Origin of the sequence: Paraburkholderia lycopersici (genome assembly GCF_900096975.1) — a bacterium.
Lineage (GTDB): Bacteria > Pseudomonadota > Gammaproteobacteria > Burkholderiales > Burkholderiaceae > Paraburkholderia > Paraburkholderia lycopersici.
This window is the reverse complement of record NZ_FMYQ01000010.1, coordinates 1-111,672: the sequence shown is the minus strand read 5'-3', so window position 1 is coordinate 111,672 and position 111,672 is coordinate 1. Positions and strand designations below refer to the sequence as shown.

119 protein-coding genes and 9 pseudogenes (1 of these 128 only partly in view) are annotated in these 111,672 nt (G+C 63.4%); 60 read left to right on the top strand and 68 right to left on the bottom strand.

The annotated features are described in order from the left end of the window. The 12 genes and pseudogenes from BLU17_RS13290 to BLU17_RS13235 all read left to right on the top strand — a co-directional run. On the top strand, positions 1-703 hold the 3' portion of the coding sequence (locus BLU17_RS13290) for an AraC family transcriptional regulator (RefSeq protein ID WP_091997188.1). 119 nt of this gene lie to the left of the window's left edge; only the last 703 of its 822 coding nucleotides appear in the window; its start codon lies beyond the left edge, outside the window; its stop codon occupies positions 701-703. A gap of 536 nt (positions 704-1,239) precedes the next feature. After that, a complete protein-coding gene (locus BLU17_RS13285) occupies positions 1,240-2,475 on the top strand; it encodes an urea ABC transporter substrate-binding protein (RefSeq protein WP_091997187.1) in 1,236 nt (411 codons plus the stop codon). A 66-nt stretch (positions 2,476-2,541) separates the two neighbouring features. After that, positions 2,542-3,411, top strand: coding sequence for an ABC transporter permease subunit (locus tag BLU17_RS13280; protein ID WP_091997186.1), 870 nt, complete (start codon positions 2,542-2,544; stop codon positions 3,409-3,411). An 18-nt stretch (positions 3,412-3,429) separates the two neighbouring features. Beyond that, a complete protein-coding gene (locus BLU17_RS13275; RefSeq protein ID WP_091997185.1) occupies positions 3,430-4,491 on the top strand; it encodes an ABC transporter permease subunit in 1,062 nt (353 codons plus the stop codon). After that, complete coding sequence (locus BLU17_RS13270; protein ID WP_091997184.1) at positions 4,488-5,198, top strand: ATP-binding cassette domain-containing protein; 711 nt, start codon at positions 4,488-4,490, stop codon at positions 5,196-5,198. The genes BLU17_RS13275 and BLU17_RS13270 overlap by 4 nt, the downstream gene beginning before the upstream one ends. Next, complete coding sequence (locus BLU17_RS13265; RefSeq protein ID WP_091997183.1) at positions 5,195-5,902, top strand: ABC transporter ATP-binding protein; 708 nt, start codon at positions 5,195-5,197, stop codon at positions 5,900-5,902. Before BLU17_RS13270 ends, BLU17_RS13265 begins: the two co-directional genes overlap by 4 nt. A 13-nt stretch (positions 5,903-5,915) precedes the next feature. After that, positions 5,916-6,902 carry an acetamidase/formamidase family protein gene (locus BLU17_RS13260; RefSeq protein ID WP_091997182.1) on the top strand — a complete coding sequence of 329 codons (987 nt, stop codon included), beginning with the start codon at positions 5,916-5,918 and terminating at the stop codon, positions 6,900-6,902. Between the two features lie 80 nt (positions 6,903-6,982). After that, positions 6,983-8,137, top strand: a complete 1,155-nt coding sequence (locus BLU17_RS13255; protein ID WP_091997181.1) for a transporter substrate-binding domain-containing protein — start codon at positions 6,983-6,985, stop codon at positions 8,135-8,137. 1 nt (position 8,138) lies between these two features. Next, complete coding sequence (locus tag BLU17_RS13250) at positions 8,139-8,789, top strand: ANTAR domain-containing response regulator (RefSeq protein WP_091997180.1); 651 nt, start codon at positions 8,139-8,141, stop codon at positions 8,787-8,789. Positions 8,790-8,847: 58 nt separating this feature from the next. Then, complete coding sequence (locus BLU17_RS13245; protein ID WP_091997179.1) at positions 8,848-9,612, top strand: SDR family NAD(P)-dependent oxidoreductase; 765 nt, start codon at positions 8,848-8,850, stop codon at positions 9,610-9,612. Positions 9,613-9,640: 28 nt separating this feature from the next. Beyond that, positions 9,641-11,161, top strand: a complete 1,521-nt coding sequence (locus BLU17_RS13240; protein WP_091997178.1) for an amidase — start codon at positions 9,641-9,643, stop codon at positions 11,159-11,161. A gap of 705 nt (positions 11,162-11,866) precedes the next feature. Then, positions 11,867-12,091 (top strand): annotated as a pseudogene (locus BLU17_RS13235) (tyrosine-type recombinase/integrase); the annotation flags it as partial. Between the two features lie 258 nt (positions 12,092-12,349). On the opposite strand, the gene BLU17_RS13230 reads toward BLU17_RS13235, so the two are convergent. The 8 genes and pseudogenes from BLU17_RS13230 to BLU17_RS13195 all read right to left on the bottom strand — a co-directional run bounded on the left by BLU17_RS13230 (position 12,350) and on the right by BLU17_RS13195 (position 20,007). After that, on the bottom strand, positions 12,350-12,784 hold the full coding sequence (locus tag BLU17_RS13230; RefSeq protein ID WP_176929070.1) for a hypothetical protein: 435 nt from the start codon (positions 12,782-12,784) through the stop codon (positions 12,350-12,352). A 428-nt stretch (positions 12,785-13,212) separates the two neighbouring features. Beyond that, a pseudogene (locus tag BLU17_RS13225) lies at positions 13,213-13,958 on the bottom strand (GlxA family transcriptional regulator); the annotation flags it as partial. Between the two features lie 167 nt (positions 13,959-14,125). Next, positions 14,126-14,821, bottom strand: a complete 696-nt coding sequence (locus tag BLU17_RS13220) for an SDR family NAD(P)-dependent oxidoreductase (protein WP_091997177.1) — start codon at positions 14,819-14,821, stop codon at positions 14,126-14,128. 20 nt (positions 14,822-14,841) lie between these two features. Then, positions 14,842-16,182 carry an NAD(P)/FAD-dependent oxidoreductase gene (locus tag BLU17_RS13215; RefSeq protein ID WP_091997176.1) on the bottom strand — a complete coding sequence of 447 codons (1,341 nt, stop codon included), beginning with the start codon at positions 16,180-16,182 and terminating at the stop codon, positions 14,842-14,844. Positions 16,183-16,205: 23 nt separating this feature from the next. Next, positions 16,206-17,003 (bottom strand): amino acid ABC transporter permease, encoded by a 798-nt coding sequence (locus BLU17_RS13210; protein ID WP_091997175.1) that lies wholly within the window; start codon positions 17,001-17,003, stop codon positions 16,206-16,208. Positions 17,004-17,057: 54 nt separating this feature from the next. Next, positions 17,058-17,870 carry a substrate-binding periplasmic protein gene (locus BLU17_RS13205; RefSeq protein ID WP_091997174.1) on the bottom strand — a complete coding sequence of 271 codons (813 nt, stop codon included), beginning with the start codon at positions 17,868-17,870 and terminating at the stop codon, positions 17,058-17,060. A 33-nt stretch (positions 17,871-17,903) separates the two neighbouring features. Continuing rightward, complete coding sequence (locus BLU17_RS13200; RefSeq protein WP_091997173.1) at positions 17,904-18,629, bottom strand: amino acid ABC transporter ATP-binding protein; 726 nt, start codon at positions 18,627-18,629, stop codon at positions 17,904-17,906. A gap of 52 nt (positions 18,630-18,681) precedes the next feature. Continuing rightward, positions 18,682-20,007, bottom strand: a complete 1,326-nt coding sequence (locus BLU17_RS13195; protein WP_091997172.1) for an NAD(P)/FAD-dependent oxidoreductase — start codon at positions 20,005-20,007, stop codon at positions 18,682-18,684. A 149-nt stretch (positions 20,008-20,156) separates the two neighbouring features. On the opposite strand from BLU17_RS13195, the gene BLU17_RS13190 reads away from it, so the two are divergent. Beyond that, a complete protein-coding gene (locus tag BLU17_RS13190; protein ID WP_091997171.1) occupies positions 20,157-21,059 on the top strand; it encodes a LysR substrate-binding domain-containing protein in 903 nt (300 codons plus the stop codon). Between the two features lie 9 nt (positions 21,060-21,068). Here the strand turns inward: BLU17_RS13190 and BLU17_RS13185 are convergent. After that, positions 21,069-21,394, bottom strand: a pseudogene (locus BLU17_RS13185) (cupin domain-containing protein); the annotation flags it as partial. A 612-nt stretch (positions 21,395-22,006) separates the two neighbouring features. Here BLU17_RS13185 and BLU17_RS13180 point away from each other — a divergent pair. Further along, positions 22,007-22,582 carry a GNAT family N-acetyltransferase gene (locus BLU17_RS13180; RefSeq protein ID WP_091997170.1) on the top strand — a complete coding sequence of 192 codons (576 nt, stop codon included), beginning with the start codon at positions 22,007-22,009 and terminating at the stop codon, positions 22,580-22,582. Between the two features lie 298 nt (positions 22,583-22,880). Here BLU17_RS13180 and BLU17_RS13175 read toward each other — a convergent pair whose 3' ends face one another. After that, complete coding sequence (locus tag BLU17_RS13175; RefSeq protein ID WP_091997169.1) at positions 22,881-24,275, bottom strand: DHA2 family efflux MFS transporter permease subunit; 1,395 nt, start codon at positions 24,273-24,275, stop codon at positions 22,881-22,883. A gap of 132 nt (positions 24,276-24,407) precedes the next feature. Here BLU17_RS13175 and BLU17_RS13170 point away from each other — a divergent pair, with 132 nt between their 5' ends. Continuing rightward, positions 24,408-25,334, top strand: a complete 927-nt coding sequence (locus tag BLU17_RS13170) for a LysR family transcriptional regulator (protein WP_091997168.1) — start codon at positions 24,408-24,410, stop codon at positions 25,332-25,334. 282 nt (positions 25,335-25,616) lie between these two features. Here BLU17_RS13170 and BLU17_RS13165 read toward each other — a convergent pair whose 3' ends face one another. From BLU17_RS13165 to BLU17_RS13140, 6 genes are all read right to left on the bottom strand, one after another. Continuing rightward, positions 25,617-26,984, bottom strand: coding sequence for a purine-cytosine permease family protein (locus tag BLU17_RS13165; RefSeq protein ID WP_091997167.1), 1,368 nt, complete (start codon positions 26,982-26,984; stop codon positions 25,617-25,619). A 213-nt stretch (positions 26,985-27,197) separates the two neighbouring features. Further along, positions 27,198-28,202 carry a 5-oxoprolinase subunit C family protein gene (locus BLU17_RS13160; RefSeq protein WP_091997166.1) on the bottom strand — a complete coding sequence of 335 codons (1,005 nt, stop codon included), beginning with the start codon at positions 28,200-28,202 and terminating at the stop codon, positions 27,198-27,200. Continuing rightward, the gene (locus tag BLU17_RS13155; RefSeq protein WP_091997165.1) at positions 28,192-29,067 is read right to left on the bottom strand and encodes a 5-oxoprolinase subunit B family protein; all 876 of its coding nucleotides are present in this window, start codon (positions 29,065-29,067) and stop codon (positions 28,192-28,194) included. The genes BLU17_RS13160 and BLU17_RS13155 overlap by 11 nt, the downstream gene beginning before the upstream one ends. Beyond that, the gene (locus tag BLU17_RS13150; protein WP_091997164.1) at positions 29,064-30,530 is read right to left on the bottom strand and encodes an acetyl-CoA carboxylase biotin carboxylase subunit; all 1,467 of its coding nucleotides are present in this window, start codon (positions 30,528-30,530) and stop codon (positions 29,064-29,066) included. Before BLU17_RS13150 ends, BLU17_RS13155 begins: the two co-directional genes overlap by 4 nt. A 4-nt stretch (positions 30,531-30,534) precedes the next feature. After that, positions 30,535-30,777: an acetyl-CoA carboxylase gene (locus BLU17_RS13145; protein ID WP_091997163.1), complete on the bottom strand. Its 243-nt coding sequence runs from the start codon at positions 30,775-30,777 to the stop codon at positions 30,535-30,537. A gap of 21 nt (positions 30,778-30,798) precedes the next feature. Then, positions 30,799-31,581 (bottom strand): 5-oxoprolinase subunit PxpA, encoded by a 783-nt coding sequence (locus tag BLU17_RS13140; protein ID WP_091997162.1) that lies wholly within the window; start codon positions 31,579-31,581, stop codon positions 30,799-30,801. Between the two features lie 176 nt (positions 31,582-31,757). Between BLU17_RS13140 and BLU17_RS13135 the strand changes: the two genes are divergently transcribed. After that, the gene (locus BLU17_RS13135; protein WP_091997161.1) at positions 31,758-32,666 is read left to right on the top strand and encodes a LysR family transcriptional regulator; all 909 of its coding nucleotides are present in this window, start codon (positions 31,758-31,760) and stop codon (positions 32,664-32,666) included. Between the two features lie 120 nt (positions 32,667-32,786). On the opposite strand, the gene BLU17_RS13130 is transcribed toward BLU17_RS13135, so the two are convergent. Both BLU17_RS13130 and BLU17_RS13125 read right to left on the bottom strand, forming a co-directional pair. Continuing rightward, positions 32,787-33,332, bottom strand: a complete 546-nt coding sequence (locus BLU17_RS13130) for a GNAT family N-acetyltransferase (protein ID WP_091997160.1) — start codon at positions 33,330-33,332, stop codon at positions 32,787-32,789. Next, on the bottom strand, positions 33,329-33,919 hold the full coding sequence (locus tag BLU17_RS13125; RefSeq protein ID WP_091997159.1) for a helix-turn-helix domain-containing protein: 591 nt from the start codon (positions 33,917-33,919) through the stop codon (positions 33,329-33,331). The genes BLU17_RS13130 and BLU17_RS13125 overlap by 4 nt, the downstream gene beginning before the upstream one ends. Positions 33,920-34,253: 334 nt before the next feature. Between BLU17_RS13125 and BLU17_RS13120 the strand changes: the two are divergent. Continuing rightward, positions 34,254-34,732: pseudogene (locus tag BLU17_RS13120) on the top strand (transposase); the annotation flags it as partial. Positions 34,733-34,778: 46 nt separating this feature from the next. Here the strand turns inward: BLU17_RS13120 and BLU17_RS13115 are convergent. The 15 genes and pseudogenes from BLU17_RS13115 to BLU17_RS13055 form a co-directional block, all read right to left on the bottom strand. Further along, positions 34,779-36,224, bottom strand: coding sequence for a sigma-54 dependent transcriptional regulator (locus BLU17_RS13115; RefSeq protein WP_176929068.1), 1,446 nt, complete (start codon positions 36,222-36,224; stop codon positions 34,779-34,781). 172 nt (positions 36,225-36,396) lie between these two features. Beyond that, positions 36,397-36,687, bottom strand: a complete 291-nt coding sequence (locus BLU17_RS32360; RefSeq protein ID WP_143189243.1) for a hypothetical protein — start codon at positions 36,685-36,687, stop codon at positions 36,397-36,399. 48 nt (positions 36,688-36,735) lie between these two features. Beyond that, positions 36,736-36,924 (bottom strand): autotransporter outer membrane beta-barrel domain-containing protein, encoded by a 189-nt coding sequence (locus BLU17_RS34235; protein ID WP_091997157.1) that lies wholly within the window; start codon positions 36,922-36,924, stop codon positions 36,736-36,738. A 37-nt stretch (positions 36,925-36,961) separates the two neighbouring features. Beyond that, positions 36,962-37,147 (bottom strand): annotated as a pseudogene (locus BLU17_RS34535) (hypothetical protein); the annotation flags it as partial. Between the two features lie 16 nt (positions 37,148-37,163). After that, entirely contained in the window at positions 37,164-37,490 is a 327-nt protein-coding gene (locus BLU17_RS13105) for a hypothetical protein (protein ID WP_143189241.1), read from the bottom strand. Positions 37,491-37,621: 131 nt separating this feature from the next. After that, entirely contained in the window at positions 37,622-38,011 is a 390-nt protein-coding gene (locus BLU17_RS13100; RefSeq protein ID WP_245746838.1) for a hypothetical protein, read from the bottom strand. Positions 38,012-38,129: 118 nt separating this feature from the next. Continuing rightward, positions 38,130-39,920, bottom strand: coding sequence for a methyl-accepting chemotaxis protein (locus tag BLU17_RS13095; protein WP_091997155.1), 1,791 nt, complete (start codon positions 39,918-39,920; stop codon positions 38,130-38,132). Positions 39,921-40,086: 166 nt separating this feature from the next. Further along, complete coding sequence (locus BLU17_RS13090; protein WP_091997311.1) at positions 40,087-41,025, bottom strand: LysR family transcriptional regulator; 939 nt, start codon at positions 41,023-41,025, stop codon at positions 40,087-40,089. 78 nt (positions 41,026-41,103) lie between these two features. Beyond that, on the bottom strand, positions 41,104-41,883 hold the full coding sequence (locus tag BLU17_RS13085) for an amino acid ABC transporter ATP-binding protein (protein ID WP_091997154.1): 780 nt from the start codon (positions 41,881-41,883) through the stop codon (positions 41,104-41,106). 49 nt (positions 41,884-41,932) lie between these two features. Beyond that, positions 41,933-42,661, bottom strand: coding sequence for an aspartate/glutamate racemase family protein (locus BLU17_RS13080; protein WP_176929067.1), 729 nt, complete (start codon positions 42,659-42,661; stop codon positions 41,933-41,935). Between the two features lie 26 nt (positions 42,662-42,687). Beyond that, complete coding sequence (dapA, locus tag BLU17_RS13075) at positions 42,688-43,593, bottom strand: 4-hydroxy-tetrahydrodipicolinate synthase (protein WP_091997153.1); 906 nt, start codon at positions 43,591-43,593, stop codon at positions 42,688-42,690. A 92-nt stretch (positions 43,594-43,685) separates the two neighbouring features. Beyond that, a complete protein-coding gene (locus BLU17_RS13070) occupies positions 43,686-45,056 on the bottom strand; it encodes an aldehyde dehydrogenase family protein (RefSeq protein ID WP_091997152.1) in 1,371 nt (456 codons plus the stop codon). Between the two features lie 19 nt (positions 45,057-45,075). Beyond that, positions 45,076-46,383, bottom strand: coding sequence for an FAD/NAD(P)-dependent oxidoreductase (locus BLU17_RS13065; protein ID WP_091997151.1), 1,308 nt, complete (start codon positions 46,381-46,383; stop codon positions 45,076-45,078). Continuing rightward, positions 46,380-46,640 carry a 2Fe-2S iron-sulfur cluster-binding protein gene (locus BLU17_RS13060; RefSeq protein WP_091997150.1) on the bottom strand — a complete coding sequence of 87 codons (261 nt, stop codon included), beginning with the start codon at positions 46,638-46,640 and terminating at the stop codon, positions 46,380-46,382. The genes BLU17_RS13065 and BLU17_RS13060 overlap by 4 nt, the downstream gene beginning before the upstream one ends. Positions 46,641-46,711: 71 nt before the next feature. Further along, positions 46,712-47,875, bottom strand: coding sequence for an NAD(P)/FAD-dependent oxidoreductase (locus tag BLU17_RS13055; RefSeq protein WP_091997149.1), 1,164 nt, complete (start codon positions 47,873-47,875; stop codon positions 46,712-46,714). Positions 47,876-48,100: 225 nt separating this feature from the next. On the opposite strand from BLU17_RS13055, the gene dapB reads away from it, so the two are divergent. After that, the gene (dapB, locus tag BLU17_RS13050; protein WP_091997148.1) at positions 48,101-48,904 is read left to right on the top strand and encodes a 4-hydroxy-tetrahydrodipicolinate reductase; all 804 of its coding nucleotides are present in this window, start codon (positions 48,101-48,103) and stop codon (positions 48,902-48,904) included. Between the two features lie 74 nt (positions 48,905-48,978). Here the strand turns inward: dapB and BLU17_RS13045 are convergent, their stop codons facing one another. The 3 genes from BLU17_RS13045 to BLU17_RS13035 form a co-directional block, all read right to left on the bottom strand. Continuing rightward, complete coding sequence (locus tag BLU17_RS13045) at positions 48,979-50,025, bottom strand: porin (protein WP_176929065.1); 1,047 nt, start codon at positions 50,023-50,025, stop codon at positions 48,979-48,981. A 173-nt stretch (positions 50,026-50,198) separates the two neighbouring features. Then, complete coding sequence (locus BLU17_RS13040) at positions 50,199-50,858, bottom strand: amino acid ABC transporter permease (RefSeq protein WP_091997146.1); 660 nt, start codon at positions 50,856-50,858, stop codon at positions 50,199-50,201. A gap of 20 nt (positions 50,859-50,878) precedes the next feature. Continuing rightward, entirely contained in the window at positions 50,879-51,724 is an 846-nt protein-coding gene (locus BLU17_RS13035) for a transporter substrate-binding domain-containing protein (RefSeq protein ID WP_091997145.1), read from the bottom strand. 163 nt (positions 51,725-51,887) lie between these two features. Here BLU17_RS13035 and BLU17_RS13030 point away from each other — a divergent pair. Beyond that, a pseudogene (locus BLU17_RS13030) lies at positions 51,888-52,575 on the top strand (IS6 family transposase). 408 nt (positions 52,576-52,983) lie between these two features. Here the strand turns inward: BLU17_RS13030 and BLU17_RS34395 are convergent. The 17 genes and pseudogenes from BLU17_RS34395 to BLU17_RS12950 all read right to left on the bottom strand — a co-directional run. Beyond that, positions 52,984-53,112, bottom strand: coding sequence for a hypothetical protein (locus tag BLU17_RS34395; protein ID WP_425434089.1), 129 nt, complete (start codon positions 53,110-53,112; stop codon positions 52,984-52,986). A gap of 69 nt (positions 53,113-53,181) precedes the next feature. Beyond that, positions 53,182-53,719, bottom strand: a pseudogene (locus BLU17_RS13025) (transposase); the annotation flags it as partial. A 323-nt stretch (positions 53,720-54,042) separates the two neighbouring features. Beyond that, positions 54,043-54,843 (bottom strand): IclR family transcriptional regulator, encoded by an 801-nt coding sequence (locus tag BLU17_RS13020; protein ID WP_245746836.1) that lies wholly within the window; start codon positions 54,841-54,843, stop codon positions 54,043-54,045. Next, entirely contained in the window at positions 54,800-55,288 is a 489-nt protein-coding gene (locus BLU17_RS13015; protein ID WP_091997306.1) for a hypothetical protein, read from the bottom strand. Before BLU17_RS13015 ends, BLU17_RS13020 begins: the two co-directional genes overlap by 44 nt. Beyond that, positions 55,285-55,611 (bottom strand): (2Fe-2S) ferredoxin domain-containing protein, encoded by a 327-nt coding sequence (locus tag BLU17_RS13010; RefSeq protein ID WP_091997143.1) that lies wholly within the window; start codon positions 55,609-55,611, stop codon positions 55,285-55,287. Before BLU17_RS13010 ends, BLU17_RS13015 begins: the two co-directional genes overlap by 4 nt. Before the next feature lie 10 nt (positions 55,612-55,621). After that, entirely contained in the window at positions 55,622-55,921 is a 300-nt protein-coding gene (locus BLU17_RS13005; protein ID WP_091997142.1) for a ferredoxin family protein, read from the bottom strand. Then, a complete protein-coding gene (locus BLU17_RS13000) occupies positions 55,918-57,228 on the bottom strand; it encodes an FAD-dependent monooxygenase (RefSeq protein ID WP_091997141.1) in 1,311 nt (436 codons plus the stop codon). The genes BLU17_RS13005 and BLU17_RS13000 overlap by 4 nt, the downstream gene beginning before the upstream one ends. Before the next feature lie 10 nt (positions 57,229-57,238). Then, positions 57,239-58,354, bottom strand: a complete 1,116-nt coding sequence (locus BLU17_RS12995) for an electron transfer flavoprotein subunit alpha/FixB family protein (RefSeq protein WP_091997140.1) — start codon at positions 58,352-58,354, stop codon at positions 57,239-57,241. Further along, on the bottom strand, positions 58,351-59,199 hold the full coding sequence (locus BLU17_RS12990; RefSeq protein ID WP_091997139.1) for an electron transfer flavoprotein subunit beta/FixA family protein: 849 nt from the start codon (positions 59,197-59,199) through the stop codon (positions 58,351-58,353). The genes BLU17_RS12995 and BLU17_RS12990 overlap by 4 nt, the downstream gene beginning before the upstream one ends. Positions 59,200-59,213: 14 nt before the next feature. Next, positions 59,214-59,552, bottom strand: a complete 339-nt coding sequence (gene nifW / locus BLU17_RS12985) for a nitrogenase stabilizing/protective protein NifW (protein WP_091997138.1) — start codon at positions 59,550-59,552, stop codon at positions 59,214-59,216. 5 nt (positions 59,553-59,557) lie between these two features. Then, on the bottom strand, positions 59,558-60,328 hold the full coding sequence (gene epsC, locus BLU17_RS12980; protein WP_176929063.1) for a serine O-acetyltransferase EpsC: 771 nt from the start codon (positions 60,326-60,328) through the stop codon (positions 59,558-59,560). Then, a complete protein-coding gene (gene nifV, locus BLU17_RS12975) occupies positions 60,325-61,461 on the bottom strand; it encodes a homocitrate synthase (RefSeq protein WP_091997137.1) in 1,137 nt (378 codons plus the stop codon). The genes epsC and nifV overlap by 4 nt, the downstream gene beginning before the upstream one ends. A 211-nt stretch (positions 61,462-61,672) precedes the next feature. Then, positions 61,673-62,008, bottom strand: a complete 336-nt coding sequence (locus BLU17_RS12970; RefSeq protein WP_091997136.1) for a 2Fe-2S iron-sulfur cluster-binding protein — start codon at positions 62,006-62,008, stop codon at positions 61,673-61,675. Positions 62,009-62,020: 12 nt separating this feature from the next. Further along, entirely contained in the window at positions 62,021-63,895 is a 1,875-nt protein-coding gene (gene hscA, locus BLU17_RS12965) for a Fe-S protein assembly chaperone HscA (protein ID WP_091997135.1), read from the bottom strand. Positions 63,896-63,938: 43 nt separating this feature from the next. Next, positions 63,939-64,262, bottom strand: coding sequence for an iron-sulfur cluster assembly protein IscA (gene iscA, locus BLU17_RS12960; protein ID WP_091997134.1), 324 nt, complete (start codon positions 64,260-64,262; stop codon positions 63,939-63,941). A gap of 8 nt (positions 64,263-64,270) precedes the next feature. After that, complete coding sequence (gene erpA, locus BLU17_RS12955; protein ID WP_091997302.1) at positions 64,271-64,645, bottom strand: iron-sulfur cluster insertion protein ErpA; 375 nt, start codon at positions 64,643-64,645, stop codon at positions 64,271-64,273. A 94-nt stretch (positions 64,646-64,739) separates the two neighbouring features. Next, positions 64,740-65,285 (bottom strand): annotated as a pseudogene (locus BLU17_RS12950) (aminotransferase class V-fold PLP-dependent enzyme); the annotation flags it as partial. Positions 65,286-65,568: 283 nt separating this feature from the next. Here BLU17_RS12950 and nifA point away from each other — a divergent pair. From nifA to BLU17_RS33125, 16 genes are all read left to right on the top strand, one after another. Then, entirely contained in the window at positions 65,569-67,290 is a 1,722-nt protein-coding gene (gene nifA / locus BLU17_RS12945; protein WP_091997133.1) for a nif-specific transcriptional activator NifA, read from the top strand. Positions 67,291-67,628: 338 nt separating this feature from the next. Next, on the top strand, positions 67,629-69,230 hold the full coding sequence (gene nifB, locus BLU17_RS12940; RefSeq protein WP_091997132.1) for a nitrogenase cofactor biosynthesis protein NifB: 1,602 nt from the start codon (positions 67,629-67,631) through the stop codon (positions 69,228-69,230). A 69-nt stretch (positions 69,231-69,299) separates the two neighbouring features. Then, positions 69,300-69,494, top strand: coding sequence for a 4Fe-4S binding protein (locus BLU17_RS12935; RefSeq protein WP_091997131.1), 195 nt, complete (start codon positions 69,300-69,302; stop codon positions 69,492-69,494). Positions 69,495-69,564: 70 nt separating this feature from the next. Next, positions 69,565-69,969, top strand: a complete 405-nt coding sequence (locus BLU17_RS12930) for a HesB/IscA family protein (protein WP_091997130.1) — start codon at positions 69,565-69,567, stop codon at positions 69,967-69,969. Positions 69,970-69,983: 14 nt separating this feature from the next. Beyond that, positions 69,984-70,568, top strand: coding sequence for a hypothetical protein (locus tag BLU17_RS12925; protein ID WP_091997129.1), 585 nt, complete (start codon positions 69,984-69,986; stop codon positions 70,566-70,568). Next, positions 70,565-71,404 (top strand): 4Fe4S-binding leucine-rich repeat protein, encoded by an 840-nt coding sequence (locus BLU17_RS12920; RefSeq protein ID WP_091997128.1) that lies wholly within the window; start codon positions 70,565-70,567, stop codon positions 71,402-71,404. The genes BLU17_RS12925 and BLU17_RS12920 overlap by 4 nt, the downstream gene beginning before the upstream one ends. Beyond that, positions 71,397-71,840 carry a nitrogen fixation protein NifZ gene (locus BLU17_RS12915; RefSeq protein WP_091997127.1) on the top strand — a complete coding sequence of 148 codons (444 nt, stop codon included), beginning with the start codon at positions 71,397-71,399 and terminating at the stop codon, positions 71,838-71,840. Before BLU17_RS12920 ends, BLU17_RS12915 begins: the two co-directional genes overlap by 8 nt. After that, positions 71,837-72,115, top strand: a complete 279-nt coding sequence (locus tag BLU17_RS12910) for a nitrogen fixation protein NifZ (protein ID WP_091997126.1) — start codon at positions 71,837-71,839, stop codon at positions 72,113-72,115. Before BLU17_RS12915 ends, BLU17_RS12910 begins: the two co-directional genes overlap by 4 nt. Continuing rightward, positions 72,112-72,519 (top strand): DUF3024 domain-containing protein, encoded by a 408-nt coding sequence (locus BLU17_RS12905; protein ID WP_245746835.1) that lies wholly within the window; start codon positions 72,112-72,114, stop codon positions 72,517-72,519. The genes BLU17_RS12910 and BLU17_RS12905 overlap by 4 nt, the downstream gene beginning before the upstream one ends. Positions 72,520-72,541: 22 nt before the next feature. Continuing rightward, positions 72,542-73,693 (top strand): cysteine desulfurase family protein, encoded by a 1,152-nt coding sequence (locus BLU17_RS12900; protein WP_091997298.1) that lies wholly within the window; start codon positions 72,542-72,544, stop codon positions 73,691-73,693. A 29-nt stretch (positions 73,694-73,722) separates the two neighbouring features. Further along, on the top strand, positions 73,723-73,941 hold the full coding sequence (gene nifT / locus BLU17_RS12895; RefSeq protein WP_091997125.1) for a putative nitrogen fixation protein NifT: 219 nt from the start codon (positions 73,723-73,725) through the stop codon (positions 73,939-73,941). Between the two features lies 1 nt (position 73,942). Beyond that, entirely contained in the window at positions 73,943-74,224 is a 282-nt protein-coding gene (locus BLU17_RS12890) for a hypothetical protein (RefSeq protein WP_091997124.1), read from the top strand. Further along, positions 74,211-75,374 carry a DegT/DnrJ/EryC1/StrS family aminotransferase gene (locus tag BLU17_RS12885; protein WP_091997123.1) on the top strand — a complete coding sequence of 388 codons (1,164 nt, stop codon included), beginning with the start codon at positions 74,211-74,213 and terminating at the stop codon, positions 75,372-75,374. Before BLU17_RS12890 ends, BLU17_RS12885 begins: the two co-directional genes overlap by 14 nt. 12 nt (positions 75,375-75,386) lie before the next feature. Further along, on the top strand, positions 75,387-76,238 hold the full coding sequence (locus BLU17_RS12880; RefSeq protein ID WP_091997122.1) for an SIR2 family NAD-dependent protein deacylase: 852 nt from the start codon (positions 75,387-75,389) through the stop codon (positions 76,236-76,238). Between the two features lie 64 nt (positions 76,239-76,302). Further along, positions 76,303-76,599, top strand: a complete 297-nt coding sequence (locus BLU17_RS12875) for a 2Fe-2S iron-sulfur cluster-binding protein (RefSeq protein WP_091997121.1) — start codon at positions 76,303-76,305, stop codon at positions 76,597-76,599. 13 nt (positions 76,600-76,612) lie between these two features. Further along, complete coding sequence (locus BLU17_RS33125) at positions 76,613-77,017, top strand: hypothetical protein (RefSeq protein WP_176929061.1); 405 nt, start codon at positions 76,613-76,615, stop codon at positions 77,015-77,017. 42 nt (positions 77,018-77,059) lie between these two features. On the opposite strand, the gene BLU17_RS12865 is transcribed toward BLU17_RS33125, so the two are convergent. From BLU17_RS12865 to BLU17_RS12845, 5 genes are all read right to left on the bottom strand, one after another. Further along, complete coding sequence (locus BLU17_RS12865; protein WP_091997120.1) at positions 77,060-77,302, bottom strand: FmdB family zinc ribbon protein; 243 nt, start codon at positions 77,300-77,302, stop codon at positions 77,060-77,062. A gap of 14 nt (positions 77,303-77,316) precedes the next feature. After that, positions 77,317-77,751, bottom strand: coding sequence for an ArsC/Spx/MgsR family protein (locus BLU17_RS12860; protein ID WP_091997119.1), 435 nt, complete (start codon positions 77,749-77,751; stop codon positions 77,317-77,319). 58 nt (positions 77,752-77,809) lie between these two features. Continuing rightward, positions 77,810-78,430 carry an ankyrin repeat domain-containing protein gene (locus BLU17_RS12855; protein ID WP_091997118.1) on the bottom strand — a complete coding sequence of 207 codons (621 nt, stop codon included), beginning with the start codon at positions 78,428-78,430 and terminating at the stop codon, positions 77,810-77,812. A gap of 88 nt (positions 78,431-78,518) precedes the next feature. After that, on the bottom strand, positions 78,519-79,127 hold the full coding sequence (locus BLU17_RS12850) for a hypothetical protein (protein ID WP_091997117.1): 609 nt from the start codon (positions 79,125-79,127) through the stop codon (positions 78,519-78,521). 84 nt (positions 79,128-79,211) lie between these two features. Continuing rightward, positions 79,212-79,631, bottom strand: coding sequence for a group II truncated hemoglobin (locus BLU17_RS12845; protein ID WP_091997116.1), 420 nt, complete (start codon positions 79,629-79,631; stop codon positions 79,212-79,214). Positions 79,632-80,016: 385 nt separating this feature from the next. Here BLU17_RS12845 and nifH point away from each other — a divergent pair, with 385 nt between their 5' ends. The 21 genes from nifH (at position 80,017) to BLU17_RS12740 (ending at position 97,451) form a co-directional block, all read left to right on the top strand. Next, the gene (gene nifH, locus BLU17_RS12840) at positions 80,017-80,898 is read left to right on the top strand and encodes a nitrogenase iron protein (RefSeq protein ID WP_091997115.1); all 882 of its coding nucleotides are present in this window, start codon (positions 80,017-80,019) and stop codon (positions 80,896-80,898) included. Between the two features lie 88 nt (positions 80,899-80,986). Continuing rightward, entirely contained in the window at positions 80,987-82,450 is a 1,464-nt protein-coding gene (gene nifD, locus BLU17_RS12835) for a nitrogenase molybdenum-iron protein alpha chain (RefSeq protein WP_091997114.1), read from the top strand. Between the two features lie 71 nt (positions 82,451-82,521). After that, complete coding sequence (nifK, locus tag BLU17_RS12830) at positions 82,522-84,081, top strand: nitrogenase molybdenum-iron protein subunit beta (protein WP_091997113.1); 1,560 nt, start codon at positions 82,522-82,524, stop codon at positions 84,079-84,081. A 13-nt stretch (positions 84,082-84,094) separates the two neighbouring features. Continuing rightward, positions 84,095-84,415: a hypothetical protein gene (locus BLU17_RS12825; protein WP_091997112.1), complete on the top strand. Its 321-nt coding sequence runs from the start codon at positions 84,095-84,097 to the stop codon at positions 84,413-84,415. Positions 84,416-84,519: 104 nt separating this feature from the next. Further along, positions 84,520-84,999, top strand: a complete 480-nt coding sequence (locus BLU17_RS12820) for a hypothetical protein (protein ID WP_091997111.1) — start codon at positions 84,520-84,522, stop codon at positions 84,997-84,999. 197 nt (positions 85,000-85,196) lie between these two features. Then, on the top strand, positions 85,197-86,018 hold the full coding sequence (locus BLU17_RS12815; protein ID WP_091997110.1) for a hypothetical protein: 822 nt from the start codon (positions 85,197-85,199) through the stop codon (positions 86,016-86,018). A gap of 191 nt (positions 86,019-86,209) precedes the next feature. Beyond that, positions 86,210-87,709 carry a nitrogenase iron-molybdenum cofactor biosynthesis protein NifE gene (gene nifE / locus BLU17_RS12810; RefSeq protein WP_091997109.1) on the top strand — a complete coding sequence of 500 codons (1,500 nt, stop codon included), beginning with the start codon at positions 86,210-86,212 and terminating at the stop codon, positions 87,707-87,709. Positions 87,710-87,732: 23 nt separating this feature from the next. After that, on the top strand, positions 87,733-89,124 hold the full coding sequence (nifN, locus tag BLU17_RS12805) for a nitrogenase iron-molybdenum cofactor biosynthesis protein NifN (RefSeq protein ID WP_091997108.1): 1,392 nt from the start codon (positions 87,733-87,735) through the stop codon (positions 89,122-89,124). A 20-nt stretch (positions 89,125-89,144) separates the two neighbouring features. After that, positions 89,145-89,561 (top strand): nitrogen fixation protein NifX, encoded by a 417-nt coding sequence (gene nifX, locus BLU17_RS12800; protein WP_091997107.1) that lies wholly within the window; start codon positions 89,145-89,147, stop codon positions 89,559-89,561. Then, positions 89,554-90,051, top strand: a complete 498-nt coding sequence (locus BLU17_RS12795) for a NifX-associated nitrogen fixation protein (RefSeq protein WP_091997106.1) — start codon at positions 89,554-89,556, stop codon at positions 90,049-90,051. Before nifX ends, BLU17_RS12795 begins: the two co-directional genes overlap by 8 nt. Positions 90,052-90,063: 12 nt before the next feature. Then, positions 90,064-90,261: a CCE_0567 family metalloprotein gene (locus BLU17_RS12790; RefSeq protein WP_091997105.1), complete on the top strand. Its 198-nt coding sequence runs from the start codon at positions 90,064-90,066 to the stop codon at positions 90,259-90,261. Between the two features lie 18 nt (positions 90,262-90,279). After that, entirely contained in the window at positions 90,280-90,588 is a 309-nt protein-coding gene (gene fdxB, locus BLU17_RS12785) for a ferredoxin III, nif-specific (protein ID WP_091997104.1), read from the top strand. A 16-nt stretch (positions 90,589-90,604) separates the two neighbouring features. Continuing rightward, a complete protein-coding gene (locus tag BLU17_RS12780; RefSeq protein WP_091997103.1) occupies positions 90,605-91,174 on the top strand; it encodes a nitrogen fixation protein NifQ in 570 nt (189 codons plus the stop codon). Positions 91,175-91,284: 110 nt separating this feature from the next. Further along, a complete protein-coding gene (locus tag BLU17_RS12775; RefSeq protein WP_176929059.1) occupies positions 91,285-91,899 on the top strand; it encodes a globin family protein in 615 nt (204 codons plus the stop codon). Beyond that, entirely contained in the window at positions 91,899-92,435 is a 537-nt protein-coding gene (locus BLU17_RS12770; RefSeq protein WP_091997102.1) for a DUF2325 domain-containing protein, read from the top strand. Before BLU17_RS12775 ends, BLU17_RS12770 begins: the two co-directional genes overlap by 1 nt. Positions 92,436-92,503: 68 nt before the next feature. Then, positions 92,504-93,535: an LLM class flavin-dependent oxidoreductase gene (locus BLU17_RS12765; protein ID WP_091997101.1), complete on the top strand. Its 1,032-nt coding sequence runs from the start codon at positions 92,504-92,506 to the stop codon at positions 93,533-93,535. A gap of 34 nt (positions 93,536-93,569) precedes the next feature. Beyond that, positions 93,570-94,244, top strand: coding sequence for a molybdate ABC transporter permease subunit (gene modB / locus BLU17_RS12760; RefSeq protein ID WP_091997100.1), 675 nt, complete (start codon positions 93,570-93,572; stop codon positions 94,242-94,244). A 16-nt stretch (positions 94,245-94,260) separates the two neighbouring features. Next, on the top strand, positions 94,261-95,013 hold the full coding sequence (gene modA, locus BLU17_RS12755) for a molybdate ABC transporter substrate-binding protein (RefSeq protein WP_245746834.1): 753 nt from the start codon (positions 94,261-94,263) through the stop codon (positions 95,011-95,013). A 12-nt stretch (positions 95,014-95,025) separates the two neighbouring features. Continuing rightward, positions 95,026-95,817 carry an ATP-binding cassette domain-containing protein gene (locus tag BLU17_RS12750; RefSeq protein ID WP_091997099.1) on the top strand — a complete coding sequence of 264 codons (792 nt, stop codon included), beginning with the start codon at positions 95,026-95,028 and terminating at the stop codon, positions 95,815-95,817. Positions 95,818-96,002: 185 nt separating this feature from the next. Further along, positions 96,003-96,431: a TOBE domain-containing protein gene (locus tag BLU17_RS12745; RefSeq protein ID WP_091997098.1), complete on the top strand. Its 429-nt coding sequence runs from the start codon at positions 96,003-96,005 to the stop codon at positions 96,429-96,431. Between the two features lie 210 nt (positions 96,432-96,641). After that, complete coding sequence (locus tag BLU17_RS12740) at positions 96,642-97,451, top strand: IS5 family transposase (RefSeq protein WP_091997292.1); 810 nt, start codon at positions 96,642-96,644, stop codon at positions 97,449-97,451. Positions 97,452-97,484: 33 nt separating this feature from the next. Here the strand turns inward: BLU17_RS12740 and BLU17_RS32350 are convergent, their stop codons facing one another. The 9 genes and pseudogenes from BLU17_RS32350 to BLU17_RS12700 form a co-directional block, all read right to left on the bottom strand. Next, complete coding sequence (locus BLU17_RS32350; RefSeq protein WP_143189240.1) at positions 97,485-97,970, bottom strand: hypothetical protein; 486 nt, start codon at positions 97,968-97,970, stop codon at positions 97,485-97,487. Between the two features lie 18 nt (positions 97,971-97,988). Beyond that, a complete protein-coding gene (locus BLU17_RS12735; protein WP_143189239.1) occupies positions 97,989-99,230 on the bottom strand; it encodes a DUF6402 family protein in 1,242 nt (413 codons plus the stop codon). Positions 99,231-99,470: 240 nt separating this feature from the next. Next, positions 99,471-100,264: pseudogene (locus tag BLU17_RS12730) on the bottom strand (IS5 family transposase). 369 nt (positions 100,265-100,633) lie between these two features. After that, complete coding sequence (locus tag BLU17_RS12725) at positions 100,634-101,461, bottom strand: ABC transporter permease (RefSeq protein ID WP_091997096.1); 828 nt, start codon at positions 101,459-101,461, stop codon at positions 100,634-100,636. A gap of 39 nt (positions 101,462-101,500) precedes the next feature. After that, entirely contained in the window at positions 101,501-102,757 is a 1,257-nt protein-coding gene (locus BLU17_RS12720) for an ABC transporter permease (protein WP_091997095.1), read from the bottom strand. A gap of 53 nt (positions 102,758-102,810) precedes the next feature. Beyond that, the gene (locus BLU17_RS12715; RefSeq protein ID WP_245746833.1) at positions 102,811-103,848 is read right to left on the bottom strand and encodes an ABC transporter substrate-binding protein; all 1,038 of its coding nucleotides are present in this window, start codon (positions 103,846-103,848) and stop codon (positions 102,811-102,813) included. Positions 103,849-103,862: 14 nt separating this feature from the next. Continuing rightward, complete coding sequence (locus BLU17_RS12710) at positions 103,863-105,080, bottom strand: ABC transporter ATP-binding protein (RefSeq protein ID WP_091997093.1); 1,218 nt, start codon at positions 105,078-105,080, stop codon at positions 103,863-103,865. Between the two features lie 44 nt (positions 105,081-105,124). After that, on the bottom strand, positions 105,125-106,276 hold the full coding sequence (locus BLU17_RS12705) for an aromatic ring-hydroxylating oxygenase subunit alpha (RefSeq protein ID WP_091997092.1): 1,152 nt from the start codon (positions 106,274-106,276) through the stop codon (positions 105,125-105,127). 134 nt (positions 106,277-106,410) lie between these two features. Then, entirely contained in the window at positions 106,411-107,355 is a 945-nt protein-coding gene (locus BLU17_RS12700; RefSeq protein ID WP_091997091.1) for a LysR family transcriptional regulator, read from the bottom strand. Between the two features lie 221 nt (positions 107,356-107,576). On the opposite strand from BLU17_RS12700, the gene BLU17_RS12695 reads away from it, so the two are divergent. From BLU17_RS12695 to argE, 4 genes are read left to right on the top strand one after another with little or no spacing between them, the layout of a single operon-like run. After that, positions 107,577-108,914, top strand: coding sequence for a flavin-containing monooxygenase (locus BLU17_RS12695; protein ID WP_091997290.1), 1,338 nt, complete (start codon positions 107,577-107,579; stop codon positions 108,912-108,914). Continuing rightward, positions 108,914-109,345: a RidA family protein gene (locus BLU17_RS12690; RefSeq protein WP_091997090.1), complete on the top strand. Its 432-nt coding sequence runs from the start codon at positions 108,914-108,916 to the stop codon at positions 109,343-109,345. Before BLU17_RS12695 ends, BLU17_RS12690 begins: the two co-directional genes overlap by 1 nt. 10 nt (positions 109,346-109,355) lie before the next feature. After that, positions 109,356-110,033, top strand: a complete 678-nt coding sequence (locus BLU17_RS12685; protein ID WP_091997089.1) for a DUF1028 domain-containing protein — start codon at positions 109,356-109,358, stop codon at positions 110,031-110,033. A gap of 1 nt (position 110,034) precedes the next feature. Beyond that, positions 110,035-111,198 carry an acetylornithine deacetylase gene (gene argE / locus BLU17_RS12680; RefSeq protein ID WP_091997088.1) on the top strand — a complete coding sequence of 388 codons (1,164 nt, stop codon included), beginning with the start codon at positions 110,035-110,037 and terminating at the stop codon, positions 111,196-111,198. Between the two features lie 15 nt (positions 111,199-111,213). Here argE and BLU17_RS12675 read toward each other — a convergent pair. Beyond that, on the bottom strand, positions 111,214-111,672 hold a 459-nt coding region (locus BLU17_RS12675), incomplete at its 5' end, for an IS5 family transposase (protein WP_143189238.1).

Genomic DNA, 111,672 nt, shown 5'->3' with positions numbered 1-111,672 from the left:
ACCGCAGTTCGTCTACACGACGCGCGGGGTGCTGCGCGTCATCACGCCCGATGGCGCCTGGACGCTCGGCCCGTACCGCGGATTGTGGATCGCGCCGCTCGTCGCGCACGAGTTGCAGGCGGTCAGCCCGGTGGCGATGTACACGGTCTATTTCGAAGTCGACGTCGCACCGCGCGGCGAGCCGAGTTGTCACGTGCTGATGATTTCGACGCTGCTCCACGCGCTGGTGGGTGCGCTCGTGGTCGATCAGCAGAACGGCCATCCCGAGCGCCGCTCGGCGTTGATCGACCCGCTGCTGCTGCAGGAAATGCGCGACGCGCAACTCGCCTCGGAAGGGCTGCTGCCGCTGCCGAAGGACCGGCGCCTGCAACAGATCTGCGGCCAGCTGATGGACTCGCCCGCCGACAACACATCACTGAACGAGTGGGGCATGCGCGTAGGCGCGAGCGAAAGCACCTTGGAGCGCGCTTTCAAAGACGAGACTGGCCTCACCTTCGGCCAATGGCGCCAACGGCTGCGGCTGGTGGAATCAATCTCGCGCCTTGCGAAGGGGATGTCGGTCTCGACCATCGCTAATGAACTCGGCTATCGCAATTCTAGTGCCTTTATCACGATGTTCCGGCGCGCGATGGGCGAGACGCCGCAGCGCTTTCTGCGCAACCGAAACGGACTGGAGACGGGCGCAACGCAGCAGGCGTTGTAGCAGGACACGTGCGACTTTATCCGCTCACGTTTCGTCGTTCGTGCCTGTTCTGGTGATCCAGGGGTCCAGGTGGCCGTTTCGCGCCGATATGGGTCATCGAGCCTGTAAAGACGCCACCGGCCGGAATGGGCCGCAAGTGCCCATTCATCGACGCCGACTGCAGACGTCCGCAACCGCTGCCAGCGAATGGATGATGAAGAAAGTAGGCAGCGCCATCCGTAACAGCATCATTTAATCTCGGTCAGTCTGACAACGCTGCGGATTCCCCACGCTTCACCAATCGGAGAACCGGTATCGACTTCAACCTCCACCCAGCGCACTCTCGCGAAGCCCCCAATTTTTGATCGCAGTTGACAAATAAAAATATGGCGTTTTAGACTCAAGTCACTCCTTCGAGGCCCGACAAAGATGTCCGCCCGAGGACCCGGCACAGAAGCCCCCTGACGAACTCACCGTTCGTCAGGGGTTTTTTTTTGTCCACATTTTTTCCCCCTGTTCTAGCGCTCACGTCTGGCGCCCATCTCTGGAGAACCCGCATGTTGCTGAAGCTGTCGGGCTGGATGCGTCTCGCCCTTACCGCAGGACTCGCACTGACTTCGCTCGCTTCGAGCGCCGCCGATCCCGTGAAGATCGGCTTGCTCGAAGACGCTTCGGGGAATTTTGCACTGGCCACGATTCCCAAGATTCACGCCACGGAACTCGCCGTCGACGAAATCAACGCGAAGGGCGGCATTCTCGGCCGCCCGGTGAAGCTGATTGCTTACGACACGCAGTCGGACAACACCAAGTTTCAGGAATTGGCCCGGCGGCTCGTGCAGACCGACAAGCCGGATGTGATTTTCGGCGCGTTCTCCAGCGCATCGCGCGAAGCGATCCGCCCGATCATGGACCGCGCGCATCAGCTCTACTGGTACGACAATCAGTATGAGGGTGGCGTCTGCGACTCGAACACCTTCGTTACCGGCGCGGTGCCCGAGCAGCAATTTTCGACGCTCATTCCGTGGATGATGCAGAAGTACGGCAAGAAGGTGTACACCATCGCGGCCGACTATAACTTTGGGCAGATTTCGGCTGAGTGGGTACGCAACATCGTCAAGGAAAACGGCGGCACGATGGTCGGCGAGGAATTCATTCCGCTGTCGGTATCGCAGTTCGGCCAGACCATTCAGAACATCCAGAAGGCGAAGCCTGACTTCGTCGTCACGCTGCTGGTCGGCGCGAATCAGTCTTCGTACTACGAGCAGCAGGCGTCGGCGCATCTGAATCTGCCGATGGCGAGTTCGGTGAACGTCGGTCAGGCGTACGAGCACAAGCGCTTCAAACCGCCTGCGCTGAAGGACATGTACGTGACGGCGAACTACGTCGAAGAGGTCGATTCGCCCGCCAGCAACGACTTCAAGAAGCGCTTTCACGCGAAGTATCCGAATGAGCCGTACATCAACCAGGAGGCCGCCAACGCCTACGACGCCCTCTATCTCTACAAGGCGGCGGTCGAAAAAGCGAAGTCGACGAATCAGGACGCGGTGCGCAAAGCGCTCGAAAGCGGCGGCATCTGCACGACCGGCGCGCAAGGCAAGGTCTGCATCGATCCGAAGAGCCATCACGCGAGTCACACGATTTATCTGGTGCACGTGAAGGAGGACCACTCGGTCGAAATTCCGAAGGTCTGGAACGACGTGCAGCCCTACTGGCTCGGCAAGGTCGGCTGCGATTTGCCGAACAAGCCGGATCATCGTCAATACACGCCGTCGAACCTGCCCAAGAAGTCCTGATCCGAAGCCGGCGCTCGAGAAATGCAGCATGTTCGCGCGCGCCGACCTCCTGAACGTGGAGCACGTATGGCCACTCTATCGGCTCTCTATTCGCTCATCTATCAGTTCGGCGACAACTTCGCTTATCTGGTGCTCGCGGCGCTCGGTCTCGCGGTGATTTTCGGCATGATGGGTGTCATCAATCTTGCGCATGGCGAGTTCATCATGTGCGGCGCGTACGTGACCATCATCACGGCGAAGCACGGTGTGCCGCTGCCGCTCGCGATGCTGTTCGGCGCGCTCGCGGCAGCGCTTGCGGGCATCATCGTCGAGCGGTTGGTGATTCGCCATCTCTATGACCGTCTGTTCGACTCCGTCGTGGCAACGTGGGCAATCAGCCTGATCGTGCAGCAGACCATGCTGCTCGTCGCCGGTCCGTCGATCGAAGGGATCAGCACACCGTTCGGCTCTTTTTCGCTCGGCGAGTATTCGTTCTCGACGTATCGCGCCGTGCTGCCCGGTATCGCGCTCGCCATCCTGTTCAGCCTCTACCTGCTGTTCTTCAAAACCAATTACGGCGTCTGTGCGCGCGCCACGATCCAGAACGCGAATATCGCACAATGCCTCGGTCTGCGCACCGACCGGCTCTATACGCTGACCTTCGCGCTGGGCGCGGGACTCGCGGGCCTCACCGGCGCGCTCTACGCGCCGACCATGACGGCGGTGCCGACAATGGGCAGCAACTTCATCGTACAGGCCTTCGTGTCGGTAGTGGTCGGTGGTGCCAACGTGATCGCGGGCACGACACCGGCGGCCGGCGTGCTCGCGATCATCCAGACCGCGCTGACGGCGTCCTACGGGCAGTTGTTCGGACAGATCGGTCTGCTGGTGACGGTCATCGTCGTGATCCGGCTGATGCCGCAAGGTCTCGGTAATCTCTTCACGCGCTTGCGCTAGGAGGCAGACGTGACGCAAATGAAAGGGCCTTCGACCAGTGCCGCAACGCGTGCGTTGCATACGGTGCCGTGGCTCGTGGCGCTATGCCTGCCGCTCGTGGTCGATGCGAACACCAGCGGCAATCTCGCCTACTGTCTGCTGTGGGCGTTCAGCGCGCTCGGGCTCGCCGCGATGTGGGGCTACGGCGGCATCCTGTCGTTCGGGCAGACCGCGTTCTTCGGCTTGTCGGGCTACACCTATGGCATCTTCACGCTCAACTATGGCGACACGTGGTTCGAGTCGTGGCTCGGGCTTGGCGCGGGCATTGTGGTGAGCATCGTGGTCGCGGCGCTGATCGGCTACATGATTTTCTATGGACGCATCAAAGGCGTGTTCATCGGCATCGTCACATTGTCGGTGACGCTCGTGCTCGAAACCTTCATGTCGCAGACGGCTGGGCCGCAATGGGCGATCGGCGAGGCGCGGCTGAACGGCTACAACGGTATGGGCGGCATGCCGCAATTGACCATTCCGTGGCCCGGCGGGCCGCTCACGCTGGAGAACGTGAGCTTCTACTACCTCGTGCTGCTTCTGCTAATCGCGGTTTACGCGGTCATGCGCAGGCTGCTCGACGGTACCTTCGGTTTGACCCTCATCGCCATTCGGGAGAATCCGCAGCGTGCGGAGATGCTCGGCGTCGACATCCGCCGTCATCAATTGATGGTGTTCGTGCTCGGTTGCACGCTGGGCGGATTGTCGGGCGCGTTGTACACGATCTGGGGCTCCTACATCACGCCGTCGACAATGGGCCTCACCGCTGCCGCGATGCCGGTGATCTGGGTCGCGACGTCGGGGAGAAAGAGCATCGGCGGAACGATCGTCGGCACCGCCTTGCTCGTGTGGCTCTCGCAGAATCTCGCGGTATACGGCAGCCAGTACGCGCTGATCCTGCTCGGCGCGATTCTGCTGATTGTCGTGCTGGCTGCGCCTGAAGGGCTGCTGCCGTTCGTCGCGCGGCATCTGCGGCGTCTGTCGAGCCGCACGAGCGGCGCTTCACGCCATGCCGGCGGATGCCTCAGGCAAGAGGAGGGCAAGTCATGACCACGCTGCTCGAAACGCGCGGGCTCAAGAAGCATTTTGGCGGCGCGCAAGTGATCAACGGAATCGACTTCAGTATCGAGGCGAACGAGATTCGCTGCGTGATCGGGCCGAACGGCGCGGGCAAAAGCACGTTCTTCAAGCTCATCACGGGCGAGCATCGTCCTTCCGAGGGCAGCGTGCTGTTTCTCGGCCGGGACATGAGCCATGTGCTTCCGCACGAGCGCATCCGTATGGGCATGAGTATCAAGTTCCAGATTCCCGGCGTGTTTCCCGATCTGAGCGTGCGTCAGCATTTGCAACTGTCGCTGCATCGCGCGAAGGACGATCGGCCCGAGAGTCTCGACGAACTGCTGCAACGCTTCATGCTGGAAAACGAAGCGCACGTGCTCGCGCGCAACCTGTCGCACGGCAAGAAGCAATGGCTCGAAATCGCGATGGCCGTGTCGTTGCGCCCGAAGCTGCTGTTTCTCGATGAACCGGTGGCGGGCATGTCGGTGGAGGAGACGCATGCGACTGGCGAACTCATCAAGCGACTGTCGGCAGACAGCCTCACGATGATGGTGGTCGAGCACGACATGACCTTTGTCAAGCAGATTGCCTCGCGCGTCACGGTGCTGCACGGCGGCAGCCTGCTCGCCGACGGGCCGCTCGATGAAATCCTCGCGCGCGACGACGTCGCGGAAGTCTATCTGGGGAAGAAGAAATGAGCGCGTTGCTGGAGGTGTCAAACGTCGAAGCGGGATATGGCGGCGGACGCGTGCTCAACGGCGTGTCGTTCGGCGTCGGGCGCGGCGAGGTGCTGGCGTTCATCGGGCGCAACGGGGTAGGCAAGACGACGTTGATGCGCGCGCTGATCGGTCTGGTCAGGCTCGATGCCGGCGAAATCAGTCTCGAAGGCAATGCGATCGGCCAGGACAAGCCGTACGCTCGGGCGCAGAGCGGTATGGGCTATGTACCGCAGGGGCGCGAGATCTTCGGCGCGCTGACCGTTGCCGAGAATCTGCAGGTTGGCGCGCAGGCGAATCGGGCGCGCGCCGCGGACATGAAAGAGAAAGTCGTCGGCTATTTTCCGATTCTCAAGAAACGCTATACGCAGAAGGCCGGCACCATGAGCGGGGGCGAACAGCAGCAGTTGGCGATTGCCCGCGCACTGATCAGCGCACCGAAGGTGCTGTTGCTCGACGAGCCTTCCGAAGGCATTCAACCTTCTATCGTCGATCTGATCGGCGACACGCTGCAGCATATCGCGTACGACACGGGTATCGGCGTGGTGCTGGTCGAGCAGGATATGGGTATGGTCGAGCGCATCGCGAATCGCTGCTGTGTGATGGACAAGGGGCGTATCGTCGAGACATTGAGCCCTGAGCAACTCGGCGACGAACAATTGATTCGCCAGTATCTGGCACTGTGACGGGGAGCGGAACATGAAATGGCTTGAAGAATCGATCATGATGAAGCGCGGTGTCGGCGCCGATCGCGAGCCGGTGGAGCATCATCTCACCGAGGAGATGCAGAAGACCTATCACTACACGATCGGCCCTTATTCGCAGCCTGTTCTGCACGTCAAGCCGGGGGACCGCGTGGTGGTGGAAACGCGCGATGCCTTCGAAGGCAAGATCAGGGAAGAGACCGACAAGCCGTCGCAAGTGCTGCAGGTGCCTTTTCTCAATCCGCAGAATGGGCCGATCATGATCGAAGGCGCGGAAAAGGGCGACGTGGTCGCGGTATATATCGAGAAGATGGCGCCGCGCGGCGATGATCCGCACGGCTTCTGCTGCATGATTCCGAACTTCGGCGGGCTGACCGGCACGGATTACACCGCGCTGCTCAACGAGCCGTTGCCGGAAGTCGTACGCAAGATAAAGATCGACGAAGAGAACGTGTACTGGAGCAAACGCAATACGCTGCCGTACAAACCGCATATCGGCACGCTGAGTCTTTCTCCCGAAATCGATTCGATCAATTCGCTCACGCCTGACAATCACGGTGGCAATATGGACGTCCCCGACATGGGGCCGGGCAGCATCACGTATCTGCCGGTGCGCTCTCCTGGCGGGCGGCTTTTCATTGGCGATGCGCACGCCTGTCAGGGCGACGGCGAGGTGTGCGGCACGGCCGTCGAGTATCAGAGCACGACAACCGTGCGCGTCGATCTCATCAAGAAGTGGCAGATCGACTGGCCGCGTCTGGAGAACGAAGACGCGCTGATGAGCATCGGCAGCGCGCGGCCGCTGGAGGACGCGACGCGCATTGCCTATCGCGAACTCGTGTTGTGGATGGCTGCGGAGTATGGCTTCGACAAGTGGGATGCGTACATGATGCTGAGTCAGGTCGGCAAGGTGCGGCTCGGTAATTTTGTCGACCCAAAATATACGGTGGGCGCGATGGTCGCCAAGCACTACCTGAAGTAACGCATCAGCAGGAAGAATCGAAGTAAGACGACCAAAGCGCGGAGCATATGCTCCGTGCGCATACGAGAGCATGTCAAGAAATGGCATTATCCGATCCCATCCGTGTGGGCCTGCTTAGCTCGACGACCGGTTCGACCGCGTTGCTCGAACAGTCTCAATGGCGCGGCGCATGCCTCGCCGTCGAGGAGATCAACGCGCGCGGCGGCATAGGCGGACGCGAACTCGTCGCGCTTCACTACGATCCCGGCTCCGATCCGGCCGCGTTTCGCGAGCTCGCGGAGCGGCTTATCGTGAACGACGGCGTCAATACCATTTTCGGCGGCTATACGTCGACCAGCCGCAAGGCGATGCTGCCCGTCGTCGAGAAGCACAACCGGCTGCTGATCTACGCGCAGATGTACGAGGGTTTCGAGTATTCGGACAACATCATCTACAGCGGCGCGTCGCCGAACCAGAACGGCGTGCAACTCGCCGACTTCATGACGGAGACGTTCGGTGCGCGCGTGTACTTTGTCGGTTCGAGCTATGTCTATCCGTACGAATGCAACCGGACGATGCAGGAGCTGCTGCTTCAGCATCCCGAAGGCGCGATCCTCGGCGAGCGCTATCTTTCGCTCGATGCCACGCGCGATCAGTTCGACCAGGTGGTCGCGGATATCGGGCGCAAGTCGCCGGACTGGGTTTTCTGCACGGTGATCGGAGAGACGGTGCCTTATCTCTACGAGGCCTATGCGCGTGCGGACCTCGATCCGGCCAGCATGCCGATCGGCAGCCTCAACACGTCAGAGACAGAGATTCACGCGATGGAACGCGGTATCGCGACAGGGCATTTCACGGCTGCGCCATATTTTCAGAGCATCGATACGCCGGAGAATCATCGCGCCGTGCAACATCATCAGGCGCGCTTCGGCGCGCACACGCCAACCGACGTGAACTGGGAAGCTGCCTACTATCAAATGCATATGTTCGCGGAGGCGTTCGCGCGTGCCGGCTCGGATGAACTCGGCACCATCATGCCGCATCTGCTCGGCTCGGAGTTCACCGCGCCGCAAGGCCGGGTGCGCATCGATCCGGTCAATCATCACATGGCCCTCTATCCGCGCATTGGCCGCGTCAATGCCGACGGCCAGTTCACTATCCTGCGCGAATCGAAGTTCGCCGTCGGCCCGGACCCCTACATGACGCGTCAGACGCTCGGGGACTGGGTCACGAAATTGAGCACGCGAGACTACTGACGTGAGCGCGCGCCCGGACAGAGGCCAACGGAGCCTCACGAGTTCGATCCTCGAGCGCAATGCGCGCGTGGTCGTTTTTCATCCCGACGACGACGACGGGGTGACGCTCACGAACCACCTTCGGCGCATGGGCTTCCGGGTCGAGCGATGCTGGCCGCCCGTGGAAACGCTGCCGGAGCGTATCGACCTGGTGTTCCGTGCATTGCGGCCTGACGAGCGCGCGCCGAAGGGCGAATGGTCGGGGCCGGATGCGCCGCCCGTCATCTGCGTGGTGGCTTACGAGAATCCGACCTTCATCGATCAGGCGATCAAGCTCGGAGCGGATGGCATCGTGACGACGCCGGTGCGCACATCGGGGTTGCTGTCGACCGTGGTGATGGCGCTATATCACGCAAAGCGTTCGCGCCAGCACGCGCAGCGTATCGCCAGGTTGGAACAGAAGCTGCTCGACAGTCGGCATTTGCAGGAAGCAAAAAAAATTCTGATGACCATGCATCGCGTGAGCGAACGCGAGGCGTACGACATGTTGCGCGCGCAGGCGATGGAGAAGCGCATAACTATCGACGACATCTGTCACTCCGTCATTCAGGCAGGCGAGGTGCTGCAGATTTCTCGCGGCATGACGTCAGACGAGGAGCGCGATAAAGCGTGAGCGCGCTGTCGCTCGATCTATTAACGGACATGCAAACACCTGCACAGGAGCGTCGAGCATGGATCTGCAACTGAAGGGTTTGAAGGCGATCGTGACCGGCGGCACCAAGGGTATTGGACTCGCCATTGCGCGGACGCTCGCAGCGGAAGGTGCGGACGTTGCCATTTGCGCACGCGATCCGGCCGCCGTCGAAGCGACCGTTAGCGCGCTCACCGAACTGAGCGGCGCGCGCGCATCGGGCGCGGCAGTTGATGTATCGGACGGCGCCGTGTTGAAAGCGTGGGTCGAGCATATCGGCTCGGAGTGGGGCGGCCTCGACATCGTCGTGGCGAACGTGAGCGCGCTCGCAATCGGCAACGACATTGAATCGTGGCGCAAGGAATTCGAAACCGATCTGCTCGGCACCGTCAATCTCGTCGATGCAGCGATTCCGTATCTCGAAGCGAGCCAGGCCGCGTCGATCGTCGCGATATCGAGCGTCTCGGGGCGCGAGATCGATTTCGCCGCAGGTCCCTACGGCGTGTTCAAGGCCGCGCTCGTTCATTACGTGCAGGGGCTCGCGAATCAGCTCGCGTCGAAAGGCATTCGCGCGAACACGGTGTCGCCCGGGAATGTGTATTTCGAGGGCGGCGTGTGGGACTGGATCGAGCATAACGATGCGGCGCTATTCGAGCGCTCGCTCGCATTGAATCCGACTGGGCGCATGGGACGCCCGCAGGAAATCGCTAACGCGGTGGCGTTCATCGCGAGTCCGGCGGCGAGCTTTGTGAGCGGAACGAACTTCGTCGTCGATGGAGCACTCACGCGCGGCGTGCAGCTCTGACATACGGTCAAATCAACAGGAGCATGGAATGGAACGAGGCAGTGCGATGGATATCGATCTGGACGCCCTGACGGTTGAGGCCGTGCAGGCGGGTTTCAAGGCCGGCACATTCACGGCCGAGCGGCTGGCGCGCGCCTGTTTCGCCAGGATCGAGCGTGACAACGGTAAGTACAACGCAGTGATTTTCCTGAATCCGTCGGCTATCGACGACGCGCACCGGATCGACGAACGGCGCGCGGCCGGCGAACCGCTGGGGCCGCTTGCCGGCGTGCCGGTCGTCATCAAGGATCCTATGGACATGGTCGGCTTTCCGACCACCGCAGGCTGGGCGAAGTTGTACAGCAAGAAAGGCGGCGTCGACCTGATGCCTGAGCGTGATGCGCCGGTCGTCGCACGAATGCGCCGCGCGGGTGCGATTCTGCTCGGCAAGACGAACGTGCCGATCCTGAGCCACACCGGCTCGCATGCGAACGATAGCTGGGCGGGTCCCACGATCAATGTCGTGATGCCCGATCGGGTGCCGGGCGGCAGCAGTGCGGGCACGGCATCGGCGGTGGCGTCGTGCATGGCCGTACTCGGCCTCGCGGAAGAGACCGGCGGATCGATTCAGAACCCCGCGTCGGCGCAGAACCTCGTCGGAATCAAACCGACTATCGGGCTGGTGCCGAATGCGGGCGTGGTGCCGCTGTCGGGCAATCGCGATGTGGTGGGACCCATTGCACGAAACGTGAGGGATGCCGCGCTGTGCCTCGATGTGCTCGCGGGCTATTCGAGCGAAGACCCGAAGACACTCGCGAGCGTCGGCCGGCAACCGGAGGGGGGGTATACCGCGGCGCTGGACCCGAAAGCGCTGAATGGCAAGCGCATCGGTCTGTATGGCCCGGGCTGGCGCAATCAGCCTTTGTCAGATGAAGCTGCCGTGCTGTATGAGCGGGTCAAGGGCGAACTGATCGGTCTGGGTGCGATTCTCGTCGACGATCCGTTCGCAGGCTCAGGGTTCGCCGAACTGAGGAAGCCGACTCCGCCGCTGGCGCATTTCGATGCGCGCGGTCTCGAGTCGATTCCGTACGATCTGCAGAAGTATCTTCAGCGGCTCGGCAAGGATGCGTCGTTGAAGACCTTCGCGGAATTCGCTGCGGCGACGAAGGATGACGACGCTTTTGGGGCGCACGGGATACTGCGGTATCTGCATAGTCTCGCCGATTTCAAGGCCGCGATGGCCGATCCGTCGGTGCCGCCGGAGATGCCTGAATTCGTCGAAGTGAAGGCGCGGTATCTGCGGATTTTCAATGCGGTGATGGATGCGCAACGGCTCGATGGACTGGTGTTCCCGCAGATGCGAGGTGAGCTTCCTGCGCTTCATGGTGAGGATGTCATTCAGGAGACGACGGTAGGCGAGATCAATATTGCGGGCTTGCCGGGGATTGCAGTGCCTGCGGGGTTTTATGCGTCGGGGGCGCCGTTTGGGTTGATTTTTGTGGGGCGGCAATGGGATGAGGGGGCGTTGTTAGGGTTTGCGTATGCTTACGAGGCGGGGGTGGGGCGTTGATGCTGGGGACTGTCGTCTCGGGTGTGGGTGCCGGACCGGTGGGCTCGGCTCATCGCTTTGAGAGCGGCCTGGTGTATAGCGTGTTCGAGGTTTTATGGCGGCGGGTCGGCATTTGTCGTGAAAATGGCGTTCACTCTGCGCCCGGGGCGGCGACACGTCAATCGAGCCTGTCGGATTTCCTGTGTGTTGAGGCCATGAGACGATACCGAAAGGAATGCGAACCAACGGATGCTTCGAGTTGATCTGCTCGCGCAGCGGTTGGCGGAAGAAATCTCCCTCTGTGCCGGTGTCTTCGGACGCATCCGTGCCTCGTCGGAATTTGCAGGATTCGCGCGTCAATATGCCAGGTCCCTGTAGATCCCGCAACACCAATTCGATCTCGGAGCCTTACTGTATAAGCCTTCGCGAATTGTTCGGGGCCGACTACGTATGGGACTATTGGCGTCGCTGCTAATGCCGTTACACATGACGAATACCAAAGGTATCCACCCGAACGAACAATCAGAATCGCTACTTGCGACTGTCCGCGAACGGAAAAACTGAAGGTCTCTTCAGGGTCGCGCTCTGCCGGTCGCGTCGGGCAAGGTTCGGTTATTTTCGGATGATCGACGTCCACGCCTGGATCGGCAACAATCAAGAGGCCAAAGACATAATTCAACGAACGAAATGACCTTGGACAGTGAGCGCTTGACATTGCAAGAGGCGTACTGTCGGCTGGTCCATAAGTGGATACGTGCGATCGGACTTGACGATGCGGCTTACGGGACGCATACGGTGCGCAGGACCAAGGCGTCGCTGATCTACCGTCGCACGAAGAATTTGAGGGCGGTACAGTGGTTTTTCGGCCACAGCAAGCTCGAGAGCACGGTGCGGTATCTCGGCATCGAGGTCGGCGATGCATTCGAGATGGCGGAGCTGACCGATGTGTGACCGACGCGGCCGGGCGGTGGTCAGACGCTGTCCGGCCATGAACAGACGTTTGATCAGCGACGCGGCCGGACATTCGAGCGTCCGCTTAACTCGGTTGGCGGACTGTCGGTGCACAATCTTACTGGTTGCATGATCGGTGGACGTATCGGTAACTCATGGGAGCATGTTTAGCCGTCGCAGGCTTTCGACTTGCCACTTGTAGACGGCAGTCGCGAACGGAGGCTCCCGAGTTTCTTCATGCACCTAGGCGTTGCTACATCATGCGGGATTTTCGTCTGACGCGAGCATCTGGTTGTAGATCTTCTCTGCTTCAGCATGCAAGCCTTTGAAGCGGTAGATACGCTTCGTTACCTTTCGCCCTTCGCCACCAAGCCCCAGAGTTCCAGTGGTCGCTTCAGCGTCAACTGAGAGCCCCACCTGACCTTTTCCTGATGCGTCGTAGAACTCTTCGATTTCGACTTCCTCTGCGCTGTCTATACGTCTTGCGATTGCCAACTCCTGCGCAACGCGTGCTTGATGCTGCGCGAACTGAAGTTGAAGATTTTGCTTTGCGATTTCTTCCCTCAGCGGCTCGGCACCCTTCTCGGAAGCGCTAGACACTGCTTTTGCAGCAAGTTCCACTGCATCAGTAAGCAGCGAAGCGGTCGGATTTGTGTACTTCAAGACTTTCTTTGTTATTTCCCAAGCTGACATTGTTCGTTCTCTCTCGGCTAAATTTGGTAACCAGCGCGAGAGTTTAGCGCCCCACTTCAACGCAGGCGAGGCAAGTACCCAAAACATATCGAAAACCAACGCCGTTCGCGATCGAGGACGGCCGGCATCCGTCGCCACGAGATTGTGTAGCAGCTATTGAATGGAAGTTGTTGATGCGATTCGATGTATAAGGTTCTGTTCGGACACCCGGACGACAGTTAGACCGCGAAAGCGGCCGTTGCTGAAAGCAATGTCCGAACGTCGCTAACGGATCGCGCTCTGCCGGTCGCGTCGGGCGAGGTCCGGCCAATCTCAGACGGTCGCCGTCGCCGTCGCTGAAAAGCTGACATTCGGCCGTCTGCTTCGCTCAGGAATCGGCCGTCTTAGGGCGCACCGCGTGTAGACCAGGCATGATGCACAGAGCGGCTTCACTTGCCGGTCGCGGGTTCCCTGCGGGCGCTTCTGCGCAGGGCATTTGCGGGCACGCCAGACGTTCGAAGGGACTCGCGGCGCATACCTTCCCGGTCCGCAAAACCCGTTTCCTGGGCCACCGAATTAATCGTGTGGCGGCCCTGCTCGATCATGAATCTGGCTGCTTCGAGGCGAAGCTATTCCACCGCTTTGGCTGGCGACTGGCCGGTCTGCGCTACGAAGGCACGGCTGAACTGGCGAGGACTGAGGTTTGCCACTTCGGCAGCTCGTCAGGGGTGAGCGGTTTTGCAGGTTTGGGCGAATGTGCGTGAGGACCAATTCGATCCGGTCAGACCTGGTTGTCATATCGAGCAGCGCCGAGTGTTGCATCTGCCCGCCATGGCGACGCTGGTTCACGACCAGGAGCCGCGCGACCATTCTCGTAGTATCGGCAGCGAGGTCGTTGTCGAGCAATGCCAATGCAAGGTCGATATCGGCCGTCATTCCAGCCGAAGTCCAGATCGGGTCGTCGTTGACGAAGATCCGGTCTTCCTGCGTGATCCCGTTCGGGAACCGCGCCCTGAACTCACTCTGCCGCATGTGCCCAATGCATCGTCGCATGTCTGCCATCCAGCAGCCCGGCAGCCTCGGCCAGAACGAGTGCACCGCTGCATGTGGACGCAATCCGTCTCGATGCCTTGGCTGCCTCTTTCACGAAAGCCAATACGGCGGAGTCGGGAGTCGGGATTCTCATCTCCGTAACTCTGCGGCGCTTAACGAGGCGACTCGGTCGCGTACGGAAGGACTATCCATGACCATTCAAACTCACAATCGTTCATCCGTACCGCGGTCCGTGTCGAGCGGCAGGCGATGCCGGCTTCGCCACCCGACGACTGACCTTGCTTTAGCTCGGGAAAGCGCAGGCGGCCGCTAAAGCGTCTCCTCATAGCGGCAATTAACGAGCAGTTCCGCCACGCTCGTCGTATTTGGCAACTCGATGGTATTCACCACCAGAAGCGCCAGGTCTTGCGGCTGCGTCATCGCCATCGGTTCAATATCGGCGATGCCGGCGGCCATGTCCGTGTTGACGAAGCCGGGGCATACCGCGGTCGCCCGCACGCCATCGTCCCAACCCGCGCGGCGCACCGCATGGGTGAGCGCCACCATCGCGTGCTTCGACATCTGATAGCCGACGTTCAGGTTCTTCACGCGTTTGCCGGAAAGCGACGCAAGCTGCACGAAGCGTCCAGCTCCCGCACGGCGCAAATGCGGCAGCGCCGCCTGCACGAGCCGGAAAGGTGCGTTCACGTTGGTCTGGAAGGTCTCGGTCAAGAGCGCATCGGTGCCGGTATCGAAGTCGATCATGCGGCAGATGCCCGCGTTGCTCACCAGCACGTCGATGCGCCCTAAGCGCGCGACCGTCGCATCCACCCAGGCGCGGGCGGCTTCGGGATCGCGCGCCTCGTAGGGATGCAGGAACGCATCCTGCACGCCATCGTAAGCGTGCATATCGCGCAGACCGAGCGACAGCCTATAACCGCGCCGCGCCAGTTCCAGCGCAATCTCGCGTCCGATGCCGCGGCTCGCGCCCGACACCATCGCCACTTTGTCCGTGTGCAATCTCATGTGCTGTCGGTCCTCGCGTATCAAAATCCCGCGTCGATCGTGATCTTCGAGCCGTCGCTGAAGCGCTCCAGACGGAACGCGTGCGGATCGACGAGCGGTGCGTCGCCGTTGACGAGGTCGGCCATCAGCCGGCCCGCGCCCGGCCCGATTCCGAAGCCGTGTCCCGAGAAACCGGTGCCGATGAACATGCCCGGCACGCGCGCGACTTCGGAGATGACGGGGATCGCGTCCGGCGTCACGTCGATGTAGCCGGCCCACCGCTGCGCGATGCGCGCGCCCGACAACTGCGGAAACGCTTCGGTAAACGCTTTGAGACCCTTGTCGACGTATGGCACCACGGGGTCCGGATCGAGCGTGCGAACATGCTCGAAAACCGTCGATTCGTTGAGCGCCCAGCGGCGCGGCCGCTTGAGTTCGTCGAAAAAGCGCTTGCCGATCTGAATCTGTAGCGCGCCCATCTGGCTCTTCAATGCTTCGATGTATTTGAAGAAAAGGCGGAACGAATCGGGCGTCAGATCAGCGTGCGTGCGCAGGCCGTACGCGACCGTGTAGCCACCGTCCGCACGCTTGCGAAACGCGAATTCCTCGTTATTGGCGCTGCACGTCGGACCGCCTTCGAGCGGTTCGGTACGCAACACGGACGCACGCGTGAGCAGTTGCGGCAGCTCCACGCCGAGATTGCCGCAGAAATAGCGCGTCCATGCGCCGCCCGCTACGACGACCGCATCGCAGCGAATCGTCCCATGTTCCGTGACGACCGCGCTCGCTCGCCCGCCGCTCGTCTCGATGCCGCGCACCGCGCACGGCGTGAGAATGCCGACGCCCTTGCGTCGCAGCGCGTTGGCGATGGCCGGCGCGGCCTTTTGCGGTTCCGCGCGGGCATCGCCCGGCGTGAAGATGCCGCCCTTGAACGTCTGCGTCGAGCCGGGCAGCAGGCGTGAGACTTCATGCGTACCCACTTCGCGCGTGTCGAAGGCATCGTCGCCTGCTATTTGACGAGCGCGTTCCAGCCAGTCACGGTGACGTTCGAGCACGGCGTCATCGTTCGATACGTACAGGATGCCGCACTGGTTGAAGCCGGTGTCGATGCCGAGCGTTCTGTCGAGCGTGCGCCAGATCTTGAGGCTTTCGATGCTGAGCAGAAATTCGCGGGGATCGCGCCTTGTCACGCGCACCCAGCCCCAGTTGCGGCTCGACTGCTCGCCCGCGACGTGCCCTTTCTCGCACAGCGCGACGGACAGCCCTTTTTCGTGCAGCGCAAGCGCCGTTGATACGCCGATGATGCCGCCGCCGATCACGACCACATCGGCGCGTTCGGGCAGCTCGATATCGTCGGCGACGGTGTCGACTTTAGGACCCATGGTTTCTTTCAACGAAGTGAGAGTTACGGATGACGCTCGGCCACGGCCGCCGTCTGCGATTGCAGCGCTTCTTCAGCGCGCACTTTGCGCCCGGCGCGCGATGTCTTCTGCTGGCGCGCGGCGGGATTGATGAAGCGATTGGTCCAGCGGTCCAGATGATTGATCGCGTGCGTGAGCGGCACGGTAATGAGCAGATACACGGCGCCTGCCGCGACGAGCGGCGACAGGTTGGCCGTATTGACCGCCGCGTTCTGCCCGATGGTGAACAGATCGCGCTGCGAAGTGAGCAGCCCGAGGAAGTACACGAGGCTCGAATCCTTGACGATCGAGATGAACTGATTGGCAAGCGCGGGCAGAATGCGCCGCACGCCTTGCGGCACGATGACATGACGCATGCCGCTCCAGTACGTCATGCCGAGCGCCTGGCACGCGGACATCTGTCCGCGTCCGACGCTCTGAATCCCCGACCGGAATATCTCCGCGATGTACGCCGACGACACGAGCGCCAGCGCGACGATCGCAAGCGGATACGGATTCGGCCCGAACAGCGAGAGTCCGACCGGCGCCAGCCCCTGCCCGACCACGAGGATGACCAGCGCGGCGGGCAGGCCGCGGAAGACGTCCACGAAAACGCGCACGGGCCAGGTCAGCCAGCGCGTGTGCGATACGGCGCAGAGCGCCAGCGCCATTCCTGCCACGATGCCGAGCGCAGTCGAGATCACCGACAGGATCAGCGTATTCACGAGACCCGTGCCGATCAGCGTCGGCAGCGATTCGACGAGCAGCGGCCAATCCAGGAAGTTCTGCAGGAATGCATTCATGAGGACTCTCTCCTTGCGCTTGACGAGGCATGACAAAGCAACAATGGCGGGCGGTCACTTCATCGCATACGGCGGCATCGGATCAGGCTTCGGATAGCCGGGATTGAACTGCTGATAGAGCTTGAGCCACGTCCCGTCCGCCACCAGTTCGCCGATCGCCTTGTTGACCGCCGCTTCGAGCTTCGCGTTGCCCTTGCGGATCGGGAAACCGGCGGGAAGATTCGAAGCTGAGATGTCGAGCTTGTCGGCGAGCTTCAGGTCCGGATACTTACCTTGCAGTCCTTCGAGCAAGGTCTTGTCGACGAAGTAGCCGTCGATGTACTTGTTGCGCAGCGCCAGAAAGCCCGCGTTGATGTTCGGAAAGCGGACGATCTGCGCGCCCGGCAGATAGCTCTGCGAATACGTGTCCTCGATGGTCCCCTGCACGACCCCGATGCGCTTGTCCTTCACCGATGCCACGTTCGCGTCGATCGTGCTGTCCGGCAGCGTGCCGACGCTCAGGAGACCCGTCAGATAGCCTTCCGAGAAATCGACCATCTTGAGGCGTTCCTTGGTGATCGAGATCGAGCCCGCGGCAAGATCGACCTGCTGATTCGCCACGCTCGGCAGCAGACCCGCGAAGTCCTGCGCGCGGAAGTCGGCCGTGAGCCCGAGTTTCGCGGCGATAGCGCGCACCAGCTCGACGTCGAAGCCCGTCATCTTGCCGTTGTCGATGTACGAGTACGGCTTGTTGTTCGCATCGACGCCGGCGACGATCTTGCCCGGCGTCAATGTGCCGACGTCATCGGCGGCATGGGCGGCGGTCGTCGCGCCGGCCAGGAAAGACGCGGCCACGGCGAGATGGCGTGCGAGACGAAGTAATCGCATGGTGAGGCTCCCTTGGATTGGACAGCGGTTGGATCAATGCAGGATGCGCGAAAGAAAGTTTCGCGCGCGTTCGGAGCGCGGACGCTCGAAGAAGGCTTCGCGCGTATCGTCCTCCACGATGACGCCGCAGTCCATGAACAACACGCGGTCGGCCACGCGCTTCGCGAAACCCATCTCGTGCGTGACGCACATCATGGTCATCCCGTCCAGTGCGAGCGTGGTCATCACGTCGAGCACTTCGTTGACCATCTCCGGATCGAGCGCGGAAGTCGGCTCATCGAACAGCATGGCGACGGGATCCATCGAAAGCGCCCTCGCTATCGCCACGCGCTGCTGCTGACCGCCCGACAATTGCGCCGGATACTTGTCATCGTGACCGCTCAAGCCCACGCGGCGCAATAGCGAGCGAGCGCGCTCAGCGGCTTCGTCGCGCTCGCGGCCGAGCACGTTCATCTGCGCGAGCATCAGGTTGCGCTGCACCGAGAGATGAGGAAAGAGTTCGAAATGCTGAAACACCATGCCGACGCGCGCCCGTAGCCGCGAAAGATTCGCGCGCTTCGCCGTCACGTCGATGCCGTCCACGACGATCTGCCCGCTCTGCACCGCTTCCAGCCCGTTGACGGATTTGATGAGCGTGGACTTGCCGGACCCGGACGGCCCGCAGATCACGACCACTTCACCGCGCGCGATGCTCGCCGTGCAGTCGTTCAATACGCGATTGCCGCCATACCACTTCGAAACGTTGTTCAGCTCGATCATTGCGGCTCCTTTTTATGCTTTGGCTTCCTGATTTAATCCGTTCGTCTTCGATTCAGGAGAGCGCTGCTCGCACGCGGCCGTGCCACATATCGCCGATACGGTACAGTGCACTGCCGACGGGTACCGCAAGCGTGCTGGTCATTCCCGCAACTGAGAGGGGAAACGCGCTTTCGCCGAATGCACCGACATCCTGCTCGACACCCGCCATATGTTTGCCGATGCGATGCCCGAGATAGCTCATCAGCGCAACGCCGTTGCCGTTGCAGCCGAGCGCATAGTGCACGCCGTCGTGCTGGCCGATGTGCGCGAGCCTGTCCCCGGTCATTGCGACGAAGCCTTTCCACGCATGCGTGACGCGCACGTCCCGCAGGGCAGGCCACAATTGCACGAGCTTCGCGTACAGCCGCCGCGCGGCCTCGCGTTCATCGATCTCGCGGATGGCGGGCCGCGACCCGAAGATCATTCGCGTGCCGTCCGGCGATGGCCGCGTGTAGAAGAGATTGCGCTTCGAATCACTGATCATGCGGCGGCCCGGATTGAGCACGTTCATGAGGCCGTCGGGCAGCGGCTCGGTGGCGATCTGATAACTCGCGACCGGCAACACGCGGCGCGAAAAGAACGGCAGCAGTGGACCCGTATGGCCGTTGGTGGCCACCAGCACCTGCCGCGCATCGAACACGCCGCGCGCGGTGTGCACGCGAAAACGCGTATTTCCCGTTCGTTCGATCCGCTGCACTGCTGCGTGCGAATGCAGCGTCGCGCCGCGCCGGCGCGCGAGGTCGCGCAGCGCACGATGATATTTCGCGGTATGCAGTCCGCCGTATTCGTCGACGAGAATACCGCCGTAGTAATAGTCGGAGCCGATGATGCCGCGCTGCGCGTCACGCTCGATCACATGCACCGTGACGCCGGTCTTGTCGCGCAACAACTGGCCTTGGCGACGCAGCACGTTGAAATGCGCGGGCGTATAGGCGCCGAAGAAGCGACCGGTGATGCGCAGGTCTGCGTCGAGTGATTCGTCTCCGATGATTCCCTTGAGATAGTCGAAGCTCGCCATCGACTCCTGCATCAGTCGCGTGAGACGTTCAGCGGACACGCCGCGAATGGCGTTGGTCAGCGCGAGCTTCTGGCCGCTCGACACCATGCCCCCGCTGCGCGTGCTGCCGCCCGCGCCGATCTCGGCGGCATCCAGCAACGCGACGCGCGCGCCATACTTCGCGGCCTCCGCCGCGGCCGACAGACCGCAATATCCGCTGCCGACGATCGCCAGGTCCACGTTCGCCGGCAAAGGTTCCGGCGCGACCTCGGGCGGTGCGGCATCCCACCAGTACGGGGCGCAGCGGAAGGTTTCGTGAAACAGCAACGCATCGGGACGCATGGACTCAATCCTGTTCGCTTGATTCGAGTCCAGTGTCGCCCTCGCAAATCATCCGGTCAAATAGCGCCAAAAACGGCTTCCATTCATTTCTGATATGGCAAGCTGACGACTTCGGCCGATGTTTGCGCGGCCCACGCCCGGAGAAAACGATGAATCTCAGGCAGGTCGAGGCGTTTCGGCTGGTCATGCTGCGCGGTTCGATGACGGCCGCCGCCGAAGAACTCGGCACATCGCAACCGAGCATCAGCCGGTTAATCGCGGAACTGGAAGCCGCCACGGGACTGACGCTGTTCGTGCGCAATGGCGGACGCATTCATGCCACCGATGCGGGCACTGCGTTCTATCGCGAGGTGGATCGCAGCTTCGTCGGTCTGGAGAAACTGCAGCATTCGGCGCGAGAGATTCTTGAACTCGGGAGCGGACGGCTGCGCATCGTGGCAGCGCCGGTCCTCGCGCTGTCGTTTCTGCCTGCTGTGATCGCGCGCTTCGCGGACGCCCATCCGCGCGTCGCGGTGTCGCTCGAAATGCGCAGCGAGAGCACGATCCAGCGCTGGGTGTCGTCGGGACACTGCGACGTAGGCTTTGCGACCACCACGCCGGATGCGTTCGGCGTGATGAGCGTGGAACTCTATGAACTGGCGGGGCTATGCGCCTTGCCAGCGTGTCATGCGCTAGCGGCGCGCACGCGGATTCGCGCGGCCGACTTGCGTGGCGAACGGCTCATCCTGCCTTCCTATGCGGACGATACGCGTACCGCGCTCGATCGCGCACTGCGTCCGGCGGGCGCGGATCAGGTGCCTGCAATCGAGACGCCGTATGGCGCGACCATCTGCGCGCTCGTGATGCGCGGTGCGGGCGTGGGCATCGTCAATCCGCTCGCGACCGTGGATGCCGATCCGACGCGCATCGTGTTCCGGCCGTTCGCGCCGGAGATATGGTTTCGCGGCTTCACGCTTTATCCGCAGACGCCGCGAGGCAATCCGGTGGCCGACGCGTTTCTCGAACTCGTAGGTGAGCAGATGGCGGCGTTGAGGCGGGGCGCGCATATCTGAGTCCGCGCATCAACCGATGACCCGTTCTTCCGGCGATCGATGCAACTGCTCCTCGATCGTCTTCGTGAGCGACGATTCGACGTCGCCCGTATGCTTCGTCTGCAGGGGCTCAATCGACACGATCCAACATTCGTCGTCGGCTACCGGGTTGTGCGGCGTGCCGCGCGGCACAAAGTGCATGCGCCGGGACGTAAATCGACCACACCGCCGCCTTCGAACTCGATCGCAAGAAGCGGGCGCACGACAAAGAGCAGCTAGTATTCCTGCGCCTGATCGTGCCACACGAGCCGGCCACTCACTTTCGCGACCTTCACATACTGATCGTTAGAGGTGGCCCAACGTGGACCGATGCGTAGATTGGGCGGTTAGCCGACTGGCGTGGGCAACATGCGTTGGTGTCGCCGCTTGGCTGTCGGTAGCGTCGACGAATGGGCGGTGGGTAGCGCCGCCAGGAGCGCTTTGTGCGTTCTGCTGCATTCCATGCTACGGCAAACAATGGGGCCTTGGATCTCTGGTGACAAGGCTGCGAACGGCTCGACGAAAAGAATTGGCAGCAAGCGGGCTTCTAGCACTCCGACTCCATCACCACACTGCCGTTAGCGGGAACCTGGCAGTATCGTTACGCGCCTTCTGGTTACGACAGGTTACATAGAGTGGTCTTCGTAAAAGATGGTAAGTATCCGCGCCGAGGCGCCGAAAAACTCGGCCGACCTGGCTGCTATGCTTCATTCAGTCGCTCAGTTCTGCCGTGTTTTGCCCGCGTAACCCGAAAACGGACGTCTGCATCCCGCTTCACAGACCCGCAGGCGTGCACGCTGATAGCCTCGTGATCATGCTGTTGCAAGTCGCGAACTATGACAGTGGTGGGCGCTTCTGTCCGAGTGTCGAAAACTTACCGCACTCTGCCGGTCCTTTTTCATCGAAGCTAGTCAACGCGCGACAAACCAATGCTTCCACTCTTTACCGAGGTCGACGTCTCTAACGCAGCCCGGATTCAGCTTCGCCCGATCGATATGTCCGACGCCCAAAGGATATTCGAAATCTGGTCCGATCGCGAAGTGATGCGCTTTTACGACCTGGCGCCGCTAAACAGCATCGACGATGCCAGGCTGCTTGTCTCAGCTATGCTCAAAGAACTGGCAGAAGGACTAAGTGTGCGCTGGGCCATCGTATCGAAATGCAGCATGCGTTTCATTGGCTCCTGCGGGTTCAGATTCGATTCCAGGTTCTATTCCGCAAGTATTAGCTTCGAACTGGAACGTCATTCATGGCGACAGGGATTGATGCGCGAAGCTCTAAACGCGGCGATTGCACATGCATATGACCACTGGCAAATCAACCGTATCCAGGCGATAACGAACCTCGATAATTACGCCTCGATTGGACTTCTGAAAAGTTTGGGATTTGTGGAAGAAGGGGTGATGCGGCAATGGGGCTACTGGAAAGATGCATTTCACGACGTCCATCTTTTCTCCCGGATCAGGGCCGATCAACGGGCAATGCAGACATCGCTGCCTGCGTGAGGTGCCATGCCGACGGTTGCGCGCAGGCTGTTCCGGTGTGATGCTCACTCTGGTATCTCGTTCGTCGGCGATGAGATGGCGGATGACGAGCACACGGATCGGCAATGTCCAGGATCAGCCGGCGAAGTATGCCTCTAGCGGCCCAGTCCCTGCTGGAGCAGGCGGCAAAAATGAAGTCTGAGGTGACGTTCTTCAGGCTCGTGTGATGACTCGTCATTTCACCAGTGGTTGCTCGGTCGCAATCGGCGCGAGGCGTCGGGTGTGGCCTCGCGCTCTCGTATAGGGTTTGACAACACTTTTAGCCAGCGCCGTCCGCGACCAATGATCCCGATGTCTTTAAGCCGAGGAATATCGTTATGAGGCTCGAAAGCGTCACGACAGCGGCGAGGATCGCAGCGACATGCAACCCTTCGGCAAGATTGTTGAGTTCCGGTCGCACAAGCGAACCGAACACCCCCACTCCCACCACGCCACCGATCTGGCGCGCGGTATTCAGTACACCCGACGCAATGCCGACACACGACGGTCCGACGTGCGCCAGCACCGCCGTATTGATCGATGGGACCGCAAGCGCCACCCCGACGCCGACCGTCAATAATGGCAACGCTATCGCCAGGGCACTGCTATCAGCATGCACGAACACCAGCGAGAGATAGCCAAGCGCCGCTAGCGATTGACCGAAAGCCATCGGCAGACGAAAACCGAAACGTGCGGTGAGCTTGCCGGACACAACGTTCGCGACGGTCACCACTGCCGTCATAGGCAGAAATGCAAGGCCGGTTTCGAGCGGCGTGTCGTGGCGCGCGCTCTGAAAGAACAGACTCATGGCGAACATCAATCCGTAGTAGCCGAAATTCAGCGACAGCCCGGTTACCGCGCTGACGTTCACTACGGCATTGCGGAACAGCTTGAGCGGCAACAGTGGCTGCGCGTGCCGTGCCTCGACAGCGATGAACAGCGCGCCTGTTACGACCGCCACGGCGAATCCTGTCGTCACGATCGCGCTCGTCCATCCTCGCCGCCCGCTTTCGACAACCGCATACGTCAGTGTGGCCAGCGTAATGACGGCAAGTGTCTGCCCGGCCAGATCGAGGCGACGCGCCGCGTGACGCACAGTGTCGGGCGCATGAGCAACAGTGAGCCAGATGCCAGCGATGCCGATCGGCATGTTGATCAGAAAAATTGCCGACCAGCCGAAGCGGTCGACCAGCACGCCGCCGACCAGCGGACCCGCGCCCAGCGCGAGCGCCGCCGTGCCCGCCCAGATACTGACTGCCTTCGCGCGCGCGTGCGGCTCCGGAAACGCTGCGCCGAGCAGCGCTAGTGACGACGGCACGCACAACGCCGCGCCGACTCCTTGCAACACGCGCGATGCAATCAGCATCGTCGCGCCGCCCGACAGCCCGCACGCGACAGATGCAAAGGTGAACACAGTGAAGCCGGCGACGAAGATACGCCTTGCGCCGAACCGGTCGGACAGCGCACCCGCGGACAGCAGCAGGCTTGCGAACGCTAGCGTGTACGCGTTGACGACCCATTCGAGCGCCGTCGAATCTATGGCGAGGCCGTCGCGTATTCGCTCGAGCGCGACATTTACGACCGTAACGTCGAGACAGATGATGACGAAGCCGAGGCTCGTCGCGAATAAGGCAAATCTTGATGACCGGGCTGATGAAATGAAGTGTCTGCGCATGATCCGCGTGCATGAGGTGGAGCGATGCGGGACCGGGATGGACCGCGCTCGTCGCATGCAGCGGACTATATTCCGTAACTGAAACTGGATAAACGGACAGCGAATGGCAACAGAACCAATTATTATTTGGAAATGGACCTTCTCAAAGCGATGACCGTCTTCGTGCGCGTGGTCGAAACCGGCAGCCTGACGGCGGCCGCGACGGCATGCGACCTGTCGCCGACGATGGTCGGCAATCATCTTCAAGCGCTGGAAACGCGGCTTGGCGCGCGGCTTATTCATCGCACGACGCGCAGGCAGAAGATCAGCACCTTCGGCCAGGCCTACTACGAACGGTGCGTCGAGATCCTCGGCCTGATCGACGATTCGGAGCGGCTCGCGCTCGATCATCTCGCAACGCCACGCGGACGCTTGCGCGTAACCGCGCCCGTCGTCTTCAGCAATGAGTGCCTGATTCCAGGGATAGCCGACTACTGCGAGCGCTATCCCGAAGTGAAACTCGATATCGTCGTCACTGACGCGCTATCGGATCTGATGGGCGACGGCTTCGAGGCGGCGGTTCGCATCGGTGCGCTGGGCAACCCGGATCTCGTCGCGCGGCGGCTCAGACCTTACAGGTTAGTGCTGTGCGCGTCACGTGCATATCTGGCAACGCACGGCACGCCGTCATCGCCCGACGCGCTGCGGTCGCACCAGTGCCTGACGTACGCGTATCCGCCTCGCTCGGAATGGCACGCGACGCAGCCCGAATGGATCCTGCACGGTCCGGAGGGACACGTGAGCGTGCCCGTCGACGGCAGGTTGAAGATCGACAATTCGGAAGCGTTGCGACGGGCGGCGTTGCGCGGCCTCGGCATCGCAATGCTGCCCGCGATGCTGGTTGCCGGCGATCTGCGCGCGAAGCGGTTGATCGAAGTGCTGCCGGACTTTTCCCCCCCGGAGCGGCCGCTGAATCTGTTGTATCTGCGCGAGCGACAGATGTCGCCGAAGCTTCGGAGCTTTATTGATTTTGTGGTCGAACGCTTCGGTGCTGACACATCGGCGCACGACGGCGATTGAACGGAAGCGACCGCCCTCGAAGCGGCCGTCTGATCAAGGCAACCACATGGCCCTCTGTGACCGGCCAGCGCCTGACGACCGGGCACGGCGATCTCCTCAAGCGCGGCTCTCATGCATAGACATAGCCGACCCGAAGCGAACCGTCGGCCTGCGGCTGAATCAATGACTCTTGCGGAAGTTAAGCGGTCAATCGCGAATCGAGCCCACGGAAAAGATCGACATTGGCTGGAATATCTCTTGCCCTTCATGACCAGTGACCGCTTCAAACCGATGTCTGCCGAATTACTGATCGGCTAGTGTGTTTCGCACGAACCATGTTCGCTTCGCACTCGCCAGCAAGCCGCCATAGACCATCCAGGAAATGACGAAGGTTGCCGGTGCAGAAAGCGATGCGAGAAAGCCCGACGTGGTATTCAAGGCGAGCCCGACAAATGCTCCGGCAAACCAGGCAACCAGCCCGCCGGGATTGAACTGTGGAACGTGGGAGTCGCGGCATTCAATTTCGGCGCCGACGAGTCGTTCATAGCGCGCCGACATGATATGGGCAAGCGCGATGCCGACCCACGCGACGACGAAGATACCCTGCCAAGCGAGCGCCAGGAGGATCTTCGAGAAAATGTCGGCCATCATCAGCACATAGACGACCGCGCCGACGACCAGTGCCCAGACAAACTTCGGCGCACGCAGCCCGGCGACCTTCTGAAAGAACGCCTGCATGTTGATGGTCGCGAGATAGTAGTTTGCCGTGTTGATGCGCGACTGGGTCACCCAGACGAAGAACAGCCCCCAGATGCCCATCAGTTTGAGCAACGCTAGCACGACAGAAACTTCGGAGAGCGTACCCAGTCCGGGAATGGTGCTGACGAGGTAAATGCCCGCCGCGCCGTTCACGAGAAAGGTGACGAGATAGAACGGCATGCCGAAATTGTACCGGCCGTGATATTGCGCGTCTTCCTTGCGCCCGAAGCGGGCGTAGTCGAACGTGAACATCATGAGCACCCATACGCCCATGTAATAGACGAAGCAGTGCCACCAGCCGTCGGCCGGCACTGCGCCCTTGGGGCCAAAGTCCAGCCAGGACGCGTTGTAGCCGTATTCCCAGGTCGCCAGTCCCACGGCCGCCAGCAGTCCGAGCAAATAGAACGGCAGCAGCACGCCGTTGAACTTGTCCAGCCAGTGCTGCACGCTGCCGAATACGAGCGGCACGCTATAGCAGACCACGATCAGCGCGGCCCATTTGTACGGCAATGCGGGAAACAGATGATTGGCCGCAACCGCAATGACGGAGCCTTCAAAAACCGCGTAGTAAATGGCTGTCGCGAAGAAGATCAACGTAGCGAGCGCGGCGCCCGCGCTTCCAAACAGCACGCGCGAAAAGAGCGCGACCGACAACCCCGTGCGTATGGCGTATCGGCTGATGACCATGTTGATGGCGCCATACGAAACGACCGAGAGCGCCATGCCGATCAATGCGTTGCGCGCGCCATAGTTGAGCGCAAGCGTTGCCCCAACCACGATATAGAACACTGCGCTACACACCGCCCACCACGCCATCGTCAGTGAAAAAGGCGGCATTCTTGCGCTATCCGGAATGGCGACGGTCGAAAGATCGACGTCCCCCTCCGTGCTTTCCTGAGCCAGATTGGCCATGATCGTGCTCCTCGTGTCTGCAACAGGCGAACGGCGTCCAAACCGCTGGGCGATGTCGCCGCGGGGCTGCCTTGACGCCGGACGGGCAGCCGATACTGCGAAAAAGGTGCGAGCGTTCCCGCCGTGTGGCCCGAGGCCACGCGGAACGCGGATCGTGTGAGGAACAAGCGAAGGAGCGGCGTTGCTGCGGACCGCCCCTTCGCCTCGAAGGGCTTAGCGCGCTAATGCTTCGCGCAGCAGGGCAAGACGATGTTGATACTCGCGGCGTGCAGCGAGTGCCTCGTTCATGGTGACGCTCGTGAAGCGCGCGCGGTGATTAGGCTGCATCTGGCCGATCAGATCCATATCCGCACTGATTACCGTGCCGATCGTGGCGTATCCGCCGCCCGACACCGCATCGCGATGCAGAATGATCGGCTCGAGCCCCGCGGGCACCTGGATCGAGCCGATCGGATAACAGGCATCGACGATATTCGAGGGGTCCGCTCCCGCGCCGAACGGTTGCTCGCGATCCATGAAGTGAAGCGGGCGCCCGTTCTTGTAGCGGTAGCCAATGCGGTCCGCTTCGGGCGCGACGGTCCATTCGTCGTCGAAGAACGTTTGCGCCGACTCGCTCGTGAGGCGATAGTGATAAAGCCCAGTTAGCACACGCAGTTCGACCGCGGTGTCGAGCTTTGCGCGCAAGGCGGCGGGCAATTCGGCACCCTCGCGCGCCGCAGTGCCCGTCGCGCCGATCGCGCCTGTCGTGAGGCGGTCACCTTTTTGCAGCCGGCGACCGTCGAGCCCGCCGACCGCGCCGAGCGTGTAGGTCGACCGGCTGCCGAGCACCGCCGGCACATCGATGCCGCCAGCAATGGCCAGATACGCACGTGCGCCACGCTTCACGTAGTCGAACGTCAGCTTGCTTCCGGCGCGAATGCGCAGCGCTGTACTGCACGGGTGCCCAACGCCGTCGATCTTCGGCGTCATTTCTGCACCTGTTAGCGCAATCAACGCATCCGAGTGGAATAACAGTTCAGGACCCAGCAGCGTGAATTCCAGCACGGCCGCTTCTTCGGCATTGCCCACGAGCAGATTCGCCGCACGCGACGAATACTGGTCGAGCGACCCGGAAGGCGGAATGCCGACGTGGTAGTAGCCCTGGCGCCCCGTATCCTGCACCGAAGTCGCCAGTCCCGGCTTCAGGACCTCGATCACATTGAGTGTATCAGTTGGCATACAGCACCTCGACGAGAGAACGGTTGTATTCGTCAGGATCACGAAGGAAGGCGTTGAGCGAGAATTTCACCGGGCGCACCCGCAGCGAGAACGTGCCCGCTTCGACGGCGGCGACGGCCTCGTCGTAGGCTGCGTGGTCGATGGGTTTGAACTTCACGATGTCGCCGGGCCGGAAAAACACCATGAAGTCACGCAAATAGTCGAGCCGCTGGGCCGGGTCGAAAATCGGCGCGGGTGTCACGCCGAACATCTGGTATCCGCCCGCGCCGCGCACCGAGTAGATGCAGCCGAAACACCCGCCATGGCCGACCGTCAATTTCGGCGTGTCGGTGCGGGGCCGCAGGTATTTGGGCACCTGAAGCTGGCGGTCGCGCTCGACCATCTGGTACATGAACGGCAGCCCGGCGACAAAGCCGACCATCGAAACGAACCACGGCGAGCCCGCGTGCGCCGCAATGAATTCGTCGACGTCGCGCTTGCCGTTGATACGCGCCGCGTACTCGAGATCCGTGGAGGCCGGGTCCTGATGGCGCTCGCGAAAACGCATGAGTGTCTCGTGCGTCCAGGGATCGTTGTACAGCACCGGCACTTCGACAATACGCGTGTCGATGTCGAGCGCGGCTTGTCCGACTTCGGCCTCGATGCTCTTTAGCAGCGCAACGAGCGTATCGGGCGCGATGACGTCCGGGTCATAACGCACCTGGTACGAGGCGTTTGCCGGGCAAATCTCGGTCACGCCAGCCACGTTGCGGCGTTGGAGTTCGCGTGTGATCGCCGTTCCCTTGAAAAACGCGTCGAGCGACATGGCCTCGCTGATCTCGGCGAAGACGAATTCGTCGCCGCCAAACGTGTAGCGTATGCTCATGATGCCTCCCGGGTGCTCGCCGAACCCGCCGCCACGCACTCTTGCGCCGCGGCCGACGCGGCCTCGCTGCTTTCGCGCCACGCCGCCATCCAGGTATCGAGATAGTTGGTGTGATAGCGGCCCGCGCGCACGTCGTCGTCGGCAACGAGCGCTCGATGCAGCGGCGCGGTGGTTTTCAGGCCGCTGATGTTCAACTCCCGCAGTGCGCGTGCAAGGCGATCGATGGCCACCGCGCGGCTTTCGTCATGCACGATCAGCTTGGCGAGCAGCGAATCGTAGAACGGCGGCACGACATAGCCCGGGTACAGCAGCGAATCGATTCGCACGCCGGGGCCAGTTGGCCAGACCAGTTCGTCCACGCGCCCCGGATTCGGCCGGAAATCCTGCAGCGGATCTTCCGCATTGATGCGGCATTCAAGCGCCGCGCCGCGCAGCGCGATGTCGCTCTGGTTAAAGCGCAACGGCTCGCCGTCGGCAATGCGCAGCATCTCCCGCACGAGATCGACTCCCGTGATCGCCTCCGTAACGGGATGCTCGACCTGGATGCGTGTGTTCATTTCGATGAAGTAAAACTCGCCGCGCGTTTCGTCGAAGAGATATTCGAGCGTGCCGGCGCCGCGATATCCCACCTGCCTGGCGAGACGCGCCGCCGACGCGCAAAGCTCCGCGCGCAGCTTCGGTGTGAGCGAAGGCGAGGGCGCTTCTTCGAGAATTTTCTGGCGCCGCCGTTGCAGGGAGCACTCGCGCTCGAACAGGTGGATGACGTCGTTGCCGTCGCCAAGCACCTGGACCTCGATGTGCCGGGCGAGCGCGATGAATCGCTCGAGATAGACGCCACCGTCGCCGAACGCGGCCTGGGCTTCGCGCTGCGCGAGCGGCAGTTCCGCGTCGAGCTGGGCGGCGTCGTGTGCCACGCGAATGCCGCGACCGCCGCCGCCCGCCGCGGCCTTGATCATGATGGGGTAGCCGATGCGCTCGGCAACCTCCCGGGCCTCGCCGGGCGAGCTGACGATACCGGCGCTACCGGGCACCGTCGGCACGCCGGCACGCCGCGCCGTTTCGCGAGCGCGTGCCTTGTCGCCCATCGCCGCGATCACCTGCGGCGAGGGCCCGACGAATATCAAACCAGCCGCCTCCACCTGCGCTGCGAAATCGGCGTTTTCAGAAAGAAAGCCGTAACCGGGATGAACCGCGTCTGCCCCGCATTGCCGGGCGGCAGCGAGCACTGCCGCGGGATTCAAATAGCTTTTCGCCGCATGCGACGAGCCGATATGCACGGCGTCATCCGCGAGGCGAGCGGCGAGGCTCTCGCGGTCCGCGTCGCTCACCACGACGGCGGCGCGCATGCCGAGTTCTTGCGCCGCGCGAATCACGCGCACGGCAATTTCGCCGCGGTTCGCGACCAGAACGGTGCGAATGCGCGCGGGGCGGTAGAACGCCGTCGTTGAACTGTCCACGTTCATGACTTCACTCCTCGACGCGCATCAGCACCTGCCCCGCATCCACGGGTTCGCCGTCCTCGACGAGCAGTTCCGTCACGCGGCCCGACACGCTGGCCTCGATTTCGGTGAATTGCTTCATCACTTCGACGAGGCCGATGACTGCGCCGGCCTGCACTGCGGAGTCGATGGCGACGTAATACTCCGCCTCGGGCGAGGGACGCCGGTAGAACGTGCCCGGCAGGGGGCTGACGATATCGTGCAATGCCATCATGTCTCTCCGTGAAATGACTTAGATCCTGGTCGTCGATGTCTGCGGCCCGGCAATCCGGATGCCTTCCTGCACGAGGTGCTCGCGCGTCTTTTGCACGAGTTCCAGTGCGCCGGGTGTATCGCTGTGAATGCAGATGGAGTCGAAGTCGATGTCGATGTCGTCCCCCTCGACCGTGCGCACTTTTCCTTCGACGCACGCTCGCAGCACCTTCCCGGCAACCTGTTCGGGGTCGAGTCGGCCCACGCGGCGGGTGAATACGATCGAACCGCTCCGGTCGTAGTCGCGATCGGCATAGAACTCGCGGATGACCGGTTGCCCGATCTCCCGCGCAATGCGGTATGTCGCCGACGACTCCATGCAAAAGAGCAGCAGATTGGGATCTAGCAGTTGCAGCGTTTCGATGAAGAGCCGCGAAAATGCCTCGTCGCGCGCGGCGTGCATGTAAAGCGCGCCATGCGGCTTTACATGCTGCAGCCGGATGCCGTGCAGTCGCGCAAACTCACGCAGCGCACCGAGTTGATAGAGGATGTCGTTGACAAGCGCCTGGGGCATTTCGGCGATGCTGCGGCGGCCAAATCCCACGAGATCGCGAAAACCCGGATGCGCACCGACGCCGACCCCGGACTCCCTTGCGAGTTGAACGGTTCGCGCCATGATGTTCGGATCGCCGGCATGGAAACCGGTGGCGATATTCGCCGAACTGATGAGCGGCATGATCGCTTCGTCGACGCCATCGCCGATTCGCCACGGCCCGAAGCCTTCTCCCATATCGGAGTTCAGGTCGACGCACTGCTTCTTCATACTGTTCCCCTCCAGATTCGCCCGGTTGCGTGTCTGAATGCCCGCGCAACGCATTGTTGAAACGGAGGTTATACGGAGGCAGGTAGCCAAAAAAGTTTTATTTTTATATGCCTTGGTATCGATTTTTTCGATATCGCGAGTTACGCTCGGGCTAACGAACGCTTTTTCTTCCCCCAATGGCGCTTACCTTCAGGCAGCTCAAGTACTTCGTCGCGACGGCCGAACTCGGGCAGCTCTCGCAAGCCGCGATTCATCTGACCATATCGCAGTCGGCAGTGACGAGCGCGATCAAGGAGCTGGAAGACAGCCTCGGCACGCAGCTCTTCTTGCGGACCGCAACGGGCGTCACGCTGACCGCCACGGGGCGCAGATTCCTCAACCACGCCTACACCATTCTCGCGTCGGTGGATGAGGCGATGCGCATTCCCAACCTCGAAAGCACGCTGACCGGCATGCTCGCCATCGCGGCGAGCTACACGGTGCTGGGCTATTTCCTGCCACATCACATCCAGCGGCTCAATGCGCTGTATCCGCGCCTCACGATTCAACTGCACGAGTTGAACCGCGATGCGATCGAAGAGGGCTTGATAACCGGACAGTACGACATGGCCGTTCTGCTCACGTCGAATGTGTCGAACCCCGAACTCGCGCTGGAACCCATGATTCATTCCGTGCGGCGGCTATGGGTCGGCGGGCATCACCCGTTGCTCAAACGCGAGAGCGTGACATTTTCCGAAGTTGCGCACGAACCGTTCGTCATGCTGACGGTCGACGAAGCCGCGCAAACGGCGATGCGCTACTGGAACGAGACCCCCTGGCGGCCGAACGTGATCCTGCGCACGTCCTCGGTCGAAGCGGTGCGCAGCATGGTCGCCAACGGCTCTGGCGTCGCCCTTTTGTCCGACATGGTTTATCGGCCGTGGTCTCTTGAAGGCAGGCGCATCGAAACGATCATGTTGCTGGACCCGGTTCCCGCAATGAGCGTTGGCCTTGCGTGGCGCAAGAACAAGGAACTGAGTCCCGCGATGCACGCGGTGCGCGAGTATTTCCGGCATACGTTCATGGAGCCGCGGACTACCGGATGAAATGTCCGCGCAACCTTGCGCGAACGTGAGGGCGGCGAGAACTAATCCGCCTCCGTGGCAGATCAGTGACTGCTATACGAACGCGAAGCTGACGTTCCGGCGTCTTGGGAAACACGTGACTCAACGACCAGAACGGGGCGGCAGTTGCTTATGAAAGAAAGTCGTCCCGCAGAACGTGCCATCGGGCATCAGTGCATAGTTAGGCACGTTTCCGACGCGTTGCCAACCGGCCCGCTCGTAAAGTCTTTCGGCATCTCCGCCCGTGACGGTGTCCAGTACAAGAACGGATTTGCCTGCGTTACGGGCTGCCTCATCGACCGCAGCCATCAGGCGCGCACCGACGCCTTGACGTCTTGCGCCGCGACGAACCAGCATCTTTGCAATGTCCGCTCGATGAGGCTGATTTTCGGGCAAGGCAGTGATCAATTGCACAGTGCCGACAATTTGACCATCAGCGTTTTCGGCGACGAAAAGTATTCGCTCGCCGCGCATCACACCCACGGCGACTTGCTGCCAGAATTCGGTGGCGGTACTTCTCGATATCGGCAACATGAAGCTGACCGAGGCGCCGCCTTCGACGCAGTCGATGAGGATATCGGACAACGCGTCGACATAGCTCATCACTTCCTCCGGGCAAACGCGCCGAATAGTTGTCGTTCCACTCATTTCTTGCTCTGCCATTCGCGAGGTAGGGTGCATAGCGCGACGAGGTAACGGGCTGGCCGTCGCGAGGTGTTGTGGTAGCTAACAGGCCGGTCCAGCTTCATGGCAAGGCAGTCGCCGGTTTGCAACTGCCATTGCTGGTCGCCTATGGCTATTTCCATGACGCCTTCTGTTATCCAGATCTGCTGATAAATTTCGGCGTCACGGTTCCCCGTTTCGTAAGTCACCTGTTTGTTCGGCGGGAACTCGACTTCTACCAATTGAATAGGCGACCAGACCGGCGGCGACAGGTTGCGCCGTACATAGCCTGACGCGGGATCGGTCCACGTTGGCTGGTCCCGTAGGGATGAATGCGGCGACAGCTCAATAGACGCCGGCTCCTCTGTCCCCTCAAAGAGCGACGCCAAAGAAACGCCGAGGGCGGTCGCCAGTTTGTCGAGCACGACAGCGGTTGGACTACTTCGACCTCGTTCGATAAGCGAGATGTTGGAACGGCTTACGGTGCTCCGCTCGGCGAGCGTATCTAGCGACCAACCTTTGGCATCGCGGAGGTCGCGGATACGTTGCGCGATAGTACGATGAACGTCCATTTCATCCAGTATTATGGAGGTATTTTTCCAGTAAACTAGATCGGCAAAAAGGACTTGTCAACGCGAACGTGGAATTGCCGGGGAACGCGACCTATCGGGCGCGAATGTCAGCGATCAGGCGCGGCGATTTCCGCGGGCGCAGCTTCTCATGCAAGGCATAAAGCGGCTCGATGCGGACATAGGCTTTGCATGTATTGAACGGGTGCATCGAAAGGCAAATCGGCTGTTTGACGCCGGATTCCCGGGCAGACCGCTAGTCGGGAACCGGCGAGCCACGTTCGGCGATCCGTACGAGGCTCGGAGACTAGCTATCTCGACCGACAGTGCGCCCCGTGTGAGCGACCGGCAATGTTTCAGGGGGGCTCCGGACGAGGAATGGAGCTTCGCCGCTCCGTAGCTCATCTTGATGAGCGAAGACGCGCCGCAGCGCCGATATGAACTGCGCGAAATGTTCAATATGCTGCGCCGGATGGCGCGAGCCGGTGCATCCTGGCGCATGCTGCCGACCCGCTTCCCGCCGTGGGAGATGGTCTACCAGCAAACGCAGCACGGGCTCAACGCCGGTTGCTTCGAGGCGATGGTCAACGATCTGCGTTCGGTGCCGCGCGTGGCGCAGGAGCGCCAGAGCCAGCCCAGTGCAGTGATTCCGGATCGACGCCCGTTGCAGTCCACGTGCGAAAGCGGACCGCGCGGGCTGTGATGCGCCACAAGCGCAAGCGAGGCAGCAAAGTTCATAGGGCTGTCGACACATTGGGCTCGCTGCTCGCGGTACACATTACGCCCGCCAACGAGCAGGAGCGTGCGCAGGCGGGTTAGCTTGCGCGTCAAGTTCAGCACGTCACGGGTCAGCCGGTGAAACTCACTTTTCGTCGGAGTTTTCGTGCTCCTCGTCGCGACCACCGGCGCGAACCGAGGCCGAGCTGGATAGTCCGTAAGCGGTCATCATGCGATAGAGCGTGGCGCGCGAGATACGCAGGTCGGACGCAGCCTCACCGAGCCGGTTTCGACGCAACAGCGCCTCTTCGATCGCCTGCTTTTGAGCGGCCTCCCGCGCCTGCGCGAGGGTCATTATCTGCGGCGGGGTGACGTCCGCAAGATCGAGATCCTGGGCTGATATCAGGCTGTTCTCGGTCATCACGATTGCACGCCGCACGCGATTGAGCAATTCGCGAACATTGCCGGGCCAGGAGTAGCTATGCATTGCGCTAATCGCAGACGGCATGAAACCCTTGATGTTACGCGCACCATCACGCCGGAACTGGTTCAGAAAGTGGTGCGCCAGATGCTTGATGTCTTGTCCACGCGCCCGCAGCGGAGGTTCGTCAATGCGCAGCACACATAGACGGTGAAAGAGGTCTGCGCGAAAACGCCCATCGCGGATTGCCATATCGAGATCGATATGAGTCGCACAAATGATGCGCGCATCCACGGCGATGGGGCTATGGCCGCCAAGGCGTTCGAACTTGCGCTCCTGCAGGAAGCGCAAGAGGCCGGCCTGTGCTTCCACTGGCATGTCGCCGATTTCGTCGAGAAATAACGTGCCGCCATCGGCCGCTTCCACGCGCCCAGCCTTGCGATGAATGGCGCCGGTGAATGCGCCACGCTCGTAGCCGAACAGTTCCGACTGCAGCAGATGGCGCGGAATGGCGCCGCAGTTAATCGCAACGAATGGCGCATTGCGCCGCGCCGAGCGTTTGTGGATCGCAACCGCGGTCAGTTCCTTGCCCGTCCCCGATTCGCCGGCGATGAATACCGATGCATCGCTTGCGGCGATCTTGCGGATGGCGCGGAAAAGCTGGTGCATCACATCGCAACTGCCGATCAGCGCATCCTCTTTTTCGACGGGTGCTTCCTCGAGCGCGTCCACGACATTCAGTCCGGACATGCCGAGCGCGTGACCGAGCGCCCGCGTAATCCTTTCCGGTACCGATGGTAGCGTCACGTAGTCGAAACAATAATCGCGAACCAGGCGGCGTACGGTGGCGTCTGACAACCGAGGGGCGGACGCGGCGGCGACCCAGCCGATAGATCGCTGACTCAGACATTGCTCGAGCGCCGCACAATCCTTCGGTCGGAAGTCGTCGAGAATAACCAGTCCGGCTACGGGTCCGATGGCCATTCCCCTGGTCATGGCGACCTTGGCCCCAGGCGACACCGTAACCTCCCATCCCCCAGCTTGCAGATCCGCAACAAGCCCCTGATTGGCGGAACGCGCGAGATAGATGAGTCGGCGATTGGACTCGGCTGACGGCTGTCTCGCGTTTTTCGCTGGACGGCTGATCATTTCAGCATCCGGTATTACCATGATAAATCTCCTTTTCGTCTGCGCCATTGCTGTTTATCGACCGCAGCGCCACAAATAATCAGTGACATATTCGCGCTGGCCGGCGACAGAACGTCTGTCTCCTCTCTTCCGAATTTGCGGCAGCATCGATAAGGGAACTCACTTGCCGTTTGGCGACACGATCCGGCTCAGGTCAGTAGTTATCAATCGCCAACACATTGCCAAACACTGTGCCGCGCGTGACTGTATGCGCATACAAGGCGCCGACGCGATCCGCACGTCCCTGATCGTCCTGACGCGCGAACACGTCGGAGCCGATCTCGACGCCCCACATGCTGCCGTCGATCGCTGGTGAAAGCTGGAAATTATTGCCGCCAATCGTCGAACTCCACCGCTGGTCACGCCGGCACACCGAGTGCGTGGACCCATACGTTGCGGGCGATGCCGTTGCTGTCCAGCAGCGACTGATTACCGCGGCGATCATGAAACGTGCCGATCGCGGCGATGCCCATCTGCTGCGCTATCGCCGGCATCAGCACGTAGCCGGGAATTTCTGGATCAAGCACAGGCCGCCACGAAAGCGCTGATACTCGTACACGCCAACCGCAACGCGGCTGCCCAGTGCGAACGCGCCACGCGTGGTCTGCGCGCCATCCACCGCGTCGACAACCAGGATGCCGTTGCTGGTCGTCAGCGCACCCGCGCCATTGAGGTTCGACACGTTGAGCGTCGTCAGCCGTTGCGGTCGAGCTCTTCTGTATCACGAGCTGGTCGGACGGGGAGTTGTCGCGGCCCAGCACCGTCTGGATATTGAGCCGTCTGTTCTGGCCGACGTAGCTTCCGTAAATCACGAAGCGGTCCGTTGCGGTTGTCGGGCCGTTCGTCATGTCGATGGTTCCCGCATTGACGACGTTGACCAGCGCGCTCGGCTCCCAGGGCCGCACGGCATTCGTGCCGTTGTCAGAGCGCCGCGCTGCTGCTGTCGATGGACAGCGTGCCCGTTCCCGGACCGGCGTCACCGGGCGTGAGCGTGCTGTAGTTCTTGAACGTAAGCTGCGAATTGTCGTTGAGCGCAATGCTTTCCCACTGGGTGAGCTGCGTCAAGTCGAGCCCGTCGCTGCCGTTATGCGTGTTCCGCCAGATCAGGTAGTCGTTGCGAGTAATGGTGATGTTGCCGACATCACGACACTCTCGTTTCAAAACAATGGAGCGCCCGGTATACAAACCAAAATCAGGACGGCGATGGACGATGAAGCTAGGGCCGCCGCCCTGGAGCGCCTTCGCCATCGTCGGGAAAATACTGGGGCAGTGTCCGAGACGACGTGCAAGCGCGTGCTCGCCTGACGGGATCAAGCCCTGCCTGAACTTGCAGCGATTCGATCGATTAGTCGCGGTTGAGATCTTCAACCCGCATGCGCTCATTCAACGTCCGCTTCGGCCAAGGATGACGGACCGTTGCAGGTCGCTCTGTGGCTTTGGCATTGAGCGTCCGTCCGAGACGATCGCCGCGCTCGGTCCTCGTGCGCTAGCCGGCCGATTCCCGCCACTCCGGATGGAAATTCAAACGGATTGAGCGCAATCCATTCCTGCACGGACAGTCTTTCCCACTGGCGTTGAGCATAGTTCGCCAACTTTGCGGGTACCGGATCGCTGTTTAGAGCAAGGCAATTCAGCATCAGCGCCAAATCCGAATCGCCTATGCACCACTTTCCGAACAGATTCGACGTGTCGCTACTGGGCAAGGAATCGGACGCAAAAAGCAACTTCTGGGCGGAAGCGTGGGCTGCGGGCCTCCTCACGTGCTCCATAGAACACGGCTTCTGTAGAACGTTCCTGGCGCAACGGCAACAAATCACTTCGCTGCCGTGATTGGCCTCCCTCACAGAGTTCACCTTTCCGTTCGTCGAGATGCCTCCCGGCTCGATATCAAAGAACGAAATGCGTGAGTTCGCCGTTCATCGCCGACACCTGGTCGTTCAGCGACGCGGTGGCGGCCGCTGACTCCTCGACGAGCGCCGTGTTCCGCTGGGTCGCGTCCTCGAGCTGGTGAACCATAGCCGCGATGTCGCAGACACGGCCGGCTTGGTCGCTCGACGCGTGATTGAAGGCCTCGATCAACACCGCAACCTCCAGAATCTGTTTCGCCGTTGCCAGCATCGAATTGCTTGCATCGTGGACGAACACCGAGCCTTCGCGAACGCAATCCCGGGTCGATTCGATCAACGCCTTGATCTCCTTGGCCGCCTGCGCGCTGCGTCCTGCGAGCACGCGCACCTCCGCAGCCACCACCGCGAACCCGCGGCCGTGCTCTCCAGCGCGAGCGGCCTCGACTGCGGCGTTCAGCGCCAGGATATTCGTCTGGAACGCGATGCCGTCGATGACCGACGTGATATCGTTGATCCGTCCCGAAGCTGCCTCGATTTCGCCCATCACCGATACTGCCTTCGATGCGATTTCGCCGCCCTTGCCCGCCATGGCCGAGGCCTGCATTACGCGCTCGTCCACAGCCCGTGCGTCGTCCGCGAGCGCGGCCACCGTACGGTTGATGTCCTCGATAGACGCGAATGTTTCCTGCAATGCGCCCGTGGTCTGCTCAGTGCGCATGGACAGATCAAGATTGCCTGCGGCGATTTTCCTGGAGGATTCGCTGACCTCCGTGCTCGTCTGCCGGACTCGCCATAACGTCGTCTGGATTCGCGAGACGAAGTCGTTGAACAGCGTCGCAATTCGCGTGACTTCATCCGCGCCGACAATCGGCAGGCGCTGCGTGAGATCGCCCTGGCCGTGCCCGATCTGCTCCAAGGCGTCGCCGACCTCGGAAAATCGCCTGAATGGTCCCTTGAGCAGCAATGTCACGATGAGCGCCGAGAGCAGCGAAACGCCCACCGCCGCCAATGCGGAAACGGCGAGCAGGCTCGTCAGGCCGTCGCGAGCCTCGCGTTCGTCGAGCACGAGCACCAGTTGCCAGTCCGTCCCGGCGATCGACCGTACGAGGACCAGCACATCGCGTCCGCGGATGCGCGCTCTCAAGGGCTGCGTCGAACCGGCCAGCGTAGCGAGCCGCTCAGAGCTCAGCGCCGGATCGAGTTCGGTCGCGGCCTTGAGCATCAATTGCGGGTTTTCGTACGCAACGATCCGGTTCTGTCCGTCGACCAGTACGGCGTAGCTCGAAGGCGTCGGGTGAATGGATCGCACGTTGTCGACGACGGAAGTCATGGCAACGTCGGCAGAGAGCACGCCCTGAAACTGACCTTCGCGGTAAAGCGGTGTCGGGAACGATACGACAATCTGATGGCTCGGCAACGACTCGTACGGCGACATCACAATCGCCTTGCCAGCCAGGAACGCGGCCCGATACCATGGCCGCAAGGTCGGATCGATGTGCACGCCGGTTTCGTGCGCCTGCCGGATCGTCTTGTCGGTGTAGCCGGCGTAGATATTGCGAAACCCGCCGGAATTCGTCATCAGCTGGAAATAGGGCACCGGGTCGGCGGACAGCGCGGTCGCCTGAAGCGATACGACGAGCGTCTGTTTCGACGCGAGCCAGTCTTCAATATTCTTCGCATCGCTCAATGAAAGCTGCGCGAGGTGACGCGCCATCGAAGCGTCGTTGAAGCGGCTGGCAACGCCGTATGCAATGACCGCTGTGATGGCGGTCGCAGCGGTGACCGTCGCAATGGCAATGAAGAGCACTTTCGCGCGGATCGTCGATAGCATTCAAGTCCCCATGGAATCCAAATCGTTTTCGGCGATGCCGACGGGTATTCGCATCGCGAATGCCGACATTCACCGGACTCCATTTAAAAAGAACAGGGATCGGCGCGCGACATATTTTTCTCACCAACGCTTATGCAGAAATTTATGTTCGGCGCCAGGGTGCGACTCATTCGTGCGAATCGTGCCTGGAGCGAATCGAAGTACCCGAGGCGAGTTCGTAGATCTTGTCGAGAATCGCTTCCGCACACAGCTTGTGCAATGTCCGCACGTAGGGATTGGTACGCAGAAATAGAGCCTCGCCAAAATAGATGGGGATTTTCGGCACGGAAGACAGGCGCATGAACTTGAGGTCGATGTCGTCGCTGTCGACACACCAGCCCGGAATCACCGCGAAGCCGAGTCCTTCCTCGACGCAGCGTTTCACACTGGAACTGCCGGATGTCGACACGACGACGCGCGGCTGCCGGCCCGCCACGTCGAGCAGGTCCATGGCTACGTTGCGCAGCAGTTGTCCGGGCTCGTGAGTCACGAGCGGCCTGTCGAGCGCCCAGCGCGGAATGTCCTCCTCGCTCGACGGGCCTTCCCATCCGGCCGGAAAAACGAGCGCCGGTTCGTAACTGCAAATGACGTGTTGCGGCACAACGGGGTCGCCGAAGTAACGCTCGCTTATGCAGACATCGAGCTTTCCTTCGCGAATCAGATCGGAAAGTACGGTGTCGCGCTCGTAGCCGATTATCTCGACGTCTGGATACAACGCGCTGAATGCCTTCAGCACCGGCGGCAGCAGATAGTAGAAAATCGCCTGCGGCATACCGATTCGGATGATCGGACGTTCCTTGTCGATCAAATTGCCCAGACGTTCGAGCATCACCTCGAATTCCGGTTCGAGCAGTTGAAACAGGCTGGTGCCGCGCGCAGTGAGTCGGATGGACTTCGCACCGCGCTCGGCGATTACGAGGCGTTCGCCGACAAGCTGCTCCAGACGCCGGATATGGTTTGCCGCAGACTGATACGAAATATTCAGGGTTCGCGCGGCGGCGGAATACGAACCCTCCCGCGCCACGAGGAAAAACGTCTGGGTAAGGGTGAGGCTGACTTCTCGCATCGCGTCGTTCCGCAAATCGCTCGAGTATGGGCTATGGATGGGAGCCGCACGCCATGCGGTGGCGTTCGTTGCGGCTGCTCACGCGCCTGGCGATCGCGATGCCGCGGAGAAGCGCGCGAGAAATGAACGCGTGGCCGCCTCGACAGGGTTGTCAATGACGATGTCCGGCGCCCCTTTTTCCACCACCAGGCCATCGCGCATAAATACTACCGTGTCAGAAACATCGCGGGCAAATCCTATCTCGTGCGTGACGAGCACCATTGTCATGCCCGCTTCGGCCAGTTGTCGGATCACGGACAGCACCTCGCCCACCAGTTCCGGATCGAGCGCCGAAGTCGCCTCATCGAGCAGCATGACCGCGGGCTCCATTGCGAGCGCTCTTGCGATCGCAACCCGTTGCTTCTGGCCGCCCGACAGGTTGTCCGGATAGCGGCTCGCGCGGTCGGCGAGACCGACGCGTTCGAGCAGTGCCATCGCCTTGTCGTGCGCAATGGCCTTCGGCTCCTTGCGCACGGTCACGAGGCCTTCCATGACGTTTTCCACGGCGTTCATATGCGGGAAGAGGTTGAAGTGCTGGAAGACCATTCCCGTCGTCGCGCGAAACGCGCTCAACTGCGAGGAACGCACGCGGAGTTGGCCCGCGCCGAACGCGATCTCGCGTTCGCCGACACGCACGCTGCCGGCGTCGGGAATCGTCAGCAGGTTAATGCAGCGCAAGAGCGTCGATTTGCCGGAGCCCGAAGGACCGAGCAGTGTCGTCACGCTGCCTTTGCCGAGCGACAGCGAAATGTCCCGCAGTACGTGATGATCCCCGAATGACTTCTTCAGGTTCCTGATTTCGATTATCGTTTCAGACACAGTTGGATTCCTTCGGCCTTACCGCGCGCCGCGGTCGGCCATGCAGACATCAGAAGGGGCGGCCGGGCTGGAGCCCGAGCACAAACCAGCGGATCAGCGTGACGACGTCGAAGACCGGCAGACCCGTCGCTGTACTGACGGCGGCGGCGAACGGCGGCATGTTCGTGCATTCGCATAAAATCGCGCCGACTTCGGGGCAGCGCTTTACGAGCAGGCAGGCTGCCCGCACCATTTCCGCTTGCAGTACCGTGAAGTCGGGAGCGTCGTCGAGCTCCGAGTCGGAGAACACGCGCCGAAACAGGCTGTCCGCTGGCATGCCTTCGACCGGCGTCGACGAATCGACGCCGGCCGCGGCGAGGTGCCGTGTAGTCAGCGCATCGGCATTGAACGTCAGGATGCCCACGCGCCGCCCGCGCGGCAGCATCGCTTCGACGAGCGGCGCCTGCAATAACGCGCTCGTCGCGACCGGCACCGGCAGCGCCTCGCTCAGTTCGCGCTGGAACAACGCGAGAAAGCCGCAACTCGTCGTAATGCCGCGCACGCCGAGATCGACGAGTTCTCGAGCCGCTTCGATGAACGGTTCGAGCAGCCCCTCGCCCGCGCGATCGACGACGCGTTCCGGCGTCGCGCCGCGCACGACCTTGAACTGCAACGGCACCGGCCACGTCTTGCCGTTCCCGATCTCGCCCGGAAAGCGGCTGAAACGCGTATCGAGCATCAATACGCCTAGCGTAAGATCATGCACGACGGGGCGCCGCAGTGACGGTGCGATGGACATGGCATGCCTCCTTGCCGCGGCGGGCGTCAGCCGACGATGTCGCTGTAACGCTCCAGACATTGCAGCAAAGCCGTCTCCGACTTCGCGGCGAGTCTGGCCAGCGGCAAGCGCACGTCGGGCGACATGAGCCCGGAGGCCGCCAGTGCCGCCTTGACGGGAACCGGATTGCTCTCGATGAAAAGATGCTTCACCAGGTCGAACACGCGGTCGTGCAGCCGCAGCGCCTGTGTCAGGTCTCCCTGGCGCCACGCCGAGTACATTTCCAGCAACTCGTGCGGAATCAGGTTCGATGCGACGCTCGTCAGGCCATCAGCGCCGAGCGCGTAGAACGACAAAGCGAGCGCGTCGTCGCCGCAGTGTATGACGAACGATTCGCCACACGCGAGGCGCAGCTCGGTCACGCGTTCGACGCGCCCGCCGGCCTCCTTGATGCCCACGATGTTCGGATGTGCCGCCGCGAGCCGTGCCGCCGTATCGGCCGCTAGTTCGACGCCGGTGCGGCCAGGCACACTGTAAAGGACGACAGGCACCGACACGGCCGATGCAACGGCGGAGAAATGCTCAAAGAGTCCCTCTTGCGTGGGCTTGTTGTAGTAGGGCGTGACGACCAGCAGGCCGTCCGCGCCGATCTCAACGGCGCGCCGCGCCTTCGCGATCGCCACGGCTGTGTCGTTGGCCCCCGCGCCCGCGAGGACGAACGCGCGGCCGCGTGCGCGTTCGACCGCGATACGGATAACGGTTGCGGTTTCGGCATCCGTCAGCGTGGCGGCTTCGCCGGTCGTGCCGACGGGAACGATCCCGTGCACGCCGAGGTCGAGTTGGCGCTGCACGTGACGATCAAACGCGTCGACGTCTACTTCACCATGCTTGAAGGGGGTGACGAGCGCGGTGAACACACCGCTCAGCGTCGCTTTCCAGTCGGGCTTGTTCATTCATTCACTCCGGATGTGGCGGCATAGCCGCCTTGAAGGCTTGTGCGGGCCGTCTGCCTCGCACTCAGGTCGATGTTGCTTGTTCGCGCAGTTCAGTCGATCACGACTTTCAATTCGCTCATTTCGCGCAGCGTCACGTGAACGCCTTCGCGCCCGAGGCCGCTCGACTTCACGCCGCCGAACGGCACGTTTTCCGCGCGGAAGTCCGGTCCTTCGTTGACCATCACACCGCCCACGCGCAGTTCGCGCGCGACGCGCCGCACGAGCCGGTGATCGTTCGTGAAAACACCCGCCTGCAGACCGTACGGACTGTCGTTGATCTCGCCGATCACCTCGTCGATTGAATCGAATGGACGCACGGCAATAACCGGGCCGAACGTCTCCGTGCGGACGAGATCGGTATCGGCGGACACGGTATCGAGTAGCGTCGGTGCGAATAGCGTCGCGTTGCGTGTTCCGCCGACGAGGCACTTCGCGCCGTCGTCGATCGCGCGGCGCACGCGGCGCTCAACCTCGGCCGCCGCCGCTTCGTCGATCACCGTGCCCATGTCGGTTTCCACATTCGATGGGTCTCCGAAGCGCACTGCGCGCACGCGCGATTCGAGCAATTCGAGCATGGCGGGGCGGATAGCGCTGTGCAGATACAGCTTCTTCACCGCCGCGCAGCTTTGCCCCGCGATTTCGAAGCGATGCCCGATCGCCGTATCCGCCGCGCGTTCGAGGTCCGCATCCGGCATCACGACAAGCGGATCGTTGCCGCCCAGTTCCATCAGACAGCGCACGAGCCCCGCTGCATTCTTCAGCGCGAGGCCCGCCGTCGGACCGCCCGTGAAGCTCAGCAGGTCGATGTCGCTACGCGCGAGCATCATCGCGACGTCCGCGCCACCGTGCAGCACCTGGAACAACCCATCCGGCAAGCCTGCTTCGCGTGCAAGCTCGCCGAGCATCTGCGCGGCAAGCGGCGCCTTGGGCGAGGGCTTCGCGATGACAGCGTTGCCGGCCGCCAGTGCCGGGCCGAGCTTGTGACACAGCAGGTTAAGCGGATAGTTGAACGGCGTGATAGCCGCGACGACGCCGGCCGGCTCATAGGTGAGCGTCGCCTGTTTGTCTGGCGAGCCGGGCACCACGGCGCACGCCAGCACCTCGCCATGCAGCACGGTGCCAGCCTCGGCGGAAAGCCGCAGCGTGTTCTGCGCGCGTCGTACTTCGTTGCGCGCCTCGCGAATGGTCTTACCCATTTCGCTGGAAATGGTCCGCGCGAATTCATCCGCGTGGCGGTTCATCTGATCGGCGAGCGAGAACAGCAGTGCCTTGCGTTCGGCTGGCGTCGAATGGCGGTACGCTTTCCATGCGCGCCGCGCGCGTGTGACCGCGTCGGTGATGTTCTCGGGCGTCGCGGCGGTCAGTCTTCCGACGACCACCTGGTTGAAGGGATTGCAGATATCGAATCCGGAAGTGTTCATGATGTTTGGCTCAAGGTGTTCAAAGCTCGTTGGCGGATGCGAGGGCCTCCACCGAGACCGGCCTGATCGGCCACCTCGGCGACGCACCGTCTATTTCATCGGGAGGGAAGTCGCAACCCGCTTCCAGTGCCACGCGGCTCGCGGCCCGTGCGCAGAAGCGGCCTTGGCACGGCCCCATCCCGACGCGCGAGAGCAACCGCATCTCCCGCGCTGAAGTCGTGCTGCCGTCGTCGATCAGTTGCGCGTAGGTCACGCCCTCGCAACGGCAGACCACCGTGTCCGGCGTGATCGGCGGCGGTTCCGTCCGATAGAGGCAGGCGAGCGCCGACTGGAACATGCGGGCGCGTCGTCGCCAACCCGGTTCAGCCGCGAGCGCCGTTTTCCCGCGCAGTTCGGCGGCAATGCGGCGAGCTGCGATGCGCCCGTCGCCGATCGCCGCGTCGGCGCCGAGAATCTCCCGGCAGTCCCCCGCGCGGGCGATCCTGATGCCGTGCAGGCTGCCTTGCGGCAACGCGCGGTCGTTTGGCCTCAGTCCGTCGTGCAGCACGACGAGGTCGGCCTCGAACTCGATGGCGGGGGTGTCGTCCCGTACCGCCGTCACGCGCATCCCGTTGCCGGAGCGGACGATCTGCGTCACGGTGTAGCCGCGCAGGCGCGGGACCCTGTGCAGGGCGAGCCGGCACAGATAACCGACCCCCTCGGCGAGCAGCGGCAGGCGCGCTAGAAGCTTCAGCGCGGCGAGCGGACTCGCGATCGCATTCCTGCGCGGGTTCGCACTTTCGATCAGCGCGGCTGGCGGATTGCCGAGCGAGGCGAGCTGGCTTGCAAGCGCAAGCGGCAGTGGGCCGGTCCCCACGATCACGATGCGTCCCGCGGTCGGCGCGCCGATTTCCTTGATCTGCACCTGCAGTCCCCCGGCCGTCACCACGCCTGGCAACTCCCAGCCGGAACGCGGCAGGATCTCTTCGGTGGCGCCGACGGCGAAGATGATCGCGGACGGGCGCAGCGTACGGACGCGTCCTTGCGCGCGGACGTCGAGCAGACATTGCCCTTCGCCGTCGATCCCGGCGAACACGGTCTCGGTCAGCACGTCGATCTTCGCAGCATATGTGTCTAGCGCCGCGAGGAGCCGCGACCAGTTTCGCCTGTGGCGGCGCGCAACGGGTGCCGCGCCCGGGCCGCCGTCGTGACGTGCGCGATGAATGGCGCCGCCAGGCGTGCTGCGCTGCTCGACCATAAGCACGGAGAGGTTCTGCTTCGCGAGTTCGATTGCAGCAGCCACGCCGGCAGGTCCACCGCCGACCACCAGAACATCCGGTCCGTTCATTTGCGCTCCATCACGGATTCGAAGGCAGGCTCCACGATCCTTTGCGGCATCGCACGCGTGATACACGCTTCCACAGGTGCGCCGTCGCCGGTGGAGACAAGGCAGCCCTGGCACTGGCCGATGCCGCAAAAATAACGGGCCGATTGACCATTCGCGGAGCGGCCGAGGCACTCGTGCCCGGCGCGCCTGAGCGCCGACGCGATCGTCTCTCCTTCGAGAAACGTCACAGGTTCGTCCTTCCAGATAAATTCAGTCATCCTTTCTAATCCGTTTGTGTGATGTCCCAATGGTGCATCCCTATGCAAGCTCTATTCGAGGATGTGCCTGCTCAGTGAAGATGCGCCGACTCGCCGAACCGCGCCGGCGAAAACGGCCCGATATCGATTGAAGGCACCCTGCCGCGCACGATATCCGTGGCGACACTGCCCATCAGCGGTCCGAGACAGATGCCGTCTCCCTCGAAGCCCGTCGCAATCGACAGACCGCTCACGGATGGATGTGCGCCGACGATCGGCAGGCCGTCCTTTGTGGCCGTCCGTACTCCCGAAAACGTCCGGATCACGCGTTGTCGGCGCAGCGCCGGATACACGTCAAGTGCCTCACCGAGAATCGCGGAGATGTGGCGCACCGTGGTTTCGTGATCGCCGAAACCGTCTTCGCGCGTGCCGCCGATCAGAAATTGCCCCGTACGCAGAGGATCGATCACGAGGCTGACGGGATTGCGCGCGCTGCTGGACGAACGCTTTGCCGCGAGATACGCGGCCGACATCAGCGGACCTTGCAGCGCCGGGACGTTGTCCATAGCGCGATCGGTAATGATGATCTGGCCTTTGCGCGGGCGCAGAACGTCGCCGAATCCGGCAAGCGCCGCCGAACCCGATCCCGCGGCAATCAGCACCGCATCGGCGCCGAAAAAGCCGGCCGTCGTCTCGACGCCGACCGCGCGGCCGTCTTCGACACGCACACGCCGCACCGGCGCATGGCGAACCACCCGTGCATGAGAGAGACGCAGCATCCGGTTGACGATCTGGTAACCGATCGCATGTCCGTCCCCGGGAACGGCAATCCCGGCAACGACGCAGCGGCCGAGCCCGGGCACGTGCGCGACTAATTCCGCGCGGTCGAGGTGGCACACCGTTTCGCCGGTGCTCGCGAGATCCTCGCCATGCAGCGCGAGCAGCGCCATTTCTTCTTCGGTGCGCGCGAACATGAAAGTCGGGCGCGTATGGAAGAGACCCGCCAGGACGCCCTCACGTTCGAGGGTTCCGTACAGGTTTCGCGCCGCGCGAGCAATCGTCATCATCGGTCCCGGCTTCTTGCTTGCCACCGACACCGCACCATCCGATGCGCCGGACGCGCCCGCAGCCGGTGTTCCTGCATCGATCACCGTTACGCCGAATCCGGCGTTCGCGAGATAGTAGGCAGCGGCTGCGCCTACGATACCTGCGCCTACGATCACCACCTCGTTGCCTGAACCAGAACGATTCGTCATGCTCTGTGAAACGCACAAAATTGGAATACGTGCAGCTTATCTGGACGTAAAACATTCCTCGATATAAATGAAACGTGGAACATTGAAGACTTTTTTATATCTAGCCGCAAAAGGGCGCGTGCTACTCTCGATCCGTATCGTTCAAAGAGCTGCACTGCTCAGCAAGCATAGACGGCATCTGGAAAATCAGATCAAAAAGCGGTGCAATGTACCAAGGAATAGCGAATGGAATTGTGGCGAGTAGGCGTAGCCGGGGCGACCGGACGTATGGGGAGAATGGTGATCCGTGCATTACAGGACGCACCGGACCTCGAATTCGGTGCTGCGCTGTCACGACAGGGCGCGCGTGCCGTCGGCACATCCGCCACGGCGTTTCTGAACTGGGCAACCGATGTCGAGATCGACGACGACATCGAGCGGGCGCTCGACAAGATCGACTGTCTCATCGACTTTTCCGCTCCCGACGCGACGTGCCACTATCTCGAACCGTGCTTGCGTCACGGCACTGCGATGGTAATCGGAACAACCGGACAGGATGCCGAAACGCTGGCGAAGATCCAGGCGGCCTCGGCACACATCCCCATCGTACATGCTGCCAATCTCAGTCCGACTGTTTCCGTTATGGCGCGCATGCTGGAAATGGCCGCTGCGTTGCTTCGCGATTACGATGTCGAAATCGTCGAATCGCATAACCGCAGCAAGGTCGATGCGCCATCCGGCAGCGCGTTGTGGTTCAGCGAAGTGGTCGCCGCCGCACGGGGTTATCCCCGGGGCGACATCGTTGTGTACGGGCGCGATGCGCAGGCTGGTCCGCGCAAACAGGGGACAATCGGCATCGCTTCGGTGCGGGGAGGGAATCTTGTTAGCGAGCACACCGCGCTGCTGATCGGCGATCTCGAACGCATCGAGATCCGCCACATCTGCGACGACCGCGCGGTCTATGCGCATGGAAGCCTTCAGGCTGCCCGCTTTCTGCGTAACCGGAAAGCAGGGCTATATAGCGTGGCCGATATCGCTGTGAGTGCGTAAGCGCGACCGAAGTGCCGATATTGCGTGACCCGGCTGGGCCGGCGTCACGCAGTCACGCCGGATCTGCCGTAGTATCAGAAGCGGTGGCGGATACCGACATGAACGTTCACCTGCCGGGGAGTCGACGACGCGGCGAGCTGGCCGATCTGGGCCTGCGTTGCGCCGCCAGCCGCCGTGCCGTAGATGAGCCACGCATAGAGGTCGGTACGCTTCGACAGAATATAGTCGGCAAGCAAGTTGTATTGTCGGTATTTCGGATGCTTTCCGAGTGTGCCAACGTTAGCGTTCGTGATATCGGCCGTGGCCGCAAGCCGGAGATTCGGTCTCACCATATAGTCGCCCTGAATCAGGTACGTGTTGAACTGCGCGTTGCTGCCGTTAATCGAATCCGTCAACACTGAGTGAGTCATGCCGGTACGTGCGACGAAAGCGCCGATCTGGTACGCGGCCCCGACTGCGGAAATGTTCAGCGCACGGGCATTCGGCAAATAAGGCCCGAACGTGACAATATTGGATGCGCCCGTGCCGTTCCACCATACCTGATATGGGTCGCGGATGGACGTGTAGTTGATGCCCGCAGAAAGCGGCCCACGCGCGTAGTTCATACCCGCCCCAAATGCACTGCTCGTTGACAAATGCCCCGCCGCGCCGCCGAATGCATACATCGTCGAGAACGAAAGGCCCCAGTACTTCGGGCTCTTGTACTTGATCATGTTGTTGGTCGCCCAGTCATTGCCCGCATTGTCCAGATCGTAGATCGGCGACGAGGCGCGCCCGTTGCTTAGGATTGGGCCAAGATTCTCGACGATCGTGTCGTATTGCCGTCCCGCCGTGATACTACCGTACGGCGTTTCGATGCCGACATATGACTGGCGGCCGAACTCGCGGCCGCCGTTGCCCAGCGCGCCCGAGGTCGCATCGAATCCGTTTTCGAGCCTGAAGATCGTCCGGTAGCCCCCGCCTAGATCTTCACTCCCGATCAGTCCCCATCGGCTACCATCCCACGCGCCGCTGCGCATCTTGACGACTGCGCCGCCGCCGGCGTTGTTGATGTACGAAATGCCTTCGTCTATTTCTCCATACAGCGTGAGGCTACTTTGCGCCATGACCACGCCCGGCACACAGATCATCAATGCACCAATTCGATATTTTTTCATCGGTTATCCTTAGTAATAAAACTGCATCCCCGGTTGCTTTACGGTGGCTTTTTGGTACATGAAAGGTTTGGGAGTGCCGATGCGGCAGTTGCCCGAATTCAGGCAACGTGCATCGGCATCGGTGAGAACTGGGATAATTACCGCGCGGCGGCGCGTCGCTCGATATTGCGCGAGAGCATCGTGGCAGGCAGAAGTACCGCCAGATAAATGAGCGCTATTACTGTGTATGATTCGAGCGGGCGATACGTTTCGTGCGCAATGGACTGCCCCTGATAGACCAGATCAGGTACGGCGAGAACCGATAGGAGCGAAGTGTTCTTTAATTGCATGATCGACTGGTTCATCAGCGGAGCGGTCATGCGACGGAATGCCTGTGGCAGCACGATTCGCCGCATGATCTGCAACGCACGCATACCCAATGCCTGGCCAGCTTCGGTTTGTCCAGGTTCGATCGACAGTATCCCGCCGCGAATAATCTCCGAATAGAATGCTCCGCCATACAACGACAGGGCGAGCACCGATGCCAGCTCGGCGGAGATATCCACGCCGACGAGTACGGGCAGTGCGTAATAAAACCAGATCAGTTGAACCAGCACGGGCGTACAGCGGAAGACTTCGACATAGATATTCATCGGGATCGTCAGGAACCGCTTTCCCGTAAGACGTGCCAATGCCGAAACCAGTCCGATCGCCAACCCGAGCGCTACACATAGCACCGTGTATTTGACGGTAAACCATGTCCCTGCAAGCAGCAGAGACTTGAACGAATACAGAAAATCGAAATTCCAGTGGTACACGATGACTCCCGGGTTGCTGCCTAAAACTGGACGACTGCCGGAATTTCCGCCGGCTTCACGCCCATCAGTCGATCCATGTTGGAGAAGACGATGTTTTTGACCGTGTCGCTCTGATGCATAGTCTTAAGCCATGCGTTCAAATAATTCAGCCATGCCTTGTCCGGCTCTTTGCGAACGCCCGCGCACGACGAAGTGAGCTTCACGGGTTGTGGAATCACCAGCTTGCCGATATCGGGATTTTTTTTGATGGTACCGGCAGCGAGCGTGATAACGAGTGGCTGCACGTCGGCGCGGCGCGTCTGCACGGCCAGCGTGGCGGCGTTCGACGTTTCAAATCGGAGGATCTTCGCCTTCGGGCAGAGGCTCGTCACGAGGTTGTCGTATGACGAGCCGACGTCAACCGCAATCGTGACACCCGACTGGTTCAGGTCGCCCCACGTGCGCCCGGTAAAGCTCTTGTTGGCAATCAGGCTATAGGCGTTGTCGTAGAGCGGATCGGTGAAGTCGATCACGGCCATGCGTTGTGGTGTCGGATTCAGGCCGAGAAAAAGGTCAATCTTCGCGGACTGCAGATCGAGAATCGCATTGCCCCAAGTGGTTTCGTAAAGCCGAAGCTGGACATTCATGGACGACGCGAGACGTTTCGCGAAATCGATGTAGATCCCACTCCATTCGCCCGTCGTGTGGTCCTTGTGAAAATTCGGCTCGCCGTCGGCGACTGCTCCGATCTTGAGTACCTGCGACTTGCGAATCGCGTCGAGCGTCGACCCCGACTGAGCGTATGCTGTCGCCGTCACCGAACAGGCCGCCGATGCTAACAGTGCAGCACTGCAGCCCAAAAATTCCCTTCGATTGAGTGTTTTCATTTGTCCTCGCGTTGTCCAAATCCTCTTTGTATGCGCTGTGCCCGGTGAGACCTCCACATGGGGCTGCGACGTGCGGCAAGTAGAACCGGCACAAAAAAAATTGAGAATGCTATATTGCGTCGTGCTCTTAGGCTTTTTTTTATAGGTAACCGGCCAAGGCTGATTGCCAGCCGCGTCCAGGCCGTTGCAAAGGCAATGTCAAGTTGGGGGGCGCTACCGCTTTAACCTGAGCCTGCGGGAGGTCGAGGAGTTGCTGCTTGAGCGCGGCGAGGCGGTCAGCTACGAGGGTACGCAACTGGTGAGAGCGGTTCGGCGCGCAGCTTGCGCGGCGCGCGAAGGCGGCACGCACCAAGCGGGGTTCCACCTGGCATCTCGACGAGATGTTCGTGAAGCTGCGCGGCGAGCCGTACGCGCTGTGGCGGGCGGTGGACGAACACGTCACCGAGCTGGATGTACTGCTACAAAAGTGCTGCGACAAGGCCGCAGCCAAACGTTTTTTCAGGCGGGTGCTGCGTTCGCACGCAGTGCCTCGGAAGATCGTTACCGATCAACTGCAGCTATCCGGCGGCAAAGGCAGAGCTGCCCAAACTGGCCGGCTTGAAGCACGCATTCGTAACGGCAGCGACCCGGGTCAACAGTCGCACCGAGAACAGTCATCAGCCCACGCGTCGTCGTGAGCGCCAGATGCAGGGTTTTCGCGACCCGCGGCGCACTCAGGCGTTTCTCTCGCGTTGTGGTCCAATCCGTCAGCACTTCGCCGGATAAAGGCCGCCTCCCATCGCGCAGCACTTCAAGCGCGTCTGTTCGTCTGGCAGTGCTGGACAGGTGTGGATAACATCGTGGCTAATTAGGAAGGAAGCCTTATCGCCGTGGAATGGCACACCCCATCTCCGTCAATTTGACAATGCCGCGCATACTGCGTGTCACGCTGAGTAGGAGGATCAACGTGTCACGCGTCGGGGATGCGGCTTGTCGCTTCTGTAACGCACAAGAGGTGACGGAATTAGGGGAGGCGAGCGCTTTGGCGTGTCTGGGTTCTATCTTTTCCTTCCTCGTAATACGCCCGGTTTTGAGCAATAACGTCGAACGAGTCCTCACTGACGATTCTGTTGAAAAGCTCGCTTTTTGGCATGGATGTTTTTGGCGGCTCGAGTTCGCAACTCTCTGGTGCGGCAGTTGCGATAGAGTTTTCGGGAGACGATCGGCCGCCCCGACGTCCCTCAAGCGATCGTTTTCACCGCGTTCTGACTCGTCGGCGCCTACCGCTTCGCCACTCGCCGCAGATTCTGCGCTGTTGCGGCCAACAGAAATTCGTCGTGCGCACCGCTGGGTCCGCGCAATCGCAATCGAGCAAGTTTCAAGATTCGCTTCAAGTGCGCGAACAGCATTTCCACGTTCTTCCGTTGTCGGCGCGAGTGCCGATCTGCGTCTTCAGGTGAAACTGGATTGGGATTGGCTTTCTCGAACGCAACGAGATACTTGCGAACCGCACGGCTCGGACCATCGCCTTTGCGCCAGTCAGTCACTTCTTCTCCATGCACGCCGCGCGCGATTCGCGTCGGCCTTAACCACGCTGGCGTCCACGGCGAATCCCTCGCCTTCAACGAGTCCGTCACTCATGCGGCGACGTAAAATGGATTCAAAGACGTGCCGCAAAGCCTCGCTGTCGCGAAAGCACCCATGTCGGTTCCTGGAGAACGTCGAGTGATTCGGCACTGAGTCTTCAAGTCCGAGCCGACAGAACCAACGATGTGCAAGGTTGAGATGAACCTCTTCGCAAAGACGACGCTCCGATCGGATACCGAAGCAGTAATCCACAAGCAGCATGCGAATCATGAGTTCCGGATCTATGGAAGGACGCCCCGTATGACTGTAGTGAGGCGTCAAATGCTCGCATAAGCCGTGGAGCTCGAAGTACCGATCAATGTCGCGCAACAGATGCGTTTGCGGGACGTGATCGTCAAGGTTGAAGGAGTAGAAGAGTTTGTCTTGCCCGCAACCTTGACGACCGTCATCGGACGCCGCAGTTCATCCTTTCTTTCGAAGACCAGATTCGGCCCTCCAGGAGACCGCGCCAAAGCAGGGGCTCAAGCCGGGTCCCAGCGACCATGGCCGAGGGAGAGTTTATGGTGGGATACTTCAGCGGGGTAAGGTCACCAATCATTATGCATTCGGGCACCGAATAATAATTATTCTTGTGATTGGATTAAACGCCAGGTTTCGACGTAAAACTGCAGCTCGTCGGGTTGCCAGAGTGCCCTGCCGCGAACGCCATTAGCGCCTGTGGAGTAGATCACCGCCGAACCATTGTTCCCGTGTTAAACCTCAGCCGGTGCGGGAAATTGTCCGCCTAGCTCGAAGCTGAGTGCTCGTGCTGTTTCCCAGACTGGAGTAACCCATACGTGCTGCACGCGTTCCGATGGCGAGATCAGGGTAATCGCTCCGAGCACTTCGCCCACCGGCCCGAACACGGGGGCCGAGATTTCCGACAACTCAGCGTCGTAGTCGCCGGTGAGCAGGATAACCTGTTCACGGCGGATCTGACGTCCGAGAGCCGGGTCGCCGAGGTGTGCATAGGCTTGCAGCACGCGCCCGGCCGCGCCCGCGCCCAGCGGACGCAGATCGCCCTTTTCTATGCTGTCCCTCACAGCATGGATAGAGGCAATGCGATGCAGGCAAAGTCGAGACACGCCCTGGCGGACATAGAACGCCGCACTCTCCTGGGTAGTTTTGGCAAGTTCGTGCAACGCCGCTACGATGCGGTCCGCATGTGGAAAGGACCGCATGTACGTCGCATGCAGTCTTGCTATGGCCGGACCCACGACGTATCTTCCGTCCGGACCCCGGGCAACGAGATTTGCGCAGCCGAGAGAGGCGAGCAAACGAAGGATAGTGCTCTTATATAGACCCGTAGCGTGCGCGATCTCGCTCAGCGACATTCCGCCGTCGCCTTCGGCCAGTACAGCCAGTACCCATAGCGCCCGATCGACAGCGGCGACGCCACCAGTTGCGGGTTCATGGAGTGGGACTCTGCTCGTCGGCTGGGCTTCGGGCACGGTGAGGGAATTGCCGTATTCATTTTTGTGATTGAGACTGCGCGAGCAATGCTTCGACGACACCAAAGCCAATCCGGTCGCCTGTATCGATCGTGCGCAGCTTGTTCACGAGCTCCAGGGCGATCGCGCGTTCGCCTTGCCGCACGCTGATGAATGCGAGCGCCTTCAATGTGAACAGCCAGAACCGGGCAGGACCGGTTGTCATGAAGTCGGCGTCGCCCGGCTGCACGGATCGCCAGTCGAGATCGATCGAGGCCTGCCGGGCGGCAACGGCCAGCGCCTTGCGGGCAACTTCGTGCGCCTGTCCCAGCTCGCCCCGGGACGCATGGAATTTGTAGAGCAGGTAATAGAGCGGCAGGCTTTGTGGCGCGATGAGCACGGCCGTCCACAGCGCGGCGCCGGCTTCGGCGCGCGGGGTGCCGCGCGCTGCATCGATCAGGTGTTGCAGGCCGGCGGGAGCCTCGCCGCCGAACAGATCCGCCGACTCCACGCCGGTAAGGAGATTCACCACACCGCCTCCGGCGCGACGAGGCGCGCGACCGGCTCGCCTCCTTCGAGATGGGAAGTAAAGATCTCCGCGACGTTGTCGGGCGTCACGCCGCGGTACAGTACGGCTTCCGGATAGACCACCACATTGGCTCCCTGGTCGCAGGGGCCGAGGCAGCCCGAATAAGTGATCGCGACCGTTTCGTACGCGTTGCGCTTTTGCTGCTCGGCCCAGAAAGCCTGGAGGAGGGCGGCCGATCCCTTGCCGCCTCCGCAGGAGCCGCGCGGGTGCTGCGGCGAGCGGTTCTGGGTGCACACGAAGACGTGCCGTTGCGGTTTGCTCATGGTCGTTCCCCTAGCCGAACTTGAACAGGATGCCGTGCCCGCCGCGCGGGTATTCCCATTCGATGTTGTCGTGATCCGTGCACAGGATGCGGCAACTGCCGCATTCGAGGCAGCCATCGGTGATCAGCGTGACCGAACCGTTGCCCTCGACCTTGTAGCACGATGCGGGGCACACGAACGTGCAGCTCTTCTCGCGGCAGTCGTTGGTGCAGACGTCGGCGTTCCTGATGCGGATGTGAGGCCTCCCCGCGTCGACCCGGTAGCGGTTCTGGAACAGCTTTTCCTCGACGTTGACGGAAACCATGCTCATCGAAATGCCCTCCAAAGTTTGTATGCGTCGCCGACGAGGCCGCTCAGCGAGCGGCTCCTGCGAAAGCTCGACATGACCTCGCGTTTCTTGGTCTTCTTGTCGATGCCGTCCACGGTGATCATGGTGCGGGCCGCGTTCGCGAGAAGATCCGGATAGGTCGTAAAGAACTGCGGATTGCGGTGCAGGATGTCTGGCATGTCGCGGTACTTGTGAAGATCCTTCATGACGAAGCTGCCGTCCAGCGCGGCCTTGTATGGCGAAAGCGCGGTCGCGCGGTACCCTCGGCCAGCCGCTTTCGCGGAGATCACGGTTTCGGCGGCGAGGCGCCCGGTAGTCATCGCGAGATTGGAGCCTTCGCGATGTGCGGCGTTGACGAAGCCGCCCGAGTCGCCCACGATCATCCAGCCGTTGCCGTATACCTGTGGAATCGCGTTGAAGCCGCCCTCGGGGATCAGGTGGGCGCAGTACTCCTTCATCTCGCCACCGGCGATCAGGGGGGCGATGGAAGGGTGATGCTTCATCTGTTCGAGCAGCACATAGGGGCTCGTGCGGTTCGGGTTTTTCTTGAAGTCGCTCAGCATGCAACCCACGCCGATAGTCAGCGATTCCTTGTTGGTGTAGAGGAAACCGGTGCCCATCATCCCGTCGGTGATGCGCCCGACCATCTCGATCACCACGCCTTCCTCTTCGCCGATGTTAAAGCGCTGGCGAATCGTCTCTTCGGGCATGAAAAGAATCTCCTTAACCGCCAGCGCGACGTTGCGGGCCTGGATTTCGCCGTGAAAACCCGCCTTGCGTGCAAGCGTGGAGTTCACGCCGTCCGCGAGGATCACCACGTCTGCATAGACGTCGCCCTGCTCGCGGTCGCATTGCACTCCGACCACCTGGTCACCGTCCATGATGAGGTGATTCACCGTGGTTTCGCAGATCAGCAGCGCGCCGGCTTCGCGCACCTTCGACGAGAACCACTTGTCGAACTGCGCGCGGATGATCGTGTAGCGGTTGTACGGCGGTTTGTTGTAGTCGTCGCTGCGCACATGGGTGCCGACGAACGACGTGTCGTCGAGCATCCACATGCGCTGCTCGATGATGTGGCGTTCGAGCGGCGCGTCTTCGCGAAAGTCGGGGATGATCTCTTCGAGCGCCTTCGCGTACAGGATCGCACCCTGCACGTTCTTGCTGCCGGGATATTCGCCGCGTTCGATCTGCAGCACCTTCAGCCCGGCCTTGGCCATCACATAGGCCGCGGCGTTGCCGGAGGGGCCGGCGCCAACCACGATCGCATCGAATTGCGAGGGTTTTTTCATGGGTTTCTCCTCACGCGGCCGCCTTGCCGCGCAGCGCCAGGTGGTCCGCGAACGCTTGCGTGAGCGCCGGCAGCACCTGGAGTGCGTTGCCGACGATGCCGTAGTGCGCGAAATCGAAGATCGGCGCGTTGGCGTCGGTGTTGATCGCGACGATCACGTCCGAGCTTTCCATGCCGACGCGATGCTGGATCGCCCCGGAAATGCCCGCTGCGATATAGAGTTTCGGGCGCACGGTCTTGCCGGTCTGCCCGACCTGGCGGTCGGCCTCGACCCAGCCGGCCTGCACGCACGGACGCGTGGCGCCGACTTCGCCGCCCAGCACGCGCGCGAGTTCGAACACGAGGCGGAAGTTCTCCGGATGCTTCAGCCCCTTGCCGCCGCTCACGATCACGTCTGCATAGGGCAGGTTGATGCGGTTGCTGTTGGCGTCGGCAATGAAGTCGAGCAGCTTCGTGACGATCGCGGTCTCGACCAACCCGAGCATTTCCTGCACGATTTCACCCGTGCGGCCCTCCTGGACCTGGGGCATCGCCATCACGCGCGGGCGCACCGTCGCCATCTGCGGGCGATACGCGAGCGTCATGATCGTGCACAGCAGCGAGCCGCCGAAAGTCGGCCGCGTGGCAGCGAGTGCACGCGAGGCCGGGTCGATGTTCAGCGCCGTGCAGTCGGCGGTGAGGCCCGTGGCGAGCGTCGTCGCCACCGAGCCGGCGAGATCCCGGCCCATCGAGGTCGCGCCGAGCAGCAGGATCTCGGGCTGATACTTGTTGACGAGATCGGTGAGCCCCTTGGTGAAGGGCTCGTTGCGATAGCCCAGCAGCACCGGATCGTGCATCACGTAGGCCTTGTCAGCGCCGAAGCCGAACGCCTCGGCGGCGAACTGCCCGAGCGGCTCGTCGGGGCCGCCCAGCACCGCGACGGCGACGTCGCTGCCGAGCGTGTCCGCGAGCTTGCGCGCTTCGCCGAGCAGTTCCCACGACACGCTGTGCACGTGGCCGCGGTCGTGTTCGAGAAAGACCCAGACGCCCTTATAGGCTTTCAGGTGTTCGGGCAGTTCGAGGTTGCGGCCACCGGCGCGCCTGACGGGCGCGGCCGGCTGCTTGTCCGAGGCGGTGGGCGCGTTCATGAGGTTCCCTTCATCAGCAGGTCCGCTTCCAGGGTTGGATGGCGGGTGAATATCTTCTGCAGCAGGTTCAGCGACACGTCGCGCAGGCTCGACGTGTCGAGTTCGAGCATCTCGGCCTTCTCGCTGCGCGGCGTAGGGCCGAATACCTTGCTTACTACCGTCGGCGAGCCCTTCAGTCCGATCTTGCTCACGTCCTCGATGCCGGCCTGCTCACGGGTCCATTTGTGCACCGGGAAGCCCGCCGCGCGGATCATCGAGGGCAGCGTCGCGAAGCGCAGTTCGTTGGTGTTTTCGAGCATCGTCACGAGGCACGGCAACGCGGTCTTGAGCACCTGCACACCGCCCTCGGCGCGGCGTTCCACGACGATCGTGCGCGCGTCGAGGTCGGTCTCGACGATCTTCGACACGTAGGTGAGCAGTTGCAGGCCCATGCGCTTCGCGATGCCTGGGCCGACCTGGGCGGTATCGCCGTCGATGGTCTGCTTGCCAGTGAACACGACGTCCACGGCCTGCTCCTTCGCGATCTGCCGGATCGCGGCGGCAAGCGCGTACGAGGTCGCGAGCGTGTCGGCGCCGGCGAATGCGCGGTCGGTGACGAGCACCGCATCGTCGGCGCCGTAGCTGATGCACTTGCGCAGCGCATCCTCGGCCTGCGGCGGCCCCATGCACAGCATCGTGACCTTGCCGCCGAAGCGGTCCTTCAGCCGCAGCGCTTCTTCGAGCGAGAACAGGTCGTACGGGTTGACGATCGCCGGTACGCCCTGGCGCATGATGGTGTTGGTGACAGGATGGACCCGGATCTGCGCGGAATCCGGAACCTGCTTGATGCAGACGACGATGTGCATGACGGTTCTCCAGATCACGCGGCGTCGCGGGCCGGCAGCGACGCGCGCAGTTTGTCGAGGGAGACGTGCTGGCGTCCGTCCACGTCCTGGAAGACCTTGAACACCTTTTCCTCCGCGGGCGTGGACACCACGAAATCGGTGTAGGCCTTCTGCAGCAGGCCGTGATAGACGGTGAACATGGCTGTCTCGTTGTCCTGCGGCAGCGTTTCCTGCTGCCGGATGTACTGGAAGAAGCGCTTGAGGATGTGCAGGCGGCTAACGTTGACCACTTTCTGGTCGAACGCTATGCCGAAAAACTGCAGGAAATCCTCAGCCGACGAGAGGGATTTCAGTTGCTCGATGAATCCTTGCATGTCTTTTACTCCCCACTGGACGAGTCGTGCGGTGTTGGAGCACGCGTGGTCTGCGTGCAGAGGTCGTCGCAGCCGCTGCAAGCGCCGGCAATCGGACCAGGCCCGGCATGCGCGACCTGCTCGAGTTGCGCCACGCGATCCAGCAGGCAGGTGAGCGCCTTGCCGACCGGATCGGGAATCAGGTGATGGTTCAGGTCGAATCCATACGGCGTCGGTCTTGCGCGGCGCGTGATGACGCGCCCCGGAATGCCCACTACGGTGGCGCCTTCCGGCACCGGATCGATGACCACGGAGTTCGCGGCAATGCGCGCGTGATGGCCGACGGTGATCGGCCCGAGAATCTTCGCGCCGGCGCCAACCACGACGTGGTCGCCGAGCCTCGGATGCCGCTTGCCAGGATGCCAGCTGGTGCCCCCGAGCGTGACGCCGTTGCCAATATCGGCGGTTTCGCCGATCACGACACCCGCGCCGTGATCGATGAAAAAGCGCTCGCCGATCGAGGCACCGGGGTGAATGTCCACGTGCGTGAACATGCGCGCGGCGAACGACAGCCAGCGCGGCACGTAACGCCAGCCGCGCCGCCACAGGCAATGGGCGATACGGTAGGCAGCGATGGCATGGACGCCGGGATAGATCGTCCATGCTTCGAGCCGGTTGCGCGCCGCCGGGTCGCGCTCGAGCACGCAGCGCACGTCGCCGCGCAGCAGCGACCACCATCCAGGGCGCGCGGTTTCGGCGGCGGCGGTGGCCGGGGCGATGTTGCGCAGTTTGCTCACGACACCTCCCCGAATGTCTCGCCGGCTTCGGCCAGAAAGCGGTAGAGATCGTTCGCGCTGGGCGCCTGCTTGTTCTGGGTGGCGAAGTGGCGGATGCGCGCGAGCAGCAGCGGCACGAGCCGCTCGGCCACGCTCACGCCGAGTGCGCCGTAGGCCTGCCGCACGCTTTGCGACCCCGAGTGCTTGCCAAGGACGACTGATCGTTGCCGCCCAAGCTCGGCGGGATCGAATCCCTCGTAGGTCGTGGGATGCTTCGCGATCCCGTCGGCATGAATGCCGGACTCGTGCGTGAAGACGCCGCTGCCCACGATGCTCTTGTTGAACGAGACGGTGCGGCCCGATGCGCTTTCGACCAGCCGCGAGATGCCGAGCAGCGCCGTGGTGTCCACGCCGGTGTCGCGTCCCAGCAGATGCCGTGCGCCCATGACGATCTCTTCGAGGGCCGCATTGCCGGCGCGCTCGCCCAGGCCGTTGACGGTGGTGTTCGCGTGAGTGGCGCCGGCGCGCAGGGCGGCCAGCGTGTTGGCCGTGGCGAGACCGAGGTCGTCGTGGGCATGGATCTCGATTTCGAGGTCGACGGCGTCGCGCAGCCTTGCAATGGCCTCGTAGGTCGAGAACGGATCGAGCACGCCCAGCGTGTCGGCAAAGCGCACGCGCTGCGCGCCGTGTTGCTGCGCGCAGCGCGCCACCTCCGCGAGGAAGGCGGGATCGGCGCGCGAGGCGTCTTCCATGCCGAGGGATATCTTGCGGTCGCTCTTCGCTGCCTCGGCGACGATGCGCGCAATCTGCCCGAATACCCAGCTGCGCGGCTGCCGCAGCTTGTGTTGCAGATGAATGTCCGAAACGGGAATCGAAAGATGGACGATGTCGGGATTGCAGCGCAACGCCGCAGCCAGATCGCCGTCGGTCAGACGGCCCCATACCATCACCCCGGCGTCGAGGTTCAGGTCGACGATTGCCTTGATGCACGCGATCTCGTCTTCGCCCATGGCCGGAATGCCGATTTCGAGCTCGGCCACGCCGGCTCGCGACAGGGCCGTCGCGATCGCGCATTTTTCTTCGAGCGTGAACGCGACGCCGGCGGTCTGCTCGCCGTCGCGCAGCGTGGTGTCGTTGATGATCGGGACGAACATGTGAGTGGTCTCCGGTTGCCATCATGAGGTTTGCAAGGGTTGTGCCAGGCATGGATTGCGGCCGCAACGGGCCCCGACTGCGCTATCCGGAGGCTGCGTGTTGCTTATGAAGGGTGTGTTGTGCGGTTCTTCGTGTCGCGAATGTGCTGTTCCGGACAGCAGCGCATGACTGACGGGGAAGCGGCCGCGCGGCGCGAAGCGCGCGACGCCCTCAGCGTTCGCGGGCGAGATTGCGCGTGTGTCTCGGCAACTCGATGGTGAGGTCGGCGTCGCGCAGCTTCACGCAGCAGGCGAGGCGGGATTGCGCTTCCAGCCCCCATGCGTGATCGAGCTGGTCGCTTTCCTCGTCGTCCGGCGGCGGGAGCGAGGCGCTGCCCTCGCGCACGTAGACGTGGCAGGTCGCGCAGGCGGCGACCATCTCGCAAGCGTGCTCGATGGCGATGCCAGATTCGAGCAGGCTTTCGCAGAGCGAGGCGCCACGTCCGACTTCGAGTGTCCGTCCGTCTGGACACAGTTCGGGGTGCGGAATAATCCGGATGCTCGGCATGGTGTCGTTCGCTCAGGCGAGGCTGTCGAGCGCGCGGCCCGAGAGTGCGTGGCGAATGGAAGCGTCCATGCGCCGCGCCGCGAAGGTTTCGGTCGCGCGCGACAACTCGTCGGCCGTGGCGCGTAGCGTGCTGGCCGCCGCGCCTACTTCGAGCGCGTCGGCCACGCGAAACGCGCTTCGCCGGATGGCGGCGAACTCCGCCTCGGACAGCAGCGCAGCGTCGGCGGCGAGGGCGGTTTCGGTCGCGTCCAGCAGACGCCGCGCGTCGATCTGCGCCTCGCGCAGCGTGCGCAACTGCATGTCGTCGACCGACGTGTCGATGGCCTCTTTCAGCATGGCGGCAACCTCGGTGTCGCCGAGGCCATAGGACGGCTTGACCTCGACGCGCGCTTCGGTGCCGGTCGTCTGCTCCCGGGCCGTGACGGCGAGCAGCCCGTCGGCGTCGATCTGGAACGTCACGCGAATGCGCGCGGCCCCGGCGACTGCGGGCGGAATGCCGTGCAATTCGAAGCGCGCGAGCGAGCGGCAGTCCGCGACCGATTCGCGCTCGCCCTGCACGACGTGTATCGACATTGCGGTCTGGCCGTCCTTGAAGGTGGTGAATTCCTGCGCGCGGGCGAGCGGCAACGTCGAATTGCGTGGAATGATCTTCTCGACGAGTCCGCCCATCGTTTCGAGGCCGAGCGACAGCGGGCAGACGTCGAGCAACAGCCACCCTTCGCCGTTGCCGTTGCCGGCCAGTACGTCCGCCTGCCTCGCTGCGCCGAGCGCCACGACCTGATCGGGATCGATGTCGGCCAGCGGCGGGCGGCCGAACAAGGTGCGCACGGCGTCACGCGCGAGCGGCATGCGGGTCGCGCCGCCGACCAGCACCACCCCGGCGATATCGGCCGGCTGCAGCTTCGCGTCGCGCAGCGCGCGCCGCGTCGCCCCGATCGTGCGCTCGACCAGCGCCTGGCAGCGCGCCGCGAACGCCGCGCGGGACAGCGTGCGCCGCCACGTGACGCCATCGGGCAGCACCACCGACACATCGGTCGCTTCCATTTGCGACAGGGCTTCTTTTGCCGCGCGCGCAGCCGTCAGCAGCGCGCGCTGTTGCCGGGGCGCGAGCGCGGCCAGGCTCGCGACGCCGTATGCTTCGCAGAGCCACTGCGCTACGGCATGGTCGAAGTCGTCTCCGCCGAGCGCCGAATCGCCGCCGGTGGCGAGCACTTCGAATACGCCCTTCGAGAGACGCAGGATCGAAATGTCGAACGTGCCACCGCCCAGATCGTAGACGGCGAAGGTGCCCTCCGCCTCGCGGTCGAGCCCGTAGGCGACGGCAGCGGCGGTCGGCTCGTTCATCAGGCGCAGCACCGTCAGGCCCGCGAGCCTCGCGGCGTCCTTCGTCGCCTGGCGTTGCGCATCGTCGAAGTACGCCGGCACGGTAATCACCACGCCCGCCAGCTCGCCGCCCAGCGAGGCTTCGGCTCGCGTGCGCAGCGCGCGCAGGATTTCGGCGGAGACTTCCACGGGCGAGCGCTCGCCCGCGACCGTCGCCACGTTCACCATGCCGGGCCCGTCCACGAAGCGATAGGGCAGCGCGCCGGCCTCGCGCAGATCGGCGAGGCGCCTTCCGATCAAGCGCTTCGCCGAGACGACGGTGTTGGCGGGATCGTCGGTCTGGTGCGCCACGGCTTCGTGCCCCACCTGCGTTTCGCCCGAGGGCAGGTAGCGCACGACGGAGGGCAACAGCAGCGCGCCCTGTGCGTCCGGCAAGACCCGGGCGACGGCGCTCTGCACGGTGGCGACGAGCGAATTCGTCGTGCCGAGGTCGATGCCGGCCGCAAGCCGGTGTTGATGCGGGGCGGCCGCGCGGCCTGGTTCGGCAATCTGCAGCAGGGCCATGTCAAGGTGTCCTCGGCAGGTGGATCGAAAAGTTCAGGCGCGCTCAGACCGCGAAGCTTTCCCCGCAGCCGCAGTTGGCTTTCGCGTTCGGGTTGTGGAACTTGAAGCCTTCGTTCAGGCCTTCGCGCACGAAATCGAGTTCGGTGCCGTCGAGCATCGGCAGGCTGCGCGGATCGACGACGATCGTTACGCCGTGCGTCTCGTAGCACTGGTCTTCGGCATTCGGCGTATCGACGAACTCGAGCGCGTAGGCGAAGCCCGAGCAGCCGCTCGTCTTGACCGCGACGCGTAGCCCGATGCCGCTGCCGCGTTTCTGCAGCGATTTTTCGACGTGCCGCGCGGCGGCGGGAGTGAGGGAGAGCGTCATGGCGGGCCTCAGACGGAGAAGGAGCTGCCGCAGCCGCAACTGCTCTGCGCGTTCGGGTTCTGGATCACGAAGCGCGAGCCTTCGAGGCTGTCCTCGTAGTCCACTCGCGCACCGGGCAGATACTGCTGGCTCATCGCGTCGATCAGCAGCGTGACGCCGTCGGTGACGATCTGCATGTCGTCATCGGCGACCTGGTCGTCGAACGAAAACCCATATTGAAAGCCCGCACAGCCGCCGCCCGACACGTACAGTCTGAGCTTCAGCTGCGGGTTGCCTTGCTCTGCGATCAGCGACGCGACCTTGGCGGCGGCGCGCGCGGTGAAGTCCAGGAAGGCCGGTGCAGTGTCCGGTGCGGCGTTCACGGGCGGGTGTAGCGTTTCCATCATGCGGGTCCTCGTTCGGGTGAGCGCGTGTCGATTACCGGACGCCGCCGGGGCCGGACGCGCAGGCCGGCTGTTCGGTGGCGAGGCTGCCCGCGCCGCGCGCGCGGCACAGCGCGCCGAGTGCGGCAATGTCCTGCACGACGCCGGTTTCGTTGTTGACGAACATGACCGAGGCAAGCACGGTGCCGGGCTCGAGCGCGGCCTCGAACGCGGCGAGGTCGACGAGACCGTTCGGCCGCACGGGCAGCACCGTCACCTCGAAGCCTTTGCGTTCGAGCTCGCGCATCGTGTCGAGCACGGCCTTGTGCTCGGTCGCGAGCGTGACGAGGCGGTTGCCGCGCGACCGGTAGAAGTGGGCGGCGCCCTTGAGTGCCAGATTGTTCGATTCGGTGGCGCCCGATGTCCAGACGATTTCGCGCGGGTCGGCGTTCACGAGGCTCGCCACCTGCTCGCGCGCGAGTTCCACGGCTTCGTCCGCGGCCCATCCGTAGGCATGCGAGCGGCTCGCCGGATTACCGAAGATCTGCGTCATATAGGGCAGCATGCGCCGCGCGACGCGCGGGTCCACGGGCGTGGTGGCGGCGTAGTCCAGATAGACGGGCTGGACGCGGCGTTCGGGATCGCGGAGAACATCCGGCATGGCGGGCTCCTTGGCAGCGAATGGACAGACGGGCGAAAAATCGCAACATCCATGCCACGGATATTTTTTGCCGGGTATCGTTACTTTTCGCCGGCGATTGTTTTCTTTGTTCGTTACCCGCGCCGGACAGCACTGCAGGCTTGTTGCGTTTGTCGGCTTTGTCGGCTCGTTCCGTAATGGACCCGGGCGCTTCTTCGGCGTGGGCTGAATCTTGCTTTGTCGCGAATTGTGCGTTGTTGCGCCGTGGTGCCTCGACCGGGCCATAGCAGGAACGGAGGGATTCATGCAAAAGTCACGTGCAGGCGAGGGCCGTCGCGAGCTTGACGCGGTCTATGAGGTGAGCAAGACGCTGGTGTCGTCGCTGGACGTCGCGCAGACGTTCCGGACGTCGCTGCAGTACTTGTTGCACGCGCTCGACTGGCAGCGTGCCTTCGTCGTGGTGGCGGAACCGGACGGCCAGCTGCACGGGTTGTGCAGCGCCGGGCTGTCGAGCGACGAGCATCGGCGTATCAAGTTCAATCCGGGCGAAGGCATCGTTGGCCGGGTGTACAAGAGCGGCATACCCGCGGTCATTCCGGACGTGCGCGACGAGCCCGTGTTCCTCGACCGCACGGGCAGTGCGGGCAAGCCCGGCGAATTTGGAGACGCGCGCGTGGCGATGCTCGCGACGCCGATCCTCCAGGAGCGCCGCACGCTGGGGGTGCTCACGGCATTTTGCGTCAATCCCGGCGGCGCGCGGATGTTCGCGGGCGATCTGGATCTGATGAAGATCGTCTCGACGCTGATGGGGCAGGCGTTGCTGCTTCATCGCAGCGTGAGCGCGGCGCACGACCGGATGCAGGAAGAGGTGCGGCGCATGCAGAAGGCGATTCGGCCGTTTCAGCCGCTGGACCAGGTGGTGGGCGTATCGGACCCCATGCGCAGGATCTTCGAGCAGGTTCACCAGGTCGCGCCGACGCGGACCACCGTGCTGTTGCGGGGCGAAAGCGGCACCGGCAAGGAGGTGATCGCGCGGGCGATCCACCGGCTCTCGCCGCGCAGCGATCAGGCGTTCGTGTCGGTCAACTGCGCGGCCCTGACGGAGTCGTTGCTGGAAAGCGAGCTGTTCGGCCACGAGAAGGGGGCGTTCACGGGAGCGCAGGGCCAGCGCAAGGGGCGCTTTGAACTCGCGCACGGCGGCACGCTCTTTCTCGACGAGATCGGCGACATTTCGCCGTCGTTCCAGGCGAAGCTGCTACGCGTGCTGCAGGAACGGGAGTTCGAGCGCGTCGGCGGCTCGGCGCCCGTGAAGGTCGACGTGCGACTCATTCTCGCCACCAACCGCAATCTCGAACGCATGGTGAAGGACGGCGAATTTCGCGCCGACCTCTATTACCGCATCAACGTCGTGAGCATCCAGTTGCCGCCGCTTCGCGAACGGCGCGAGGACATCCCGGAGATGGCGCAGTATTTTCTCGATCGCTTCAATCGCGACAACGGACGCTCGCTCTGCTTCAGCCCGGACGCGATGCGCGTGCTGACGAGCTGCTACTGGCCTGGCAACGTGCGCGAGCTGGAGAACTGCGTTGAGCGCACGGCGACGATGACGCATAGCGACGTCATCGACCGTCTCGCTTTTCTTTGCCAGGAAGATCAGTGCCTCACCCGCGTGCTCCATCACATCGAACGCGAAGATGCCGTGCGCCCCGCGCGTCTGGCCGACATCCCGATTCGCGAGATTCCGGGCGCGCCGCCGGCGCACGACGGAGCGGGGTCGCGCGAAGGCGATTCGCCGTATGCGCTGCCCGACGATCTGGAGGACGACCGGCTGGCGGACGGAGCCCTCGATGCCTGCCACCCTGCCGATGCGGAAGGCGGCAAGCCCGAAGGCGAGCGCGAGCGCCTCATCTGGGCGATGGAGCGGTGCGGCTGGGTTCAGGCGAAGGCAGCGCGTCTGCTCAGGATCACGCCGCGGCAAATCGGCTACGCCCTGCACAAGTACGGCATCGAAGTCCGTCGCTTCTGACGGCGGCGCCGCTCTCGGCGCTTGCCCTGTTCCTGTCGACGCCATTGACGCGCTGCCCCGCTTCATTCGCGACGGGGTGGCGCGCCTCCCCGAATCTCCCCACCGTACCCATTCCGCTATTTCGCCGCGCGCGAGTTGGCGGCGACGCGCGAGCCCGTTGTGGGCTTTGTCGCAACAGCGACAGAAAAGCGGCGCGCGTGTTCGATTTGAGCGTTGGCGTGGCCCGACAAATCGCACGACACATCCGCTGAACCCCCTTGGCAAAGGGGTTTCAGCGCGTGGCATGGATCTGGCTTTTATCCCCCCGCGTAGCCACTCCCGGTTGCGAGGAGACGTCCATGCAAGATAGCCCGAATGCCAGCCCGCTGCCCGCTGCCGCCTATATCGGCATCGGGCAGATCAAGCCCTTGGGGGCGGCCATCGAAGTGCCGGTCGCAGGCGGCGGCTGCGGTTCAGAAGGCGGCGCAGGCAAGGCGAGCTGCGGCTCGTCCGGCGGCCCCGACGACATGCCGCCCGAGATCTGGGAAAAGGTCAGGAATCACCCGTGCTATTCCGAAGAAGCGCATCACCATTACGCGCGCATGCATGTGGCGGTCGCGCCGGCCTGCAATATCCAGTGCAACTACTGCAATCGCAAGTACGACTGCTCGAATGAGTCGCGGCCCGGCGTCGTGTCGCAGAAGCTGACGCCCGAACAGGCCGTGAAGAAAGTGGTGGCGGTCGCGAGCGAGATTCCGCAGATGACCGTGCTGGGCATTGCGGGCCCCGGCGATTCGCTGGCCAATCCGAAGAAGACCTTTGACACGTTCCGGATGCTTCAGGAACAGGCTCCCGACATCAAGCTGTGCCTGTCCACCAACGGACTCGCATTGCCGGACCTCGTCGACGAGATCTGCCAGTACAACATCGACCACGTGACTATCACCATCAACATGGTCGATCCCGCTGTCGGCGAAAAGATCTATCCGTGGATATTCTGGGACCACCGCCGCGTGACGGGCTACGAGGCCGCGCGCATCCTGCACGAGCGGCAGATGCAGGGTCTCGAGATGCTGACCGCGCGCGGCGTGCTCACGAAGATCAACTCGGTGCTGATCCCGGGCATCAACGACGAACACCTGATCGAGGTGAACCGCGAGGTGAAGAAGCGCGGCGCGTTCCTGCACAACATCATGCCGCTGATTTCGGAGGCGGAGCACGGCACGCACTTCGGCCTGACCGGCCAGCGCGGCCCGACTGCGCAGGAACTGAAGGCCGTGCAGGACGCGTGCATGGGCGGCGCGAACCTGATGCGGCACTGCCGGCAGTGCCGCGCGGACGCGGTGGGCCTGCTCGGCGAAGACCGCAGCGAGGAGTTCACGCTCGACAAGATCGAGCAGATGGAAGTCGTGTACGACCTCGACCGGCGCCGCGAATATCAGCGCCGCGTCGAAGTCGAGCGCGACGCGCAGCACGCCGCGAAGCAGGAGGCGCTGGCCGCCGCACAGGCGCTCGACGTGGCCGACGACCTGAAGGTGCTGGTCGCCGTCGCAACGAAGGGCGGCGGGCGCGTGAACGAGCATTTCGGGCACGTCCCCGAATTCCAGATCTTCGAGGTGAGCGCAACCGAAGCGATCTTTGTCGGCCACCGCCGCGTGGACCTGTACTGCCAGGGCGGCTATGGCGACGACGAGCAACTGCCGTCGGTCGTGCGTGCGATCAACGATTGCCACGCGGTGCTGGTCGCGAAGATCGGCGCGTGTCCGCGCGACGAGCTATCCCAGGCCGGGATCGAGCCGGTGGACCGGTACGTCGGCGAGTTCATCGAGAAAGCGGCGCTCGCGTGGTTCAACGATTACCGAGGCCGCATCGCCAGCGGCGCGATCGTACACGAGGACCGCGGCGACGCCGCGATCCGGCAGGGCGCGTTCACGGGTTCGGCCGCAGACACGGCTGCATGAGCAGGCGGGCCGCGCGGGCATGCCCGTGGGGCCCGAGTCATCCCGACCATTATTTCAAGGAGTATCCCCATGGCCCTGAAGATCATTGCCTCGACCTGCACCGGCTGCTCGGCATGCGAGCCCGAGTGCCCGAACGTCGCCATCAGCGAGAAAGGCGGGGTATTCACGATCGACCCGAAGAAATGTACGGAGTGCGAAGGACACTTCGACAGCCCGCAGTGCGTGGCGGTGTGCCCGGTGGACGGCTGCATCGTCCAGGCCTGAGTACCGGCGCGAGCCGCGCATTGCGCCTGCGGGCGCTCATCCGACTGCACAACTGGAGAAGATCCGCATCATGCTGCCCAATCTCACCGTCACGGCCGCTGCCGAGAAGTTCATGCGCCGCATCGTGCGCTTTTCCGGGTTGCCGGCCGGCGCTGGTTTTCGTCTGCTTGTGAGTCCCGGCGGCTGTTCGGGATATCACGCCGAATTCAGCGCCGAAGCCGCGCCGCAGCCGGGCGAGCAGACCGTGGAGGTCAACGGCCTGCGCCTTTTCCTGCCGGCGGAGAGCCGCTTGCTGCTCGACGGCGTGACGATCGACGTCGTCGACACACCGACGCAGTCGGGTCTCACGTTCGCGAACCCGAACCAGGCGCCGTGCGCCTGCAGCAGCTCGGGCGCGAGCGAGCAGGGTGTCGCGCGCATCGAGGTGGGCGCGATCGGGCGCGGACGCCCCCCGCTGCCGCCTCGGGCGTCGTGAAGCGGACCGGCACCATGACACAGCGCCTGACGCCCAACGCCGAAGCCATCGACGACGCGCTTGCCGACTTCGCGCAAGCGGCGCTCGGCGGCGGGCTGGCGCCCGAAGCGGCGGAACGGGTCGCCGACGCGGGCCGGCTGCGCGAGCGGCCGGGCGAGGCGCTCGCGCTGCTGGAGCGGGCGCGCGCCGCCGCGCCGGGTCATCCGGTGCCGCTGATCGCGCTGTACCGCTTCTACTTCTATGGCCATCGCCTGGCAGAGGCGCGCGCCGTCGGCGAGGGCGCGCTCTCGATCGTGCGGACGGTGCTCGGCGCAGGCTTCGGTGTCGAGCCGCCGCCGCGCGACGCCGTGCGCTACGACGCAGCCGTGCGGTTCTACCTCTTCACGCTGAAGGGCCTCGCGTATCTGCACATGCGCCTTGGCGAACTGGAGTCGGCGCGCAGGCGGCTCGACGAGTTGCGCCGCCTCGATCCGGAAGACCAGGTCGGCAGCGCCGTGCTGCTGCACGTCCTGGCGCGCCGCGAGGGCGACGTGGACGACGACGGCGCGGGCGCGTCGCCGAGCGCGTATCCGGCGCGCGGCTGGGCGGTGCAGCCATGAACGCGCGCCGCGCCGCGCCGCGTGCGTCGTCCGGAGACATCCCGCCGCTTCACTGGCAAGGCGGGCAGGTCGACTGCCCGGCCTGCGAGCATTGCGCGCTGCGAGCGCTGCCTGAGGAGGCCGGGTGCGAGCCGGGCCATGCCTGCATGCAGGACGCGTACGCGCGGCGCATCGACCGCTTCTTCCGCTGGCACCCCGAGCTGGGCAATGCCCATCTGGATCATCCCTATTTCGAGGTGCGCGCGATCGCCGCGCGCCATGCCGACGTATTCAGGCTGCCCGCGCTGATCGACGATCCCGACGAAACCGTCCGGCTTCAGATCGCGCTGAGGCTGCCTCAGGCACACCTCGCGCGCATGACCGGCGACCCGCACCGCGAGGTGCGGATTCGCGTCGCGCAGCGGCTCGAACCGGCTGCGCTGGCCCGTCTGCGCGCGGACCCCGATTACGGCGTGCGCGAATGGGTGGCGCGCCGCCTGCCTGCGGCACTGCTGCCGCTGATGGCGAGCGACCCGGACCGCGTGGTGAGGATGCGCGTCGCGGAGCGCATCGAAATGCCGGCGCTGCTGCGCATGGCCGACGACGCGGAAGCGGAAGTGAGGCGCGTCGTGGCGGCACGCCTGCCGCCCGCGCTCCTGATGCGCTATTTCCACGACGCCGACTGGCGCGTGCGCTGGGAGGCCGCGCAGCGCGCCCAGCCTCACACGCTGGCGCCGCTTCTATCCGACCCGGACGAAGAGGTGCGCGCAGTCGCCGAACAGCGCAGCGGCGCAAGGCCGCTCGCCAGCACGCCCGGTGGCGCGGCGCAGCCTTTTGCAGGAGCGCGTCATGGGTGACATCAGCCGCGACGACGACGCGATCGAGATCGCCTTCCCGCCGCGCTTCGGCTTCGGCGAACGCGTGATCGCCCGCTCGGTGATCCGCAACGACGGCACTTATACCGGCAAGGATATCGGCGAGGTGCTCGTGAACAGGGGCGACGTCGGCTACGTCGTCAGCATCAACACGTTCCTGCAGCAGTTCTACATCTACGCGGTGGACTTTGTCGAAAGCGGGTGCCGGGTCGGTATGCGCGCCAAGGAACTGTGCACCCTCGACAATCTGCCGGAGGACGTGCTGGCAGGTCTCGGTGAGCGCGCCGCGGCGCTGGGCAAGATCGGGGCGGGCGTGCGCGAGGCGGACGAAGACGCTGGCGACGAAACCGGCGAAAAGGCGGGCGGCGGGACAGGGGAAGCCGCGCCCGCGTGCCATATGGGGGAGGTACCTGAATGAGCATCGAACCCATCCAGCCGGCCTACTCGTGGGGCATGCGAGTCGTCGCGCTGGACGACCTTTGCAACGACGGCAGCTACCCCGGGCGCGGCGACGGCGAGTGTCTGGTGACGGCCGGCGTGCTCGGCGAGATCGTCAATGTGGGGCAGGTGGTCGAGACCGGCGAGCCGGTGTACCTCGTCGAATTCGGCAGGCAGGTGATCGGCTGCACCGAGGACGAGATCGCGCCCGTCCCGGCAGGGCTGCTGCCAGAAGAAGACGAGGTGCGCCCATGACGACGCTCACGACACCAGGCGCCGGCGCTGGCCGCGGCGCACAGGACGCACGCAGGGCCCCGCCGGGACCGCCGGCGCTGGCCGGCGCCGCGCCGGTGGCGGATTTCACGTGGCACCAGATCGGGCGCGCGTTGCGCAACCGGGTGCGCTATCGCTACGTGCACCCGAGGGTCGCGCGCGAGCCGCAAGGGTACAGGATCGAAAGCCCCTGCTGCTCGCGCAACGTGGACGCCGCTGGCGGCGTGATCGATATCGCCTGGCTCGCGCGGGGCGCGGACGGCCTCTGGCGCCTCCATGCGCGCGACCATGCTATGCGCCGCTGGGTGGAGCAGTGCGCGAGCGAGGACCTGCCTGCGCTTCTCGACGTGCTGTGCGTGGACGCAGCGCGCATCTTCTGGCCTTGAAGCGCGAACCATGGAGCTGGCGATGATCTACCTCGACCACAACGCGACCACGCCCCCCGCGCCGGGCGTCGTGCAGGCCATGCTGGCCACGATGACCGACGGCTGGGCCAACGCCTCGTCGCAGCATCCGCTCGGGCAGCAGGCAAAGCGCGCGCTCGCGGCGGCTCGGGCGAGCGTCGCGCGCGCGCTGGGCTGCAAGCCGTCCGAGGCGATCTTCACGAGCGGCGCAACCGAAGCCAACCATCTCGCCGTGCTCGGCCTGCATGCGGCCGCGCGGGAGGCAGGCCGTCCCCGTATCGTATTCAGCGCGGTCGAGCATGCGGGGCACCTCGCGCTCGCGCGGGTGCTGGCCGCCCAGGGCGTGCCGGTGGATTTCATCGGCGTGCGCGCGGACGGCATGCTCGACCTCGACGAGGCGGCGCGCCTGATCGGCGCGGATGTCGGGCTCGTTTCGCTGATGGCGGCGAACAACGAGACGGGCGTGCTGATGCCGGTGGCCGACGTGCGCGCGCTCGCGCATGCGGTCGGCGCGCGGATGCACGTCGATGCGACGCAGTTCATCGGCAAGGCGCCGTTCGACTTCGCGGCGCTCGGCGTCGAGGCCGTTTCGCTCTCGGCGCACAAGCTGCGCGGGCCGAAGGGCATCGGCGCATTGCTGCTGCGCCAGGGCGTGGCGCTGCGGCCGCAGATGCAGGGCAGCCAGGAGCGGCACCGCCGCGGCGGCACCGAGAACCTGCCCGCCATCGTGGGTTTCGCAGCGGCGCTCGACGCGCTCGGCGACGTCGAAGCAAAGGCGGCGCGCGTCGCGCATCTGCGCGATGCGCTCGAAGCGGGGCTGCAACGGGCGCTGCCCGGCGTGCGCGTGTTCGGCGCCGGCGCCCCGCGCGTGGGCTGCACCAGTTACCTGCGGTTCGGGCAGTTGCCCGCGGAGGTCGTGCTTCAGCGTCTCGAACAACTGGGCGTGTGCGCGTCGTCCGGCGCGGCCTGCTCGTCGGGAGGCAGCGAGCCTTCACATGTGCTCGCCGCGATGGGCGTGCCGCGCGACGACGCACTCGCCGCCGTTCGCCTCTCGCTCGGCGAAGCGACCACGGCGCGCGACATCGAATACCTGCTGGCGACGTTGCCGCCTTTGCTCGCCCCGCTTCTCGAAAACGATGCCGCCCACGCGGCCTGAATTTCCACACGAACCCAGGAGCTTCCGTCGTGAAAGTCATGATCCGCAAGGACAGCAAAGGCACATTGAGCGCCTATGTGCCCAAGAAGGACCTCGAAGAGCCGATCGTCTCGATCGCGCGTCCGCAGATGTGGGGCGGGCTCGTCACGCTCGCGAACGGCTGGCGGCTGGAGTTGCCCGAGATGGCGGCGGACACCGCGCTGCCGATCACCGTGGAGGCCCGCCGCGTGGCGGGCGGGGAGGACTGACATGGCGCTCGCTGCCGATCAGGTCGATGTCATGACCGAGTTGATTCGCACCTCGCCAACGCTGCCCGACGCGGCAGCGAGCTGGCGCAGGCGCTATCCGGGCGTGCGCGTCATGCGCATCAGCGCCGTTGAAATGCGCGATGAAACGCCGGTGTTCGAATTTGCCGGGCGACGCGTCTATTTCGCGACGTCGGAAGGGATGTGCGTTTCCGTGACGGCGCAGGCGAGCGAGGCCGACATGGTGATCTTCACCGAAGACGGGGCCCCTCATGGAGATCGATGAGATCGCGTTGAGCGAGCCGGCCTGCGGTGCGCGCGAGATCGAGCTCGTCCAGGCCGTGCTGCAATCCTCGCGCTGGAGCGATGGGCCAATGCTCGATTCGTTCGAGACCGCGTTCGCGGGCTGGAGCGGACGCGCTCATGCGGTCGCCGTGGCGAGCGGCACGCTCGGCACGTGGATAGCGCTGCGCGCGCTCGGCATCGGTGCAGGCGACGAAGTGATCTGCGCATCGCACACGTGGCACCAGGTTGCGCAGGCGATCACGCTGGCCGGCGCGACGCCGGTGTTCGCCGACATCGACTACTGGAGCGGCTGCCTGGACGCCGCGAAGGCGCAGCAGAAGATCGGCCCGCGCACGCGCGCGATCCTCGCGGGCAACACCAACGGGCATCCGGCGGCCTGGGGACCGCTGCGCGAACTGGCCGATGCGCACGGTCTGCGGCTGATCGAGGACAGCACCGAAGCGCTCGGCTCGCGTTACAGGGGGCGCAGCGTCGGGTCGTTCGGCGACGTCTCGGTGTTCGACTTCTCGGCCCCCTCGGCCTTGTGCGCGGGGGAAGGCGGGATGATCGTCACCGACGACGATAGCCTCGCCTACGAGTTGCGCTACCTGCGCAAACGCCGGATCGCGGATCGCGAGTCGGTTTCGGTGGGCGCGCGCGTGCCGCTGCAGGCGGGCATGAGCGAGCTGACGGCCGCGCTCGGCCTGGCGCAGATGGTAGGGCTCGACGAGCGGCTCACGCAGCGCAAGCAGGTGGAGGCCTGGTATCACGAAGCGATGCAGAGCTTCGAGGGCATCAAGCCGCCGTATCTTGCGGAGGACGTCGAGGAAGTGCACTGGATGCTCTACGTCGTGCATCTCGGTAAGCGTTTCACCCAGAGCGCGCGCGCACAGATGATCGACGACCTGAAGGCTTGCGGCATCGAAACGGCGGCCTACAGCCATCCGCTACACGAGCAGTTCCACTACATGAGCGCCGCCGACGCGATCGGGCGCAGGCGCGGCTCGCTACCCGACACGGAGCGCATCGGCGACCGGGCGCTCGCGTTGCCGCTGCACACGCAGCTCGACGCGGACCAGGTCAGGTACATCGTCAAGACATTGAAGGACACCGCGACCAACGTCGGCGCGGGGGCCGCCATTTATCTCTGAGGTATCCGATTCATGAGCCTTTCTCCGGCTTCCATCGACAGCATCGCGCGCCAGATCGGCAGCGGCAGCGTCATTCCCTATCTCGGCCCGGGCATGCTCGCGCTTTGCCCCGAGGCCCGCGTGCCGACGACGCCCGACGCGCTCGCGCAGATCATGACCGCGAAGGTGAGCGTGCCGCACAAGATCCGCAACCGGCTTACGCAGGCCGCCCAGTTCATCGAGAACTTCAAGCACCGCAAGTCGGTGGTGAGCATCATGAACGAAGCGTTCGGCACGGTGCCGACGCCGTCGGCGTTGCACCGGGCGCTAGCCACGAGCGGCGCGGGTCTGTACGTCGACTGCTGGTACGACGACACGTTCGCCACGGCGCTGGAGCATGCGCGTGCCGCCGGTCAGTGGGCGCAGGTGCAGGGGCTTTCGCAGTCGGAGCACTTCGGGCAGTGGTTCGGCGCCTACGACGCAACGGGCGTGCCGCTCGACGACGTGCCCGCGGCAGGGGCGCTGCTCTACAAGCCGATCGGCGCCCACGCTCCGGCGGCCAACTATCTCGTGTCGGACAGCGACTATGTAGAGGTCCTGACCGAAATCGACATCCAGACGCCGATTCCACCGGCCGTGCAGACCTGGCGCAGCGGGCGCAGCTTTCTCTTTCTCGGTTGCCGCTTCGACGACCAGCTCGCGCGCAGCTTCGCCCGCCAGATCATGAAGCGTTCGTCGGACACGCACTGGGCGGTGCTGCCCGACGAGCCGACCCGCATGGAAGCGCGCTTCCTCCAGGAACTGCGAATCACCCGCATCCCCATGCCGCTCGCGACGTTCGCCGAAGCGCTCGTGGGCGCGCTGCAACCCGCGTTGGCGGCCTGACGCGGTATTCGTTTCCATTGTTGTTTTCACAACCGATACAACCTTCATCGCTACAACGAACATCATGACGACACTGACCATACTGCCTTCGGGCAAGACCTATGACGTGACGGCCGGCATCACGCTGCTGAAAGCGCTGCTCGATGCGGGAGAGCACGTCGCGCACAAGTGCGACGGCAAGGCCGAATGCGGCTCGTGCCACCTGTTCGTTCAGGAAGGGCGCAAGAGCCTGTCGAAGATCCAGCGGCTGGAGAACGAAAAGCTCGATACGATCGTCGGCGTGGGGTCGAAGTCTCGCCTTGCCTGCCAGGCGGTGCTGGGCGAGGACCCCGTGACCGTCGAACTGCTCAGCTTCGTGTGACGGAGCATCGGCGATGGCAGCCGCCGAAGTTCCGCCGATCGATGTCGCCATCGTCGGCGCGGGGCTGTGCGGGCTTGCGCGCGCTGCATGCACGGGCGCGGTCGAAGCGGCCGGCGTGCACGCCGGCACCCGCCGCGTCGCGGGCGGCTCGGCTCGCCTCGTGGAGGCGCTGTCCGGCGCGCTTCCTGCGGAATCTGTCCTGACGGGGTACGCGTTGCGTCTGCTCCGGGATCGCGGGGCATGGTTCGAACTGCACCTCGCGCATGAGGGGCGGGCAAGCGGGCGCGCTGGGCGGCTTCGTGGCGCTGGACGCATCGCCGCGCGCACTTCGAACGCGGGATGCCGTTGCCGATCGAGAGCCAGCTGGTGCAGCTGTACGGCCCGCAAGCGCCAGCGCCAGGGGCGCTGTTCCGGATGACGATGCGAACGGCCGCGCGACGGCTGGCCGGGCCGCTCCCGCTCAGCGCCTGCCCAGCAGCTTGTTGCGCTCGCTCGCCGTGTAGTTGCCCAGATGCCCCTCGCGCGCGGCCTGCCTGCGCGCCGACGCGATGATCGCCTTGCTGCGCCCCGGGGGCGCCGGCGCGCAGACCTGCTTGTCGAGCGACGCGCTGCCGCAGCGCGGGCAGACGGGTGTGGCGCCGGCCCGCACCAGCGTTTCGAACTGCAACTGGCAGTCCTGGCATCGAAAGTCATAAAGCGGCATGGCGCGGCTCCTGTTCAATCGGATGAGACGGAGCAGTCGTCCGTCGTGGCGGCGCACCCTTCCAGCGATCGCGGCGCGTGGCTGCTGGCGGCTTCGTGGCCAAGCCCGATCCATGCATGCACGCGCTTCGTCTCGAAGCCGACCATGCGCGTCTCGCCGGCCTGCATCAGCGGCCGGCGGATCAGCAGCGGCTGCGCGAGCAGCAGCGCGAGCGCGCGGCCGGCGCTCAGCGACTCCGGAAGGATCCGGCCAGACCTGATATCGGGCGCCGCGCGGTTGAACCACTCGGGCACCGGCAACGGTTCGAGGAACGCGAACAACGTTTTCGGCGTCCAGCGCCACTGCAGCAGGTTGCGCACTTCCAGCGTGTGGCCCGCCGAAACGAGCAGCGCCTTCTGTTTCGCGTTGCCGGCGCAACCGGGCTTTTCGTAGAACGTGATGTGAGTCATCGCGCGAAGGTCTCGCAGGAGCGCAGCAGTCGAAAGGATGACAGGGTATTCATGTCCGTCATGCGGCCTTGTCCGCGAAGACATCGGCCTCGATTGCAGGCCGCCCGGCATCCGCGCAGTGCGAGTCGGCGCCGGGCGATCCCTGTTTCGCGTTGCCGAGCCGGCGCACCGTGCGCAGCAGCTCGAAGCCGCGATCCGCGGCCATGTCGAATGCGTTGCGCCCGTCCGGCGCGGACGGTCCTTCGCTCGCGCCGAGCGACAGCAGCAGCTGCATCACTTCCACGCGGCCGCTGGCGGCGGCCTGCATCAGGCAGGTGATGTCGTTGTCGTTCGCGTGATCGATTTCGATGCCGGCTTCGACGAGCCGCAGGATAGGCGCGGGCGCGCCTCCGAGGCATGCGTACCAGAGCGCGTGGTTACCCTCGTCGTCGAGTGCGGCGATGCGCGCGCCCTCGTCCAGCAGCGTCGCGACCACGCGGTCTTCGCCATGCAGCGACGCCAGCATCAACGGCGTGATGCCGTCGATGCCGCGCGAATGGATGTCCGGGAAGTCGTGGCTCGATAGCCAGGTCGCGAGCGCGGCGGACCTGCCGTTTCGCAAAGCCGTGTCGGCGCGCGGCGCGGCGCGGCGGCTCGCGCTTTCGCGCACGACGGGGACGGTCTTGGTGTGCAGTGACATGGCCACGCTCCGGCTCGAATGGTGGACGGGGTGGGCGCGTCGTGGCGCGGCACGATCCGCTGCGCCACGACGCGCGTCGGAACAAGCCTCAAACGGGCCGGTTCTCGTTGGGGTTGCGCACCGGGCCCATCAGTTCGAGCCCTTCCGCATAGGTCATCGTGTCGAAGGTCACGTCGAAGCGGATCGCGGCGTCGGCAACCGCGTCGAGCTTGCCGGCGGTGTCCTTCTTCTTCAGATCGTTCTTCTCCAGGTAGAGCAACTCGAGCATCTCGTTGTAGACCGTCGACTCGAGAATCGGCAGCACGTAGAACATCGCCCCCTTGTACGGCACCTGGTAGCGCTTGCTCAGATCGATGTTGTCGCAGAAAAGGAAGTACTTGCCGCCAGCCGAGAGCGACTCCCCGAGCACTTCGGCCACGTCCTTCAGGTACTCGAAGCTCAGCAGCCACCCGGCGAAGAACGGCAGATGCGGCTCGCCGACGGTCGCGACTGCCATCACCTGCTCGCAGGAAAGTTCGGGCGGGCGCGCCTCGTCGGCGAGCTTCGGCGCAAAGCGCAGTGCGAGCTCGCCACGAAAACCGACCCTGCCGAACGTATTCGTGAGCCCCTTGAATACCGGGTTGAGCAGGCGGCCTTCGTGCTCGAGATGCGCGAAGGCGGTGTCGTCGAGTTCCTTGCGTGTGAGGGTGTCGGTCATGACGGGTTCCTTGGTTTCATGGCATCGGGATACGGCTGCATCGCGCAACGCCGGGTCGCGCTTCGTCGGGGAAAACACGTGAGTTCAACTACCGTTGTTGCGCATCCAGTCAGCAATCCTGAAAAATGCCTGCATCAGCATGTCGCGCAGCGCCGCATCGGTGCGGGTTTCATCCAGCGCCGCGCGCATGCAGTCGAGCCACGCATCGCGTTCGGCGGCGCCGATCGGAAACGCCGCATGGCGCATGCGCAGCCGCGGGTGGCCGCGTTCGGCCGAATAGTGCTTCGGGCCGCCGAGCCATTCGCACAGGTAGCGGACCAGCACCGCCTTCACCGGCGCGAGGTCGGGACCGTGCATCGCGCGAATGACGCGCGCTTCGGGCCGCGCGTCCATCTGCCGGTAGAACGCGTCGACGATGCGCGTCACCGCGGGCTCTCCGCCGATGGACTCGAAATGGCCCGAGGCGGGGCGGGCGTCGGCAACAGGAATCGGGAGCGGGTTCATGGGCGCTTGCCACGCAACAACCGTACCAACGGCTAGTTCGTCGAATGCGCGGTGGTTACGGCACGAATGTGTGGCGGGGTTGGCGCGGCTTCGGTGTTGTTTGCGACGAAACGCGCGCGCTTTGTCGGGAAGCCGACACCGCGGACGTTCGCCGCCCCGATTGCGGGAATTGAGCTGCAAGCCCCGTTAGACGGTGGATTGCGAGGATTGTGGACGACATGGCACGAATGCTGCACAGGAGCGGTCCGCGCGGACACACTCCGGCCGATGCGTGACTCGACAGAAGAAGACCATACGGACACCGCAGGCTGAGGACATGGTCGCGGCTTTGCAGCCTTGATATGCAACCCTGCTTTCAATTCTTTTCCTGAACTGGAGAACGTCAATGTCTCAACTTCGGCAAATCGCCTTTTACGGTAAAGGCGGCATCGGCAAGTCCACGACGTCGCAGAACACGCTCGCGGCGCTTACCGATCTCGGTCAGAAGATCCTCATCGTCGGCTGTGACCCGAAGGCCGACTCGACCCGCCTGATCCTGCACGCGAAGGCGCAGGACACGATCCTCTCGCTCGCGGCGGAGGCCGGCTCGGTCGAGGACCTCGAACTCGAGGACGTGATGAAGATCGGCTACAAGGACATCCGCTGCGTCGAGTCGGGCGGCCCGGAACCGGGCGTCGGCTGCGCAGGCCGCGGCGTGATCACGTCGATCAACTTCCTCGAAGAGAACGGCGCCTACGACGGTGTCGACTACGTCTCGTACGACGTGCTCGGCGACGTGGTGTGCGGCGGCTTTGCCATGCCGATCCGCGAAAACAAGGCGCAGGAGATCTACATCGTGATGTCCGGCGAGATGATGGCGATGTACGCGGCCAACAACATCTCGAAGGGCATTCTCAAGTACGCGAACAGCGGCGGCGTGCGCCTTGGCGGCCTCATCTGCAACGAGCGTCAGACCGACAAGGAGCTCGAGCTGGCCGAAGCGCTGGCTGGCATGCTCGGCTCGAAGCTGATTCACTTCGTGCCGCGCGACAACATCGTGCAGCACGCGGAACTGCGCCGCATGACGGTGATCGAGTTCGCCCCGGAGTCGAACCAGGCGAACGAATACCGCCAGCTGGCGAGCAAGATCCACAACAACGCCGGCAACGGCACGATCCCGACGCCGATCACGATGGACCAGCTCGAAGACCTGCTGATGGAGCACGGCATCATGCAGCAGATCGACGAATCGCAGGTCGGCAAGTCGGCTGCGGAGCTGACCGCCTGAATACGCGCTGAAGGGCTGGCCCGCGCGCGCCGCGAGATGCGTGCGGGCCCGCCGCAGCGAAGCACAATCCTCACCTATGGAGCATTCCATGACCGCCACGGTTGAAGAGCGCAAGGCCGCGAACAAGGCCCTGATCGATGAAGTGCTAAAGGCCTATCCCGAGAAAATGGCCAAGCGGCGCGCCAAGCATTTGGGCACCTTCGAGGAAGGCAAGCCCGACTGTGGCGTGAAATCCAACATCAAGTCGCTGCCTGGCGTGATGACGATTCGCGGCTGCGCCTATGCGGGCTCGAAGGGCGTTGTCTGGGGGCCGATCAAGGACATGATCCACATCAGCCACGGCCCGGTCGGCTGTGGCCAGTACTCGTGGGCGGCCCGTCGAAACTATTACATCGGCACCACCGGGATCGACACGTTCGTCACGATGCAGTTCACGTCGGACTTCCAGGAAAAGGACATCGTGTTCGGCGGCGACAAGAAGCTCGACAAGATCATCGACGAGATTCAGGAGCTGTTCCCGCTGAACAGGGGCATCTCGATCCAGAGCGAGTGTCCGATCGGCCTGATCGGCGACGACATCGAGGCCGTGTCGAAGAAGAAAAGCCAGCAGTACGAAGGGCATACGATCGTGCCCGTGCGCTGCGAGGGTTTTCGCGGCGTGAGCCAGTCGCTCGGCCACCACCTCGCGAACGACGCGATCCGCGACTGGGTGTTCGACAAGACCGAGCCGACGAAGCGTCCCGAGTTCGAATCGACGCCCTACGACGTCGCGATCATCGGCGACTACAACATCGGCGGCGACGCGTGGTCGAGCCGCATCCTGCTGGAGGAAATCGGCCTGCGCGTGATCGCGCAATGGTCGGGCGACGGCTCGCTCGCGGAGCTGGAGAACACCCCCAGGGCGAAGCTCAACGTGCTGCACTGCTATCGCTCGATGAACTACATCAGCCGCCACATGGAAGAGAAGTACGGGATTCCATGGGTCGAATACAACTTCTTCGGCCCGACGATGATCGAGAAAAGCTTGCGCGAGATCGCGAGCCACTTCGACGACACGATCAAGGCGAACGCCGAGCGCGTAATCGCGAAGTATCGTCCGCTCACGGAAGCCGTGATCGCGAAGTACAAGCCGCGCCTGCAGGGCAAGAAGGTGATGCTGTTCGTGGGCGGCCTGCGCCCGCGCCACGTGATCGGCGCCTACGAGGATCTGGGCATGGACGTGGTGGGCACCGGCTACGAATTCGGCCACAACGACGACTATCAGCGCACAACGCACTACGTGAAGGACGGCACGCTGATCTACGACGACGTGACCGGCTACGAGTTCGAGAAGTTCGTCGAGCAGGTGCAGCCGGACCTCGTCGGTTCGGGCATCAAGGAGAAGTACGTGTTCCAGAAGATGGGCGTGCCGTTCCGCCAGATGCATAGCTGGGACTATTCCGGCCCGTATCACGGCTATGACGGCTTCGCGATCTTCGCGCGCGACATGGACATGGCGATCTCGAGCCCGGTGTGGGGTCTCGCGAAAGCGCCGTGGAAGAAGGCTGCCTGAGTGCAGCGGGCCGGCGGTCGCGCCAGGGTGCCGACCGCCGGCTGTACAGACTACCGATTCAGGAGCAAGTCATGCCCCAATCCGCCGACAAGATTCTCGATCACGAGCTACTGTTCCGCGAGCCGGAATACCAGGCGCTCTTTCAAAACAAGAAGGACAACTTCGAGTTCAATCATTCCGATGATGCTGTCAAGCAGATCGTCGAATGGACGAAGACCGAGGACTACAGGCAGAAAAACTTCGCCCGCGACTCTCTTGCCGTGAATCCGGCGAAGGCGTGTCAGCCGCTCGGCGCCGTATATGTCGCGAACGGCTTTCACAAGACGCTGTCGTTCGTGCACGGCTCGCAGGGCTGCGTCGCGTACTACCGCTCACATTTCTCGCGGCATTTCAAGGAGCCCACTTCATGCGTGAGCTCGTCGATGACCGAGGACGCCGCGGTGTTCGGCGGCATGAACAACATGATCGACGGCCTCGCGAACGCGTACAACCTGTACAAGCCCGAAATGATCGCCGTGTCGACGACATGCATGGCCGAGGTGATCGGCGACGACCTCGACGCGTTCATCAAGAACAGCAAGCAGAAGGGCAGCGTGCCGGAAGACTATGACGTCCCGTTCGCGCACACGCCCGCGTTCGTCGGCAGCCACGTGACCGGCTACGACAACGCGCTGCTCGGCATTCTCAAGCACTTCTGGGACGGCAAGGCGGGCGCGACGGCGCCGCTCGCGCGCGTGCCGGACGAGAGCGTGAACTTCATCGGCGGCTTCGACGGTTTCGTGGTCGGCAACATGAAGGAAATTCGCCGGATTTTCGATCTGTTTGGCGTGACGGTCAATATCCTCTGCGACCCGTCCGAGACGTGGAACACGCCAACCGACGGCGAGTTCCGGATGTACGAAGGCGGCACGACCAAGGAAGAGGTCGAGCGTGCGCTCAACGCGAAAGCGACCTTCGTGTTCCAGGAATATTGCAGCGAGAAGACCAGCAAGTTCATCGCCGAGCACGGCCAGGAAGTCGTGGTGCTGAATGCGCCCGTCGGCGTGGCCGGCACGGACCGCTTCCTCATGGAAATCTCGCGTGTGACCGGCAAGCCGATTCCGGCTGAGCTCGAAAAGGAGCGCGGCCAGCTCGTCGATGCGATGGCCGACAGCCAGGCGCACCTGCATGGCAAGCGTTTCGCCCTGTACGGCGACCCGGACCAGATGCTCGGCTACACACAGTTCCTGCTCGAACTCGGCGCGGAGCCGGTGCACGTGCTCGCGACCAACGGCAACGAGGAATGGGCGACGAAGGTGCGCGCGCTGTTCGATGCCTCGCCGTACGGCGCGGGCTGCAAGGCGTATCCGAAGCGCGATCTCTGGCATATGCGCTCGCTGCTCTTCACGGAGCCGGTGGACTTCCTGATCGGCAACACGTACGGCAAGTATCTGGAGCGCGATACGAAGACGCCGCTGATCCGCATGGTGTTCCCGATCTTCGACCGCCACCACTACCACCGGTATCCGACGTGGGGCTACGACGGCGCGCTGCGCGTGCTGGTGATGCTGCTCGACGAGTTCTTCGAGACGCTCGACGCGAACACGATCATGCCCGCCAAGACGGACTACAGCTACGACATCATCCGCTGATCGGAGCGCCGCCATGGCAGAGCCGGTGCTGGTAAAACTCACCCAGGACGGCCGCAAGGTCGAAGTGATCGATGGCTGGGTCTGCCTCGCGGGGGCGCGCGAGGCGGATCACGTGATACCGCTCGTCGATCATCCGAACCGGCAGGCGATTGCGCGTGCGGCGCCTGGCGCCACGCACATGGCCGGGCGGCTGCCGCTCACGCACGAGCAGGCCGCCATCGTGCAGGGGGCGATGGCGGCGGCCCGGCGGGAATTCGACGCGAGCCCGGCCGGCATCGCGCAGCGCATCCGGCTCGCGGTGTGGGCGAAAACTGCCGCCGAGGGGGCCGAGTAACGGCTGCGTCATCGCCGCGTAGTTGACCGTAGTGGCCGGGGAGCAATCGAGTAGCAAGGCAGTGTCGCGGCGGTTGTCGTGAACCGGCCAGGGGAGGGCGAGTCGTGATTTACGTGTTGGAACTGTCGGCAAGCGGAGCGCCGAGGGCGTGGTTCGCCTACGATGAGGCCGATTTCGGGCGCAAGGTTGCGGCGTCCGATCCGCTCGGCCCCGAGGCCGTCTATGACGTATCGACGCCGCGCGAGTTGCTCGCGTTCAGCGGGCCGTCGCCAGACGCCGATGTGCGGGCGCGGTTTCCGTCGATCTGCGCGCTCGGCGACACGCATGGCTGGGACGCGCCGCTCTTTCGCGCGGACTATCTGCTCGAGCGAGGCGTGTGCCAGATCGAGCCCGTCACGCAGCGCGATGCATCGGAGGCGGCACTGAAGGCGCGCGGCGACTGCCTTGTCTACTGGAGCGACCGCGACGCCATCGGCGCATTCGAAGGCGCCGATCCGCGGCTCGCGGGCGACGCAAACGGGCGCGCGCGGCGAGCGCTTTACGAGCAGTTGGTGGCGCTGGAAGTGCTTGCGGACGACAACTGACACACGGGGCATCCATCGACCGATGCCCGTCTGTCTGCGTGCGCAGCGCGCGACGCGCGGGTCTCTCATATCCATTGCCGATCGCGGAGCCGGCCAATGCATACAGGCTTTGATACGCGGGGCAGGTTCGAGCACCTGTCCCGGGCGAAGGTGTGCGCGCCGATCTCGTGTTTCGCGCGCATATGTGAGGGCGCCCGGTGAGCTGGGGACAAGATCTGATCCGCCACGCGCTATGGGCTGCGCAGACCGAAGCGGCGACGCCGGGTGTCGCGGAGCAGGCGCAGATGGTGACGGCGGTGCAGATGAACTCGATCGAGCGTCTGAGCGCGCAGCAGCGCGGCCAGGTGTTGTGCCGCGCGCTGATGGCGCCGTATCCGGTGGGCTTCTTCCAGGCCTTGCGCGCGTGCGCCGGACTCAGGCGGCTGCTGCCCGAGTTGAACGCGCTGTTCGGTGTGCCGCTGATCTCTGATTCGGCGGAAGCCGACGACGCAGGCGAGCACCAGTTGCGCGTACTGGCCGAAACAGCGCGGCGCGGTGCGCCGCTTGCGGTGCGCGTGGCGGCGCTGCTGCACAAGACCGGCATGGGCGCCACGCCGCCGGAGTACTGGCCGAGCCATCCGGGCCACGAGCTTCGCGGGGCGCGGATGCTGGCGGCGCTGGCGCAGCGCATCGCACTACCGGACGACGCGCTCGATCTTGCCGCACTGGCGATAGCCGACGCCGACCGCGTGCATCGCGCGAGCGACCTGCGCGCGGGCGCCGTCGCCGCGCTGCTGGAACGCACCTGCGCGGACAGCCGGCCCGAACGCTTCGAGCAACTGCTGCTCGTCTGCGCCTGCGATTACGCCGCGTACCCCGGACATCGGGGCGCCGGTTATGTCGCGGCGCAGCGTCTGCGCCGTGCGCTCGCCGCGTATCGATCGGTACAGGAAGCCGCCGACCCGGTGGCGCTGCTCGACGCGCGGGCGTCGGCCATCGCGCGGTCGGTGCCAGGCTCGCGCTGGCATGACGCGGAATGAGCGGGCTTGCGGCGCGCGCTGTCGCGTTTGCGTCGCGGGGCAATGTCGCAATTCATTCAAACCGCCCAAAACGCGTGCCGATGACGACAATCGGCGGCATGGCGAAGCGGCCCGGCACCGCTTCGCGCGGGTTGGCGCCGTGGTACGGAACTTGCCAGTCCTCGTGTACACCACATCGTCAGGAGCTTGCCATGTCAGCCTCGCTCAAGGCCAAGATCGCCGAAGTGTTCGACGAACCCGGTTGCGAGAAGAACCAGGGCAAAAGCGAGAAGGCGCGCAAGAAGGGCTGCACGAAGCAGCTTTCGCCGGGCGCCGCAGCGGGTGGCTGCGCGTTCGACGGCGCGAAGATCGCGCTGCAGCCCGTTGTCGACGTCGCGCATCTCGTGCACGGGCCCATCGCATGCGAAGGCAATTCGTGGGACAACCGCCATGCCGCGTCGTCGGGCTCGACGCTCTACCGCACCGGCTTCACCACCGACATCAACGAGCTCGACGTCGTCTACGGCGGCGAGAAGCGGCTCTTCCGGAGCGTGCGCGAAATCGTCGAGAAATACGATCCACCCGCCGTGTTCGTCTACCAGACCTGCGTGACCGCGCTGATCGGCGACGACATCGAGGCAGTCTGCAAGCGCGCGTCGGAAAAGTTCGGCAAGCCGGTGATTCCGGTGAACGCGCCTGGCTTCGCGGGGCCGAAGAACCTCGGCAACAAGCTCGGGGGCGAGGCTCTTCTCGATTACGTGATCGGCACGCGCGAGCCGGAATACACGACGCTGTACGACATCAACATCATCGGCGAATACAACCTGTCGGGCGAACTGTGGCAGACGAAGCCGCTGCTCGACGCGCTCGGCATCCGTGTGCTGTCGTGCATCTCGGGTGATGGCCGCTACAACGAGATTGCCAGCTCGCACCGCGCAAAGGTCAACATGATGGTGTGCTCGAAGTCGATGATCAACATCGCGACGAAGATGCAGCAGCGCTACGGCATTCCGTATTTCGAAGGCTCGTTCTACGGGATCGGCGACATGAGCGACACGCTGCGCCAGATCGCGAAGCTGCTGGTGGAGCAGGGCGCGCCCGTCGACCTGATCGGGCGCACCGAGCGCCTCATCGAAGCGGAGGAGGCGCGCGCGTGGGCGCGGATCGCGCGCTACCGCGAGCGCCTCCAGGGCAAGCGTGTGCTGCTGATCACCGGCGGCGTGAAGTCGTGGTCGGTGGTGGCGGCGCTGCAGGAGGCGGGGCTCGAGATCGTCGGCACCAGCGTGAAAAAGAGCACGAAGGAAGACAAGGAGAAGATCAAGGAGATCATGGGCAACGACGCGCACATGATCGACGACATGACACCGCGCGAGATGTACAACATGCTGCGCGACGCGAAGGCAGACATCATGCTCTCCGGCGGACGCTCGCAATTCGTCGCGCTCAAGGCGCGCATGCCCTGGCTCGATATCAACCAGGAGCGCCATCACCCGTATGGCGGGTATGAAGGCATCGTCGAACTCGTGCACGAGATCGACCGCGCGATCCACAATCCCGTGTGGCAGCAGGTGCGCATTCCGGCGCCGTGGGGCGACGACGGCGAGACGCTCGGCGCGGTGCCCGGGGCAACGCGGACGCAGGCGCCGGCCGCGTCGCCGTTCGCCGGCGTGCGCGCGTGGGCGATGGGTATCGAGCCGGGCGTAGCGGCCTGATTGCGGCGGGGAGAGCGAACATCATGGCCGTCGTCGTCGAATCGAAGAAAGCCTGTGCGGTCAATCCGCTCAAGATGAGCCAGCCGCTTGGCGCGAGCTACGCGTTCATGGGGCTCGACGCCTGCATGCCGGTGATGCACGGCTCGCAGGGCTGCACGTCGTTCGGTCTCGTGCTGCTGGTGCGCCATTTCAAGGAGGCGATCCCGCTGCAGACCACCGCGATGAACGAGGTCACCACCATTCTCGGCGGCTACGAGAACATTGAGACGGCGCTGCTGAACATCCGCAAGCGTGCGGCGCCGAAGATCATCGCGATCTGCTCGACGGGGCTCACCGAAACGAAAGGCGACGACGTCGAGGGCTATCTCGCGATGGTGCGCAAGCGCAAGCCGGAACTCGACGACACCGCGCTCGTGTACGTCTCCACGCCGGATTACATCGGCGGCTTCGAGGACGGCTACCGGCACGCGGTCACCGCGATCGTGAAGGCGCTGGTCAAGCCGCTGCCGACCGTCGCCCGGCAGATCACGCTGCTGCTGGGCAGCCACCTCTCGCCGGGCGACATCGACGAGCTGCGCGAGATCGTCGGCGCGTTCGGGCTAGACGTGATCGTGCTGCCAGACTTGTCGGGCTCGCTCGACGGCCACATCGCGCCGGACTGGCGCGGCACGACGCTCGGCGGCACGACGCTCGACCAGATCCGCGCGGCAGGCGCTTCGGCTTTCACGATCGGCGTGGGCGAGCAGACCCGCGAAGGCGCGCAGGCGCTGGCGGCGCTCGCCGGCATGCCGTTCGAGATCTTCGAGCGGCTCACCGGGCTGGAGCCCAACGACCGGCTGCTGCAGCGCCTCGCGCAGCTCTCGGGCCGGCCTGTGCCCGCGAAGTACCGCCGGCAGCGCAGCCAGTTGCTCGACGCGATGCTCGACGGCCACTTCTACACGGGCGGCATCAAGGTGGCGCTCGGCGCCGAGCCGGACCTGCTGCTCGCGCTCGGCGCACTGCTGCACGAAATGGGCGCCGAACTCCCGGTCTGCGTCAGCACGACCGCATCGCCTTCGCACGCGCTGCTGCCCGCGAGCGAGGTCGTGCTGGGCGATCTCGAAGACATGGAGCGGGCCGCGGGCGCGTGCGATCTGCTCATCACGCACTCGCACGGCCGGCAGATGGCCGCCCGCCTGGGCAAGCCGCTCATGCGCGTGGGTTTTCCGGTGTTCGACCGCGTCGGCAACGCGCATCGCTGTCAGGTCGGCTATCGCGGCACGATGAACCTGATCTTCGAGATCGCGAATCTGATGATCGAGCGGATTGCGCACCGCCATCCGGGCGACTGGCCGCTGCCGCAGTCGTCCGTTGATCTGGCCGCGCGCGATCCGGCGCGCGAGGTGAAGATTCCGGTCGTCGCGGCCGATACGTGAACCCCACAAGGAACCCCACAATGAAAATCGCATTCGCGACCCAGGACAAGGTGCATGTCGACGCACACTTCGGCTGGGCGAAAAGCATCGTTACGTACGACGTGACGGCCGATGGCCACACGTTCGTCGCGTCGTTCGACTTCGGCGGCAAGCTCGAGGAGGACGGCGACGAGGACAAGCTCGCGCCCAAGCTCGAAGCCATCCGGGACTGCGCGATCCTGTACGTGGCCGCGATAGGCGGCTCGGGCGCGGCGCGCGTGGTCGCGCTGAAGATCCATCCGATCAAGGTGCCGCAGCCGGAGCCGATCGAGGAAATTCTCGTGAAGCTGCGGGACGTGCTGAGGGGCACGCCGCCGCCGTGGCTGCGCAAGGCGCTCGCGAAGGACGGCGGGCGGTCATTCGATTTCGAACAGGACGACGAGGTATCTCATGGCTGAAGCCTTGACCGACAAAGAGGAAGCCGCCGCTGCGGCAAGCGACGAGGCGCTGCTTGCAACGCCGTTCGTTCAGCAGCTCATCAGGCAGCTGCGTGCGCAGGACACCCACGGCACATGGGAGGGCAAGAGCGATCTGCAACTGCTCAAGCCGTACATCCTGACGCCGGAAGAGCGCCGCGCGATCCCGATCATGGGCGACCCGGACCCCGAAACGCTCTGGTATCTGGAGCTGTTCTACAACGCGATCGCGGTGGCCATAGAACGCGAGACGGGGCAGATGGTGTCGCCGATGATGAAGATGAGCCACGAGGGGTTCGGGCGCATGGTCCTGATCGCGGGGCGACTCGTGGTCGTCAACAAGCCGTTGCGCGATGTGCACCGCTTCGGCTTTCCGTCGCTCGCGAAGCTGGCCGAGGCGGGCGGCAGGTTCCTGAGCGAAGCCATTGAAATGATACGCGCGTGGCCGGCCGTGGCCCAGTATGGCGCGTGACCGGAGACCAGCATGAGCGATGCGGAAGAACTGAAGGTGCGCCTGAAAAAGCTCAATGCCCAGGCCACGCAGGCCAAGATGGATCTGCACGACCTGTCCGAGGAGCTGCCGACGAACTGGGAGCAGATCCTTGCCGTGGCGCAGCGCTGCCACGACGCGCACGCTGCGCTGATGGAAGCTCGCAAGGCCGCGGCAGCGGCTTCTGCATGACCCGCACGGGAGGCCGACATGAGCGACATCTTCAGCGTGAAGCTGCCGAGCGGGGAAACCTGGACGCCGACCTTCGTGGCGGCGCTCGACGAGGAGAAATGCATCGGCTGCGGACGATGCTTCAGGGTGTGTCCGCGCGGCGTGCTGAAACTGGTGGCCCTCGACGAGGACGGTGCCCACATTGCGCTCGACGGCGACGACGAAGACGACGACGAGTACGAAAAGAAAGTCATGACTATTGCGCACAGGGAACGCTGCATCGGCTGCACGGCGTGCGCGAAGATCTGCCCGAAGAAGTGCTACACGCATGCGGCGGCTCAGCTTTGAACGGGATACGACGGTCATGGATTTCCACGCGAGCTTGATGCGCCATGCGGTGAGCGCCGACAACCCTACGGTGCTGGCGCTTGCCGGCGTGCTTTCGTCGGCGTTCGACGAGGGCGGTGTGCAGGTGCTGCCTATTCGCGGACTTGACGCCGCCGCAACCCGCTGGCTGCTCGCGCACTGGTTTCCCGGCGCCGATCTCGCGTTGCCGGCGCAATGGAGCGCTTCGGCCACCGCCTCGCCAGGCGGGTCGCGTTATGACGAGGTGGACGACCTGGTCGCCTTGTTCAAGGCGCACGCCGACCCTCGGGCCGGCACACCCGACGAACTGCACTGCGTCGTCCATGCCCTGGCCTGTGCCTGCCTGGGCGCCAATCACCTCTGGCAGGACCTGCGGCTGCCGTCGCGGCGTGAGCTTTCCGCGCTGCTCGTCTACTGGTTCCCGCGGCTCGCGGCCAGGAACGTCAACGACATGAAGTGGAAGAAGTTCTTTTACAGGCAACTGTGCGAACGCGAGGGGCTGTTCGTCTGCAAGGCGCCAAGCTGCGGCGTGTGCTCCGACTACATGCATTGTTTCGGGGCTGAGTAGAGGAAGGAGCGTGGGCCGCGCGCCGTACAGGCCTGGTCCTTGCTTTGTCACGTGGGTCGTTATGTATATCGGTATATAACCGACAATCCGGACAAGGAATCTGACACACCATGGACCCGATCTCAGCGACGGCGCCGCGTGCGCGCTGGACACCCTGTAACCGTGCCTGCTACCAGACATTGCGCTGGCCCGCCGCGCAGTCCTCACGCGACCGGCCTGCGCGAGGCGCGCAGACCTTGTGTCCGCCGCTGCCGGCGCCGCCGCACCGCCTGCTTGCCATCTGCGAGGAAGCGGGCCTGCGCGAACTGGTCCGGCAGCACATGGCGCGGCTCAGGACGACGCCGCTCTTCGTCCATGCGGGGAGTTGCTTCGACTGCGTGACGGAGCGGGTGGCCGATTACGTCGTCGAGGCCTGCGGGGGGCCGCTTCATTACAGCCAGCGCCACGCGCATCTGCAGGCGGGCGCGGGGCTGCCGCTCCTGCTCGACGAGGACGGGCGGGAGCTGTGGCTGGTGCAGCTCTGGCACGCATTCGACGACGTCGACTTTCCGATGCCATTGCGTGCGGACTTCTGGGGCTGGGCCGAACCCTTTTCGGTCCATCTGCTTGCGCCCAGGTCGCGCCACGACGGACTTACCCGCTACGCGTACGAGACAGTGCGCAGCTGGTTCACGACGTCGGCTTCGCCTTCGCGTTCGCCGGACGAGGGGGCCTCGTGCCTGTGATGACCGGACCGGCGCAATGGGAAGGCGCCCACGCCACATCGAGCCGAGGCGCCTGGAGCGTGGAGGCGCCGACGGAGGCACTGCGTCTCCACGCTCATCTTGCGAGTCTCGTTCATGAACTGCAGTGGGTCGAGGAGATCCTGCGCGATGGCGGCACGCTGGAGGGCTTGCTGGCCGGACGGCGGTTTGTCTACGTCGGAGGCCGTCCCGCAAGCAACGCAGTGCTTCGAGAGCGTTTGGCGCAGGGCGGTGGCACGTTCATTCATCACGTTGCGCTTATCGAGGCCGACGGCAGCGCCCGGGAGGAACGGTTTGCCGCGCTGTTGCGCGGTGCCGACGCGGTCCTGTGTCCGCTCGACACCATTGACCCGGAGTCGCTGTCCGCGCTGCGCATCCTCTGCGCGCGCCATGGCGTGCCGTGGGTCGCGTTGCGAAGCTCGAGTGTGGCGAGTTTCCTGGCAGGTGTGCTGAAGGCAGCCCGCAGGCAATGCGCGCCGGCGGCGTTGCCACGGCCCGGCTTTTGCGGCCGCGCGTGAAGTCGCGGGGGCAAGGATGGGCCCGATCTTTGCAGCGATGCCGGACTACGTGAACGGATGGATTGAGAATGTCGGATTTCCTACAGCGCTATGGTGTGTTTCTCAACGTCGAGAATCCCGACAACGACGCTCGCGACGCGCTTCTGCAGACTGTCTGCACCGCGTCTGCGGCAGAAAGAATGGGGTTTTACGACGCGTGGGTGGCTGAGCACCACCACAGCCCTTTTGCGATCGGCAGCGCATTGATGGTTCTGCTGTCGCAGATCGCAGCCTGCACGTCGACGATCCGGCTGGGAACCGGTGCTTCATTGCTCGCGCTGAACGACCCGCTTCGTGTTGCGGAGGATATCGCGTCCCTGGATCTGCTCAGCGGCGGCCGGATCGAATTCGGCGTCGCGAGGGGCGGTCCTTTTCCCGCGCAGTACCGTCCCGCGGGCATCGCCTCGGCGGAGGTGGCGCGCGAACGCATGCATGAAGCACTCGCGCTGATCGAGCGGCTATGGGCCGAGCCGGAAACGAGTTTCGATGGCCGCTATTTCCACTATGAAGGCGTGGCGGTCTATCCGCGCCCGCTGCAGCAGCCCGTGCCCGTCTGGCTCGCGAGCCTGAGCGGAGATTCGCCGGGTCTGGCGGCGGAGCGCGACTACGGCCTCATGGCGACACCATCGGCGGATTTGGGCCAGGTTGCCGGGCAGGTGGCGCAGGAGCGTTCGATACGCGGCGAGTTTCCGTTCGCGATTGCCCGCTTCTTCTATTGCGCCGAAGACAGCCGCCTTGCAATCGAGCATGGCGTGGAGGCGGTGCGAAGCTATCCCCGGCTGATGGGCGTGCAGTTCGCTCCCGGCAAACTGCCGCCGATGTTCGCGCCGGATGCGCCCGAGGCCGTCATTCTCGCGAACGCTGTGATCGGCGACCCCGCGCAGTGCGTCGCGCAGGCGAAGGCGTTGCAGGACCGGCTTGGTTCGCACCGGCTCCTGCTGAAGCCTGCGACACACGATCCAGAGTTGGCGCGCACCGCGCTCGCGCTGTTCGCACGGGAGGCCGGCCTGTCCGCGGCTCGTTCGAGCGGCGGCGCATGGTCCGCATCTTGCAAAGCTTGAGCGTCGTCCGTTCGATAACCAGAGATTGTCGGAAATGTCAGATTCCCTACATCAAGTGGATTGGTCTCCCTTGTGGTTGTCGCTGCGGGTCGCGAGCGTGGCCACCGCGCTTGCGCTCGTCGCGGGAATCGCACTGGGCTGGCTGTTCGCGCGGCGGCGCTTTCCCGGCAGTACCGTGCTCGAAGCCGTATTCATGCTGCCGCTCGTTCTGCCGCCAACCGTGATCGGCTACGCACTGCTGGTGGCGGGGGGGCGGCGCAGCATCGTAGGCGGATGGTTATACCGGCAGACAGGCTACACGATCGTATTCAACTGGCACGGCGCGGTGCTGGCGTCTGCATTGGTTGCGCTGCCGCTGGTGCTCAAATCGGCCAACGCCGCTTTTGCCGGCGTGGACCACACGCTTGAAGCCGCCGCTCGCACCCTGCGCCAGTCGCCGTGGTCGGTATTTCTGCGCATCACGCTGCCGCTCGCGTGGCCCGGGATACTGGCCGGAACGCTGCTCGCGTTCGCGCGCGCCATGGGTGAATTTGGCGCGACGCTGATGGTGGCAGGCGATATTCCGCATCAGACGCAGACACTGTCAATGGCCATCTACGACGCGATGCAGGACGGTCGCGACGACGTCGCCTTTCTTCTGGTAGCCATCACGTCGGTGCTATCCGTTGCGGTGCTTGTGCTGTCCGGCCGATTCCTTTCGCTTCGTTGACTACCTGGGGCATGGTGTGAAACGTCTCCTTTACTTCCTGTTTGCAGTCCTGCTCATATCGCTCCCGTCCTTTTCGTGGGCGCAGTTCCTCACCGTGTCCGCCGCTGCCAGCCTGACCGACGCCTTCAAGGAACTCGGAGTGAAGTTCGAAGCGGCCCATCCGGATGTCACGGTTCGGTTCAATTTCGCTGCTTCCGGCGTACTGTTGCAGCAGATCAGGCAGGGCGCGCCGGTCGACGTTTTTGCGAGTGCCGATGAGCCAACGGTCTCACGAGGCATTGAAGCGGGTGTCCTGGACGGCTCGACGCGCAGGGACTTCGCCGCCAATGCGCTGGTACTGATCGTGCCGGCCGGCCAGGCCTCGTCGGTGAAAAGGCTCTCGGATCTGTCGACGCCAGAGGTGCGCCGTATCGCGATCGGCAAGATTCCGACCGTGCCGGTGGGACGATACACTCAGGAGGCGCTCGAAGGGGCGAAGCTCTGGACGCCCTTGGAGCCGAAGTTCGTGCAGGCCGACAGCGTGCGGCAGGTGCTCGATTACGTAGCGCGAGGGGAGGCCGAAGCGGGCTTCGTCTATCGCACCGATGCCGTGCTCATGCCAAACGACGTCAGGATCGTCGAGGTGGTGAGCGGGCACACACCGGTAACGTACCCGGTCGTTACGGTTAGCGCCAGCCGCGAACAGGCAACGGCTAAAGCCTTCATCGACTATCTGGTGAGTCCTCCCGCGCAGGCGATCCTGAAACGCTACGGATTTTCGCAATCCTGACGATTCCGGGCGATGATCGACATTGATATTGATGCAAGTGCTTCGGATGGTGACCGGTGTTTCAGGCTCGCCGCGCGCTTCGCTTCCGACGCTGCGGTGATCGCGCTCTATGGCCCTTCGGGCGGCGGGAAATCCATGACGCTGCAGGCGATCGCGGGATTGCTCCGGCCGCAACGGGGGCATGTTCGGATCGGGGCACGCGTGCTATTTGATTCTGCGCGCGGTATCGATCTTCCGCCCGAGCAGCGCGAAGTGGGTTATCTCTTTCAACATTACGCACTATTCCCGCATTTGACAGTGCGCGAAAACATCGCTTTCGGTCTGACGAACTGGCACCGACGTCGCACATCGCGCGAAGATGCAAACCGCGTGGACAATCTGCTCGAGTCGCTGGAACTTGCCTCTCTGGCGGCCAGTCGGCCGGGTGCGTTGTCTGGCGGCCAGCAACAGCGCGTCGCGCTGGCGCGCGCGCTTGCATGCCGGCCGCGCGTGCTGCTGCTCGACGAGCCGTTCTCGGCACTCAATCCGTTGTTGCGCGAAGGCGTGCGCGCCCAGCTTGCCGACGTGTTCGCTCGGTGGAAGATGCCGGTCGTGATGATCACGCACGACGTAGACGACGTACTTGCATTGGCGGACGTCGCATTTGTCGTCGAGTCCGGTCACGTGACGCGCGAAGTCGATGTGCGAGGCACTGGATCATCAGCGAATACGACACTGGTATTGAGGCCGGAAATAACCAGGGAGCCGCGTGGCGATCATGGGCGCCGCGTGCGTGAGTTGCTGAACGTAAGGGCGGAGTGCTGACACGATAGCCTTTGACCGAAGCCCGGGGCGGGTCGTGTTGGGCAGCGGTAGGTGTCCTTGCTATGCAGCCGGCTTTCTGCTCGGCGCTGCGCGCGGAGTGGAGCGCGAACTGGATTGGCCAGGGCGAACGGCTGGCGTGACCCAATCAAACACCGGCGCTGGCGCGCCATCTCTGGAGAATCTCAATGAAAACGACTGCACGCAACCAGTTGGCGGGGACAATCGATTCCGTCACATCGGGTCCGGTCACGACGCAGGTGTCCGTCACGTTACCGGGCGACCATCAGGTGGTCGCGACCATTACGACTGCCGCCGCCGAGCGGTTGAACGTCCAGCGCGGCAAAAAAGCCATCCTGCTGGTAAAGGCATCGGCGGTCGTGCTCGTGACCGACTTCGACGGCTGTTCGCTCTCCGCCCGCAATCAGTTTCGAGGCACAATATCGCGCCTGGAGCGCGGCGCGGTTTCCTCGCTCGTGGAGTTGACGTTGCCGGGCGATACGAAGCTGGTTTCGACCGCGACCAATGACGCTGCCGATGCGCTCTCGCTTTCGGTTGGAATGGCGGCAACTGCCGTGTTCAAAGCCTATTCTGTGATGGTGGCGGTTGCCACGTAGCGTGGCCTGCAGCACCGCTCACGCAAATAGTTGTGTCTATCCATGGGGGCGGCCAGCGACGTTATAGCCCCAAAGCGACCGAAAGATGTCCAGCTGCATGAATCAGGTCTCCTGGCCGGAAAATTAAGGTTGTTACGCCAATGAGTTGATATCCATGTTGCACTCAGCCTGGAGCGTGTTAGGCACGTGCGGCTAGACCAGGTATCCTGGCTGGATGGCAAACGCAAACCCTATCCGACGGATGTGTCGAACGAGGAATGGAGCTTCGCGGCTCCCTATCTGACTTTGATGAACAAAGACGCACCACAGCGCCGATACGAACTGCGCGAGATGTTCAACGCGCTGCGCTGGGTCGTGCGCGCGGGTGCGCCGTGGCGCATGTTGCCAAATGACTTTCCGCCCTGGGAACTGGTTTATCAGCAGACGCAACGCTGGATTCAGGCGGGCTGTTTCGAGGCCATGGTGAACGACCTGCGTTCGATAATTCGCGTCGCGCAGGGCCGCAAGGGCCAGCCCAGCGCAGTCATTCTCGACGGGCGCACGCTGCAATCGACTTGCGAGAGTGGACCTCGCGCCGGTTACGACGGCTACAAACGCAAGCGGGGCAGCAAGGTCCATATGGCGGTCGATACGTTGGGGCAGTTGCTTGCGGTGCACATTACGCCCGCCAACGAGCAGGAGCGCGCCCAGGTCGGCGCGCTTGCACGTCAGGTTCAGGCAGTCACTGGCCAGACGGTCAGGATAGCGTTTGCCGATCAGGGGTACACCGGCGAGGAACCGGCGCAGGCAGCGCTGGATGAAGGAATCGAGCTTGAAGTAATCAAGCTGCCAGAAGTAAAAAAGGGCTTTGTCCTGTTGCCACGTCGCTGGGTGGTCGAACGCAGCTTCGGCTGGCTGAACCGCTTCCGGCGACTGGCCAGAGACTACGAGCGATTGCCCGAAACCCTGGCCGGCCTGCACTTCGTCGTATTTACCGTGCTTATGCTTGTCCACTTCGCAAACCTCAGCAAAAGTGCCTAACACGCTCTAGGCGCACTCGTTTTCTACTTTTGGTCAAGACAGGGACCAAGGATCAATTTTTCCGCCCTCAATCACAAAGTGCCGGGCAGTGCGTTTCGACTCGAAGAATCGCCAGTCCTCATCGTCCGCCGCGCCGTTCGTTGCCACAATCAAACGGAATGCTTTCGACAAGGATATGAATAGGCAGCATTCTGAGTTTGCCGATATGCCTTCAACAACAATCGGGGCACGTTGGGCCAATAATTGCTGCAGAGACATAACGAATGCATTTACTTCCTCGTCAGAACCGGCAAGGGATTTCTCGGTTGCTATGGTCTTTCCAGTCTCACTCAACGTCCACGCGCACTGAATATGTAATGCCCATGCGCTAACCTGCTTAGGCACGCCATAGAAGTTCTTTTCTTCACGCTTTGGACCAAAACCCAAGGTGAGCATATCCGCTGCACGACTAACACCACTCCACTCCAAACCTTTTAGAACGGACAAACGCTGCTCAATTTCTCTTTGGTTGTTAATCATAAAATTTTCCTCTATCCGTTACCACAAATCGAACATATCTTTAGCCCGCTCCATGATCTCGTGGAACCCCATCGGAGGTTCGCTGCCAAGCTCATAATGAAGCTGTTGGGCTTGATCGGGAGTCAGCCGTAAAATTCTGGCAACATCATTGGTCTGTTTGTTTTGTGCTTGGTTATTTCCAGGCCGACCAGTGCTGCCCGCGACCTGCTCAACATCGCCGTTGGGCGCGTCAAGCGGCTTATATTCGAACGCCTGTGCATCGCCTTTCAAATATAACCGGATTGGCGGGGAGACGGGCACATAGAGACGGTCCGAGAAAATGACAAAATCGCCGCCGTGCTTATGCCTGGCGGACCACTGGCGAAAATCCTTGTCGTAGACCGGATAACGTACATTGCCCTTGACATGCGGATTGCCAATGGTCACGGCTTCATCATGCGGCAGGGTAATCAATCCATCCTTGCTCCAGTGTCCGAGATACTGGGATTGTTCGCTGAAGCCATAGTCGTCCCTCACGTACACCCATACTCCCGTTACTTCGGCAGTTACCGCGCCACTCAACGAAGATCGATCACGTGAGAAGCGAGCATGACCGACTGCTGCATAAAAATTGAACGTGCCGAGCGCCGCCACAAGGTCACTTGGCGTTGCGAAAGTCTCTTTTCCTGCGCGTAATTGCCGGATGAGATTATCGTTCAGTGTGCCGCCTACCCCAGCATGTTGAAACTGGAAACGCCTGTGCAGTTCGCGCGGTGAGTCCGCGAGCTTGGCTGGAAATACTTCTATCTGCTGCCGGTAAGGAAACAGCATTTCGACGAGATTATTCTGGACTTCGGGCGACCGAATCGCCGTATTGACAAGGTATTCATAGCGTTCTTTCGCGTGTGCGAACTTGAGTACCCAATCGAGCTTAACAATGCTCGTTTCATCGGGGCCGTTCTCCCGACCGGAAAACCACCGTTCCATGAGTTTTGCCGCAACCGGCATGTGTTCCTTGCGCATCGCGCCGGGTATTTCCTGAATATCGAACGGCGGCACGGCCATGTAATCCTTCTTCGCGGGCGGCGCTTTGGGCGGCTTCGGCGGGTCAGGCGTGTCTAACCATTTTTTGAATCGTCCTATCGCTTCAAATGCGTTTATGACGCCATTGATTGTATTGGCCGTGCGGTCAGGCGGCGGCTTCGGCGTCGGCGGGGCCTTCGGTTCGGGTTTTTCGGGCAGTGCGGGCGGGGTCTGCTCCATCGACAGGCTGGCTTGCACGATGCGGGCACCGTTTTTTTACTCCAGCGCCAAAGCAACTTGTTTATGTCGAAATAGGAAAATTCGTTAGCCATATCGTCCAGGCTTTTTGTTTGCTTCCTTGGGACTACTAGAAGCTAAAGCGAGCGACGCAGGACATCACGCCAAATTTCAAATCTTTCCCCAATTTCCCCACAGCTACAATCAGTTAAATTCCGAAAATGATTGCAGATCAATGCATATTGGATCGATTTAGAGCGGCTAACACAAATCATCAACGAAGCGCGAACAGATAACGGCAGCAGCCAGGGACAGCAACGCAACATGAATGTCGAGACGACGCTCGAAACGAATGCGCAGTTTGCCGAAACCGGCAAACCAGGCATGCGTGAGCTCGACTACCCAGCGATACCGGCCGAGCCGCTCCTTACTTTCCACGCTACGGCGGGCGATACGGGCCGTGATGCCGCGCTGCCTCAGGTAACGACGGCAGCGTGCAAAGTCATAGCCTTTGTCCGTATGCAGCTTGCCCGGACGTTTGCGGGGCTGTCCGTTCAGGCCCGGTACCGCAGGAATGGCATCAAGCGTGCGCTCGAATGCCATCGAATCATGCCGGTTGGCACCCGTGACCGTGATGGCCAAAGGAACGCCGCGCGCATCTACGACGATGTGCTGTTTTGTCCCGGTCTGTCGGGTTGGGGTCGGTTTCCTGGCCCCCCGGGGCTGGAAACACTGGCGGCATCAAGACTCGCCCGTTCCCAGTCAATCTGGTCATGCTCACGCAAGCGGCGAAGCATCGCCCGATGCAGCTTCTCCCACACGCCTGCGGCTTGCCAGTCGCGTAGTCTTCGCCAGCAGGTCATCCCGCTGCCGAAGCCCAATCCTTTCGGCAAGTATTCCCATGGAATACCTGTTTGCAGGACATACAGGATGCCGTTCAATGCTGCGCGGTCGTCCACCGTCCGGCGGCGGCCTCCTTTGGGCGACGGCGTGAACACCGGAATCAGCGGCTCAAGCGCTGCCCATAACTCGTTACTGATTTTTCGTCTGGCCATGTCGCCAGGATATGGCTTTCATGGCTTCACGTCCAGGTTGTGTTAGCCGCTCTAAGTGACGAAAAAACAGGGAAAGAAAAACAATTGGTTTAGAAATCTCTGAACTTTGGCGAGCTAGTTGGCCGCGGGCCAGATGCGGGAAGGCCACGCCAAGGTATCCGCGATTTGTGCGTCGATCGTCGCCGCATAAATCGTGGACGCGCAAAGGAGGAAGCAGGCGAGCAGGGAGCCTGACTCATGGTGTAAGACGAGTAAGACGACGAATACGGCGCCGGATTGCGCAGCCACCGCAATGTATTTCTTTACTCGTCGAAGATACGGCCGATTATTTCCGGGTTCTTGTTGACCCTGATCCCGGCGTACACTCCGTCAACTGACCGCGCCGCTCGCCATCTGCGCGCGCTTGCGCAGCCAGTTCATGCTCGCGAGCAGCGCGACGGCAAACACCATCAGCAGCGTCGCGACGGCGAGAATGGACGGGTCGATCTGATCGCGAATCCCGCTCCACATCTGTCGCGGCACGGTGCGCTGATCAGGACCGCCGATAAAGAGAATCACGATAACCTCGTCGAACGAGGTCGCGAACGCGAAGATGCTGCCCGTCGCCACGGCGGGCAGAATGAGCGGCAGCGTCACGCGGCGAAACGCCACCCACGGTTGCGCGCCTAGTCCCGACGCCGCGCGCAGCAGGCTCTGATCGAACGACAGCAGCGAGGCCGTCACCGTGATGACGACGAACGGCGTGCCGAGCGCAGCATGCGACAGTACGACTCCCAGATACGAATTCACGAGCCCGAGCGGGGCGAACACGAGATAGAAACCGGCTGCGACCACGACGATGGGCACGATCATCGGCGAAATGATGAGCGGCATGACGATCGCGCGCAGCGGAAAATTCGGACGGCTCAAGCCGAGCGCGGCGAAGGTGCCGAGCACGGTTGCGATCAGCGTCGATGCCGCGCCGATGCCGAGGCTGTTCGCGAACGCACGCTGCCAGTCCGGTGAACTCAACGCCTGCTCGTACCAGCGCAGCGACCAGCCCTGCATCGGGTAGGAGAAGAACGAGCCCGAATTGAACGAGAGCGGCACGATTGCGAGAATCGGCGCAACGAGGAAGAAGAAAATCAGCGCGCTATGCAGCCGCAAGCCGGCGCTTGCGAAGCGTTCCGATAGGAGCCGGGGGCGTGCGTCGTTCATGTCGGGCTCGATGATTCAGTGGGTGCGTGGCGGTGGCGGTTAGCCGAAGCGCAACCGGTCGATGCCGACGAGCCGGTTGAAGACGAAATAGAACACGCCGGTGAAAATCACGAGATAGCAGGACAGCGCGCCGGCGAGGCCCCAGTTCAATTGATCGTTGGTTTGCTCCGCGATGAGCTGGCTGATCATTTCGTCGCCTGCGCCGCCGAGCAGCGCAGGCGTGATGTAGTAGCCGAGCGCCAGCACGAACACGAGGAAGGAGCCTGCGCCCACGCCGGGGAACGTCTGCGGTACGTACACGCGCGCGAACGCGACGGCCGGATGTGCGCCGAGCGACTTTGCCGCGCGCATGTACGACGGCGAGACGTTCTTCATTACCGAATAGATCGCGAGAATCATGTACGGCAACAGAATGTGCGTCATGCCGATCAGCACGCCGGTACGGTTGAAAATGAGCGGAACCGGGTGATGGATAACGCCGAGGCGCAGCAGCGCGCTGTTGATGACGCCGCCCGGCTGCAGCAGCACGTACCACGCCGTTGAGCGCACGAGCAGGGAGGTCCAGAACGGCACGATTACAAACATCATCAGGCGCGAGCTTTGTTTCTCGGGCAGCGTCGCAAGCAGATACGCAACCGGGTAGCCGAGCAGCAGGCACAGCAGCGTCACGGTCGCACTGATCGTCACGGTGCGCGCGAAGGCGGCGCGATAGACGGCGCTGTCGGCGGCCACGCGGGCGACGGAGCCGTCGGGGGCGACTTGCGCATCGACGGCGTTGAGCAGGTAGTCGGGCGTCGGCGATTGCGCGGCGCGCTTGAGCAGGCGCCACGTCTCGTTCTCGCCCCACCTCGGGTCCAGTTCGACGAGCGAGGTTTTCCACTGCGCCGGTGTTTGCGTGCGTGCGGCCCGAGCGGTCTTGAACAACAGGCTCCGATACTCGGGCAGATAGAAGTTCATGCGCCGCGCGATATCCCCGAGCTGGCTCTTTTCGCTTGCGCGCTTCACATCGAGTGCCAGCGCGGCGAACGCGTTTTCGTCGGGCACGCCCGCGCCGTTCCAGGCCGCGAGCGCCGCGCTCAGGTGCGGCATGCCGTTACGCACTTCCGGGTTCTGCACGCTGCGCGCGAGCAGGCTCACGATCGGCGCGACGAAGGTCACGAGCAAGAAGACCAGCAACGGCAGCGCAAGCGCCAGTGCGCGAACCGCCGCCTTGCGGCGCGCGGCGAGAAACGACGCGCGGCCGGCGGCCGTCGCGCCGAAGCCGGGATAAGCGGTGGTGGGCAGCGGGGTGTTCATCGTCGCGTGGCGCCTGAGCTGTCGAAGCGGAATGTTCCTGCGGGGGGCTCGCGTTACTGGGCGAGCCAGTTCTGGAAGCGCTTGTTGATCGCGTCGGCGTTGTCCGCCCAGAACGCCGCGTCGATCTGCAGCGGACGCTTGAAGTTCGCGGGCGCGGTCGGCAGGTCGTTCAGGCGTGCCTTGTCGATCTGCGGGATCGCGTCCTTGCGCGGCGGCGCGTAGGCGATGTACTTCGACAGATCGGCGTAGGCCTGCGGCGTGGTGGATGCGACGATGAACTTGCGCGCCGCGTCGCCATGTTTTGCACCGGCCGGCACGCCCCACCATTCATAGTCGTACACCTGCGCGTCCCACACGACCTTGAACGGCTTCTTGTCCTTGTGCACGGCGTCGTCGATCCGGCCGTTATAGGCCTGCGTCATCACGACCGCGCCGTCGGCGAGCAGTTGCGGCGCCTGGGCGCCCGCTTCCCACCAGACGATGTTCGGCTTGATCGTGTCGAGCTTCCTGAACGCGCGATCGACGCCGGCGGGCGTGGCGAGCGTCTTGTAGACGTCCTGCGGCGCGACGCCGTCGGCGATCAGCGCCCACTCCATCGCCACCTTCGGCGACTTGCGCATGCCGCGCTTGCCAGGGTATTTCTTCAGGTCGAAGAAGTCGCCAATGGTGGTCGGCGCGGTCTTCAGTTTGCTCGTGTCGTAGGCGTAGACCGTCGACCAGACCATCGCGGCGACCGCGCATTCGCTGATCGAACCAGGCAGGAAGTCGCTGGTGTTGCCGAGCGTTTTCTTGTCGAACTTCTCCAGCAGGCCTTCGTCGCACGCGTTGATCGCGTCGTTGGTTTCGAGGTCGATCAAATCCCACGTCGGGTTCTTCGCCTGTTCCATCGCCTGGAGCTTGGCAAGGCCGCCGTCGTACGATTCGGTGGCGAACTGGTCGCCGGTCTTCGCGGTGAACGGCTCGAACCACGCTTTTTTCGCGGCCGCTTCATAGGCTCCGCCGAACGTCACGACCGAGATCGTGTCGGCGGCATGGGCCCCGGTCATGGCGACCACACCGAAGCCACAGGCGGCGAGGGCGGTGCGGATCATAGAGCGATTCGTTTTCATGCTTGTTTGACTCCTGCGATGAGTGGCGAGGCGGGTAAAGTGGACGGCGGGATCGAAGCGGCGCGCGCACCGGATTCCCCGGCCGGCGCGTGCGCGCTGGAAGTCACAGTAAAGGGCAGCACCTTGCAGTCGTCGCGACGCCAGGTCACGACGGTGTGATGGCCGAGCGCGGGCAATTCGTGATGCTGGGTGTTCGGCACCTTGACGACCAGTGCTTCGCCGCTCGCAAGCGTCAGATGAACGCGATGGTGGTCGCCGCAATACACGAGTTCATGCACGAGCGCGCGCACCGCGTTGAGGTTCTGCTGCTGCGCGTCGAGCGCGCTCCCGGCGGTTGGGGCGATGTGCGCGCGTTCGGGGCGTAGCGCGAGCATCGCCGTGTCGCCGGGCTTGAGCTGCGTGCCCGCGCGGCCATGCACGGTGCCGCCATCGGCGAGCTGCAGCGCGGCCCATTCGCCATCCGTCGAGGTGACGTGCCCCGTCAAGCCGTTGTTCTCGCCAACGAAGCTCGCCACAAACGCGTTGGCCGCATTTTCGTAGAGCTCGGTCGGCGCGGCGGCCTGCTGGATGCAGCCATCGGAAAACACGGCGACGCGATCGGACATCGTCAGCGCTTCATGCTGATCGTGCGTCACGTAGACGACGGTGAGCGCGAGTTCGCGGTGCAGGCGCATGATTTCGTACTGCATGGTTTCGCGCAGACGCTTGTCGAGCGCGCCGAGCGGCTCGTCCATCAGCACGACGCTCGGCTCGAACACGAGTGCGCGAGCCAGCGCGACGCGCTGCTGCTGGCCGCCCGAGAGCTGCGCGGGGCGGCGCTTCGCGAGATGCCCGAGTTCGACCATGTCGAGCGCGCGCGCGACGCGCGCCTGCTGTTCGCTGCGGCTCACCTTGCGCACCGAGAGCGGGAACGCCACGTTTTCCGCGATCGTCATGTGCGGAAAGAGCGCATAGTTCTGGAACACCATGCCGATGTCGCGTCGGTGCGGCGGCTTGTCGTCGAGGCGTTGGCCGGCTAGACGAATCTCGCCATGGGTCGGCGATTCGAAGCCTGCGAGCATCATCAGCGTGGTCGTTTTTCCGGAACCCGAAGGTCCGAGCAGCGAAACGAATTCGCCGCGCGCGACATCGAGGTCGAGTCCGTCGACAACGCTGTGCACGCCGTCATACGACTTGCTGACGCCTTGAAATGAAATGAACGGTTCGCTTTGCATGGGACGGCATCAAATGTCGGTCGGCGAGAAACGTGGCGCGCGGCTCACGCTGCGGCAATGCGGCGAGCGAGATAACGCGCGAAATCGTAGTTGGGCCGCTCGAGGTGGCTCAGGTGCCCGGCGCGCGCGAGCGGCGCGTGCACGCCGCGGAACACGGCCTCGACGCCGTGGCGGTCTTCGGCGTTCACTTCGTCGAGCAGCGTCTTGAGCGTGGCCATGTACTCGGCCGATTTCGGATCGTCGATGAATTCCGGCGCGAGGCCGCCGCCAAAGCGGATATGCACCTGGCCGACGCCTCTGGGCTGCAGGATCAGGTACCAGAAATACCCGGGCGTGAGTGTCACGAGATGCGTCGGGTAGATCGCGAGCAGCGCCGTGGTGCGCCGCCAGTGGCCCTGCAAGCGCTGGTTCCCGGGGTGGGCGTTGCCAATCGGCAGCGTCGCCTCCTTCGTGATCCAGTGATAGTTGAACGCCGGCAGACCCGGCGGGCACTCCATTTCCTCGAGCTTCGAATGCGGGCCCACCGTCGCGCGATGCAGCATCGGCAGGTGATAGCTCTCCATGAAGTTCTCGGCGAGGATCTTCCAGTTCGTGTCCCACACGTGTTCTTCGTGGAAGGTCTGCACGTAGTCGGTCATGCCGTACGGCTCGATCAGTGCGGTGAGTCCGGCGAGCTGCGTGGCAACGGGCGGCGCGTCGTTATTGAGCGTCACATAGATCCAGCCTTGCCACGCTTCGCAGCGCACCGAAGGCAGCCTGTAGTGCTCCTTGCAGAAGCCCGGCTGGCGATCCATCAGCGGCGCACCGGCGAGCGCGCCGTCGAGCGTGTAATTCCAGGCGTGATACGGACAGACGATGCGGCGCACGTTGCCACTGCCTTCGAGCAGCACCGACATGCGATGCAGACAGACATTCGAGAACGCGCGCAGTTCGCCGTTCGCATCGCGCAGCACGGCGACGGGCTGATCGTCGATCTGAGTCGTCACGTAGTCGCCGGGCTTCGCCAGTTCACTCGTGCGCCCGACGCAAAGCCATTCGTTGCGAAAGACGTCACGCTGTTCGAGCGCGAGAAAATCGTTCGACGTATAGACGCCCGGCGGCATCGCGCGGGCATCTTCGAACGGGCGCTCGCAGTTGGCGCGCAGCGCGTGAAGCAAATCGTGCCCGGTGTCAGGGGGCGAGGGGAGTGATGCCATGCGGCCTCCATGAGCTAGTGGGCTGTGCATGGACTCCAATCTAACAAGTCAAATTACTAGTCAAAATATTGTTTTCCCATGTAAAGGATAGGGAAAACTTATGCGCTTCGAGAGACGCAGGCGCCAACGCAGGCTCAGGCGTTCGCCTTATGCTCCTCTTGCACGTGGAGTTCGCGCACATAGGCCTCGCAGAACGCTGCGAAGTGCTGTACGACGCGGCGCGCGCGCATGCCGCTCGACTGCGCGATGCCGAGCGTGGTCGCGCTCACGTTGTCCTCGAAGTGCTTGATGACGAAGTGCTCGCCGTCCACCGTGCGCGTCGATTTGAGCGGGAAATTGAGGATGCTGTAACCGAGTCCGTTCGCCACCATGCCGCGCACCACTTCGGGTTGCGACGAGCGAAAACTGGGCACGGGCCGCGCGCCGACCGAATCGAACAACGCCGAAAAATACTCTCGGCTGTGTGGCAGATCGAGCATCACATAGGGCTCTTCGAGCAGATCGACGAGCGCGACCTTGCGCGCGCGAGCGAGCCGGTGCGTCTTCGGCAGCAGTACGTAGGGCGGCAGCGAAAGCAGCGGCGTGAAGGCGATGCCGTCGGCGATATCGAGGCTATAGGTGAGCGCGATGTCGAGCGAGCCGTCGCTCAAGCCGCCGAGCAACGCGTCCTGATGCGCCTCCGTGGTGCGAAACGCGATGCCCGCATGCTCTTTCACGAAGCGGCTGATGATGCCCGGCATGAGCGGCGGCGCAAGCGAGACGAGGCAGCCGAGCGAGATGGATCCGGTCATGCCGCCGTCCAGTTCGCCCGCGGCAAGCTGCAGTTCTTCGGCGTTTTTGAGCAGGTTGCGCGCATGGCCGAGCAGATCGCGCCCCGACTGCGTGAGCGAAAGCCCGCTTGCGTGATGCCGGATGAACAGCTGCACGCCGAACGACGCTTCCAGATCCGCGAGCGCCGTGGAGATCGACGGCTGCGAAATGTGCAGCCGCCGGGCCGCGGCGGTGAAGGACAGCGCTTCCGCGGCCGCCACGAAATAGCGCAACTGGCGCAGCGAATAGCGCAGCGGATTGTGATCCATCGCCTCTCCTGAGGATTACCGACAAAACATTGTCGATCACGCGGGACTTGCTTGCATAGCGAAAAACAATGCAACGCATTTTTTTTAAGTAGTTTGTGATGACCACCGCAAAGCGTAAATTTTCTCCCCTGATACCGCCAGATCGCTCGGCCAGCTCCGCTTTCCGCCATCCGCGGGCCATGCTCGGCTCGTTCCGCATCGTTCTTCAGAAGGAGGCAGCCATGACGGCTGAAACAACGTCAATCGATACGCTCATCGTCGGGGCCGGGCAGGCCGGCATCGCGATGAGCGAGCATCTCAGCCGGATCGGCGTGCCGCATCTCGTGCTCGAACGCGATCGCATCGCCGAACGCTGGCGCACCGCGCGTTGGGACTCGCTCGTCGCGAACGGCCCGGCATGGCACGACCGTTTCCCGGGCATGGAATTCGACGGTCTGGACCCGGACGCCTTCGCCGCCAAGGATCAGGTCGCCGACTATTTCGAGGCCTACGCGCGCAAATATCACGCGCCGATCCGCACGGGCGTCGAGGTCACGCGCGTCACGCGTCACGCGGGCCGCGCAGGCTTTCGCGTGGAGACGACCGACGGCGTGATCGACGCGCAACGGGTGGTTGTCGCAACCGGTCCGTTCCAGCGCCCCGTGATTCCGCCCATCGCTCCGGACGACGCGACGCTCACCCAGATGCATTCCGTCGCTTACCGCAATCCCGGGCAGCTGCCGCCCGGGGCGGTGCTGGTCGTGGGCGCGGGCTCGTCGGGCGTGCAGATCGCCGAGGAACTCATGCGCGCCGGCCGCAAGGTCTATCTCTCGGTGGGGGCGCACGACCGGCCGCCGCGCGCGTACCGCAATCGCGACTTTTGCTGGTGGCTGGGCGTGCTCGGCGAATGGGACAAAGAGGTTGCGGGTCCGGGCCGCGAGCACGTGACGATTGCCGTGAGCGGCGCGCGCGGCGGGCAGACCGTCGAGTTCCGCGCGCTGGCGCATCAGGGCATGACGCTCGTGGGCGTGACGCAATCGATCGACGGCCACGTCGTCACCTTCGCCGACGATCTCGCCGCCAATCTCACACGCGGCGACCAGAGCCTCTTCACGCTGCTCGACGCCGCCGACGCGTATATCGAACGTAATGGCGTGGATCTGCCGGAAGAGCCGCACGCGAGAGACATTCCCGCCGATCCGGAATGTGTGACGCATCCGCTCCTCACGCTCGACCTCGCGGAAGCGGGCGTGAGCACGATCATCTGGGCGACCGGTTACGCGCAGGACTACGCGTGGCTTCAGGTCGATGCCTTCGACGAAAAGGGCAAGCCGCGCCATCAACGCGGTGTCTCGACGGAACCGGGCGTGTATTTCCTGGGCTTGCCGTGGCTGTCGCGGCGCGGCTCGTCGTTCATCTGGGGCGTGTGGCACGACGCCAAACATCTTGCCGACCAGATCGCGACACAGCGTAAATATCTCGACTATCGCGACGCCGCACAGCGTCGCGCCCAGTGCGCGCAGCGCGACGCCGCGCCCGCGCCGGCCGAACCGAATCTCAACGAGTTAGGAGTGAACTGATGCCCACGCATACCCGTATCCGCATGTTCAACACGAAAGACACGTACCCGAACCAGTCGCTCGACAACGACCTGTGCCAGGCCGTTCGCGCTGGCAACACGGTCTACGTGCGCGGCCAGGTGGGAACGGACTTTGACGGCAATCTGGTCGGGCTCGGCGACGCGCGTGCGCAAGCCGAACAGGCCATGAAGAACGTCAAGCAGTTATTGGAGGAAGCGGGCAGCGACCTCACGCACATTGTCAAGACGACCACGTATCTGATCGACCCTCGCTATCGCGAACCCGTTTATCAGGAAGTCGGCAAGTGGCTAAAGGGTGTCTATCCGATTTCGACCGGGCTCGTGGTGAGTGCGCTGGGGCAGCCGCAATGGCTCATGGAAATCGACGTGATCGCCGTGATTCCCGATAGCTGGCAACCCATTCAGGGTTAAGGAGCGGCCCATGACCTTCTCGATCGTCGGACGTTGCGCGCAAAGCGGGCAACTGGGCATTGCCATCAGTTCGTCGAGCATCGCCGTAGGCGCGCGCTGCGCGTGGGCGCGCGCGGGCGTCGGTGTGGTGGCGACGCAGAATGTCACGCTGCCCGCGATCGGCGCACAGGTGCTCGACCTGCTGGAGCGCGAAAAACTGACGCCGGAGACGGCGTTGCAACGCGCGCTCGCACGGGATCCGTTCAGCGCATACCGTCAGGTCACGGTCGTCGACGGGGCGGGGCACACGGCGCTCTTTACCGGAGCGCAGGCGCTTGGGCGGCGCCACGCACGCGCGGGCGAGCAATGCGTTGCGGCAGGCAACATGCTCGCCGACGAGCAGGTGATCGAAGCGATGGTGCAGGCGTTCGAAAGCGAACGAGGCGCGCTCGCGGACCGGCTGCTGTTCGCCATGAACGCGGCGATCGGGGCGGGGGGCGAGGCGGGGCCGGTGCATTCGGCGGCGCTCAAGATCGTCGATGCGCAGGTCTGGCCGGTCGTCGACCTGCGCGTGGACTGGGCCGACGAAGCGCCGATCGCTGCGCTCGCCGGTCTGTGGGAGGCGTACCGTCCGCAGATGCAGGACTACATCGCGCGCGCGCTGAACCCCACGGCCGCGCCCAGCTACGGAGTACCGGGCGATGAGTGACATGAGCGGGGCGACGAGCCGCGCGATACTGGAGCGCTTGATCGGATTCGCGACCGTGAGCCGCGACTCGAACCTCGAACTCATCGCGTTCATCGAGTCGTATCTTGCCGGCCTGGGCGTCGAGTGCGAACTGTTCCACAACGCGCAGCAGACGAAGGCCAATCTGTTTGCGACGATCGGCCCGCGCGATCGCGGGGGGATCGTGCTCTCGGGTCATACCGACGTCGTGCCCGTGGACGGCCAGACATGGACGGTCGATCCGTTTCGTCTGACCGAAAAGGATGGACGCTTGTACGGACGCGGCACCGCCGACATGAAATCGTTCATTGCATGCGTGCTGGCGGCGGTGCCCGCGCTGCTGCGCGCGCCGCTGAGCATGCCGGTGCATCTCGCGTTTTCGTACGACGAGGAAGTTGGCTGTCTCGGCGTGCGGCCGATGCTCGCCGAACTCGCGAAGCGCGAGCATGTGCCGCGTTTGTGCCTGATCGGCGAGCCGACCGAACTCAAGCCCGTGCTGGGACACAAGGGCAAGCTCGCGATGCGCTGTCACGTGAAAGGCGCCGCGTGTCACTCGGCGTACGCGCCGTATGGCGTGAACGCGATCCAGTACGCGGCGCGACTCATCAACAGGCTGGAAACGATCGGCGACGAACTCGCGCGCCCGGAGTATCGCGACGCGCGTTTCGACCCGCCGTTCTCGACGGTGCAGACCGGCGTCGTGAGCGGCGGCCGCGCCCTGAACATCGTGCCCGCCGAGTGCGAATTCGACTTCGAAGTGCGCGCGGTGCCGAGCTTCGACGCGGACACCGTCGCCCGCGACCTGAGGCGTTACGCCGAAAGCGAACTCGTGCCGAAGATGCGCGCCGTGCAGGCCGAAACGGACATACGGTTCGAAACGCTCAACGCGTATCCGGGCCTCGCCACGCCGCCCACGAGCGAGGCCGCGCAACTGCTTGCGCGGCTGTGCGGATCGAGCGACTTCGGCACGGTGGCCTTCGGCACCGAAGGCGGCCTGTTCACACAGGCCGGCATTCCGACCGTGGTGTGCGGACCCGGCAGCATGGACCAGGGGCACAAGCCGGATGAGTTCGTCACCGCCGGTCAATTGCGTCGCTGCGATGCGATGTTGATGCGTCTCGCACAGCATTTGCAGGCCGAAGACTAAGAAGCTGTTGCGAAATTAGTTAAGCAGTGGTTTCAGACGCGTCCAGCAAATCAAGGCGCAAGCCAAAGATAGGAATGCCTCGTGGATATACGCATAGCGTTCGTAACGAATCTTCAGGCGTCGAAACGAGTGAAGCCATGCAATCGAGCGTTCGACTGGCCAACGCGTTTTGCCAAGCCCGCTGCCATGGGGCGCGCCGATTTTCGCGAGCATCGGCGTGATGCCACGCGCTCGCAAGCGCTGCCGGTGTGCCTCGGAACTATAGCCCCGGTCACCTTGAACGATTTTCGGTTTGTGCAGAGGACGCCCCTGCTTGCCTCGAATGTGCGGAATGGCCTCGACCAGTGCGTCAAGCTGCGTAATGTCGTGGCGATTCGCGCCGGTCAGGATGACCGCGAGCGGGATGCCTTGTGCGTCGACGATGAGGTGGTGTTTGCTGCCGAGCTTGCGCCGGTCCGTGGGATTCGGGCCGGT

Coding starts and splice junctions, on each gene's coding strand:
- BLU17_RS13285 (WP_091997187.1), top strand. CDS start 1,240: ATGTTGCTGAAGCTGTCGGGCTGGATGCGTCTCGCCCTTACCGCAGGA.
- BLU17_RS13280 (WP_091997186.1), top strand. CDS start 2,542: ATGGCCACTCTATCGGCTCTCTATTCGCTCATCTATCAGTTCGGCGAC.
- BLU17_RS13275 (WP_091997185.1), top strand. CDS start 3,430: ATGAAAGGGCCTTCGACCAGTGCCGCAACGCGTGCGTTGCATACGGTG.
- BLU17_RS13270 (WP_091997184.1), top strand. CDS start 4,488: ATGACCACGCTGCTCGAAACGCGCGGGCTCAAGAAGCATTTTGGCGGC.
- BLU17_RS13265 (WP_091997183.1), top strand. CDS start 5,195: ATGAGCGCGTTGCTGGAGGTGTCAAACGTCGAAGCGGGATATGGCGGC.
- BLU17_RS13260 (WP_091997182.1), top strand. CDS start 5,916: ATGAAATGGCTTGAAGAATCGATCATGATGAAGCGCGGTGTCGGCGCC.
- BLU17_RS13255 (WP_091997181.1), top strand. CDS start 6,983: ATGGCATTATCCGATCCCATCCGTGTGGGCCTGCTTAGCTCGACGACC.
- BLU17_RS13245 (WP_091997179.1), top strand. CDS start 8,848: ATGGATCTGCAACTGAAGGGTTTGAAGGCGATCGTGACCGGCGGCACC.
- BLU17_RS13240 (WP_091997178.1), top strand. CDS start 9,641: ATGGAACGAGGCAGTGCGATGGATATCGATCTGGACGCCCTGACGGTT.
- BLU17_RS13230 (WP_176929070.1), bottom strand. CDS start 12,784: ATGTCAGCTTGGGAAATAACAAAGAAAGTCTTGAAGTACACAAATCCG.
- BLU17_RS13220 (WP_091997177.1), bottom strand. CDS start 14,821: ATGAGATTGCACACGGACAAAGTGGCGATGGTGTCGGGCGCGAGCCGC.
- BLU17_RS13215 (WP_091997176.1), bottom strand. CDS start 16,182: ATGGGTCCTAAAGTCGACACCGTCGCCGACGATATCGAGCTGCCCGAA.
- BLU17_RS13210 (WP_091997175.1), bottom strand. CDS start 17,003: ATGAATGCATTCCTGCAGAACTTCCTGGATTGGCCGCTGCTCGTCGAA.
- BLU17_RS13205 (WP_091997174.1), bottom strand. CDS start 17,870: ATGCGATTACTTCGTCTCGCACGCCATCTCGCCGTGGCCGCGTCTTTC.
- BLU17_RS13200 (WP_091997173.1), bottom strand. CDS start 18,629: ATGATCGAGCTGAACAACGTTTCGAAGTGGTATGGCGGCAATCGCGTA.
- BLU17_RS13195 (WP_091997172.1), bottom strand. CDS start 20,007: ATGCGTCCCGATGCGTTGCTGTTTCACGAAACCTTCCGCTGCGCCCCG.
- BLU17_RS13190 (WP_091997171.1), top strand. CDS start 20,157: ATGAATCTCAGGCAGGTCGAGGCGTTTCGGCTGGTCATGCTGCGCGGT.
- BLU17_RS13180 (WP_091997170.1), top strand. CDS start 22,007: ATGCTTCCACTCTTTACCGAGGTCGACGTCTCTAACGCAGCCCGGATT.
- BLU17_RS13175 (WP_091997169.1), bottom strand. CDS start 24,275: ATGCGCAGACACTTCATTTCATCAGCCCGGTCATCAAGATTTGCCTTA.
- BLU17_RS13170 (WP_091997168.1), top strand. CDS start 24,408: ATGGACCTTCTCAAAGCGATGACCGTCTTCGTGCGCGTGGTCGAAACC.
- BLU17_RS13165 (WP_091997167.1), bottom strand. CDS start 26,984: ATGGCCAATCTGGCTCAGGAAAGCACGGAGGGGGACGTCGATCTTTCG.
- BLU17_RS13160 (WP_091997166.1), bottom strand. CDS start 28,202: ATGCCAACTGATACACTCAATGTGATCGAGGTCCTGAAGCCGGGACTG.
- BLU17_RS13155 (WP_091997165.1), bottom strand. CDS start 29,067: ATGAGCATACGCTACACGTTTGGCGGCGACGAATTCGTCTTCGCCGAG.
- BLU17_RS13150 (WP_091997164.1), bottom strand. CDS start 30,530: ATGAACGTGGACAGTTCAACGACGGCGTTCTACCGCCCCGCGCGCATT.
- BLU17_RS13145 (WP_091997163.1), bottom strand. CDS start 30,777: ATGGCATTGCACGATATCGTCAGCCCCCTGCCGGGCACGTTCTACCGG.
- BLU17_RS13140 (WP_091997162.1), bottom strand. CDS start 31,581: ATGAAGAAGCAGTGCGTCGACCTGAACTCCGATATGGGAGAAGGCTTC.
- BLU17_RS13135 (WP_091997161.1), top strand. CDS start 31,758: ATGGCGCTTACCTTCAGGCAGCTCAAGTACTTCGTCGCGACGGCCGAA.
- BLU17_RS13130 (WP_091997160.1), bottom strand. CDS start 33,332: ATGAGTGGAACGACAACTATTCGGCGCGTTTGCCCGGAGGAAGTGATG.
- BLU17_RS13125 (WP_091997159.1), bottom strand. CDS start 33,919: ATGGACGTTCATCGTACTATCGCGCAACGTATCCGCGACCTCCGCGAT.
- BLU17_RS13115 (WP_176929068.1), bottom strand. CDS start 36,224: ATGGTAATACCGGATGCTGAAATGATCAGCCGTCCAGCGAAAAACGCG.
- BLU17_RS32360 (WP_143189243.1), bottom strand. CDS start 36,687: ATGATCGCCGCGGTAATCAGTCGCTGCTGGACAGCAACGGCATCGCCC.
- BLU17_RS13105 (WP_143189241.1), bottom strand. CDS start 37,490: ATGGCGAAGGCGCTCCAGGGCGGCGGCCCTAGCTTCATCGTCCATCGC.
- BLU17_RS13100 (WP_245746838.1), bottom strand. CDS start 38,011: ATGGAGCACGTGAGGAGGCCCGCAGCCCACGCTTCCGCCCAGAAGTTG.
- BLU17_RS13095 (WP_091997155.1), bottom strand. CDS start 39,920: ATGCTATCGACGATCCGCGCGAAAGTGCTCTTCATTGCCATTGCGACG.
- BLU17_RS13090 (WP_091997311.1), bottom strand. CDS start 41,025: ATGCGAGAAGTCAGCCTCACCCTTACCCAGACGTTTTTCCTCGTGGCG.
- BLU17_RS13080 (WP_176929067.1), bottom strand. CDS start 42,661: ATGTCCATCGCACCGTCACTGCGGCGCCCCGTCGTGCATGATCTTACG.
- dapA (WP_091997153.1), bottom strand. CDS start 43,593: ATGAACAAGCCCGACTGGAAAGCGACGCTGAGCGGTGTGTTCACCGCG.
- BLU17_RS13070 (WP_091997152.1), bottom strand. CDS start 45,056: ATGAACACTTCCGGATTCGATATCTGCAATCCCTTCAACCAGGTGGTC.
- BLU17_RS13065 (WP_091997151.1), bottom strand. CDS start 46,383: ATGAACGGACCGGATGTTCTGGTGGTCGGCGGTGGACCTGCCGGCGTG.
- BLU17_RS13060 (WP_091997150.1), bottom strand. CDS start 46,640: ATGACTGAATTTATCTGGAAGGACGAACCTGTGACGTTTCTCGAAGGA.
- BLU17_RS13055 (WP_091997149.1), bottom strand. CDS start 47,875: ATGACGAATCGTTCTGGTTCAGGCAACGAGGTGGTGATCGTAGGCGCA.
- dapB (WP_091997148.1), top strand. CDS start 48,101: ATGGAATTGTGGCGAGTAGGCGTAGCCGGGGCGACCGGACGTATGGGG.
- BLU17_RS13035 (WP_091997145.1), bottom strand. CDS start 51,724: ATGAAAACACTCAATCGAAGGGAATTTTTGGGCTGCAGTGCTGCACTG.
- BLU17_RS34395 (WP_425434089.1), bottom strand. CDS start 53,112: ATGCTGTTCGCGCACTTGAAGCGAATCTTGAAACTTGCTCGATTGCGA.
- BLU17_RS13010 (WP_091997143.1), bottom strand. CDS start 55,611: ATGAGCAAACCGCAACGGCACGTCTTCGTGTGCACCCAGAACCGCTCG.
- BLU17_RS13005 (WP_091997142.1), bottom strand. CDS start 55,921: ATGAGCATGGTTTCCGTCAACGTCGAGGAAAAGCTGTTCCAGAACCGC.
- BLU17_RS13000 (WP_091997141.1), bottom strand. CDS start 57,228: ATGAAAAAACCCTCGCAATTCGATGCGATCGTGGTTGGCGCCGGCCCC.
- BLU17_RS12995 (WP_091997140.1), bottom strand. CDS start 58,354: ATGAACGCGCCCACCGCCTCGGACAAGCAGCCGGCCGCGCCCGTCAGG.
- BLU17_RS12990 (WP_091997139.1), bottom strand. CDS start 59,199: ATGCACATCGTCGTCTGCATCAAGCAGGTTCCGGATTCCGCGCAGATC.
- nifW (WP_091997138.1), bottom strand. CDS start 59,552: ATGCAAGGATTCATCGAGCAACTGAAATCCCTCTCGTCGGCTGAGGAT.
- nifV (WP_091997137.1), bottom strand. CDS start 61,461: ATGTTCGTCCCGATCATCAACGACACCACGCTGCGCGACGGCGAGCAG.
- BLU17_RS12970 (WP_091997136.1), bottom strand. CDS start 62,008: ATGCCGAGCATCCGGATTATTCCGCACCCCGAACTGTGTCCAGACGGA.
- hscA (WP_091997135.1), bottom strand. CDS start 63,895: ATGGCCCTGCTGCAGATTGCCGAACCAGGCCGCGCGGCCGCCCCGCAT.
- iscA (WP_091997134.1), bottom strand. CDS start 64,262: ATGACGCTCTCCCTCACTCCCGCCGCCGCGCGGCACGTCGAAAAATCG.
- erpA (WP_091997302.1), bottom strand. CDS start 64,645: ATGGAAACGCTACACCCGCCCGTGAACGCCGCACCGGACACTGCACCG.
- nifA (WP_091997133.1), top strand. CDS start 65,569: ATGCAAAAGTCACGTGCAGGCGAGGGCCGTCGCGAGCTTGACGCGGTC.
- nifB (WP_091997132.1), top strand. CDS start 67,629: ATGCAAGATAGCCCGAATGCCAGCCCGCTGCCCGCTGCCGCCTATATC.
- BLU17_RS12935 (WP_091997131.1), top strand. CDS start 69,300: ATGGCCCTGAAGATCATTGCCTCGACCTGCACCGGCTGCTCGGCATGC.
- BLU17_RS12930 (WP_091997130.1), top strand. CDS start 69,565: ATGCTGCCCAATCTCACCGTCACGGCCGCTGCCGAGAAGTTCATGCGC.
- BLU17_RS12925 (WP_091997129.1), top strand. CDS start 69,984: ATGACACAGCGCCTGACGCCCAACGCCGAAGCCATCGACGACGCGCTT.
- BLU17_RS12920 (WP_091997128.1), top strand. CDS start 70,565: ATGAACGCGCGCCGCGCCGCGCCGCGTGCGTCGTCCGGAGACATCCCG.
- BLU17_RS12915 (WP_091997127.1), top strand. CDS start 71,397: ATGGGTGACATCAGCCGCGACGACGACGCGATCGAGATCGCCTTCCCG.
- BLU17_RS12910 (WP_091997126.1), top strand. CDS start 71,837: ATGAGCATCGAACCCATCCAGCCGGCCTACTCGTGGGGCATGCGAGTC.
- BLU17_RS12905 (WP_245746835.1), top strand. CDS start 72,112: ATGACGACGCTCACGACACCAGGCGCCGGCGCTGGCCGCGGCGCACAG.
- BLU17_RS12900 (WP_091997298.1), top strand. CDS start 72,542: ATGATCTACCTCGACCACAACGCGACCACGCCCCCCGCGCCGGGCGTC.
- BLU17_RS12890 (WP_091997124.1), top strand. CDS start 73,943: ATGGCGCTCGCTGCCGATCAGGTCGATGTCATGACCGAGTTGATTCGC.
- BLU17_RS12885 (WP_091997123.1), top strand. CDS start 74,211: ATGGAGATCGATGAGATCGCGTTGAGCGAGCCGGCCTGCGGTGCGCGC.
- BLU17_RS12880 (WP_091997122.1), top strand. CDS start 75,387: ATGAGCCTTTCTCCGGCTTCCATCGACAGCATCGCGCGCCAGATCGGC.
- BLU17_RS12875 (WP_091997121.1), top strand. CDS start 76,303: ATGACGACACTGACCATACTGCCTTCGGGCAAGACCTATGACGTGACG.
- BLU17_RS33125 (WP_176929061.1), top strand. CDS start 76,613: ATGGCAGCCGCCGAAGTTCCGCCGATCGATGTCGCCATCGTCGGCGCG.
- BLU17_RS12865 (WP_091997120.1), bottom strand. CDS start 77,302: ATGCCGCTTTATGACTTTCGATGCCAGGACTGCCAGTTGCAGTTCGAA.
- BLU17_RS12860 (WP_091997119.1), bottom strand. CDS start 77,751: ATGACTCACATCACGTTCTACGAAAAGCCCGGTTGCGCCGGCAACGCG.
- BLU17_RS12855 (WP_091997118.1), bottom strand. CDS start 78,430: ATGTCACTGCACACCAAGACCGTCCCCGTCGTGCGCGAAAGCGCGAGC.
- BLU17_RS12850 (WP_091997117.1), bottom strand. CDS start 79,127: ATGACCGACACCCTCACACGCAAGGAACTCGACGACACCGCCTTCGCG.
- BLU17_RS12845 (WP_091997116.1), bottom strand. CDS start 79,631: ATGAACCCGCTCCCGATTCCTGTTGCCGACGCCCGCCCCGCCTCGGGC.
- nifH (WP_091997115.1), top strand. CDS start 80,017: ATGTCTCAACTTCGGCAAATCGCCTTTTACGGTAAAGGCGGCATCGGC.
- nifD (WP_091997114.1), top strand. CDS start 80,987: ATGACCGCCACGGTTGAAGAGCGCAAGGCCGCGAACAAGGCCCTGATC.
- nifK (WP_091997113.1), top strand. CDS start 82,522: ATGCCCCAATCCGCCGACAAGATTCTCGATCACGAGCTACTGTTCCGC.
- BLU17_RS12825 (WP_091997112.1), top strand. CDS start 84,095: ATGGCAGAGCCGGTGCTGGTAAAACTCACCCAGGACGGCCGCAAGGTC.
- nifE (WP_091997109.1), top strand. CDS start 86,210: ATGTCAGCCTCGCTCAAGGCCAAGATCGCCGAAGTGTTCGACGAACCC.
- nifN (WP_091997108.1), top strand. CDS start 87,733: ATGGCCGTCGTCGTCGAATCGAAGAAAGCCTGTGCGGTCAATCCGCTC.
- nifX (WP_091997107.1), top strand. CDS start 89,145: ATGAAAATCGCATTCGCGACCCAGGACAAGGTGCATGTCGACGCACAC.
- BLU17_RS12795 (WP_091997106.1), top strand. CDS start 89,554: ATGGCTGAAGCCTTGACCGACAAAGAGGAAGCCGCCGCTGCGGCAAGC.
- BLU17_RS12790 (WP_091997105.1), top strand. CDS start 90,064: ATGAGCGATGCGGAAGAACTGAAGGTGCGCCTGAAAAAGCTCAATGCC.
- fdxB (WP_091997104.1), top strand. CDS start 90,280: ATGAGCGACATCTTCAGCGTGAAGCTGCCGAGCGGGGAAACCTGGACG.
- BLU17_RS12780 (WP_091997103.1), top strand. CDS start 90,605: ATGGATTTCCACGCGAGCTTGATGCGCCATGCGGTGAGCGCCGACAAC.
- BLU17_RS12775 (WP_176929059.1), top strand. CDS start 91,285: ATGGACCCGATCTCAGCGACGGCGCCGCGTGCGCGCTGGACACCCTGT.
- BLU17_RS12770 (WP_091997102.1), top strand. CDS start 91,899: ATGACCGGACCGGCGCAATGGGAAGGCGCCCACGCCACATCGAGCCGA.
- BLU17_RS12765 (WP_091997101.1), top strand. CDS start 92,504: ATGTCGGATTTCCTACAGCGCTATGGTGTGTTTCTCAACGTCGAGAAT.
- modB (WP_091997100.1), top strand. CDS start 93,570: ATGTCAGATTCCCTACATCAAGTGGATTGGTCTCCCTTGTGGTTGTCG.
- BLU17_RS12750 (WP_091997099.1), top strand. CDS start 95,026: ATGATCGACATTGATATTGATGCAAGTGCTTCGGATGGTGACCGGTGT.
- BLU17_RS12745 (WP_091997098.1), top strand. CDS start 96,003: ATGAAAACGACTGCACGCAACCAGTTGGCGGGGACAATCGATTCCGTC.
- BLU17_RS32350 (WP_143189240.1), bottom strand. CDS start 97,970: ATGATTAACAACCAAAGAGAAATTGAGCAGCGTTTGTCCGTTCTAAAA.
- BLU17_RS12725 (WP_091997096.1), bottom strand. CDS start 101,461: ATGAACGACGCACGCCCCCGGCTCCTATCGGAACGCTTCGCAAGCGCC.
- BLU17_RS12720 (WP_091997095.1), bottom strand. CDS start 102,757: ATGAACACCCCGCTGCCCACCACCGCTTATCCCGGCTTCGGCGCGACG.
- BLU17_RS12715 (WP_245746833.1), bottom strand. CDS start 103,848: ATGATCCGCACCGCCCTCGCCGCCTGTGGCTTCGGTGTGGTCGCCATG.
- BLU17_RS12710 (WP_091997093.1), bottom strand. CDS start 105,080: ATGCAAAGCGAACCGTTCATTTCATTTCAAGGCGTCAGCAAGTCGTAT.
- BLU17_RS12705 (WP_091997092.1), bottom strand. CDS start 106,276: ATGGCATCACTCCCCTCGCCCCCTGACACCGGGCACGATTTGCTTCAC.
- BLU17_RS12700 (WP_091997091.1), bottom strand. CDS start 107,355: ATGGATCACAATCCGCTGCGCTATTCGCTGCGCCAGTTGCGCTATTTC.
- BLU17_RS12695 (WP_091997290.1), top strand. CDS start 107,577: ATGACGGCTGAAACAACGTCAATCGATACGCTCATCGTCGGGGCCGGG.
- BLU17_RS12690 (WP_091997090.1), top strand. CDS start 108,914: ATGCCCACGCATACCCGTATCCGCATGTTCAACACGAAAGACACGTAC.
- BLU17_RS12685 (WP_091997089.1), top strand. CDS start 109,356: ATGACCTTCTCGATCGTCGGACGTTGCGCGCAAAGCGGGCAACTGGGC.
- argE (WP_091997088.1), top strand. CDS start 110,035: ATGAGCGGGGCGACGAGCCGCGCGATACTGGAGCGCTTGATCGGATTC.